We start from the raw sequence: 115343 nt of genomic DNA on the forward strand, positions 1-115343 counted from the left end.
ATGCGGCGGAGCGTCCCCGCATTGGGGCTCTGGCGAACGAAGTCAAGGAAGCGCTGCAAGCAGCCCTTGAGCAGAGACGGACAGCCCTGCAAGCAGCTCAAATTGAAGCCCAACTGGAAACTGAAACCCTGGATGTAACGATGCCAGGGGTGTATATACCGCAGGGACATATCCATCCCTTGACTAGTACGATTGAGCGATCGCTAGATGTGCTGGTGGGTTTGGGCTATACCGTAGCCCAAGGCCCGGAAATGGAAACCGACTACTATAACTTTGAAGCGCTGAACACTCCTGCTGACCATCCTGCCCGTGACATGCAGGATACCTTTTACCTACCCGATGGCAATCTGCTACGAACCCATACCTCATCGGTGCAAATTCGCTATATGGAAGCCAATGATCCGCCCATTCGGGTGGCGGCTCCGGGGCGTGTTTATCGGCGAGATACGGTTGATGCCACTCATTCTGCCGTGTTTCATCAGCTCGAGATTTTGGCTGTTGACGAAGGGCTAACTTTCACTGACCTGAAGGGCACGATCAAAATCTTCCTGGAGTCGATGTTTGGTGATGTAGAGATTCGCTTTCGCCCTAGCTTTTTCCCATTCACAGAGCCATCTGCTGAGGTGGACGTGCGGTGGCGGGGTCGCTGGCTAGAGGTGTTGGGCTGCGGCATGGTCGACCCAAACGTGCTGAAGGCTGTGGGCTACGACCCCGAAGTTTATACAGGGTTTGCGGCAGGCTTTGGCGTTGAGCGGTTTGCAATGGTGCTGCACCAGTTAGATGACATTCGCCGTCTGTACACCAGCGACCTGAGATTTTTGCGACAGTTCTAGGGCGACAGTTCTAGGGCGCAGTTTGCAGGTGCGTTTGGAGGAATTGGGTGGCAGCTTGAGCATCTAGGGGTGGACTGAGCCAATAGCCTTGCATCTCCTGACAGTGGAGCGATCGCAAGCAGTTCATCTGGCTCTCAGTCTCCACCCCTTCTGCCACGACTGACAGCTTGAGTCCTTGCCCTAACGCAATGATCGCCGTGATGATGGCGACATCCTCAGAATTGTCTGTCAGATCTTGAATGAAAGAGCGATCGATCTTGAGCGTATCGAGCGGAAATTTCTTCAGGTAGCTAAGCGACGAATAGCCCGTGCCGAAATCATCCATTGAGATGCGAACTCCCATTGCCCTCAGCTCATGCAGCATACCGATACTGAAGTCGATATTTCCCATAGCTGCAGTTTCAGTAATTTCTAGCTCAAGCAGTGCAGGACTGAGTTCGCTAGTCTGGAGAACCTGCATGATTTTCTCTGTCAGTTGAGGCTGTTGAAACTGGCGCACCGAAAGGTTAACAGCCATCCGAACTGGGGGTAAATTCATTGTCTGCCAAATTTTGCACTGAGCACAGGCAACTTGCAGCACCCATTCTCCAATCGGAATAATCAAGCCATTTTCTTCTGCCAAGCCAATAAATTTTTGAGGAGGAATAATGCCTAAATCCGGATGCTGCCACCGCAGCAGTGCTTCCATTTGGGTGATTTGGCCTGTGCAGACATTGATCTGAGGCTGGTAGTAGATGACAAACTCTTGCCGCTCAAGCGCACGATGCAGGCTGTTGTCTAGAATCAGCAGCTCAGACACCTCAGAGCTAATTGCCGCCGTATAAAACTGGTAATTGTTGCGTCCCTGATCTTTGGCGCGATAAAGCGCAGCATCCGCATTTTTGAGCAGCGATTGGGCATCTGTACCATCTTGGGGAGAAATCGCAATGCCAATACTGCTAGTCACATAAAGTTCGTGTCCTTCCAGGTTAAAAGCTGGCTGCATCACCTCAAGAATGCGCTGAGCAATCTGAGCAGCATCTTCAGCACAGGTCACTTGGGGCAACAGCAGAGTGAACTCATCACCTCCCCACCGGGCAACAATATCGCTTTCCCTGATACAACTAATCAAACGCTGGGAAGAGTTTTGGAGAAGCTGGTCACCGATCGCGTGTCCCAGGGTGTCATTGATGGTTTTGAACCGATCTAGATCGAGAAACATCACCGCAATCATGCTTTGATGCAGTTGTGCTTGAGCAATCGCTTGCTCCAGGCGATCGCCAAATAAAATGCGGTTGGGCAAGCCCGTCAGCAAGTCATGAAACGCTTGATAGCGAATCATATCTTCTGTCCAACGGCGCTGTAAAACGGCTCCGATGCTGGCAGCGATCGCCATCAAAATCGACTCTTCATTCTTTGACCACTCCCGCTCTGAGTGGCAATCATCTAGCCCGATGTAGCCCCAAAACTTTTCCTCTACAAAGATCGGCACTATCAGCATAGACAGAATCTTCTCCCGGCTCAGCAGCTTTTGCTCTGCTGGGGGGAGAAAGCGGACGATTCCGGCGATCGACTGACCCGCTGCCAGGGTTCGATACCAGCGACCTAGCCCAGAGCTGATGTAGGGCAAATTTTGCCAGCGCGACTGATGCAAAATTGGAGGAATCTCTGGGCGAGTCCACTCAAACCGAGTACTTATTGCAGTTTCACCCGTTTGAGGATGAGCATGATTCTCAAAAATATAAACCCGGTCAACCTGAGCCGCAGTGCCCAAAGCAGTGAGAGATTGGGCGATCGCCTGTTCGCAATCTGAGTTGGTCAGCAGATAGTGCGTTGCATCTGCAACACCTTGAAGCAAACTATCGCGCCGATGCAGCGCAACCTCAGCCCGTTTGCGATCGGTAATATCCTCTACAGTGCCTTCACAGCCCAACAGTTGTCCTTCCGCATCTCGAATCGCCCGAGCATTTTCTAAGATCCAGATTTTGTTGCCGTCTCGCCGATATATTTCAGATTCAAACCCGCGCACGACATCTTGCTCTTGCAACAAACGGATAAATTCAGTGCGGCGATCGGAATTGACATAGAGTTGGTGCTGAATATCTGTGAGGCTATTGGTTAACTGCTCCACCGAGTCATAACCGTAGAGCCGAGCCAGCATGGGGTTAACCGTCAGATACTTACCATCAATCGAAGATTGAAAAATTCCTTCAACGGCATTTTCAAAAATACTGCGATATTTTTGCTCAGCCTGTTTCAATGCCTCCTCAACTCTGCAACGCTCAGTGATGTCTTCGATCGTTCCCAGTAGCCCGATCACCTCACCTGCCGCATTGCGAATTGGAATTTTGTTAATCTCCTGCCAAATTTGCTGCCCGTCCAGACCAATTTCAGATTCAACCAGACGCAATATTGGAATGCCTGTTTCTATCACCTGACGGTCTTGCTCAATGTAGCTTACTGCTGCTTCCGCCAGGTGGGGCAAATCATAATCTGTTAAACCCACAATATCTTTAGGGTCGCTGAAGCCTCGAGACTCAGCCCACTTACGGTTACAACCTTGATAAACAGAGCTTCGGTCTTTCCAGAAAATTTTTGGAAAAATATTGTCTAACAGCAAACGCAAAAATTCTTCTTTCTCTTGAAGATTCTTTTCGGTTTGCTTGAGCTGCATCAGCATTCCTAGAGGAGCCGCGATCGCCCGCACCAGCTTCACTAACTGCCAGTCTTCCTGCCGAGAATCTTGCATAAAAAACACCAGCACAGCAAGAACTCGTCCATCTGCAACGACTGGAATTCCTAAACCTGACCTTAAGCCAGCGGCGATCGCCAACTCTACCCGTGGAAAAGCAGTTTCAGACTGCCAGGAAACATCAGAATCCCACTCTGGCTGCTGGCTACTCCAAACCCGACCTGGTAACCCTACTCCTGATGGGAAAGTCAGCGTTTCGCTAAACTCCCGAAACTGGAGGATTGCCTGAGACGTGCTGCTGCTGTGCCAAATTGGGCTACAGGCTAGCACCTCTGCTTTAACATCAGGAATCCAGGCTTCTGCAAAGGCCCAATCTGTGAGCCGACAAACCTGCTGCAAAACAACCTCGAGTGCTGTTTCAAAATCGGGAGAAGCCCCAATCGAAAGCGTTAATGTTTGCAGCAAATGGGCAGTCGTAGCACCCAGATCAATCGTTCGCCTCCTTTCTTTCGCGGTCATTATCTCAACAATGAATTAGTGGCAAGGTAAGCACGAAATAGCCAAATCGATCTAACGAGAACCGTTTGGCATGGGGAAACAATATGAATCTCAGTAGGTGAATATCAGGAAATGAAGGAAGTGAATAAGTAAGGAGGATAGAGTGCAACAGATGTAACTTAAAGCGCTCAACCTACCCAATTTAGAGTTATAAAAGACTTCCCAGCCTCCTAAAGGTAGGTCTAGATAGAAAAGGACTGTAAGCTCAATGTGTTGCTCTGATAGATTGCCCAGATACACGTCTAGACAAAACTGGCACAGCACAGAGCCCTTCTCCGAATCCGGACTATTCAGAAAATAATATTTCTAAAAAGTACTCTTAAAAGTACTCCACGGACACAAACAACTCCTAACGCTGTAGGGCCCATTTGAATACAGCATTTTCTGCCTCTCTTCCAGAAAATCTCTGAACGAGGACTGTTTTGAACTGTTTAGAGGGAGTTAGAGCCACTGCCGCTTCGAATATTGCCCAAATATTTCGCTAGATAGGGCGAAAAAACTTCATAAATTAGCGTTAGTGGCTGCCCATGATGCCAAAACAGGTAATAACGACCCCAAAAAGGACCTTTCTGCTCAAAAGCGAGTTCTAGAGCAGTTGAGTGACCATAATGAATTCCCTGCACATCGCGGTGTAGCTCTGTTCGCAGGCGAGTTAGACTTGCCCAAATGGGTAGCGATCGATTTTGCAAATATTCATCTACGTGGCTTGCTTCCCACCAGGAAGTGGCATAAGCTAACCGCTGCCCAGATGCCGTTCGTAGCCAAACCTGACGGCGTAAGCGTGGACCCGGAACTCTTTGAATTAAGTCAGGGGCCTGATCTAAGTCGTTGCCAATCAGAGACATGTCAATCACGTCTACCTCGGTTGGCTCACCCGTCAATAACTGTAGGTGCCGAGTTGGTGAACCGTCACCCAAAAGCAACATTTGCCAGGCGGGTGCCAGTTGTTCATGGGGAAGTCCTCGCTGCACGACCACTTCATCTCCTTGCCATGAAGAGTCGAGCTTGTGCCACGCGGTAGAAACCGCTGTACCTCTGGTCGGTTGAAAGGCTTGAGTCAATTTTGTTTACAAAACTTTATCTTCCTATTCATCATAAATCCTCTCGCGGAGAACTTACAGATCGAAATCACAATCCGATGATCTAGCTTCCCAGTTTGCTGGACCTGATCTTCGGAGACGTATTGAAAGTTTTGGTAATGCGGATGGCGAGACTCGAACTCGCAAGGCAAAGCCACACGCCCCTCAAACGTGCGCGTATACCAATTCCGCCACATCCGCAGGTCTGAATACCACCAGCTAACTTTTCGAATTGCTCTGACAAGCTAGCTACCGGTTCCAGCTTCTAAGCATAAACCATAAAGCTACCTCTTGTATATCGTGTCTCGTATCTATTGCTCATATTGCTCGAAAAAGTCTTTTCCACTTTGCGACAGCTTTGGCAATAGCTGCTGAAAGGCCAGCCCTCTGTGGCTAATCGCGTGTTTGGTTTGAGGCGACATTTCGGCAAAGGTCATTTGTTGTTCTGGTACGTAAAAGATGGGGTCGTAGCCAAAGCCGCCCGTGCCACGAGGGGCATGAAGAATTTCCCCGGGACAAATGCCTTCGGTTTGCAAGGCAATGGAGCCATCGGGACGGGCGATCGCCACCACACAAACAAACTGAGCCCGGCGATTTTGCGTATCACCGAGTTCAGATAACAATCGCTCTATCCGATCAGAGTCAGAGTTGCCATAGCGAGCCGAATATAGTCCCGGTGCCCCGTTCAAAGCATCGACCGCTAAACCAGAATCGTCGGCGATCGCCCATTCCCCCACCGCCTTTGCAACTTGTGATGCTTTCAGACAGGCATTCTCAGCAAATGTCTCCCCCGTTTCTTCGATGTCTAATTCTGCTGGCTTTAGGACTAGCTCCAAATCGAGCCCAGTCAGGTATGCCTGCATTTCCTTGAGCTTGCCAGGATTACCCGTCGCTACAACTAGTCGTGCCATAAACCTACAAAATTTTTGAATGAAGGTTGGGTGTGGGTCACTGGTCATCAGTCCTGGGTGCTCGGTTATATCCAGCCCTACACACAACCAGCGACGAATGACAGCTTATAAAATGTATCTCACCCCACCCTAAAAGCCCATATTCTCACCATGCTTTTCCATCTCGGTGAAGTGTGATTAAAATGACAGCATATTCTTGGCTCTACCTATGGCAAACGTTACAACTCCTCTGGTCCTTAGAATCACCCGTCCAACTGTGTTAAAACGCCGCATTGCTCCGTTGGATCAGCTTACGGTTAGTGAGACAGTTGACAAGGGACCCTGCCGAATTCCGCTGGAATCCTACGCGGAGTCTGTACCAGGGGAAAACCTGCAAAATCACTTCAAAATCTTTCTCGCAGGTCCATACAAAGGTTCTAGCGTTTGGTACGTGCCGAAGGAGCATTCCTTGATCGAAGGAACTGAGAATAGTCCTGCTCCGATGCCTGAAAAGCCACCCCTGGTGCTTAGAATTACTAAACCGACCTTGTTAAAGCGGCGTCCAGTGCCCGCAGAAGCGCTAGCTGCCAACGAAAAAGTTGCCAAACCACCCTGTCGAATTTTCTTACACTCTTACGTCTACGAGGTGCCGGGGGAGAACCTTCAGGGACATCTCAAGGTTTGCTTTGAAGGTCCAATTTTAAACAATGCTAGCGTCTGGTATATCTACAAAGGGCATTGTTTGATTGAAGGGGTTGAGCCACCCCAACCTCCCCCACCAACTTCTGGCACTTCTGGCAAAATCAATCGGGCTGGGTTGGATATGATTAAGCATTTTGAGGGGTTCAGACCCCAAGCTTATATTTGTCCGGCGGGAGTACCGACGATTGGCTATGGGTCTACGCTGGGAGTGAGAATGGGCGATCGCATCACCCAACAAGGAGGCGAAGACCTATTGCAGCGCGATCTGGTGCGGTTTGAGAGGGCAGTCAGTGACGCGGTCAAAGTGCCTCTTACGTCAAATCAATTCAGTGCTTTGGTTTGCTTTGCCTTCAACGTGGGCATTGGTGCATTTCAGCGATCAACTTTGCTGAAGCTGCTTAACCAACGCAACTATCAGGGCGCAGCGGATCAACTGCTGCTTTGGAATAAAGGCGGTGGTAGGGTACTGCAAGGATTGGTGCGGCGCAGAGAGGCGGAGCGTGCCCTATTTTTGAAGAGAAATTGAAGGCATAGAAAGAGTACGTCAGCCGCCAAACTAACGGGGGAGAATATCGTCTAGCCGTAGCTGAAGATTGGGTAAAAGGGGAGAGTGAATGAGTTGACCGAGGCGATATTGCGTCTGCTGGTACTCTTCACCGATGAGCTGACAAACCGTGAAGGTGGGTTGCTTGGGCTTGCCAATGAACGCAACACCACCTAAGGCGCGATAGTCTACAATCCAATATTCAGGAATTCCTAGAAGCGCGTACTCTTCAACTTTTCGGGCATAATCCGTTTCCCAGTTTGTGCTGACGATTTCGACGACGAGCTTGATCGAGCGCCCTAGCGTAATCACAGGTTCTTGTTCCCAGAGAGGTTCACTAGTCAGAACAGCTTCGTCAAGCACCACAATGTCGGGGCGACGAGCAGTGGCGATATCGGAAAAAGGGCGAATCAGGCAAGTACGAGGAACGAACCAGGGAAATTGTGCAGCTGTGATAGCGATGCCAATTTGGGTTGCTAGTTTACCGCCAACGGTTTCGTGAGGACCAGTTGGTTCCATGTCGATTAATTCTCCGTCAGCGAGTTCGTAGCGAGGGTTGTCGTCATATTGAGCGAGGAAGTCCTCAAACGTAATCGTTTTGGAGGAGGTGTAAGCCATGTGAAACCCCTGGAATCAGTAAAATTCTGTAGAGTGCGTTTTAGCGCCAGCGTAACCCACTAGATCTACATTTTGTTACATTGAATATGTAGCAGCACCAGGATTTGCTGTCGTCATAAATGAACAAGCTGTTGTCACGACAAAAGTTTTTGCCGTCACGACAGAAACTTCTGTCGTCAGGAACGGAGAATTTGTTGTCATGACAGAAACTTTTGTAACCATGACAGAAACTTCTGTCATCAAGACAAAAACTTCTGCAACCATGTCAGGAAATTTTTGTATGACTGCCAGAGCAGGTTATGCTTCAGTCTCCCCGTCCTTCTCCCAGACCCACTTGCGGTAAACCTCACAGGCTGCTCTTGCCTCCTCAGGGGTAGAGTTGGTGAAGTAAGGATGATAGCGAATGCAGTTACAGCAAAGTTCTAGCCAGTCTCACCAAGTGCTTCCATGCCATAGTTGCATTGTGCCGTCGTTACTGTCACTGGCGATCGCTCTTTTTTGCTATTTTATTTCTTTCCAGTCCCCAGGCTTTAGATTTACTACACGATTAAACTCAGTCGTGTGAGTCAGAGATCCAAAAACTTCCAGGAAACATTGCTGTTTTGCTAGAGCTTGTTCAGGATTGTTGCTTCGCATTGCTCCACAAAACCGCATTTTAGCTGATACACATCTGTCCCAACGACAGAAAAATTTGTTTAACCTCCAAAGCAGGTTATGCTTCGCTCTCTCTCGTCTTTGCGTATACTTTCTCTATTTGGGAATACGTATTCTAAGCAGCATACTATATAGAAAGATTCGGGCTAAGCATTAAAATCGGGGCTTCAGTCGGGTAGCAGGGATATATTGCTATAGCCCCGCCCCCTCAAAACCGGACTTATACCTTTCAATACATCCGGCTTAAGCAAATCACTTACTCCACCGCTTTAGAGGTTGTCGCATGGTGCTGTTGGTGACAGTAGAAGTGTAAGAGCCGCAAGTTGCTGTAAACGTCTTTTCCCCCCTTTGCCTTAGGCTTAACATGATGAACGTGGAGATCTTCCTCGTTAAATAAGGATTCTCCACATTTTAGGCAAACATATCCTTGGCGCTTGGCAAGCGTATGGTAGCTGGGCGCTAGAGCCTTTGCCTTCGCTCGTTCTCTAGCTTTCCAATAGTCCCGCAGCATTGGGTCATCTGGGGAAGCTTTGCCTTTGACCAAAACATGTCTGTCGATGCTAAACCAACTGAACTTGAGCAAATGCATACCGGTAGTCTTTTCACCAAAAACCCATCGGTCATTGCGTTGCAGATTCAGCTTGCCCCAGTAGTGGAATTGCTTCCAGGCTTTGGGCTTGTTGGGATGAGTATGCTCAACATATCGAACTTCCCGACAAAACATCCAATTGTCAAGCGATTCAAAACATTTACGAGCGACCCCGATACGAAAGTAGTTTGCCCATCCGCGAATGATCGGGTTGAGGCGCTGGATGACGGTTGGGATAGAATGCCCTTTAAGAGCAACCCATTCGTCGCGCAGTTTCTTCCGTATTTTGTTGAGCGAATCCTGGCTGGGTTTGATGAGCAGTTTCCAACCGGTTTTAGAGGTTTTTTCGGCTCTATAGTGCCTGATGTTGAAGCCTAAGAAGTCAAATCCCTCGCTCAGGTAAACAATTTTGGTTTTGTCTGGAGATAGCTCCAAACCCCGCTCTTGTAGCCAAGCGATGAGGATTTCGATTGCCTTTTGAGCATCTTCTTGAGACTCACAAAAGACGACAAAGTCGTCTGCATATCGAATCACTGCTCGTGAGCCAATCGAGTAGCCCCGGCGGTTGTATTGAACGCCAAGGGCTTGCTCCATTCCGTGCAGAGCAATGTTCGCCAGTAAGGGAGAAATTACTCCCCCTTGAGGTGTTCCACTTTCACTCTTGTGAAAAGCTCCTTTATCCACATATCCTGCCTTCAGCCATTGTTGAATCAGTTCCCGGGCGGAAACTGACCCAAGGCATTCAGCAAGAAGGTGTGGCTGATGTTGTCAAAAGCGCCTCTGATATCCGCGTCAATGACCCATCGTTTCCGTTTGTTCGGTTGGGCAAAGCCGTAGATTTTTTCAATGGCATCGTGACAACTCCTGCCAGGGCGGAATCCGTAGCTCGTTGCCTCGAACTGGGCTTCCCATTCAGGTTCCAGTGCATGCTTGACCATTGCTTGGATGCAACGGTCTCGGACAACGGGGATGCCAAGGGGGCGTTGCTTTCCATTCGCTTTTGGGATGTACACCCGACGCACAGGACGGGCTTTCCAGGGAGTATATCCTGCCAGTTCGTCTAGCAGTTTCCCTCTAGCGGTTGGCGTTTTAACCACCACTTTATCCAGTCCTGGCGTTTTTCTACCTGCGTTTTGCTGAGTCACTCTGCGAACACTCACAAGAATGTTGGAGTAACTTCTCAGCAACAACTTTTGAAGCGAACGCACCTGTTTATAGTTGCGTTGTGTGGTAGCCCGAAAGATTCGCTGTCTCAGGTTCCTCACAATCCGATTCGCTTTGCGCCAGTTGATGGCATGCCAATCCGTTTGTGCTTGGGGTCGGTTTGCTAAAGCTTGGCTTTGCATCTAACGTGTCCCTCAGTTGGGTTCCTTTACTTCGACCTTTGGGTGATTCACCTGACCCACGTCTGCCCCCTTTCAGGGTAAGCAATTGTCCTATCCAGCAGGTTATGATTTCCCTTGACCTTTCGGTCTACTGGCTTTCGCTTTTTGGGTCATCCTACTCCCACTGAGGAGTTGAGTCTTCCTTGCGGTTGACCGACTGAAGCCATCGCTTCAGACCTCATTGGGGTTATCACGTTCTACACGCTTGAGATTCATCTGGAGAGGGTGTTTCCTTTACTGCGGGGATTGGGTGTCCTCAAATCTAGTTCCGCAGGCTAGATTTCCGTATCCCATCATCACCGTATCAGCCATGTTTCAGTGACCAGAATTCACGCAGCCTCGACGGAAATTCACTCACGTTCACCTATCCAAATTTCCCCTTGCCCGAAACCCCTTGATGGCTGAGGCATTCCTTAGACGTTATCTCCTTGCAAAAGACCTCTCTACCAGAAACGCCCTTGGAGATGGGGGATAGGATTTGGACACTATCCTAGAGAAGTCGGCTTCTCACTCAAGTCGTGCAACTTCGTGTCGCACTACAGAATCATTCTGCCTAATAAGTTGTTGGACGGCAGACATCCTGCGGGGCTAGGTTCGTTACACGGTCTTTTCGATAATATGGACACTAAAATTACCAAAGTCATTGCATATGGTGACGTACACACAAATACTCCATCGTGATCTCGAAAAGATTGTTGAACTAACCGACAAACTGATAGAGATTTCAGATATCAACTACGACCCTTATAAAGTTGAGCGACTGTCACGCGAAATAGGTGTTGCTATTATGACAATCGTGCCAGACTCGTCTTGGATAGCACTCAACGATGAAGGGCGACGTTGCCAGCGTAAAGTTTTAGATCAGTGGAATCGCTGGCTGGAGAAAGTCCGCCTCCTTTTCAGTGAAGATGCTGGAAGATCTCGCCAAGATTTAGAAAAAGCGGCTGAGAAAGTCACTAAATGGCTTGATAGGTCTGAACCAGACTTTTCAATTCCTAAAAGCCTGGTAGACGCCCCATCAGTATTTCGCAAACATGTTCAACCACTTTTCGACCTACTCGATCCATTCATGGCTGATGGATCTTTGGTGGTCGTTCCCGACACGAACGTAATCCTTCGTAATCAGGAACTATCTTCTTGGGCTGAAGTAGTAGGTAGAGATGAGTTTGTTGTATTGCTTGTTCCGGGAGTCCTAAGTGAGTTAGATGAACACAAGATAAATCACCGTGTCCCTGAAGTTCGCGAGAAGGCACGGACATTTTCTAACCGGATAAAGGGTTGGCGCAATCAAGGATCACTATCAGATGGAGTTCGGGTGCAAGGCAAGGTCTACGTTCGAGTATCAGCTCGAGAGCCAAACTTTCAACGTACTCTGTCCTGGCTTGATCCGCAGGTAACAGATGACCGTATTCTCGCCTCAGTATTAGAATGGCAGCGTTCCAACCCCACCAACGCTATTCAGCTACTTTCTGGTGATTCGGTAATGCTTGCCAAAGCAGATGAAGCGGGTATACCAACTGGAGACGTACCAGGCCGACAGTAAAGAGTAGCATTGTCACTTAATGCTGTCCAACAACTCTGGTGCAGCGGATTAACCGAAGCCACTTAGGTACGATGCAAAGGTGTTGGTAACCGCTGACCAGAATCGTTAGCCTGCTTCGTTCTTATAGCAATTCTCAATCAAGTAGAGTACACCGCTGTCAAGGAGTTAAGGAGCCAAGGAAATCAAGGTGTACCGCGTTTGAGTGAGAACCGCTATAGGTTGAGGCAATACCTCAAAAGAGTCAGCCAAGTTCTGGACTTGAACTATTTTGATGTTGACGAGGGCAATTGACGAGTACATTATGCTCAGTATCATTAGCATTACGCAATGAAGAAGAGACATCGATCGAAAAACAATCGGGATAAGTTTGATGTCCTTTCAGCTTCATGGGTTCTAACTTGCAACGACCCCATTTCCATCATGAGTTACAACGGAATTAAATATAGATTAAAGTTGCCCGCTGACTATGACATAGAGAGCCTTGTAGAAGAGCGAGGTGATTTGTTTCGACCAGGAGTACCTTCACGCCGCTTAGAAGAATGGAAAACTGCAATGCAATCACAAGTGAGCAAGCGTCCTGCCTGGATTCGTGATTTGGAAGATGAAGTGTCCCAGCTAGAGGCAATCAAGGAGCTTTTAATTGATGATGTTTTTCGCAGTCAATTTCGTACAGAAAAAGATGCTCCTCCTTCTACTCTTGAAGTTCTTGACTGGGGTTTACAACATATTGAGAGGCTGAGGAAAGCCAATCTTGAAGCCCGTGAAGAGGTAATTAAAAGATGGCAACTTTGGTCTGTCATAATTCTAAGTGTTATAAACATTGTGGTAACACTGCTTGAAAAATGAAGACAAAAAGGTAAGCATTGATACATTTACGCTATCTTGGAAACCATCGGCAACAAGAGCCTTTGCATGGAATTCGAGTGGAACCCAGAAAAAGCTGCTGTTAACCTTAGAAAACACAACATTTCTTTCCAAGAAGCTGCAACCGTATTTGATGACTCCTTATCTGTAACATTTCCTGACCCCGATCATTCCGTTGGAGAAAATCGCTACGTTACCATTGGAATGTCCAAGTTAGGGCAATTATTGGTTGTTTCCCACACTGATAGAGAAAATCGCACACGTATTATTAGTGCTCGAAAAGCCACTCGCCAAGAAAGGAAATTTTATGAAGAAGGAAGTTGATGAGCTAGAAGATGAACTACGTCCTGAGTACGACTTTTCCAAAATGGTGGGAGGAGTCAAAGGCAAGTATGTTGAAAGATATCGGGCAGGAACAAATCTGGTTCTCCTAGATCCTGATATTGCCAAAGCTTTTCCGACCGATGCATCTGTAAATGAGGCATTGCGCCTATTGCTTCAAATCGCTCAGCGACAGCAGTCCAACAACCCGATTGGAGCAGATTGACAAGGCTGGTTGGTGTTGGAGCAAAGGATGTCGGTAGCTGCTCAACCGGAACGTTATACTGCCAAGTCCTCAATGAAGGCGCAGCTTGGAGGTTGCCTATCGGTATCCAGCGCGATCGCTCATCTTGTAGGGTGCGTCGTGACGCACCTCTTTGCATTCAATCGTGTAATTTCTGATGATATTTACCCGCTTTTGAGTGGGTGTTGAAGTGAGTTTGGTTAGAGGATAGAGATATTGAGAGTTTAGATTCTCAAAGGTGCGTGGTTACTTGGCGTGCTGTGATAAGAAGTTGAGCGATCGCTCCCATGCCAGCTTTGTAGCCTCCGGATCGTAACTGTCGTTGTTCTCGTTACCAAAGGCGTGCCGCGCCTGATAGCGATAAAGCTCGTGGTTGACATTGCCTTCCTTCAATCGTGCCTCCAGGGCATCAACCTGTTCGGGTGGGAAAAAGCTATCCTGCTGAGCAAAATGTCCTTGGAAAGGGATGCTAATCGTGCGGGTATCAGCCGCTTCAGCAGGTGGAACACCATACCAGGAGATGACAACATCAGCTTCTGGAACGTGAACCGCCGCTAACACGGCTAAGGCACCCCCCATACAAAACCCCAGAACTGCTACTTTGGAACTGTTTTGCTGGAGATACTGTACGGCACCGCGAACATCCTGAGTTGCCGCATCGCCAAAATCAAGTTCGTTCATGAGATGGGCTGCTTCTGCCTCTTCGAGAGTGACCTTTCCCCGATAGAGATCAGGCACCAAAACTCGATATCCTTGCTCGACAAGCTGATTGGCTACGCCTTTGATTTGGTCGTTCAATCCCCACCATTCTTGAATGACGACAACTCCAGGAGCATTACTTTGATCGGCAGGCTCAGCATAGTAGCCAGAGCAGGTTTGTCGATCTGGACGCTGAAAGGTGATAATTTCTCCCATGAAGTTTCTCCTAAAAAGTTAAATCTTTTGCAGACCAAGGCTTTGGGTTATTTAGCGAAACAGCTTAGACTGCCGAACGATTAGCCCAAGTCCTCCTAGCAACAGGGTTACTACCAGAATGATGATAGGCAACCGTGATGAGTTTTGGTTGGCAGGAATAGTCTGACCATCACCAAAGACAGTATTTTCAGTAGATTGATTATCTGCCGTTTGAGTTGCTTCCGTTGAAGTGATTGTTTGAGTCGAAGGGCTAGTTGCTGGTGTAGTTCCCCTACCCACGATCGCCACATAGCTTAATTCAAAAGGCTGAAAGTCTGCTCCGGCTTGAGGCGCACCATTGAGCCGTAGCTCATACTCACCAGCTTCTGGAAAGACTACTTCAGCGCCAGGAATACCCTGATATTGTTCAGCAGAGATTGCTTCAAGAGTTGGCTCTAACACCGGAGTTTCCCCTTCAGTGTAAGGAGCAGAATAGACCGTTAGCTTACAGTCACATTGCTCTAGGGGCACGATCGCCCCTCCTTCCTGAGTGAGCGCAACCCAAACCTGGGCAGGTTCCCCCGATTTAGGATTGTGGTTTGGTTCGACGTGCCAGAGTCCAGCGACGTTATCAGAGACTTCAACTTTGTGGGCAAGGGTGGGCATTTCTGCCCACAACAAAAGTGGAGCTGTGAGTAAAACAGGAGTTAATCTACTGATTTTTGCTGGGGAAAACATAAAGTTTTTCTAATGCAAGGAATGACCAGAAATGGCGCGATCGCACCAACACCACTAAGAGGGCGATCGCTCCTAACACCACTGCTGCAATCTGATTCACCAGGGATTGCTCAAATCCACCCAGATAGTGAGAGCCCAGTAGAATCGTATGAATAGCAGCCAGAATAAACGCTGGAACGCTGAGCAGATGGAGCGATCGCCAGTGTTTTCCTAATCGTTTCACCATGCGATCGAAACTGGTGAGGGCTAGTGGCGCAAGCAATGCTAACGATACAATGCCTGCCCAACTGCCGATTTGATGAGTGGGTAGCAAAAAGGGAATGGCTTGAACGTTCCAGCCCATCGTGAGTGTGTGACCGATGTGAGCCAGCGCCAAAATGAATGCTCCTACACCCAGGGCACGGCGATAGCGGAGAGGTTGCCCCCAAAGCCGACTAATAGGACGGGCAATCAACGCTAGCATCAGGCAAAACAGAGAAGCGTGCCCGGTGTAATCGATCATGTCCCCTGTTCGCAGCAAGGTGAGAATGCCAATGGTGAGCGTGAGCCAACCGCCCATGCGAAAAAGCTGACTGCGGCGATCGCCACTCACCAGCGACCCAACCATGCCTACACCCAGCATCAGCGGCAGCGTTCCTAGCCCAAACGCCAGCATGGTGACACTGCCAATCCAGGGATCGCCCGTTTCTGCTGCCTTAATTTGTGCCGCGTAGAGGAAACCGCAGGGAATCAGCCCCCAAACGATACCCAACAGTGCCGGAGTCCACCAGTGAGACGAAAGTGATAGTTTCACCATGCCGCTGCTGAGGCGGTTGTGCCAATTCTTTTGAGTAAGCGGATGTAAAAGTGGCAGGCGTGGGATAGATTCCGGGTTGATTTGCGATAGTCCAAACCAGATCAGCAAGATGCCTGTCAGGATAGCCATACCCTGACGCAAAGCACTATCAACTCCAGCAAACTGCCCACTCGCAATAAGTACGGAACTCAACGCACCAATACCTGCCCCTACGAGAGCATAGCTGAGCAGTCGTCCAAGATTGAGCAATCCGTGAAAGCAAATTTGCTGTTGCCAGGATGGTTTTTCCTGCTGTTGTGACAGAGAAAAGGCGACAGTGATTGGGCCACACATACCTGCACAGTGTCCAAAGCTTCCCAAAAATCCTAGAGTGGCAATTAGCAGCAAATCCAGCATGGTCAATCTAAAGCAACCGTCGATAACTGAAGTCTCTGGATCAAGCTTAGAGTTTGTTGAGCCGCGATCGCCCCTCTCTGAGTAGAGAAGTACCAGGTTGTCTGCCGAAGATGGCGATCGTCAACAGGATCGCAGATGACTGTTTCCACACGAACTCCTTCAACTGGATCAGACGTTTATCATCCCCACCAACTCTTCGGTGTTCGTCAAAAAACAGGCTGTAAAACTTTCACGAAACTTTCAGGGCTGAGCGCTCGCTCAACCAGTTTGCATCTATTCCACCTGATCGGGATCAAGCCCCATTTCTCTCAGACGTTCTGCTAAACGGTTCGCTCGCTGCCGTTCTTGCTCTGCAACTTCCTGAGCGGTTGGCAAGAGAGTCCCCTCTGGGGTTGCCCAGCGTAACCAACGGGTGGTGATGCTCTGATAGGTTCCCTCCCACAGGGTGAGGGTGAGTTTAAGCTGTTCGCTAGTTAATCGCCCCCAATCATCTGGCTCCATCGATTCGTAGAAGCCGTTGTGAGCTGTGAAGCCAGCCAATTCGGTGGTGAAAGGATCAAACCAGATATATTCTGGGACGCGCAGTTGATCCTGATAAATTTGCTTCTTCTCAACTTTGTCGCGGATGGCAGTGCTTTCTGAGATCAGTTCTATAACTAAATTGGGTGATTTTTCTTCTTCCCAGACGACCCAGCTTTTGCGCTCTTTTCTGGGAACGCCCAAAACGACAAAGAAATCTGGCCCACGGAAATCTTGATTTCGTGCTTGTTGAAGGCTGAAGTAGACAAACATATTGCCGCCGACGAAGAAATCTTGGCGGTCAGCCCAATGTAGCTCCAGGGATTCGATCAGCAGGCGCATTTGAGCGGCATGGCGAGGTGTTTCCATTGGGATGCCATCGTCGTAAGGAAGTTCATCTTGAGTCGGAGGGATGGTAACTCCGTAATATTCCAGCTCGCGCCGTCGGGATGATTCGATGTCGATGGACATGGTAGCAACTCCGTGTCTGTAGTCTGCGATCTACCTGTGAACCAGGGGCTGAACGGCTAATGATGTAGATCCTAACTACATTGTCCCTCGTTCTGCCTGGTGTTTGATCAAGCGTTGCACACTGGCGAGAGTTGGGTTGAGTTCGTAGCTGCGGCGTTCGGGGTGATTGAGGTAGGCAGCTTGTTCTTGCTCGATCATCAGCACATCCTGACGCACTAGTCCGTCTAGCAGTTTTTGAGCCGAGCCAAACATCTTGTTTTTGACAAAGCGGCGAAAGCGTTCGGGGAGTTTGTGCAGACGATGGAAGGCGTTGAGCGAGGTGAAGTGAATCAGGTAAGCCTTGGTGCGGGTTTCGTGGATGGGGCAAAACAGGCAGTAGATTTTGAAATCGTTGCCTAGCGCCGATGCCCAATGGGGGTAAACGTAGCTGACGTCGAGCGGTTCGGGGTGGAGCCGCCGCAGTGCCGGAAAAATGAGTTGCGAGACTGACCAGATTTTGTCGATTTTGTAGTAACTCTGTGCCTGATAGTGAGCATCAACGCGATCGCCCCCTTCCTCTAACCCCTCCAGCTTTGCCTCAGCCCAAGCCTGATAGTCGTCGTGCAGATGCCCGTGATACATATCCATCAGGTTTTCGATCAGAAAAGAGAAGTGAGCGTTGCACTCAATGATCGAAACGGTGGCAATGTAGTTGAGGTGATCCCATTCGGGCAAGCCCATTGGCTGCACAGTAGGCTGCATTTCTCCACTGATAGATTCCTGCAATCCTTGGGTGCTGGGATAGAGCCAGATGAAACCATCTTGATCCCGCACAGGATAGCGGCGAATTTGGCAGGTAGGTAGCTTCTGGTTGTCTGCCAGGTAAGGGACAGCGGCGCACTGTCCTGCTGAGTTGAACTGCCAGCCGTGATAGGCGCACTCCAGCCAATCACCAATCACCTTGCCTTCGCTCAGCTTGACGTGACGATGGGGGCAGCGGTCTTCTAAGGCATGAATCTGACCTGTGCGATCGCGATACAGCACGATATCTTGATGCCAGAGTGTGGTCCCCACGGGCTGCGTCTGCACTTCACTGCTGCGGGCGACGACATACCAATGGTGAGGGTTGATGCCCACCCGCCGCACATCTCGATGGGTAGAAGAAACGTCCGTGATCATATCTGCAACATTCCTTGAGGATTGACCGAGAGCAGCGATCGCCGCTGAAGCCCTTCCCGGTGGAGGATCTCGTTTGCTGCCAGCAAGCCGCTGCTGATTGCCCGTTCCATTAAGCCGCAGGGGAAGGGCATCTTTACCCAGTCTCCCGCAAATAGTAGGTTGGCGGCAGAGGTGCTGGTCTCCGGGCGATCGGCGTAGCTGTTGGGCGGGAATCCGGCGAAGTTCTTCTGATTCACCAGTTCCCGGTGCAAAACCGTTGCCTGTTGCAGTTCTGGCACAATTTCGTACAGTTCCCGCTCAAAGGTGGTCAGCAAAGCCTGCTGTGTTGGGAACTTGGCTTCTTTGTAGCAATAAGCGTGAAGCTCGACAACGCTACCCCCCGTGCGTTCTGCCCAATCGATGTAATCTTCCTGGATGCGGTGATAGAGGGTGATGCTGTCAGTGAGGCTGTAGCCCGACAGGGAGGCAAAGTTGCTGTGCTGCCAGGGAAAGTCACGGTCAAGCCAGAACCGAGCCACTGCAAATGGGTCAGCCACCGCTAACTGTTTGACCTGCTGTGCCACCTGAGGATGGGCTTCACCTTCAGATAGAGAAAACAAATGTTGAACGCCCGGTACGTCTGCTGCAAAAACATAAAAATCTGCTTCTACAGTTTCGCTCGGCATTGCTTCAGCGGCGATCGCCACCAACTGCACCTGTTCCTCTTGCCGCTGGATCACCTGAAAGCGAGGCAAATCTCGCTGGGCGGGACCACGCTGGACTCGTCCCTGAGCGTCATACATTGCACCATGACAGGGACAGTGAAACGCGCCGTCTTCCTCTTCATGCACGGTGCAGCCCTGGTGAGTGCAGCTGAGGGAAACGGCTTCGTTGCTGTTGGCAGCGATCGCATAGACCGCATCGCCCGCGCCAAAGTATTCCAACTGGTCTGTGCTAAGCAGGGGATTGCGCTTTACCCAGAACGGTACTCGACTGCTGCTATTTCCTCGCTGATAGCTGAGGGCTTTCACCTCTCCCTGATCCCAGCGCACGCCGCTGACGGTGACATCTGTGAGAATGGTGCCGCCACTTTGCTGAATCGACTGGGCGATCGGATCTACCAGGCTTCTGCCCATATCCTGACGAGTGCCGTTAAATGCCAGCCCTTCTGGATTGCCAAAGAAGTAAAAGTGAAAGAACTGCATTAGCTCTCCCGCACTCATGACATCGGGTGCATTCAGGCTGGACTTGGCGAAGGGCAGAAAGTAAAGGTCGTACAGCCCTTGAGGAAAGCCTTCTTTCGTCCATTCCGCCACGGACAGATGGTCGAGCCGCTGGAAACTCTTTTGAGCATTGAATCCAGTAATTTCACGAAACACCTGCCAGTGTTCATACTTGGTTAGGTTCAACCCCCAACGCAGGCGATTGGAAGAAGACACCGCCAGATCAACAATATTCCAGGGAAAGGCAGAGTGGCTGGGGCGGAAAACTTCGGGGCGATACTGGCGATCGCGATAAACCACCGAGTAATATTCCAGCGACTTGAAGTTATCCGTTGCACCGATCTCCTGGACTAACCCCTTCAAGTTGTAATACTGCGGGAAAAAGCCGTGGAACCCGTGCTCCATCATGAGCGTTTGGTCGCCCACCTGGATTTCCCAACTGGCAACTTTGCCGCCCAGTTGAGCTGATCGTTCTAAGAGTGTGACGGCAAATCCACGCTGGCTAAGTTCATAGGCACAAGCCAAACCCGCCAAACCACCCCCCACTACAGCAACACTTTTGGGCTGGTTGAGGTAGCGGGGTAAGTCAAGCGTGTCTTGCTGAAAGACAGAAGGCTGGGGTTTGGCGAGGCGAGAGTAGCCGACCAGTCCTCCTACGGTACCGATTCCGAAAAGCTTGAGTAATGTTCGTCGAGAGACGGATTTCAACAGGGCAGAACCTAACGCTTCACTCATTATTTACGAAAACTAGGGCAGGAATGGATGTTTGATGCATTGAGCGCTTCAGACCATGAATCATACCAAGCTTAGGCGATCGCCCTCTGCTCTATCCATAGCCCAGTCAGAGCCTTATGAGATGAAGGATTCAGCCCTTTCTAGTGAAATCGTTAGCCGATAAAGCTCTTTATCATGTCTCTACATTCGAGAGAATACCCGATTTGTTGATCCCCGCTGTTCAAGCCTGTTTCATAGCGAGAACGGACGATCAAGCCCCACCTAAAGCTCGTAGGATGCGTTAGCGTCAGCGTAACGCATCAAAGCTTTGACAGACGTGCGTTACAGCTCTGCCCAACGAACCCTATAGCGTTGCGTAATGCTCCTGTATCTTTCCGCGATGCTCCTGCGTCTTCCCGCATTCCTGCAATGCTACTGAAACGTGCAGCGCCTTAAATGTAGGTTGTCTCGGAGGCACGTCAAACACAAGTTGAGGGCACGAGACCCAACACAGTCCTTGCTGCTCTGGATTTCGTGCCCTCAACCTAACCTACAAGTCAACTAACTTGCGTAGTTCCTCTGCTGTAGGGGCTTGGCAGTGCCAAGCCCCTAACCGGAATACCGCACTTCATTAAATTCATGCTCCTTACTGTTTCGGTTTTGCTGCCTGCGTATCAAACACCGCGCCAGCGCCATAGGAATCAATATCCATTGCTTCAGAACCACCTCTGACCAGCAAACTCAGCATTGAGCCAAGCTGAAACCAGATGAGTAGTGCAGTTGGCACCACAACGATCGTTGCCAATCCAGCGGCAAACCACCAAACCAGGCTAAATACTGAAAAGCTAGCCGCCATGAAAACCACCAGGCAGACCGTCAAGCCGAAATAAGCGGCGATCGCATGGGGCGTTGCATAGTTGATTTTGGATTGAGACTGACGGTTTGTATCCCACTGAGCGACCTGATATTCCAGGATGTCTTTGAAAATGAACCCAAAGGCGATCGCAAAGAAATTGCTCACCATAATCAGCGTAAACACAGGAGGATTAGTAAAAGGTTCAGGGTTCATGATTAAATGCTCCGCAGGAGTGCCCGTCAGTTAACAAATGTAAAGATCAGTATATAACAAGTCGCTATCATGCTGGAGGTTTACTGCCTTGTCCTTAGATGATTGAAGCGACTCTTCCAAACATTCGAGCACTTTTGGAGCGGCGGTCGTAGCGATCGCAAAAGTGTGGGAAGCCAAATTTGTTCAGCTATACTTGCTCAAAAATTGTCCCATCCTCCATAACTACTCTTTCTCCAAGTTCTAGCCTCCTTCCATCTGGCAAAACAATTTGTCCTCCGCCTTGCTCAGTCGGAATAACCCTTGCTCCGTTCGAAAAAATCAGTGTCCCGTCGGGCAGAATTCGCGTTCCATCATCGGTAACATACTCTCCCTCATCAAAAGTAATTTCTGTTGAAGTAAGTTCAATTTCTGCGGAGTTGTTATCTGTTGGATTAGGCATTTCTTCTTTCCTTCAGCAAAGTTCTGTCAGGTCAATTGCTGTTCTTAGTATTTTTAATCGCTTTACTTATAGCGAGGCTCTCCTAGGTTGATAGATCAGGAGGCAGAGCCTCTAAACTAGCATTAGAAGGCGGAGCCTCGTAACGAGAAATACTTGTTCAGTCCTTGTTCCCAGGTTCTATTTGGGAGTGCCTACAACGAGGCCCTGCTTCGTGAAAATCAGTATTACTTGTCAATATTTTAGGAATTAAAAATCTGTGACCCATCCTTCTGAAAGCGTGCAGCCCATCGCCTCTCTGTTTCGCACTCCGCTTTACGAGCTGTATCGCGAAGCTCAAGCCCGCATTGTCCCTTTCTCTGGATGGGAAATGCCTGTGCAGTACAGCGGCATCTTGCCCGAACATCGGGCTGTGCGTGAGGCAGCGGGGATGTTTGACATCTCCCACATGGGAAAGTTTGCATTGAGCGGCGCAGATGTGATCGACGCGCTTCAGCTACTCGTTCCTTCTGATTTGAGCCGTTTGCAGCCTGGTGAAGCCCAGTACACGGTTTTGCTGAATGCTCAGGCAGGGATTATTGACGATCTGATCGTTTACTACCAGGGAGTAGACGCGAAGGGCAATCAGCGGGTGATGCTGATCGCCAACGCAGCCACAACAGTGAAAGACCGTGATTGGCTGCTGGCAAATCTGAGTTCAGACCTGAACTTTCAAGACTTGTCGCCCACAAAAGTCTTGTTAGCAGTGCAGGGACCAAAGGCAGTCAGCTTACTTCAGGCTTTTGTGCAGGAAGATTTGTCCCAGGTCAAGCGGTTTGGACATTTGGAAGGTACTGTTTTGGGACAGCCCGGATTTTTGGCACGGACGGGCTATACGGGCGAGGATGGCTTTGAGGTGATGGTTGATTCGCAAACGGGGATTGATTTGTGGCGATCGCTCCTCAAATCTGGCATTACCCCCTGCGGCTTGGGCGCACGCGACACCCTGCGGCTCGAAGCGGCAATGGCACTCTACGGGCAGGACATTGACGAAACCACCACACCGCTCGAAGCGGGTTTGGGATGGCTGGTTCACCTTGACCGCAAAGGGGACTTCATCGGTCGCAAGGTGCTTGAGGAGCAGAAGCAATTTGGCGTAGCGCGAAAGCTAGTCGGGCTACAGATGGAAGGGCGAAACATCGCCCGTCACGATTATCCAGTGCTGTTTAACCAGGAAAAGGTTGGGGTTGTTACCAGCGGTACCGTGTCTCCAACTTTGGGGAAGGCGATCGCCCTTGCCTACGTTCCCACTCACTTAGCTAAGACGGGGCAAGAGTTAGACATTGAGATTCGCCAGAAAGCATATCGGGCGATCGTTGTGAAACGTCCGTTTTATAAGTCGGCAGCAATTCCTACGCTTTGAGGGGCGATCGCATCCATTGCTCTCACCTCCGCTGAAGTTTTTGCTTAGGTCACTTGCTTGAGTCACTACAGTTTCAACAAATCTAAAATCCGTGAGCATTTTTGTCAGGCTACTGTAGCTTTTTCGGCTTTTACGGAATAATTTTGTTTGAGGTATTCCCCTCAAATCTTTATTGGCAACCTGCTATGGCGCTCGAATATCCCGAAGACCTAAAGTATCTCGACTCCCATGAGTACGCTCGGCTAGATGGCGACATTGCCACCATTGGCATTACTGCTTTTGCGGTTGATCAGCTTGGCGACATCGTTTTCCTGGAGTTGCCCGACGTTGGCTCAGCCCTGACCAAAGGAGAAACCTTTGGCACTGTCGAATCTGTGAAAGCGGTAGAAGATTTGAACGCTCCGATCTCAGGCACTGTAATCGAACGAAATGACCCAATGGTCGAAGCGCCTGAGCAAGTGGCAAAAGATCCTTACGGTGAGGGCTGGCTGCTCAAGGTGAAATTTGAAGATGCCAGTGAGCTAGACAGCGCTTTGTCTGCCAGCGAATATCAGGCGCAGGTCGAAGGGGAATAGTCTGTTTAGCCTGACCAGACCCAGGCAGCTAAGGCAATTATTCTGCTATTTATTGCAAAGTATTGCAGAATAGTCAGAAATCTGATCAATTCAGATCCGTTCTGAGCTGTCTTTGTTGTCGTTCCCCCTGCACTGCCTCCATGTCTTCAGATTCTCTTGATCTGCATCCCTCGTCCGATTTGAGCCAGTCCGATTCTGATGCGTCATACGCTCAGGTTGACTCGTCTGCCCTCGTCCAAAATGGGAATGGCTCCGCTGCTAATGGGTCAACCAAACAGGTATTTGGTGAGGCGCAAGGGGAGTTTGAGCGCAGGCATATTGGACCCAGTCCAGCGGACGTAGAGAAAATGCTGGAAGCTTTGGGCTTTTCGACACTGGAGGCACTGATCGATCAAACGATTCCGCCTGCAATTCGTCTGCAAAAGCCGCTGGAGCTATCAGGTGGGTCGAGTGAATATGAGGTGTTGCAAGAGTTGAGGGCGATCGCCACTCAAAACCAGATCTTCCACTCTTTCATCGGCATGGGCTACTCAAACTGCATTACGCCCCCGGTAATTCAGCGCAACATTCTCGAAAATCCGGGTTGGTACACCCAATACACGCCCTACCAGCCAGAAATTGCTCAGGGGCGACTGGAGGCAATGCTCAACTTTCAGACAATGGTGATCGACCTGACCGGACTGGAGATCGCCAACGCTTCTTTGCTTGATGAAGCAACCGCTGCTGCCGAAGCGATGACAATGAGCTACGGCTTACACAAAGGCAGTGCCAAAGCCTTCTGGGTTTCCGCAGCCTGTCATCCTCAAACCATTGACGTGATCCAAACTCGCGCCAAGCCGCAGGGGATTGAGGTGATTGTGGGCGATCACCAGACCTTTGAGTTTGATCAGCCTATTTTTGGCGCACTGCTGCAATATCCGGCAACAGACGGCACGATTTACGATTACCAGGAATTTATCCAACGGACGCATGAGGCAGGTGCCCTGGTGATAATGGCAGCAGATTTGCTCAGCCTCACCTTGCTGAAGCCACCAGGGGAACTCGGTGCAGACATTGCCGTGGGCAATACCCAGCGGTTTGGCGTTCCCCTGGGCTATGGTGGTCCCCATGCGGCCTACTTTGCCACGAAGGAAGCGTACAAGCGGCAAATTCCGGGGCGATTGGTGGGCGTTTCCAAAGATGTATCGGGACGACCCGCGCTGCGACTGGCGCTGCAAACCCGCGAACAGCACATTCGTCGGGACAAGGCGACCAGCAATATTTGTACAGCACAGGTGCTACTGGCGGTGATGGCGAGCATGTATGCGGTCTATCACGGGCCGGAAGGGCTGCACCAGATTGCCCGTCGCATTCATCAGCGCACTGCAACTCTGGCAGAGGGTTTGCAGCAATTGGGCTATGAGGTGGGTACGCCATTTTTTGACACGCTGCGAGTAGAGGTAGGCGAGCGGGCTGAGGAAATTTTGGAACGGGCGATCGCCCACCGCATCAACCTGCGTCGGCTGGGCGATCGCGCCATTGGTATTTCCCTAGACGAAACCACCTCTGAGCCAGACCTGCTGCACCTCTTCAAGGCTTTCCTAAAAGGAGAAACGCCCCACTTTACCCCATCGACTCTTTCTCCTCGGAGCAATTTTCAAATTCCAGCCGCTCATCAGCGAACGAGTGCTTACCTAACCCATCCCGTTTTCCACCGCTACCGCTCTGAAACAGAACTGCTGCGCTACATTCATCGGCTTCAGGCAAAGGATTTGTCGTTGACAACGGCAATGATTCCGCTTGGCTCTTGCACGATGAAGCTAAACGCGACTGCCGAAATGATTCCAATTAGCTGGCCCGAGTTTGCCCAGATTCATCCCTTTGCGCCGCTGGCACAAACTCAGGGCTATCAAACTCTGTTTCAGCAGCTAGAGCAAATGCTATCAGAAATTACCGGATTTGCCGGAATCTCACTTCAGCCCAACGCCGGATCGCAGGGCGAATACGCTGGACTATTGGTCATTCGGCAATATCACGAGCAGCGTGGCGAAGGGCACCGTAACATTTGCCTGATCCCAGAATCGGCGCATGGTACTAACCCCGCCAGTGCAGTCATGGCTGGGATGAAGGTTGTCCCGGTTGTTTGTGATGCAGACGGCAACATCGATGTAGCTGACCTAAAAGCAAAAGCCGAGAAGCATCACGAGCATCTGGCAGCGCTGATGGTGACCTATCCTTCGACGCACGGTGTGTTTGAGGAGGCGATTCAAGAGATTTGTGCGATCGTCCACCAGCACGGCGGTCAAGTCTATATGGATGGCGCAAACATGAACGCCCAGGTTGGGCTTTGTCGTCCGGCAGATTTTGGCGCAGATGTCTGTCACCTCAATTTGCACAAAACTTTCTGCATTCCTCATGGCGGCGGCGGACCGGGTATCGGACCAATTGGCGTAAAGCCTCACCTGAAACCCCTCCTGCCAGGTCACTCTGTCGTTGACATTGAAGAAGTCTACTCAGAAGGTGACTTTCAAAGTTCAAGATCCAAAGCTCAACCTGCTCGAATCGGTGCAGTTGCTTCGGCTCCCTGGGGCAGCAGCAGCATTCTGCCAATTTCCTGGATGTACATCGCTCTAATGGGGTCGACTGGACTGACTAGAGCCACACAAGTCGCGATTCTGAATGCCAACTACATCGCCAAGCGACTGGAGAATGACTACCCAATTCTCTACAAAGGTAAAAATGGACTGGTTGCCCACGAGTGCATTTTGGATTTGCGCCAGTTTAAGAAAACCGCTGGGATCGAAGTTGATGATATCGCCAAACGGTTGATTGACTACGGTTTCCATCCACCAACGGTGTCCTGGCCGGTTGCCGGAACGGTGATGGTAGAGCCCACCGAGAGTGAGTCCAAGCAAGAGCTAGACCGCTTCTGTGATGCCATGATCGCAATTCGTGAGGAGATTCGCGAAATTGAGCAGGGGAAAGCCGATCGCCAAAACAACCTGCTTAAAAATGCACCCCACACCGCCGAAATTCTCATCAGCGATGAATGGGAACGTCCTTACTCCCGTAAGCGCGCTGCTTACCCAACTTCCTGGACGCAAGAAAACAAATTCTGGGCTTCAACCGGACGAATCGATAATGCCTATGGCGATCGCAACCTAATTTGTGCCTGCCTACCTATGGAAGCTTACGCAGAATAGGATAGAGAAACGCAGGTTGGGCTGAAGCATGAAACCCAACAGGTCTAAAACTCTAAGATTGTCGGGTTTCGCTAGCTCAACCCAACCTCTAGGTCAGGAGCGTATCCTATGGTTCAAAGCCTACCAATTAGCAATTTAAGTTTGTACGATATCAAAGCCAAGTTTGATTTGAGGGAAGCGCAGGACGAATCCTTCTTCCCGGAATGGTATCAGGAACTACCAGAGCTAACCGAATCGGAACAGCAAGCTTTGGATCAGATTAAGCGCAACTTCCTATATCTAAATGAATCTCCCCTAGCGGAAGTTGCTGTGAAAATGGTTGTTTTGTCGCCCTTACTGTCAATGGCAGGCTTTTATCAGTCACCGTTTCGCTTTTCTACGGAAGCATCGGTTCAAATCACCGCTGAGGATGACGGGCAATTGTTTCGTGGAAGAATTGATGTGCTGGTGCTGCAAGAGCGCTTCTGGATTCTCACTGTTGAATCAAAAGAAGCTGGTTTTTCACTCAAGCAGGCGATCGCCCAAGCACTCGCCTACATGACGGGTAATCCTTACCCTGAACGCCCCGTTTTTGGTCTCGTAACTAACGGTAGCCACTTCATTTTTCTGAAGTTGACTCAACGCGAAATACCCCAATATGCTTTGTCAGATGAATTCTCTTTAATGAAGCGCAGTAACGATCTATATCATGTCCTTAAGATCTTGAAGCACCTGGGAAAATCGCTAGTCTTTTAGGAAAATCTTGACGGAGAAGGACGCATGACAGACTGGTGGCAAATCTTCCCACAGGGGCGGCAAACGCTGACGATTGAAGATGCTGAAGGTGAAAAGGTGGCGGTCGCCTACGGGGAAGCCGGAACCGGACAACCCCTGTTTTTACTACATGGCATTGGCAGTTGGAGCTATAGCTGGCGGCACAACGTCAAACCTCTGTCGCAGCACTTTCGAGTCATTTGTCCAGATGCAAAAGGTCATGGCTTCTCGCCTGCCTCCACTGCACCAGAAACAGTTGGGCATCAAATTGTCGAACTAACCCGGATCATCCAGGCATTGACCGATCAGCCTGCCATTTTGGTGGGAGAATCTCTGGGCGCGTTAACGGCTCTGGCAGTAGCACAGGCTCATCCAGAGTTGATCGAACGGCTGGTGCTGATCAACGTGCCGATTTTTCCGCGACAGTTGCCGAGTTTGGGAATGCGATCGCTTGCTGACATTCCTCTAGATCTGGTGCGCTGGTTTGATCAGTCACGCCTGATTCGTTCCTTTGCGCCTGTTGTCCGTTCCATCACCTGGCTGATGCGGCAGGAAGTTGTCGCTGACCCAAACTCCATTACAGATGAGGAAATTTACTGGCTCACCTATCCCTATGTTGAGTTCCCCGGCACAATTACTCAGTTTGCGACGGATTTACAGCAATCGGCGCGAGAAATTCGCAATTTGCAAACCGGACAACCGAGTATCATTCGCACCATCCAGCAAGATCTAGCCAAGGTGGTTTGTCCGACGTTAATTCTGTGGGGAGAGTGCGATCGCTGGTTTCCCGTTGCGGATGGCGAAAAACTTCACGCTCACCTGCCCAATTCGCAGTTTCAGGTTATTCCCAACTGCGGACACAATTCCTCTAGCAGTGCGGCTCCAGTGAATGAAGCGATTCTGTCCTTTATGCAAACAGAGGCGGCTACTCGGTAAGGAGCGATCGCAAGACACAGCCTGTCTGAGGAGGAAATATCCCTACGCTCAAGTTTGTAGCGGATTTGAGAAAAATTTGCTGCTGGCTGACTCGATTCAGACCATAGCCCCAGATTGATCCCAATCTCCAATTTCTATCGCTTTAAGCAAACGCTGAACCCAAATCGGGAGGAACATCCTGCCAGCGACCGGGACCGATCGCCCGCAATGCTTCCTTCAACACAACATCTCCGGTGTACAGCGCCCGGCCCACAATCACTCCCGTTACACCCGTTGGCTCTAGCGCCAGCAGACTGAGCAAATCGGTTGTGGAGCTAATGCCGCCGGACGCAATGACGGGAACCGAAACGGCTTCTGCTAGCTCTCTCAATGCCTGCTGATTGGGTCCTTGCAGGGTGCCGTCTCGGTGAATGTCAGTGTAGATAATCGCGGCAACGCCTGATTGAGCCATTTGCTGAGCCAAGGCGATCGCCTCTACCTCAGAAGTCTCTAGCCAGCCGCGAGTCGCGACTTTGCCATTTCGCGCATCGATGCCAACGATGATTTGTTGGGGAAATTCCTGGCAAAGTTGATTCACCAAAGCGGGCTGCTCGACTGCGACCGTTCCTAAAATGGCGTAGCGGACTCCCATCTTGAATAGGTTAGCGACACTTTGGCGATCGCGCAGTCCACCACCTACCTGAACGGGCACATTCACGGATTGGGCGATTGCCTCAATAGCCTGCCAGTTAACCGGATGCCCTGCCTTTGCTCCATCCAGGTCAACCAGGTGCAGCCGAGTTGCGCCCTGCTCAACCCACTGCTGCGCTACAGCTACCGGATTTTCGTCAAACACCTGAGACTGCTCATAATCTCCCTGATAAAGCCGGACACAGCGTCCTTTGAGCAAATCGATCGCTGGAATCACATCCACAGCTGCTAATCCTCTCTATATCTATCAACCACAACGCGTTAGACCCACTCTTATCTAAGGCAGGATGTTTTAAGGCGTACCCCGCTCCAAAATACCCAGCTTGATGTAGAAACGGTTTTAGGACTCTGCTTACATTAAAGAAAGCCAGAATCATAAAATTGTGCACCGTTCCGCGCCCATAGTGTATGGTATCCCCTAAACGTATTGAGAGGCTCAGATGTACAGTCAAGAAGGTTATACCCAACTGACGTTTCACTACATTGACGGTCGTAGTGAGTCTTTTGCGGTTTACGAACCGATTGAAGACGCTGCCAACCCTCCAGGACTGAATTTGGAGGTGCGCCACCTGTTAGAAAAAGACTGGTGGATCGTCAACCTAGAGGAACAAACGGTGTTTATCAACATTGATAATGTCATCAAAGTTGAAGTGAAGCCTGCTATTCCTGACCTCAGAGGGGAAGGCGTTTTTTCTAATGCGGACCAGGTGACTACCATTAATCGGATGCGATAAGGATAACCATGCAGCCAAGCGTAAGTCTAATTCGGGCTGAAAGTTACGAAATTCAGCAGCTACGGGCTCATTTAGAGCGGTTGCTAGAGCCTCTGGGCGGAATGGCGGCGTTTGTGAAAGCAGGCAATCGCGTCTTACTCAAGCCGAATCTGCTGACGGGGGCACGTCCCACAAAGGAATGCACGACTCGTCCAGAGGTGATCTACTGTGTTGCCCAAATGGTGCAGGAAGTAGGTGGAAAGCCGTTTTTGGGAGATAGTCCCGCCTTTGGCAGTGCCGCAGGAGTAGCTAAGGCAAATGGCTATCTGCCCTGGTTAGACAAATTGGGTGTCCCTATTGTGGAACTGCAAGGCAAGCGCTATGAAACGGTTAGCGCAGACTTTAACCATCTGCTGCTTTGTAAGGAAGCAATGGAAGCCGATGTGGTGATCAACTTGCCTAAGGTGAAATCTCACGTGCAGTTGACACTAACTCTAGGTGTAAAAAATCTGTTTGGCTGTGTTCCTGGCAAGATGAAAGCCTGGTGGCACATGGAAGCTGGAAAGGACAGCGATCGCTTTGGCGACATGCTGGTCGAAACGGCTCGGGCGATCGCCCCTAACCTAACCATTATGGATGGCATCATCGGTCATGAAGGCCAAGGTCCCAGCGGTGGTGAACCTCGTCTCTTGGGTGTTTTGGGCGCTTCGGCTGATGTGTTCGCGCTTGATCGAGCGATGGTAGAAATCCTCAATGCTGACCCCGCTGCGATCCCCACAGTGGCTGCTTCTCAACGCTTAGGAGTTTGCCCTGAGTTGGAATCTATCCATTTCCCTCATCTCACGCCCCAAGAGCTAAAAATTCTCGACTGGAAGCTACCCGAACAGCTGATGCCGATTGACTTTGGTGCACCTCGCGTGATCAAATCGACCTTCAAGCATCTCTACATTCGGTTCATTAAAGAACCCATTGCAGCTTATGCTTCCCAGGCGCATTTGTAGTTTGAGAGAAGTTATACCAAATCGTCTATAAAGTAGCAGTATCGGTAGGGGCGAAGCATTCGGTTACAATCCTTGCAACTAAAGCACAATTCCTTGACCGAATGCTTCGCCCGTACACCCAATAGTGCTTCTTCCCAAAGCGGATTCCGTATTAGATGATGTTCTGGGAAAAAATTTAACCCTCGGGTAGGGGCGGATTTTGACAGAGCCTTTGCCCATAACCGATAGCTTAGTTGCTAGACCTGCCCTTAGGCGGTGTTAGCTACAAACTAGACTCTTCAAGAATTTCCTCAGATTGACCCGGTAGTTCTATCGAAGAGATGATTCTGGGAACAGGCAAGAGATACCGGGTTTTTCCTAGTTCTTCCTGCAATTCTTCTGTTTGGGCTGCGATCGCATTATATTGATTGACCAACTTAGAATACTCAGCGTAAAGCGAATCATACTTGGCGACGGCAGCATTATGGTCACTTGCCATTTGGTTATGCTGCTCAACTGCTTTGGTATAGTCTGCCTGCAAAGAAGCCGGGATTCCGTCTGGATAATCCTGATTAAATGTGGTGATTTTTGACTGCAAGGTCTGAATTTCAAAGCTAGATGAACTTAGCTCCAGCGTCATCTCTTTTAGCCAAGATTCCATCTCTTGCATTGCAGAATGCTTTGCACCAAGTTCTACCTCAAGATTGCTGAGTTTAATCCGGTCGTCCCGCTTATCAAAGTTTTGGACGCTGACAAAAACCAGATTCACGCCGAAAAGAAATGCGATCGCTGTAACCAGTCCAAGTAGCCGAATTCTAAACATCGTTTGCACTCTCTGATGTCTAACCAATCTTTTAAGCTAGCTGCTAGCAAGCCGCCCACTGGCGATCGCTAACAATAGGGATAAGCCAAATGCCAGCCGATACCAAACAAAAACCCAGGTACTTTGGCGCTGCAAGAAACGAATCAACCAGGCGATCGACAGATAGGAAAAGATGAAAGTTGAGATAATTCCCACAATCAGGGCAGGCAAAACATCCAGGTGATTTCTGATCTCGGTCGACTGGTAAAGGGTGGCGATCGCCAAAGTTGGCAAACCTAGCAGGAAAGAAAACTTGGCTGCTGCCTGTCGCTCTAGTCCCAAGAACAAAGCCATAGTCATTGTTGAACCGGAGCGAGAAGTTCCTGGAATAATTGCCAGCATCTGCCCCAACCCCACCAAAATTCCGTCCTTGATTTCAAGCAGGTTGAACCCTCGCTTGCGACTGCCAATTTTCTCAGCCAGACCCATCAAAAGCGACATTATAATGGACATGCAAGCAATGACCAACGCCCCCTCTAGTACGGATTGAGTTGCCTCTGGCAAAAGCTTTTTGTAAAGCAACCCTCCTGCCAATGCGGGCACCGTACCAATCGCAATGCCAACAAAAATTTTCCACTCCTCTTGTTCCCAGTTCTTTTTGCGAAAAGCCGTCCAGCTTCCCGTCAAAGTCTGGTAGATGTCTGACCAGAAGTAGATTAGTACTGCAATGACGCTGCCAAACTGAATTGCGTCTACAAAATACTTCTCTCCCAAAACATCCCAGCCAAACACTCGGGTAAACACGAGCAAATGCGCTGTGCTGCTAATGGGCAGGAACTCAGTTATTCCCTGGACAAGCCCTAAAATAACGGCTTGCAGCAGATTTACTTCCCCAGCAGCGACAGCCTCGGTTTGAGCAATCAATGAGGGCAGGAAGGATGCGGGCATTAGATCATGAGGTAAGGCAAGTGTGCATTCCACAGACTGAGTCCAACTTGTTAAGTTGGTCATTAGAGTTAAACCTGCATTGATTTCGGCCAAACCCATGCTCACTCCTCAATAAAGTCCAAGTTTCAACAAAATTGCTGCCCTAATTTAAGCTTGAATTGCTGAATGTGTCTGCCTTAAAGCCTCAGCTATACAAAATCTTTTCACCCCGGCACTATTCAAGCGACAGGCTAAAAGATGCCAAATCCCTACGCAAATCTTACGCAGCAATCTGCCTCTATCCCGGAATTTTTAGAGAATCAGGAGCTTGGAAAGTTTTGAGAAGGCGCGTTTTCGGACTCAAAAAACTGCGCTATTGTTGTTAAATATGCCCCCCAGGGGGATAATTTTGTGATATGTTAAAAAAAGTAAATTAATACTCATAATACTTTGTCTTCTTTTACTCCGTCATCGACAGCCCTCTACCAGGCTCGTCTAAAAGAACCCTCTTTAACTGAAGCGCCTTCCGAGAGTTGGGTGGGCGATCGCATCTCACCAAGTCGCATCTCGCAGTCCTGGCGGTTTTTTGCAGCTTCTGTATTTTTAGTATCGGTACCTGTTTTTTTTCAAGCCCCGTTAGTTAGATGGTCGCCTTGGCTTAGCTTAACTCTAACTTTGGCTTGGCTGGGGTTGGGCCAGTGGCTTCAATCTCGCCCTTCAAGTAATCCCTCTAGTAAGCTCTGGGGCGATTTGCTATTGGGGTTCGCTTGGACGTGGCTAGCAGGTTCGATTTACTGGGGTTGGTTTAGATGGGAGCCACTCCTGCATTTGCCGATTGAAGCGGTCGGACTGCCGTTCACCCTTTTGTGTCTAGCCAAACAGCGCGGAAAGGTAGGTAACTGGTTCTATCTGGGTTCCTTATTCGGCACAGTCATGACGGATCTGTATTTCTACATAGCGAACCTGATTCCTCACTGGAGACAGCTAATGCAGGTGGAGCCGAGCCAAGCGCAGGCTATTTTGCAGGATGCGGTTGCTCAAATTCAAACTCCCTGGGGAGTTTGTTGGGCTGTCTTTTTGATCATCATTCTTCTGGTGGTGGGTTGTTTACCCATCCGCTCTCGACAGCTACACTGGAGAACGTTTAGTGGAGCCGTGTTGAGCACTTTGCTAGTCGATGGTTTGTTTTGGCTAGCTGCTTCCTCAGTCTGACTCAGGATATGATTGGAGGTATCCTGAGTCGATACGGAAACATAGTTCGCTGAACACACAGGTCTTTGGCACTGTTGCGCTAGTATAGAATCTCCTGCTAAGGAGCGTTGCGCTATGGCACCGTGCTGAAGTTGGGTCTACAGAGAATTATTGAGGTTAAGGTTTCCAATATTTGTATTTTGGGAACCTTCGTGAGTTATGGATAGATGCTTCAGGATGCATCATAGGGAAAGATCAGCGGTTCTTAGCCTGTGGTGACTTCACAACCCGTTCCCCATCTGATACTTCGTAACGAGTCAGGTAATCGTTATCTCTCCTTAGCAGGCAGCAATTGCTGGACTGTCGGGCGAGGTGATGATAACAACTTTGTGCTGCCTGATCGCTGGATTTCCCGTAACCATGCCATGCTTCAACGGATGGAGACGGGAGAGTTTTACTTGATCGATTTAGGTAGCCGCAATGGTTCGTTTGTCAACGGACGGCGAGTCAGTGTGCCGGTAACGCTACAGAATGGCGATCGCCTTACCTTTGGGCAGACCGAGCTAGAGTTTTACTGCCCGCCCATCGAGCACATGACTGACGCTTCGATGGGGGGAGTGCCAGATTCAGAAGAATTTACCGCTACAGCAACTCTGCATGTGCGACGGTTGATCTCGGTGCTGGTGGTTGATATTCGTGACTTTACGGTGATGACCCGACAGCTTGACGAGAAAGTGCTGTCTGAGGTGATTGGCACCTGGTTCCGCTGTGCAGGAGACATCATCCGCGAATACGGAAGCTGGGTTGATAAGTACATTGGCGACGCGATCATGGCGGTCTGGATTCATGGTGCTCAGGGCGTTAGCCATGATGAAATGATCCGCATTGCTCATGCCCTCAGCGCTCTACACAAGATGACTAGTCAGCTGCATGAGCGCTATCCTTTGCCATTTCCGCTACGGGTTGGGGCAGGCCTAAATACGGGCTACGCGATGGTTGGCAATACGGGAACAGGCGATCGCCCTGACTACACGGCTTTGGGTGATACAGTCAATGCGGCCTTCCGACTAGAATCGTCAACTAAGCAAATCGGTATGGATGTTGCCTTGGGCGAAACAACCTACAAATATTTAGCAGCCTCTGGTGCTAACCCCAAACTATTTAATCAATACACCGTCAGTATGAAGGGTTACGACTCGCCGACCTTGACCTATGCGGGCTCTTTTGCTGATCTGAATACTTTTCTGCAGATAACCGGGAAGGTGTAGGGATCAAAGGCTACCGTTTGGGGATCGATTGAAAAATTGGACGGGAAGATTCTCAAGGGTGGCGATCGATTGACCAGCGGAAGTGGTAGTCTCTAAGTAAGCGCTGTGTATAGCTTGCATTGCATAGGTTTGAGTTCAATTGATTTAGATTAATTTGGAGCGGGAGGGATCTTACTAATGAGACGACTGGTTGGCGTAGTGCTGGTTTTAGGTTTACTGGTCGGTTGTTTAGGATGGCTAGGGTTGCCTCAACCAGCCATTGCAGCTAATTTGAGTAGCCTGACCTTCAATTCATCCCCAGTCTTGGCAGCAGATATCCGAAACAGTGTGGATGACAAGATGCTTGAACTGGGTAGAAAGTTGGACTTAAACAACACAAATGTCCGTGCTTTCACCCAATATCCCGGACTGTACCCCACCTTGGCTCGGATGATTGTTAAGAATGCACCTTTTGATGAAGTTGAAGATGTCCTGAACATGCCCAACTTGACCGATCGCCAGAAGGAAATTTTGCAGGCAAATCTGGATAAGTTTACCGTGACCCAGCCAGATGATGCTTTTGTTGAGGGAGGCGATCGCTTTAACAACGGCATTTATCGATAGGACTGGTCAAAACCGAGTTAAATTTAATTCTTTCATCTCTGTCGAATTCGACTCGCTCTCTGTACAGTAGGTTTAATCCAAAAGTTATTTCAGGTCATCCTGCATTGCTTTTGCTACTGTTCTCAGGGAGCGATTTTTAATTGCCACATTCGTTAGATTCTGATGTGCTCGATTTAGCCCTATCTCAGCCATTTGATGTTTTAGTGGTAGGCGGTGGGGCAGCGGGGCTATATGCAGCACTTTGTTTGCCGGAGCATTTTCGCGTCGGACTGATTACCAAAGATACGCTCTCGCTTTCTGCCAGTGATTGGGCTCAGGGCGGCATTGCAGCGGCAATCGCTCCCGAAGACTCTCCTATCCTCCACATCGAAGATACGCTCAAAGCTGGAGCCGGACTGTGTGACCCTGCTGCCGTAAAGCTACTAGTTGAGCAAGCCCCCCGCTGTATTCAATCTTTAGTCGAGATGGGCGTTGGGTTCGATCGCCATGGCGGAGAACTGGCGCTCACCCTGGAAGCTGCCCATTCGCGGCGGCGTGTGCTTCATGCCGCAGACACAACGGGCCGGGCAGTCATCACTACGCTGACGGCACAAGTGCTGAGCCGCAAAAATATTCAGGTGTTCTCGCAAGCGTTTGCCGTAGATCTCTGGTTGACTGCCGATCACTGCAAAGGCGTTAGCCTTGGCTACCAGGGAAAAGTAATCTGGCTACAAGCTGGAGCCGTTGTGTTAGCCACTGGCGGCGGTGGACAAGTTTTCGCTCAAACGACTAATCCTGCTTTAAGTACCGGGGATGGTGTGGCAATGGCGTGGCGAGCAGGCGCACAGCTGCGCGACCTGGAGTTTGTCCAATTCCATCCCACCGCATTGACCAAAGCGGGCGCACCCCGATTTTTGATTAGTGAAGCCGTTCGGGGAGAGGGCGCACATCTGGTTGATGAGCAGGGGCAGCGATTTGCCTTTGACTATCATCCTGACGGAGAGCTTGCTCCCAGAGATGTGGTTAGTCGGGCAATATTCAGCCACCTGCAAAAAACGGCGACTGATTTGGCGACAGCCCATGTTTGGCTTGATCTGCGTCCCATTCCAACCGAAACGATCTGGCATCGCTTTCCCAATATCATTCAGGTGTGTCAGCAGTGGGGTGTAGACGTGTTCCATGAACCGATCCCAGTTGCCCCTGCTGCCCATTACTGGATGGGCGGTATCACAACTGACTTGATGAGCCGCACTTTGATTCCAGGACTATATGCAGTGGGAGAAACAGCTAGCACGGGCGTACACGGAGCCAATCGACTGGCTAGCAACTCACTGTTAGAGTGTTTGGTTCTTGGAGCGCAGCTTGCCCATCTGGAGCTTCAACCCACTTCAGAATTAGAGAGCGGAAGAGCGGGAGAGCAGGAAAGTGGGGAAGTCTCGCTGGCTTACACTCCAGATACGGCGGAGGTAGCTCAGGTTGAAATGCTGAGGCAGGAAATTCCTAAGCTGGTTTGGCAAAGTGCTGGAATCTGCCGAGAACAGCGATCGCTTGAAGAGGCGATCGCCCAAGTCGAAACCTGGCAACAAAAATTTGCTGCGCTCTCGTTCACTCAAACTCTGGTAGACCTGCAAGTAGATCACTTCTTGCAGCTAGACGTTCCTAACCCTGACTTGCTGCTGCGAACCTGGGGCGAAACGCGCAATCTTTTAGATACTGCCTATCTGATCCTGAAGAGTGCTGCCTTTCGCACTGAGAGTAGAGGCGGACACTACCGGATAGATTATCCTCACACAGAACCTGACTGGCAAGTCCACACATTGGTTTGCCATCAAACCTGGCAAACCTCGACGGCTTCTCCCCAACCCTACAAACTTTAACTCCTAATCCCTTCACCTTCCAGGAAGGGCTTTGCCAACAGCAGGCTACAGATCGTCTTTGCGTCTACCGCTTCACCTGATTGGATGGCTTGCTCTAGCTCTTGAGGAGTCATGAGAATAGTTTCCATATCCTCATCTTCGTCTTGGCTGGGTGGAAGCTCAAGCTTCTCCAAGTCCTGGGCTAGAAACGCGTAAATAATTTCATCAGAGTAGCCGGGAGCCAAGAAAAACTCTCCCAACTTTTGCCAGCGATGAGCCCGATATCCGGTTTCTTCCTCAATTTCTCGCTGCACGGTTGCTGCCGGATCTTCGTTCGGTTCGACAGTTCCCGCCGGAAACTCTAGCAGACGACCCTGTGCTGCAAAGCGATATTGCCTCACCAGCACCAGCTTTCCATCGGGAGTGACTGGAACTGCCAGCGCCCCTCCCGGATGGCGAACACATTCCCAATCGCCTTCGACCTGATTGGGCAAGCGCAAACGAGTGACTTCAAAGTTAAACTTTCGTCCCTGGTAGAACAGCCGTTTGCTGAGAAGTTGGGAAGGCTCTTGACCGGGTGGCATGAAGGGGGATGGGGATTAGGGATCGGGGGCTAGGGATTGGATACTGCTCCAAAAGCTTCGTCGCTATTGAACGAAGTTAGCGGCAGCCTGACTGGTGGAGGTGAGGTAGAAGGTACTGGCGGGTTTCATGGCTAGACCAACGTCCCGAAGTCCTTTGATTGCTAACATCGCTTCACTGTCGGGCTTGACGGGAGCTTGAGCATTCCGGAAGCCGTTGGTTAGCTGAGCTAGAGCTTCCTGCAAAAGCTGACCTGCATCCATTGCCAGCCAGCCCTGATCAGTTTTTTGACGAAACTCAAAGTGCAGGTGAGGTCCAGTCGAATTGCCCGTACTGCCGACGCGGCCAATCACTTCGCCTTGCTCAACCCATTCTCCTGGCTCGACAAACAGTTCAGACATGTGGGCGTAGAGCGTTTCGATGGTTTCGTCGCCGTGGGACATGACAACCGTTAAGCCATAACCACCCATGAAATTAGCGATCGCCACTTTTCCGGTGTAAGCCGCGACGACAGGGGTGCCCATAGGTGCGCCAATGTCGGTACCCTGGTGCAAGCGATAACCACCAGAAATGGGGTGCAGCCGCCAACCAAAGGCAGACGTGATTACAGATGGAATCGAGAGCGGAAACATCAGGCTGACGTTGCCATTTCCAGGGAGAGCGGAAGGGCGAATGGTGCGGCTAAAGTATTCTCTGCCTGAAGGGGTGGTGCCGCCTATGGTCACGCCGCTAGGTCCAATGCTGACTGGACCTAACCGCAAGGTGCGATCGCCACTTTGCGATGCTGCCACGGTTTGAGAATTGCAGATGCTGGCGGGTACATTTTGACCGCTCGCTACCGTTGTCTGACAGCCTGTTGAGCGCTCAGAGAAGACTACCGCAGGTTGTTCATAGCCTTGAGTTGCGCCGATACTGTACTCGGTCGAGTCAATGTAGCTGTTTTGCTCGACTGCCGGAGCAGAGTTGGATGGACTTAAATTGGATGGACTTAAACTGTCTGCTGTAATGGGTGTGTCGCTAGACAGCCCAGGCACCACAATCGTCGAAGCATCGGGTGCAGGTTGGCTGGAGGCTTGACTGGGAGAAGAACTAGGGGCAGGGCTTGCTGCTGGGGGTTGCGTCACAACAGGAGCCGGAGCAGGTTCAGGTTCAACCACGACTGGAGCGGGAGGCGCAGGCTGCGGGCTGCTTTCAGCAGGCATCAGCAGGTCTTGAGCGCTAGGAACAATTACTTCCGAAGCATCAGGTGTTTGGGCAAAGGTGACCATACTGCTGCTGAGGATGCCTAAGCCACCTAGCCAGCCGATTCCTCGAACTAGTAGCGATCGCTGAACGGAAGATTGGGTTGAAATTCGAGTATTACGTCGTTGAGTCATCACTGCGTCCGCTACGTTAAAAACTTGCCCTGAGCGATTTAGGCTAACTGTTTAAGTCTTATTTATATTGCACTCAACCTATGATGATGCAACAAACCGGGTGAGACTTCCTCCAGGTGGTCATCATTCTAGTCGTCTACTTGGGGCATTCGGTTCCATCAGCATGGAATTACGATGATTTGCCAGCAGACTAGACTGATGCACTATTGCCCAGATTGCCATACCCCAGACTGATTGTACCGGGCTTGAGGCTAATTTCGGTTGAAGTAGCGGGATTTTCCTGGTTCAAGCAAACTTGCAGGTCGCCTGTTGCAGAAACACCCGTGACCTGTGCGGTCTGCTCTGCCCCAGACTGATCGATTGTAACAAGGTGCCCAATGCTAGTCAGGAGTGCCTGATAGCGCGGCAAGATTGCTTCAATGCCATGCTGCTGCCAGAGCTGATAGCCAGCCATCATGCCTTGCAGGGCGATCGCCGCCAGCATTTCTAATGAAGAAATCGCCGGATCGGGCTGCTTCAGAATTTCCTGCAAGTTAATTCCCGTGGGTGGGACTGGATTCTGCCAATTGATCCCCACACCTACGATCGCTTGTGTGATTTGCCCCTGCTGCATTCGAGTCTCAGTGAGAATGCCGCCCAGCTTGCGTTTCTGCACAACCAGATCGTTCAGCCATTTTAATCCCACTGGAATGCCGTAGTTTCGCAATGCTGCTGCAATGCCCCAGGCGCTACAGAGTGTCAGTTGAGCGCTATTTTCTACAGGAAGATGGGGGGTAAGCGCCAGAGATAAGTACAAGCCGCCTGGAGAAGACTGCCACTGTCGCCCCCATTGCCCTCGCCCAGACTGTTGCTGAAGAGCGATCGCCACGGTACCTTCGGTTGCGCCCTGGTCTAGCAAATTCCAGAGCACACGATTGGTTGAATCAACGGTTTCAAATAGGTGAACTGTAAACGACGGCTCATTGGCTTGGGACAATTCTTGCCCTGATCGAATCTGATCGCGGCAATGCGATAAGGCGGTTTTGAGCTGATCTGGATCGAATCTCAAGGGTGAAGTCAGCCTGAATCAATGCGGGTTAGACTAGCATAAATTTTGCCCCCTTCACCCATGACAACTTCTGTAGCAACCTGGCAGTGGCAAACTTGGCAAGGGCTGCCATACCTGACCTGTAGCCTCCTGGAACCCTGGTCGCACGGTTTTTTTACCCAGCAGTTTTCACCACGATCGCCCGCTGAATTGGTGAAAGTGCTTGATCCGGCAGTTCCGGCTTATCGCATCCACCAAGTTCACGGCAACAGGGTGCTGAGTCCCTCGGAAGTCGAGCAGTTTCAGCAGGAGCAAATGTCCTCTGAATCAGGCGATGGAATTGAAGTGATCTTTCCCCCTGCGGATGGCTTGCTGACGGAGCAAGCAGGACAGGCAATATGGGTCTGTAGTGCAGACTGTGTGCCTGTGCTGATTGCAGACGTTGAAACTGGGCAAACAGCAGCAGTTCATGCAGGCTGGCGCGGTACAGCAGGTGCAATTGTGCCAGAAGCGATCGCCCGCCTGCGGACACAGGGCAGCAAACTGCACAATTTAAGAGTCGCAATGGGGCCTGCGATCGCTGGAGAAGTTTACCAGGTGTCAACCACGGTTGCGGCTGAGGTTGGTGCAACCGTGGTGCAGGATGTGGTTAAAACAGAACCTACTCCAGAGCCAGAGGTGATTTTGGCAGCGCTGAGAGAACTGCCAGAGTCTCCTTTGTTAAGTGACTCCCAACCAGGACGGGCACGGCTAGATGTGCGACGAGTCAATGGGCTTCAGCTTGAGCAGGCGGGCATTCTCACAGAACACATTGCGATCGCTCCCTACTGTACTTATCAGCACGCTGAACATTTCTTTTCCTATCGTCGCGATCGGCTCAAAAAAGTGCAGTGGTCAGGAATTGTGAGTCGAGATTGCTCTAGCCCCCAGCCCTTATCTCCCAGCCCCTAACCCCTCTAGTCACGCCAGAGAGCAATTCCACCCAGTATTCCCATGATGTTTTCCACGATGGTAACGTTAGCGGGTAAGTTAAGCGTGACTTGTCTGGCTTCGCCACCGCCGATGTAGAGGCGCTCGTAATTAAATAGATGCTCTAGAGTGGCGATCGCTTTTTCTAGACGACGATTCCAGCGCTTTTTGCCAATCGATTCTAAGGCTGTCCGTCCAAGCTGCTCTTCGTAGGTTTGATCTTTGCGAAACGGGTGATGTCCCATTTCTAAGTTGGGTACCAGTTTCCCATCGACAAATAGAGCAGAGCCAAAACCCGTACCCAGCGTGATCACTAGTTCCACACCTTTTCCGGAGACGGCTCCTAAACCCTGAATATCAGCATCGTTCGCGACACGGGTAGGTTTGCCCAGTTTTTCAGTCAGGGTTTTCTCCAGGTCAAAGCCGACCCAGGAAGTATCAAGATTTACGGCAGTGTCAATGATGCCCTGCCGCACCACGCCTGGGAAACCGACAGAAACCCGATCGAAAGCTTGAGCAGATGCAAGCTCGGCGATCGCCTCGACAATTTTTTCTGGCGTAGCAGGCTGAGGTGTATCTACCCGCGATCGCTTGTTCTGAGGCTCGCCTGCCTCGTCTAAAACCAGCGCTTTGACTCCGCTCCCACCAATATCAACCGCTAAAGTTTTCATTCCAAAGTTTATAAACTGTGAGGATACCCTATAGCCGTTCAAAATGGGTAGGATTTGCCCTAAAGGAGGTACTTCTCACAACTACCCATCTTTTAACTGAATTTAAGCATTTAGTTTTAGAACAGCCATATCAATCCTAGATCATTTTCCTAGATCATTTATTAAGATGAACGAGGTGTGAAAGACCAATCCCTAGGAGGATTTGCCTCTCGCAACTCGTTTCTCAATTGATCTGAGATTGCTACAGCTTAGCGATAATAAAAGTCGTAGTCTCTGAGAGAAATGATTCTAGAACGGACTGCGTGATAGTAGAATCTGGCTTTTTCAGTGACAACTCGAAGAGCTTTAAGTACCGCTTTTTCTAATAGCGATTTCTGTGGATGTTCAATCTTGTATTGGGTGTCAAAATATTCCTGCTTGGCTTTTGGTTCGGCTTCTCCGTTAGAGATTTTTGCCTTCTCAATTTTGTCATCAAAGAATTCAACCCCTTCCATTAAATCGTGCCTGACTGGCAGACCGACTTTGGCTGCAGCTAACCCCATTGCTGTGCCGCATCCACGATAAATGCCGTGTAGCTCAAAGTAACGGGCGATCACTTCAAACTGCTCTAGAAATTCAATTTCTTTTCCTGCATCTTTCTTCAACACAAACAGGAATTCGTAGACCCATTTAACGTTTTTGTCCTCTAGATTGACGTCTAACTTTTGAGACAAATATCTCAATCGTTCCAGCCATTGAAGCCTAATTTTTCTGAGGCGATCGCTTTTCACGTCTACACGCAGCTTTTCCTGTTTAATAATGCTGGAGCAACTTCTAGCTGTAATTCCTGGAAGCCACTCATGGTCCTGAGGAAAAGGTGCCAAGATGCGAACGTCCGAGTCAATATTGACACAGTAATCAAACATGGATAACGCCTTCTCTAACAAGCATTTTCTGTCATTGCTGTGGTAGAAAAAGTGTCTTCGATGCTGAACGGGAATAACATTACAGCAGTCCGCAAAAGCTTTTGGCTTATCTGTAAAAATGAGAAAAGGAGTACCAGAGGAATACTTCTCTAAATCCTTTGCTAGCTCCCTTGCCAAAGCTCGATAAGTTGAGCCATAGGCCAGAGTGCAAAAGCAAAAAGTTTCTTGCTTCTGAGTCATTTCTCTTATTTACAACCTATTAAAATTACTGATGGAGAGTGGTAAAACGATCTAAATTTAATTTTAGTTGCTTCAATAGACCGCACCCTAATTGACCATATCAAATTAGGTTATTTGAACCTGCTCAAGATGGAAGTCTACCAAAAGATAGAATTTGTCTTCTAATCAAGTCTATGGGTTGAATTTTATAGAGATAATCAATGCGCTGTGGCTTACTACATCTCATCCTGTTTTGATTGGAATCGATAAAAGACGTATCCATCCCGAAACGGATAGTCATCTGAGACGTGCTGAATAATTCCCTGGTCGAGCAGGATTTGCCCTAGATGGATAGCTTCTTCACGAGTACAGTTTTGGGTTTGCACTAACCATGCCACGGCTTCTGAACCAATAAAGCAAGCCGGATAAAGGTTTTGGCGATACCAGCGATCGCTCACCTCCACACCAGCCGATCCTTGTATAGCTGTAGCGATCGCCTGAATCTTTTCATCGGTCAACAGTTCCGCAGGGGCAATGGTGGCCGATCGCTCACTCGCTTCAGCGGTGTTTGTTGCACTGCCGATGAGGGACAAAGTGGGTTTGTCAGTGTCGCCATTGGAGAGTTGGGGAGAATTTTTGGCATTCGCGGCAGGAAGCTGTCGCCACAATGCAACGAATTCTTCGAGGTGGGGCGATCGCAAGTGCAAATCCCGTTGGGGAAAAGGAACCGTGATGCCGTATCGCCTTAAGCTTGTCTCAATCCGATAGTACAAATCGCTTTTGACGCGAAACTGCTTTTTGGGTTCGCCCGTCCAGACCATTAGCTCAAAGTTCAGCGCACTATCTCCAAGCCCCTGAAACCAAACCTCAGGAGCGGGTCTAACTAAAACATCGGGGTGACTGCGGGCAGCTTCTAGCAATGCAGCCTGGACTCGATTTGTATCAGAATCGTAGGCGATGCCCACGGGAATCCGAATTCGCGAAACCGGATCGCCATGACTCCAATTGACCACTTCGGTTTCCAAAAATCGGGAATTGGGCACGATGATTGTCACCTGATCGAGCGTGCGAATCTCGGTACTGCGCGCCCCAATACGTTCGACGGTGCCCATCAGCTCTGCGACTTTGACAAAATCTCCGACCTGAATTGGGCGTTCCAGGGTAATAATCAAGCCGCTAATAAAGTTGTTGGTAATATTCTGAATACCAAAGCCAATTCCCACACCCAGGACGCTGGCAATGATGGCTAGAGAACTAACATCTAAGCCCCAGATCTGCAGCAGGACGATGAGCCCTAAAAAAGCTAGCGTGTACTGGGTCAAGATAGCAATGACATCCTGAATCCGGAGTTCTGCACCCGTTCTGCTGAGGATGTAAAACCGGAATAGCCGAGTAACGGCACTGACTGCAAACCAGAGCCCGACGGTGAGTGCTAACAGCAGCAGCAGTTGCAGCGCTGAGTAATTGCCTTCTCCTAAACCCACGATGGGAGTGTTGAGGAAGTTAAGCAGGGAATAGCGCAACCCCCTCATCTCCGGGAATAAATCGGTGACATAGAAAGCGACAGCCGACCAGAGCCCAATTTGAATGCCTAATAGAGCAAGCTGCAAAAATAGTCGAGCAGACCGTTCTCTCGGATGAAATAGAGCATCTGGATCGCCTAACCAGTCGCTCAGACGGTGAGACAGCCATTTCCCTAGAAACCGCAGCCCCAGGTGAAAGGCGATCGCCACTACTAACACGACCGCACTAAATATTGCTGCCTGTCGAAAGTAAGCGGGCGATCGCTCTAACTGTCCCCGACGCAAAGCTGCCTCAATGTCACTTCGCCAGAGAGTCGCCTGACTCAAAGGATTGATGCCTGTGGTGACATCACCGTCAGTGACCGTGATCAGGTTGCGGTTGCTGGCTTCACTCCGAATGATCGTCAGCTTGTCATCACGCTCTACCCGAATGTCAGTAGGCTCAGCCGATCGCACTTCCTGCCGCAGCGCTTCGTTAATAATTTCAGCCCGCTCAACGGCCGTCAGATTTCCCGATCTGCCGATTTGAAATAGCTCAACTCCATCCACTACCACGGGTGCTTTAACCGTCTGGGTTGCTAACGGAACTTGAGCTATTCCTGGAAAAGTCAAACTCAACAGCAGCGTTAGCGCTCCCAGCAACAGCCACAACCAACGACGGTTCCGATGCAGGAATTTGGGAAAGGGTGATGGCAGCATAGAGAGAAATTAGTTGAAGGCGGGGAGAGCATTATGGGTCATTGGTTGTCTGTCAAGAGACGGCTTTGCTCCACCGCTGCATTTGGAACGCGGGGGCGCAGTTGTTCTAGTAAAGTGGTTGCCACAAACCAAACGCCTAACCCCATCAGCAGCAAAACACCCAACCCCACCAGCCACATTAGCAGCGTATTCTTCTGCAATGGGTTTCCCTGGGCATAGTGAGTGTGTTCTCGGACATTCAGTTCCGTTGAGTTGCTGTCATCAAATTGGGTCAGGGCTGCAATGATTTTATAAGGACCGATTCGCAAGGTGTCCTTGCTAGACAAAGGCTGGCTGCCCTTTTCAATCAGGCGACCGTTAAGGTAGGTACCATTGGCGCTGCGGTCGGTGATGTAAAGCTGGCGCTCGGCAAGGGTGATTAGGGCATGAAAGCGAGAAACCTGTTTGTGAGGTAGCTCTAGCCGCGAAACGGCTTTTTCGCCCAGATTTTCCGGCATCTGATCCATTTCTCGCCCCAGTGCGATCGGCGGAACTAAAACTGGCTGCTGTAGCTCACCCGTCACTGGGTCTTCCCACGTCAGTTGCACGTAAAGAGATGCGTCGTCAGACATAGCAAGGTTTCCAGCGATTATTTGCAAGTTGGACTCACTTCTGAAAGTAACCTATATAATGCCAATCATCTAATGATTAGGACGAAAAGAGGTGGGGTCTTGCGCCGTCTCTTTTCGCCCTAATTTGATAACTTTTTGATGACTTACGGCTATAACTGAGACTGAAACTCAGCTCAATATTCTGCGTCTTAAGTCAGGGAGGATGCTTTTAGGAAGTGCCTGTCTCCAAACTGCACTAGAAAATTCTCCGGATTTGACCAGAATTATCGGCTAAATTTGAGCGAAGGCTGCGATCGCCCTGCTATTTCCAACCCAGCAAGTGAACATTTTACGGCTGTTTCAACCTATCGATCCCGACCGACCTCTGGGGGGACGCTACAAAGTCATTAGCCAGCTCGCAGCAGGTGGCTTTGGTCAAACCTTTTTGGCAGAAGACCTGCATTTGCCTGGAAATCCTCGCTGCGTGGTCAAGCAGCTTCAACCTCAAGTCAAAGATCCAACCAGCCTGCAAATTGCGAGACGGCTATTTGACACCGAAGCCCAGGCTCTTTATAAACTAGGCAACCATGATCAGGTTCCGCGACTGCTGGCTCACTTTGAGCAAGACCAGGAATTTTATCTAGCTCAAGAACTGATCGAGGGAGAGCCGTTAAGCGAGGAAATGAATGGGCAACCCTGGCGTGAAAGTCAGGTGATTGCTTTGCTGCAAGATACTCTGACAGCACTTGCCTTTGTGCATCAGCAAAACGTTATTCATCGCGATATTAAGCCGTCTAACCTGATCCGACGCAAGTCAGATGGCAAGATCGTGCTGATCGATTTTGGAGCCGTGAAGCAAGCTAGCACAGTGCTAGTGAACCCGGAGACTGGACCCACCCAAACCATTTCGATTGGCACACATGGCTACATGCCCAACGAGCAGTTGGGTGGAAATCCTCGTTTTTGCAGTGATGTTTATGCTTTGGGGAAACTAGCAGTTCAGGCGCTGACTGGGGTGCCACCGAGGATGCTGCATGAAGATCCGCAGACTGGCGAAATTTTGTGGCGCGATCGCGCCCCTCACGTCACCCCACAACTGGCAGACATTATCGACAAAATGGTGCGCTATGACTTTCGCGCCCGCTACCCGACGGCAGCGCAAGCTCTAGCAGATGTGCAACAGTTGCCCATTCCTGCTGATGAGTCGGTTGTGCTGCCAGTCAAGCAAGTGGTTGTCGAAACTCCTATCGGAACGCAGTCAGCTCAGGAAGCAGATATTCCCACAGCAACAGCTCCTACGCTAGCCGCTAGTGAGCTACTGGGTAAACCTTCCGCTCAGCCAACTGAATCGCTGCTGCCCCCTCCTCCGTCCCGTCCTGCTCCATCACCTGCTCCATTGCCTGCCGTTGCCTTGGCAACTCCTACACCTCAGCGGGCAGGCACTTCTTCAACCGGGCTTCAGTCAATCCTGACGCAAATTCAGACCTTAAGACCCATTCCCGTGCTGGCAGGAGCGGGTGCCGTAATCTTAATTTTTTTGCTTGGCAGAACAGTTACAGCCCCTCGTGCTGAGCAAACGGCTTCTAACAACTCCGTTCCTAGCGCTGTGGCTGAAAGTCCACAGAACTCGGAGTCTGACGCGGAAGCACAAGTTACGGCTCTGCTGACGGAGGGCGATCGCCTGCGACAGGCAAACCAATACCAGCCCGCCCTAGATCAATATGATCAGGCGATCGCTCTTAACCCCGACAATTCTGAAGCTCACTGGGGACGCTGCTATAGCCTGGTTTACATGCAGCAAATTGACTCCGGCATTACAGCCTGCAATCGGGCCCTAGAAATTCAGCCTGAGTATCCAGAAGCACTGTGGCTCAAAGGATATGCTTTAGATCAAAAGCAACAACACGCAGAGTCCTTGAAGCTATATGACCAGGCGATCGCGCTCAAACCTGACTTTGCTCAAGCCTGGAGCAACAAAGGAACGGCACTGCTGCTGTTAGAACGTCCCCAGGAAGCGATCGCTGCTTTCGACCGCGCCATCGAACTCGACCCCAACCTGGCAGAGACCTGGAATAATCGAGGAGCTGCCCTCTGGAGCCTACGCCGATTTGACGAAGCGATTAGCTCCATTGATCGAGCAATTCAAATCAGACCCGATTATCAGGACGCGATTAATCTACGAGAGCAGATGCGGCGGCAGTTAGGGAGATAAGAGGCTAGGAACTTCCAGCCTCAACTGCAAACCTTAACCTAAACGCAATCTTCAAATTACCTTGTCTTTAGTTGAGCAGCCTAATGTAGTGTACAGAACATAGGCTAGCAACTCACATGCTCCATTCTTTTGCTCTAGAGGCTTCTCCTCAGCCCGATCTGCGCCAGCTTCTAGAAGACCTTTACCGAGGAAGAAGTTTGCACCCCTACTGTAGCGGTCAGGCAATACCCATGCTGCCTCATGAGATTTGGGTAGTTTGCCGGGGTGTGGTACAGCTTGGAACGCTCTATGACACAGGCGACGAAGCTTTGATTGGTTTAGCCTGTCCCTCAATGCCATTTGGATTGTCACTCGCTCTAATTCGTCCCTATCATGCAGTTGCGCTGTGTGATGTTGACCTGATGCGCCTGACGCTGAATGAGGTTGAGCAATCGCCCATGCTAGCTCAGGGAATCTTTCGTCACGTCACTCGACGGCTTCGCCAAACAGAAGCGATTTTGGCAATGGTAGGCTATCGTCGCGTTGAAGATCGGTTACGTCATCTATTGCTACTGTTGAAGCAAGAGGTGGGTCAGCCTATAGCAGGAGGAACTCGACTGACAGTCAGGCTAACGCATCAGCAGCTTGCAAATACGATTGGGACTACTCGCGTCACAGTCACTCGTCTATTAAGTCAGTTAAGGGAAGAAGGCTGGTTGATCATTGACAAGCATCGACACATTGTCCTTTTGCCTCATGCAAAGGTATAGCAATGGGTCATAGGTCAGTGATTTAGGGATTAGGTAACGGATGAGAAAATCAAATAACAGTCGAACAACAGTCAAATAAGAACAACAGAAGCAGGGAACACTAGACTGACAGCACACTTCTAGCAACTCTATCTTACGAACGAGCAAGCTCACTGGATGCTGAAGTGGTTGAGGCTTCAGCAGGGGGTTCAGATGGAATCGGCTTTAAGATGACTGCCTCGTAGGGAACCACACCTGATGATTCGCTTTGGATGCAGCGAGCAGCCTGCATCGATAAGTCAAGCGATCGCCCCTCGATATAAGGGCCACGGTCATTAATTCGCACGACGACCGACTTGCCGTTTCTCAAGTTTGTCACTTTAACAAAGGTGTCAAAGGGTAGAGTGCGATGGGCAGCCGTCAAATCATGTTGATTAAACACTTCGCCCGTTGCAGTAATTCGACCATGAAAATAAGGTCCATACCAGGATGCAAGTCCCCCGAAGGTTTGCTCCGTCTCGACTAGCCCCATCAGGTAATCGCGGGTTTCTGTCACTGAGAGCGTTTCTCCTCCTAATGCCGTGCGGAGGTTGTTGACCCAGGAGATTGCTAGTTGTTTGCTGTCGTGGTTGATGTCGTCTGCCAGTTGATCATTCACCACAAACAATACTTCCCCTTCTGCCTTGGCGCCGGGTTGACTATCTATGACCGCAGGACGTACCGCAGATGGGGACAAGTCACGGTCTTGCAAAGCTTGTCTGATCTGATTTGCAATTTGACTGGCGTGGGTCTGACTGGGAACTTCTGCAACCAGATGCCCTTTTACCCGAATCTGAAATACAGTCTCGCTGTTGGGTTGATTGGATGCTGCACTAGATTGAGACGCATCGCACTGACTCCCCGATTGAGCCGCTGCACTAGCAGTATTAGCAGAACTGTAGCGGCCAGCCCGCATCACTGTAACTGAAGGAATACCCGCCCACAGATTTTGGCGCACGACTTGGGGCAAGTTGGGCAAGTTGTTTAACACTTGCAGAATTTTGCGAGAAGAATCACTCTCTGCGCGATCTGACTTGGTGCGATCCTGCATGGCAATGCGGGAAGCCCCTCGCGAGCCTTGAGCGATCACCCAATTTGAGGTATGGCTTGGGGCAGCCATTGCGATCGCCGATTGACTATCTCCGCCAGGACGAACCAGAGAGTAGCCTGCTACATTCCACCACGAAGAATGCGAGCCTGGACGAGGCGAATTTAAGCGTAAAGATTCTATCCCCCCATTCAAATTTGTCTTCAAATTTAGCAAGGCTGACCAGGGACGGGCAGCATCAGGAGATGAAACGGTTCGATTAGGGGTTTGATTAATTGAAGGATATGAGATGGAGTTACTTACCACAGCAAAGGCTTTGTCAGAAAGCACCCTGAATAACTCGTCCGGAGCTTTAAAAAAGCTATGGGGCGAGAAAAAACTGCCGATGTAAGAAGCAATCCAAAGAAATCCAAGAAAGTTCATGAATCAAGAATGTTACGGTAGATTGCGTTAAATTGGCACAGTATTCGATTATACGGTTTTAGAGACAAGACAAATCCTCCCCAGGAAGAATTGACGATCCCCGTCGATTTTTCCCAAAGGCAACTAATTACTCTCAGTTTGAAGATAATTTTGGCTAAATCTGCTGATTTGCTCACTCAGGAAAGCTGGGACTCAAGTTTGAAGCAGTGCTTGCAAACGCACCTGCATCAACTGGTTCGCGATCGCCACCCCTACCTAGCAAGTGCGGGGCATTTTTTTGTGAAGCAATACATTCGTCAGCAGTTGGCTCAGTGGGGAGAGGTAGAAATTTACGAGTTTGAGTTTCAGCAAAAATGTCACCAAAACTTAATTTTGAATCTGCCGGGTCAATCGGTTAGACAAAGGGCTCCGATTCTGATTGGCGCACATTTTGACGCGGTTCCTGGCTCTCCTGGTGCAGATGATAATGCAACTGGGGTAGCGGTTTTGCTAGAGTTAGCGCGATTGTTTGCGGCTAAGCCAACCCCCTGCCCGATTCGCTTAGTTGCGTTTGACCTGGAAGAAATGGGGCTTGCTGGCAGCGATCGCTATGCTGCACATCTGCACCAGCAAAACCAACCCTTACGTCTGATGCTGTCGTTGGAAATGTTGGGCTATTGCGATCGCACCCCCAACTCCCAACGCTACCCTGCCGGACTTGCACGATTTTATCCAAATCAGGGCGATTTTATTGGGCTAATTGGCAATCTCAAAACGATCCCTGATTTGATTCGGCTGAGCCGTAGCATTCGTCAGGTCGGCGTACCGTGTGAATGGCTCCCTGCCGGAAATCGAGGCATGATGGTGCCCGATACGCGCCGCAGCGACCATGCCCCCTTTTGGGATCGGGGCTACCGAGCACTAATGGTCACTGACACCGCAAACTTGCGAAATCCGCACTATCACAAAGAGAGCGATCGCCTCGAAACCCTTGACCTCGATTTTCTTACAGGGGTTTGCCAAGGACTCAACTATGGCCTTCGCCAACTGTGAGGTCGCAAGCAAAAATTTCAACAAAGAAAGACAATCTGATCAAAACAGATATCCCTGGATAGGCAACCTATATTGATTAATTTGAGGGCTAAGTCATACCCTCTCGATTCACCTGCCAAAAACAGTCAGGTTCAATCCATTGCAATTCTATGGAGTTGGTATGTCCTACGTTAATGGCACGATGATGCAGTTCTTCCATTGGTACATTCCCCCGGATGGAAGCTTGTGGAATGAACTCAAGCACAATGCAGCAGATCTAGCCAAAGCAGGTTTCACCGCTCTCTGGTTGCCTCCTTCTTATAAAGGAAGTGGGGGTGGCTATGACGTTGGCTACAGCGTTTACGATATGTTTGACCTGGGCGAATTTGACCAAAAAGGTTCAGTTGGCACCAAGTATGGCACCCGTGACGAATACCTTGCCGCAATCAAAGCGTCCCAAGCCGCAGGTATTGCAATTTATGCCGACGGTGTATTCAACCACAAGAATGGTGGTGATGAAATCGAAGAAGTTACAGCTATTCCGGTTGCCTTTGACAATCGCAACTGTGAATTGAGTGGCTCTCAGCAAATTAAAGTTTGGACACATTTCAAATTCTCGGGACGGGGCGACAAATATTCCAGCCTCAAGTGGCACTGGTGGCACTTTGACTCGGTAAACCACAACGCAGATCGCCCCGGTGACAGCACAATTTACCGATTTAAAGACAAACAGTTTGAAACTGGGGTAGACCCTCGACTGGGCAACTACGACTTTCTAATGGCCTGTGATTTGGACATGGGAGTCGATGAAGTACGAGGTGAACTTAAGTATTGGGGTGAGTGGTTCCTTGACACGACCGGAGTGGATGGGTTTCGCCTTGATGCCGTAAAGCACGTTCGCGCCTGGTTCTTTAATGAATGGCTCGACCACGTCCGGCAGCACACGGGACGCAATCTCTTTGCAGTGGGTGAATATTGGGCAGACGATGCAGAAGCGCTACATTGGTTTCTCAAAGAAACGGGTGGGCGGATGTCGCTGTTTGACGTGCCGCTACACTACAACTTTAGTCAAGCCAGTAAGTGTGGTGGCAGCTATGATATGCGGCAAATTTTGGATGGCACGCTAGTACAGCAACAGCCTGCCCTGGCAGTCACTTTTGTAGAAAACCACGATTCTCAACCACTCCAGGCACTCGAATCGGTGGTCGAAAGTTGGTTTAAGCCGCTTGCCTACGCAATCATTCTTTTGCGGCGTGAAGGATACCCGTGTGTGTTTTACGCCGATTACTATGGTGCACATTACACCGATAGGGGTTACGAAATTTGGCTAGACAAGCACGGCTGGCTGATCGACAAATTTCTCTATGCGCGCAAGCACTTTGCCTATGGTGACCAGTACACCTATTTTGACCACCCTGATGTAATCGGCTGGACTCGTCTAGGCGACGAGGAGCATCCCAAAGCAATGGCTGTGTTGATGAGTGATGCTGCAGGCGGTAGCAAATGGATGGAAGTCGGCAAGCCCAATACCACCTTTTATGACTTGACCGAACACGTTGACAAACTGATTCAAACCAATGAGCATGGCTGGGCAGAATTTTGCTGCAACGGCGGGTCTGTTTCGGTTTGGGTAGAGAAGTGAGGGTGTTTGGGGTTTAGAGCTTCTAAACCCCAAACTTCAAGTTTCTAAAAATGTAACCAATTTAACTCCTGCCCTGCTGAGATGTCACATTAGGAGAGTGAGCGTTTAAGCGCTGAACCAATTCCGATTTAGCGCCATCTTAGTGAGGAGAATGATTATGAAGTCTGCATTTATGCCGCTGTTATCGCTACGCAAAGTTCGCTACGTTTTGCCTGTGGCGATCGCCACCACCCTACTCAGCTTACCGATGGTTTCGCCTGCCTTGGCTCAGGAACAGCTAACCAGAACAGTCACGGTAACGGGACGTGGCATTGAAAACATTCCAACTACGATTAGCCAGGTACGCTTGGGCGTTGAGGTGCAGGGCAGAACGGCTGAGGAGGTGCAGCAGGAGGCGGCACAACGCACGAATGCAGTTGTGGAATTGCTGCGATCGCGCAATGTCGATAAACTCACCACCACCGGGATTTACCTCAGCCCTCAATACAACTTTGAGAATGGTTCACAGGAGTTAGTTGGCTATACAGCTTCTAATACCGTCAGCTTTGAAATCTCGACCGAGCAAGCCGGAGATATTTTAGATGCCTCAGTCAATGCGGGCGCGACTCGCATTGATGGTATTAGCTTTACGGCTGAGGAGGAAGCGATCGCCACTGCCCAAAATCAAGCTTTGCGAGAGGCAACCCAAGAAGCTCAAGAGCAGGCAGATGTAGTGCTTGGTGCACTGGGACTAACCCGTGATGAAGTAGTGAATATTCAAGTGAATGGTGCAGTGCCTCCCATGCCTCCGATTCCATATGGTAGAGCGGCAAGTGAAGCAGTCGCTTTATCTGATGCGCCGACCCCTGTTGTCGGTGGCGAACAGCAGGTGGAAGCGTCTGTAACGCTTCAGATTAGCTACTAGGAGAATCAGGGGCTAGGGCTAGGGGTTGAGGACTAACTCTCTAGTCCCCAACTCCAATTAGAAGGCAATAAACTTCTCAGAGCGTACCTGGTTTGGGTTTGCTCCCATAGAGAGAATAAATTCGTAGATTTCGGAAACGCGATCGCCCACTCCGCAGATGTCAATTTCAAACTGAGAGAGGTTTAGGTCTTGAGCAACTAGTGCTGATTCTGGGCTGCAGTGAATTGCTTCTACGTAGTGGAACGGTCGCCATGCTTGTTGAAGCGATCGCCAGTAGTCGTGATACGGCAAACAGTCTACTGTCTCCGGGTTTGCCAACACTAACCATATAGGTTGGCTATAGCCACAATCGCGCAGCCAGTCAATTTGGCTCTTTAGAGGTGCAATTCCTGACCCTTCAGCAACATAGAGACGAGGACGTTTTGGCAGCTGATTGAGCGTCATTAACCCGTAAGGTCCCCGCACTGGAATTATTGCCCCAATTTCTAGATCTTGTATGTAGGCAGAACTCCAGCCCACCCGAGATACGCAGAGCTCAACTGTTGGGCAGCGCTCCGGAGAGGAGGCGATCGAGTAGATTTTGCTAAACTTGCGTCCGTCTCGTTCAAACTTGGGCCAAACAGATTGCCCAGGCAAGAACCTAAACTCTGGATTGCTCAGATGTACCCAAATAGATTTGATCGTTGGGGTAATATAGCTAGAATCCAATACCGTAGCGAGACAGTCCATCGGTGCCGATGGACGTAAACATTCCAAACTTTGCATTCACTTAACCCGTGCATCGCGGGTTTGACACAGAACAAATGCTTCAGATAGGCATCCTGACTTAAAAGGAGTGATTAGACCGACTTGAGCTAATCCCTTTTTCACAGTTGCGGCACAGTGCCGGATTTTCACCGAACTTTCCCCAAGTCGAACGTGAAGTTCAACTCTGGTTGGGCTGATCCCCCAACCAATCTAGAAGCCACTGGGGCATTCTAGCCCAAGTCGTTACCCCAATGAAGTAGAGCGATGAATCTTTACCTGTAGCTGTCTATACCGGTTCTTGCTTGAGTGGATACAAAGCACGGGATACAGCAGGGGCGTGGTGCACCACTGCTGTATCCCGTGTAATTGAGAATTGCTATAGATGAAGGAGATTGGAACGAAGCTCAATCTCCTTCGATATCTAGACAGCTAGGTTGCTTAAGAAATTCCGATTTCAAGATGGACTTAAGGCACCTGGATTAGAATCAGTCCAGTTACAGCAAACGAAACGTGTCTTAGATTTTCAACATGAGCAGCTCAGAAGCGTGGTACATCGTTAAGCAAAGCAGTGGACAGTGCGAAATTTTGCCGCACCCACCAACAGAAAAAGATTTAATAGGAGCCGAAAAGTGGGGGCCATTTGCCTCAGAAACAGAGGCGATCGCCCGTCGAGTCGGCTTAATTCGCGCGGGTAAGTGCCAGCCCGCTTAGATAGTGCTGCTGGTTAAAGCTTAAAAGGTTAGGACCGAAAGATTACTGCGGCTGCGGAACCGTCTCTGCCCTCTGGTTTTGCCTTTCGGCAGTGATGCGGTCGTTCAACACTTGCAGCGCTCTAGCGTATTGAGGATCGGCTGTAGTGCCAATTTGGGTGCGATCGTCTAGAAGCTGCTCCTGCTGCTCTTCGGTTAGCTCAATCTCCACATCGGGCGCGATTCCGGCGTGGTTGATGTCTCGACCGCTAGGAGTTAAATATTTTGCAACCGTGACGGCAATTCCTGAACCATCGCCCAGTCCTCGCACAGACTGCACTAACCCTTTACCAAAGGTTTGGGTTCCGACTAGTACGGCGCGATCGTTATCTTGCAGCGCACCTGACAAAATTTCGCTGGCGCTAGCTGATCCGCCATCTACTAGCACCACTAGAGGCTTATCGGTCAATGCCTGACCATTTGCACTCTCTTGATCAGATATGCCTTGGCGATCGACTGTCGAGACAATTACCCCGCCATCTAACCACATCCGGGCAATATCAATGCTGGAATAGAGCAATCCACCTGGGTTGGAACGCAAGTCTAGAATGTACCCCGTCACATTTTGTGACTCCAGGTCTTGAATCGCTGCCTGCATTTCCTCAGCCGCATTAGCGCTAAACTGCGTCAGACGAATATAGCCAACTCCGCCGGTTGAGCCTTCTTGATAGCTGTAGCGAACTGGATGTAGCTCAATCTGCGCCCGCTGCAGCGGAAACTCAAGCTGCTCTTCACCTCGACGAATAGTTAGTGTAACCTCCGAGCCAGCCGGTCCGCGAATGAGATTAACAGCCTGGTTGACATCCATTCCTTCAGTGCTTTGACCATCGATCTGGACGATGACGTCTTGCGCCAAGATACCCGCTTCAAAGGCAGGCGTATCTTCGATGGGGGAAACGACGATTAGCTCGTCCGTTTCTTCGTCTTGAGCAAGCTGAATTCCAACTCCTGTCAGCTCTCCAGACGTATCGATCTGCATGTTCCGGAACTCTTCCGGGTCCATGAAGCGAGTGTAGGGGTCTTCAAGCTGCTCCAGCATGTCTCGAACGGCATCGTATGCTTCTTCGCGGGTGCCATAAGAACGCCCCAGATAGTCCTGGCGAACAGCCCTCCAATCGACTTGATTGAAGGTAGCATCGACGTAGTTGCGATCAATTAATTGCCAGACTTCATCAATCAGCTCTTTGGGACTCTCCTGCAGGAAGGCTTGCCCACCCGACATGTGTACACCTGCGCCAGTAACGACCACAGCAGTAACTGCTACTGCTGTTGCACCGAGGACAAGCCCACGCTTTGTGATCACCATAGTCTGAAATTGAGGAGAGACTGCAATTGGAGTACGCTCAATCTAACACAGGCAAGGCTGGACGGCAGGTGCGATGTGCCAACAATCAACAAATCTGGGGATGATCTGAACTAATTTAAAGACTCAGTTAAGGTTCGACCCAACGTCCATCTGCCTTGATTAAGCCAATCAACTCCTCGACCCCTCGATCCTCCGGAACCTTCTTGATCTCTTCGCGCCCACGATAGAGCGAGATGTAGCCTGGTTGCTTGCCGACATAACCATAGTCAGCGTCCGCCATCTCGCCAGGACCATTGACGATACAGCCCATTACTGCGATGTCTAGACCTGTCAAGTGTTTGGTCGCTTCACGAACTTGATGTAGCACTTCTTCCAGGTTAAACAAGGTGCGGCCACAAGAAGGGCAGGCGACATATTCCACCATTGTTTTCCGTAGTCCCAAAGCTTGCAAGATGCTGTAGCAAACTGGGATTTCTTTTTCTGGAGCTTCGGTTAGAGAAACGCGAATCGTGTCGCCAATGCCGTCTGCCAGCAAAGTTGCAATTCCTGCCGTGGATTTAATTCGCCCATATTCGCCGTCTCCAGCCTCAGTCACGCCCAGGTGTAGAGGGTAGTCCATATTCGCCTCATTCATTCGCTTGACCATGAGACGATAGGCTGCGACCATCACGGGCACTCGTGACGCTTTGAGGGAAATGACCAGATTACGGAAGTCTAATGATTCACAGATGCGAATGAATTCCAGAGCAGACTGCACCATGCCTTCGGGTGTGTCACCATAGGTAAACAGCATTCGTTCTGCTAGGGAACCGTGGTTGACTCCGATTCGCATTGCCTTTCCCTGATCTCGTAGGGAAATGACTAGGGGTTCCAGGGTTTCGCGAATTTTTTCGCCAATTTCGTCAAATTCGGTTTGGCTGTATTCAGTGCGATCGCCCGATGGCTTTTCAAATACATAAAGCCCTGGATTGATTCGCACTTTATCAACATGTTTAGCCACTTCCAGCGCGATTTTCATGCCGTTATGGTGAACATCGGCAACCAATGGCACAAGCTGGTAGGTTTGAATAAGCTTCTGTCTAATTTCTCCGACTGCTTTAGCATGAGCCAGACTGGGCACCGTTACCCGCACAATTTCACACCCTAGCTCATGCAGACGGCGAATCGCTGCAACAGATCCATCTACATCCAGTGTGTCTTCGTTAATCATGGACTGGACTACGACAGGATGATTCCCTCCAATGGTGACGCTACCCACTGCGACAGGACAAGTTTTGCGGCGATGAATCGTGGTATCGAAAGCGGCTGAAGTGCTGGAAGCACCGGGAACAACTGAATTTTGCAGAGTCTGCATATACGATTGAGCTAATTGTGGTGGTTAAGATTATCGAAATAACAAGCCTCTGCTTTCCAGATTGCCACAGATGGTGTGCGTTTGGCTCTTACTCTTTTCTGGGTAAAAGATTGGTCTACAAAGGGATTGATTAAGGTAATTTTACTGCTGTAGCAATTCAAAAGTGGGGTGTGAAAGGTGCATCTCGACGGTGGACGCCTTTCACAATCTACTTTTGCTCTATCTTAAATTGCGATAAGTCGATTGAGATGAGCTAACATAATCGCAAGCAAAATTAAAAACAATTCTTGAGGTAATGGTATGGGTGTGAGGTTCAAGAGTTTACTTGGTACGTTAGCACTAGTTGCCTCCTTTACGGCGATCGCTGACGTGGCTAGTGCCCAAGAAGTCAGAGGTGATGTACAGACACTTCCAGAGGCTTTCGAGCGGGCTTTCTTCCGCAACGATCGCAGCTACTACGAAAATCGATCGCTGTTTCGGCAAGCCAACTATATTTTGGGGCAGGGTTCCATTATTCAAAATGGTTTCCCCGAAAACGAAATTACTAGAGACGCTAATTTGGTTAACCGGGTTTATGACGAGGCACTAGCCATTCAGAGCACGAGCGATCCACTAATTCGCACGGCTGACCTGCCTACCCCTTACACCACATCGCTGCAACTCCTTCCAGTTCAGGCTCCCCAAACAACACCGTCCACGTCATTCTCACCGCCTCCTGTGCAGAGTGCTCCCTTTAGCACACCCGTTGCTGTACCCGCTGCTCCTGGACCTGTTCCAGCACTCTGGTAGTTAAGGCATTCCTAAATTTGAGTTTGAAATAGAGCGTTGGACGAAGCTTCCACGCTCTATTTTTTTATGGCAACACCGTCGTGCATCCAGTCAAGATCAAGACAACTGGGAAAAGGGTACGCCAGAATTGAGAAGCGAATTTAACTAGAATATGCTGCTCGAAATCGCTGCGACTTTACTGTTGGGAACCTGGCTCTTCTGGTTAGGGATGCGACTGGGAAAAGTGCTGCTTCGTCAGGGCGTTACTGCTAACGACCTGTTCAAAGGAAAAGCTCTCTTCTCTTTTATATTCCTCGGTGTCTATGTTGGACTGTTGGTGCTGGCGCTGAATCTCCCTCAGTGGCAGCTTTTGCCCCTGGAATGGCGGGTACATGGAATGCGAATTAGCTGGACTGCGATGCGGATACTGCTGCTGGGGTTTTGCGGTACAGCTTTTGTTGTCAGTTGGCAAACTGCAAAAACGCAAGTCTTGGCAGTGATTTTGATTGGTTTGTTGGGTGTCGGTGGGTTTAGCGGAGTAGAAGCTTATGTATTGGCTCCGATTCACGCCTCTTTAAGCAACAACCTGCAAGCTAACGGTGTGTATAAGCAAACGTCTGCTAGCAGTTGCGCTCCGGCTGCCCTAGCAACGGTGCTGCGTCTATGGGGAATTGATGCCACTGAATCAAGCGTTGCCCGTCTAGCGGGAACTAGTCGTCTGGGAACCTCGATGCCACAGTTGATCATGGCAGCTCGTGCTCTGAACATGGATGGACTGGAGCTAAGTCCAACCTGGGAGCAAATGCAGCAGATTAACCGACCCGGAATTTTGGGGGTTTGGCTATTTGATGGAATGCGTAAAGCCCCTCATGCGGTAGCGCTTCTGGCTCTGGATACTGATACAGCCACGATCGCTGACCCTGCTAGAGGCAGAATTTATCACTTGAACCGAACTCAGTTCAATCAGGTTTGGCGGCAGCAATATGTGCCAATTTTTTCGCCAACTGAAACCCTTTTAACTCCTGAACAAGCGGCTGAGCAGCTTGCTCGATTGGGCTATTTCAGTCAGGTGTCAGGTGAGCTGAGTCAGGCTATTCGCAGTTTTCAGACCGCAGTGGGAGTGAAAGTGACGGGGGAGCTAGATCCTGAAACTGTCTTGTTAATCAGCGGTTCTAGTCTAAGTAGCGTACCAACTCTCACTAAACCCTCTTTAAAAATCGTCCAAGTCGTCTCTTGAGTATCGGCTTGATGGGACGGGAGAACGCCAGAGAGGAAGGACGATCGCCGCTCCAACCATGCCCAGCGCTACGCAAGAGGCGAGCACCAACCCCAAGGGAATCTCGACCGATTGCAGAAACAAAAATTGAATGGTGACAGGTCTGGCATTTTGAACTGAGATCAGGGCGATCGCACACACCCAACCTGCAACAATCACTGAGGTCAAAAAATTCGCCATGAACTGAAGGGGGAGAGAAGTACGTGTTTACAAGGCTCCATCTCAAAGTTTTGAGCAAGCTCTCAGTGGTTTTAGGGATGAAATCAGCCTCAAAGTGATCGCGATCGCCTACCCTAAGGGTAATTTAAGTCTAAATACCTCATCAGGGCGATCGAACTTCACTTACATCCCATCGTAGAGTAAAGCCTATGAACCCGACCTACTCCATCCATCGCAGTATCCGCGTTTTGAGTATTACTGCCATCCTAGTCAGTATTTCTGCCCTAGCACCATTCTCTAGAGCGCTAGCGCAGCCAGATGCAGGAGAGTTGTTTGAGAATGGCGTGGAGGATGTCAACGACGGCGACTATGAAGAGGCAATTGAAGAACTTAATCAGGCGATTCAGCTTGACTCTGGATATGCCGCAGCCTATGTCTATCGCGGTTTTGCCCGTGAAGCTTTAGGTGACCAGGAAGGCGCATTTGCAGACTATAACCAGGCGGTTCAGCTTGACCCAGCCTATGCAAATGCCTATTTCAACCGGGGCAGAATTTTTTATAGCCAGGGAGAAGAACAGCAGGCACTCGCTGACTTTGATCAGGCGATTCAAAATGATCGGCGCTATGCTGCGGCTTACCTTTATCGAGGCATTATTCAAGCCGATGCAGAAGACTATCAAGGCGCACTGCAAGACTACGAACGAGCGATCGAGCTACGTCCCGACTATGCTGAGGCTTATGTGAGACGCGGCTCAGTTCATCTGGCTCAGGACCAGGTACGGGCAGCGATCGACGACTTTGACCGAGCGATCGCAATTAACCCCAGCTATGCAGAAGCCTATCTTAATCGCGGCAGTGCTTACTACCGCATTGGCAATCAACAGACGGCGATCGCTGATTTTGACCAGGCGATTGCCCTTGATGATACTTCCGCCACGGCTTACTACAATCGCGGCATTGCCCTTTCTAATGCGAACGATCCGGAAGGCGCACTGGCAGACTTTGACCGAGCCGCTCAGCTTGACCCAGAATATACGCAGGCTTACTTCAGTCGAGGTGTAATGCGGGCGGCGTTGGGAGAATCTCAGGCAGCGCTAGAAGATTTCAACAGAGTTTTATTGGTTGACGCTGACTATGCTCCTGCTTACAAGGAGCGCGGCGACTTGCGGTTAGAACTGGGTGACGCTGAAGGGGCGATCGCAGACTATACAGAGGCGTTGGCGATTCAGCCCGATTATGCCGAAGCTTACAGCGGTCGGGCTAATGCTCGGGTAGCATTGGGCGATGATGGGGGCGCAACCCAGGATTACAGTCGAGTGATTTCACTCAACCCTACCAGTGCCCAAGCTTTTGAGAACCGAGCAGAAATCCGCTCAAATCAGGGAGATATGCAGGGTGCAGTGGAAGACTATACCCAGGCGATTCGCTCAAATCCCCAAGATGCTGATTCTTATTACAGTCGAGGACAGATTAAGCTGAGACAGGGCGATCGCCAGGGAGCGCTCTATGACTTCCAGCAAGCCGCTGACCTCTATCTAGAACAGGGTCGTGCAGAAGGCTATCGTAGCGTTCTTAGTGAACTTAACCGACTGCAATAGAGGCGATCGGTTGCCTAAAATGCGACAAAGCGCACTCTGTAGTACAGGGTGCGCTTTTGGTAGAGTCAATTCTTCTGGGGAACCAGACAAAAGCTTTTTACTGTCGATCCTGTAGCGATGACTCTATATCCTCTGCTTCTGCAATGCTTTGTTGAGCAGTAAACGGTTTCCCACTTGCGCCTTCTAGAGCGGAAGCAGGAGTTTCAGCCTCAATTCCAGTTTCCGATTCATCCGAATCCTGAAACACGATTCGCAGGAAGGCTGGAGCCAGGAAGGTTGTCAGAATCACCATCACGATGATGGCAGCTTCTAAAGACTTGGAAAGCGTGCCTGTTGCCGAACCAACTCCGACAAACACCAAGCCTACCTCTCCTCTGGGAATCATGCCCACGCCGATCGCCAGTCGATTAATGTTGGGTTTTCCAAATACCGCTAGTCCTGTGACCAGCTTGCCGAGGATGGCAACCACGACCAGAAAGGCAGCAATGACCAAACCCTCACGATTTTCAGGAATTGTCGGATTCAGAACGCTCAGATCTGTGCGCGCTCCAACCACCACAAAGAAAATCGGAGTGAGAAAGTCAGCCAGGGGAATTATCTGTTCTTCTAACTCCTGCTGCTTGTCAGTTTCTGCCAGAATTAGCCCTGCAGCAAAAGCGCCCAAGATTGCCTCTAGCTGAATTGCCGCGCCGATGTAAGACAGGATGAAGGCAAAAATTAGAGCTGATAGCAGCAGTTGCCCTCGTGTTTTGAGTTTGTTAACCAATGCCACAAAATAGGGGCTGAGCAAACGACCCACCAGAATTGAGCCAACTAGAAAAACGCCTGCCCCAACAATCAGGTAAATTACATTGCTAATTTCGATTTCACCGGTCTTTGCCAGACTTGCAACAACTGCCAGTACGACAATTCCCAGTACGTCATCCAGTACGGCTGCGCCAATGATGATTTGCCCCTCCTCAGAACTGAGGCGCTGGAGCTCAGCTAGCACTTTGGCTGTTATGCCGATGCTGGTTGCGGTGAGGGCAGCCCCAGCAAACACTGCCGGAATCGTAGGTAAACCAAAAAACACAATCAGCCCAGCCGTGCCTGCCGCAAAGGGAACTACGACACCCACGACCGCTACCACAGCTGCCTGTGGTCCAACTCGAATCAGTTCTTTTAGGTCTGACTCTAAGCCAATTTCAAATAGCAGGATGATTACCCCTAGCTCTGATAAGACTGAAATCACCTCACTCTCAGTCTCAAAAACGCCCAGGGCTGCATCAGGAGACAAACCCGCTGTCGCTTCTAGCAGAGCAACAATCAGTGAATTTGTTCCCTCGATCGCACCGTTTGGAAAAACTATCAGGTGCAGCGCAGAGATGCCTACCACTACCCCGCCCACCAACTCTCCTAAAACAGCGGGCAGGTTAATTCGGGCGCAAAGCTCTCCACCAATCTTGGCTGCCAAATAAATGACAACCAGACTCATTAACACTCCAGCTAGCACCAGAGGCGCATTTTCGGCTTCTGGTGTGGCTGCTAGTAGAGGAGCGACGCCACCGTGAAATTGAAGTAAAGGATTTTGTAGGGATGCAACTGCCCAAGAAGTCAGATCTACCATGCGTTCGACAGAACTCATCCTGTCTACTGTACAAGTTTCTTCACAGGATCAGAAACATCTAAATAACGTTTCTCTAAAAAGAGGATACATATGGGAGGGCAACCCCACGTCGCGGAGTGCCCTCCCATCTGTACTCCCCTACCCCGGTGTTCTAAAACAGAACCTAAGCCTAAACAAACACGCGATGCTGAAGTGAGGGCATTTGACGGCGAACTTGCTCTAAACGAGAAGGTTCGATTGCGGCGATCGCTGCACCCGGTTTGTCGCCTGCATCTGACAAAATCACGCCCCAGGGGTCAATGATTACTGCATGTCCGTGAGACTGCCGCCTAGAATTGTGTTTTCCGGTTTGGGCTGGCGCAATTACATAGCAGGTGTTTTCGATCGCTCGGGCTTGCAAAAGTACTTGCCAATGGTCTTTGCCCGTGTAGGCTGTGAAAGCAGCCGGAACGAACAGCACTTCTGCCCCCATTTGAGCTAGGTGGCGATAAAGCTCAGGAAAGCGCACGTCGTAGCAAACTGACAGCCCCAGATTGCCCAGCTCTTTAGAGGGATAAACGGGTGGTAGCTTCAGCCCAGCTAGTACGGTATGCGACTCCTGGTAAGTGTTGCCATCGGGAAGGTTCACGTCAAACAGATGCACCTTTTCGTAGCGCGACAGTTCTTCCCCATTCGCACCGATTAACAATGCCGTGTTGTGAACCTTGCCGTTTCCACTTGGTACTGGAAAGCCGCCGCCTAGCAGCATCACCTGATAGCGCTGCGCCATTGTTTTGAGAAACTTTTCGCTACCTTGAGCGATCGCCTCTGCTTGAGAAATTTTGGCTTCCTCATCTCCTAAAAAAGAAAAATTTTCGGGCAGACAAACAAGCTCTGCCCCTTGACGCACGGACAAATCAATCAGGTCTTCTGCCTGCGCCAGATTTTTTTCCAGATCGGGCAGGCTATTCATTTGGATTGCAGCAGCAAGATAAGACTTCATACGCTTCATCAACACAGCGGAAAAACTACGGCAGTCGGTGCCTAACCTTAAATTCTCCGTTAAAAGGACACCATTTACTTAAAGTTTATCTAAATCGGCTGGCTAAGTTTTCTAGAGATGAGATGAAGTAACTTCTTGCCTTTGGAGCAACCGCTATTAAATAACAGACCTAGCCAGTTGACAGTTACATTTAATGCTTTAGCAAAGACGATAGTCTTTCTCAACACGGAGAGAAAGACTATCGTCTTATGGAGCCATTAACTTATGGAGCCATTAAAAAGAATAGATTTTCGAGAGAGAAGCCGAAACGGAAAACAATCCGACTGTTCTTGCAGAAGTAGAGGAAGCGAGGCAAGCTCACGAGTCAGAAACTTATTATCCTAATTCAAAGGTATGTGACCCTTGTATAGGATAATCTCATGAAATATAAAGACATGAGTTTAGGTAGAAAACTTTTAGGCGATCGCCTGTTTAGATCCAGAGCTAAACTCCAAAATAGGTAGAAAAATAGGTAGCCGCGATCGTACAAAAATCCCCTGCTAATGCAGGGGATTTCTTTGACATCCGATTCACACTTTGAAGCTAGCTTTTTGGCAGGTCAACCCTGATCTCTTTTGCCTTCTTTCGCCTTAGTAAACCCGACGAGCGGTGAACTGGTAGTACAAGAAGATTGCTAGCATTGCGCCCAGAACGGCAATCAGCAGACCAGGAAGTGTGAAGCCAACCGAAGCAAGGGCAAATTGACCCGTGGTCAACAGGGTGTAGAGCGTTCCACCCAAGAATGCACCGATGATACCGAGCAGCATTGTGCCGAGGATGCCGCCGCTTTGGCGACCGGGGTAAAGCGCTTTAGCGATCGCACCTGCAATCAAACCCAACACGATCCATGCAAGAATTCCCATTTTTTCTCTCCTTCACTTAATTGTTAGCTTTTGTTCAGTTGCTTTTACAGGGGTTTTGAATCAAACCGTCTTGCAAGTTTGCAAATACTCTATTCTCAAACTACGAACTTACCGAATCAAATTGACCCTAGATGCCTACCGCTTTCAATTTGTTGAAAAGTTGCAATCTTTCAACTTTTAAAGCAAGGTAGAGAGAGCAATAAGCGCTTCATTTACATCTGTGTCAGTGAACTATATGCACCGATTTGCAACACTCATGTTTATCACATTTAAGTCACAGTTGAAGAATCACTAGTGTGAGATTTCATTCGGTGCCGTTTCTATGTTTTAAAGATATCAATTCACAAATTTAAGAGACACTATCGGACGGATGAAGTTTAAGTCATAGAACTAGTAGCCTCTCCCTACCCTGATGTATAGCAACTTGAAAAAACTAGGGCTTAAACCCTCTGTCAAAGGAGCGATAAAGCCTGAAGGATGGTTCCTCCAAAAGCGAGAGCTAACCCAGAACGACCGGACTTCAGAAATCTATTGACACCCCCGCTACACTTGAGGTTACGGGTCACTTCCTCTTTGTGTGTATCAATGATTTCTGAACTCTTAAGGGCGATTGAGTCGCTGGACGTTCCTGCGGATTGGGTTGGGTTACGAGCCGTTAAAGAATCGGTTGGGGTACGAGCGGTACGAGATGGTTTGCCTCGCAGCAACGGCAAGTCAGTTAACCAGGGCGTGATGGTAGAAGCCCTGGTGAATGGACAGATTGGCTATGGTGCGACAAACTCACTAGATCTAGATAGCCTGCGGGCAGCGGCAAAACTCGCCTATGAGCAGGCGATCGCCGCTAGCCCGTGGACAATTCATCCGCTGACTTTAGCGGCACGACCCAAGGTAGTGGGTGAGTATATTTCTCCATTTGTGAAACCGCTGGATGCACTTACACCAGGGGAAATCAATGATTTGCTGGTACGACTGTGCCAAACATTGAAAGTTTCTGACCAGATTGTGCAGGCGGTGGCAACGGCGATCGCCAACGAAACCGAAACCTGGTTTGTCAGCAGCAACGGCTCTGAGGTGTACCAAAAGCTGGTGATGTTAGAAACCCACTTTGGCGCAACTGCTCAAGAGGGGGCGATCGTGCAGCAGCGCAGCAACAATGGCTATCTGGCGCACTGCTACCAGGGCGGTTGGGAGTTATTTCCAGAGCCGAACCTGTGGGAACGAGCCACTCAAGTTGGCGAACAGGCAGTAGAACTGTTGACGGCAGAAGATTGCCCCAGCGAAACCACGACGCTAGTGCTGGCTCCTGACCAGATGATGCTGCAAATTCATGAGAGCGTTGGGCATCCCTTGGAGCTAGACCGCATTTTAGGCGACGAACGCAACTATGCAGGCGGCAGTTTTATTAAACCGCAGGACTTTGGACAGCTTTCCTACGGCTCCGAGCTGATGAACATTACTTTTAACCCCACCGTGCCGGGGGAGTTTGCCAGCTATAGCTTTGACGACACGGGCGCACCCGCCACGCGAGAATATCTGATTCAAGAAGGCGTGCTGCAGCGGGGCTTGGGTAGCCTTGAAAGTCAGGCAAGGACGGGCATTCCGGGTGTTGCCTGCGCCCGTGCTTCCTCCTGGAATCGACCACCGATCGATCGCATGGCAAACCTCAACCTGGAGCCCGGAAGCGATTCCTTTGAAGCCCTGACTGGTGACATCGAGCGGGGCGTTTATATGGAGTCCAACCGTTCCTGGTCAATTGACGATCAGCGCTACAAGTTTCAGTTTGGCTGCGAATACGCCAAATTAATCGAAAATGGCAAGCTGACCAAAACACTGCGAAATCCGAACTATCGGGCAACTACGCCAGAGTTTTGGCATAGCCTAAAGCGGATTGGCAACGACACCACCTGGCAAATGTACGGCACTCCATTTTGCGGCAAAGGTGAACCCAATCAGGTGATTCGCGTAGGTCACGGTTCCCCAGTTTGCGTGTTTGAAAATGTGGAAGTGTTTGGAGGGGGAGAGTAATGCTGGAAACGCTGACAGAAAGTACAACCAACAGCCCAATGGAAACGACCTTTGACCAGATTGTCGCAGCCGTCTTGTCAGAATTAGGGACAGACGAACAGTTGACCCTGCAACTCACTGGAGAGCAAAGTCAATTTGTCCGATTCAACGGCGCAAAAGTGCGGCAGACGGGCAGCGTTGCCGATGGTGAGCTGCATTTGAATTTAATGAAGGGCGATCGCAACAGCTACCGCGAATTTCCCTTCACCGGAAAGCTCGAAACCGATTTGCTCCAGGCACAGGCAGCCCTAGAAGAACTGCGCGAAGAAGTACCGCAACTCCCGGATGATCCGTATCTGGTATGGCCAAAAGGAAATGCCACTAGCCACGAAGTGAACAAGGGAAAGCTGTTAGCGGCGGGGGCGATCGCCTCCTCCATCCTGCCCGAAGTCACGGGTTTGGACTTTACCGGCATCTACGCAGGCGGTTCGTTAATCCGGGCCTACGCCGACTCCGCCGGACAAAAACACTGGTTTGCCACCGAAACCTTCTCACTTGACTATTCCCTCTTCACCGAAGATGGGCAAGCCGTCAAAGGCACCTTTGCTGGCAGCGAATGGAGCCAGAAAGCCTATGCCGCCAAACTTGCCGAATCCAAACTCCAGCTCGAAAGACTAGCCCAAACGCCAAAACCCGTTCCCAAAGGACAATATCGCACCTACCTTGCCCCCGCTGCTGTCGCTGAGCTCATGGGAATGCTCTCCTGGGGTGCAGTCAGCGAATCCTCCATGCAGCGAGGCGGTAGCGCCCTGGGACTGCTGCAACGCGGCGAAAAGCAACTTTCCCCCCAATTCACCCTCAAGGAAAACTTTAGTCGGGGCTTAGTTCCCCGATTCAACAACTGGGGTGAAATCGCGCCCGTCGAGCTACCGCTTGTTGAAAACGGCAAGCTGGCTAACACTCTAATCAACTCTCGCACCGCTAAAGAATATGGCAAAACCGCCAACGGTGCCGACGAAGGAGAATCGTTGCGATCGCCCGAAGTTTCCCCCGGTAACCTTGCCACCGCCGACATTCTCGGCAAGTTGGATACCGGACTGTACCTGTCCAACTTGCATTACTTGAACTGGAGCGATCGCCCCACCGGACGGATCACCGGCATGACCCGCTACGCCTGCTTCTGGGTAGAAAACGGCGAAATCGTCGCCCCAATCGAAAACCTACGCTTTGACGAAAGCCTCTACCGCTGCTTCGGCGAAAACCTGATCGCCCTCACCGACTTCCAGGAATTCATCCCCGAAGTCGGCACCTACGGCAACCGCAGCCTAGGAGGAATTTGGGTGCCAGGAGTCTTGAGTGAGGAGTTTACTTATACGTTGTAGGGACTAGGGGCTAGGAGCTAGGAACCAGGGAGTGAATGCAGGCAAAGCCTGCAACTAAACAAACCCTTGAGACACCACCGATGCGAAGCGCGTCACGCCACCTACCCCAGACTGATCGGAGGGGGTTTGGGGGACGCGTTCGTCCCCCAACGGGGGTTTGGGGGAGCCCCCCAAGGCTCGGATTCTTTAACCAAAAAACAGCCTACAAAGAGGACCGCTTATCGTGAACCTGCCGCCTGAAAATCCCCCAAATTAAACAAAAACGGTACCCCTCCCGACTCACCATTCGTCACCAACACATTCGGCATCTGAGCGCCACCCTCTCGCCAAGCCTCGATCGCCTCCTTCAACAGCACCAATTCACCCCCCTCAGCCTTCAGCGTCTCCGCCAACAGCCGCTGAGCTTCCGCTCGTCCCTGAGCCCGGTTAATGTCCGCCTGAGCCGCTTGAGACGCTTCCTGAGCCACATAAACCGCCCGTTGAGCCCGCTGTTCCGCGATCTGCTTTTCCTCTACCGCATTAGAAAACTCGCGAGAAAAGCTGAGGTCGATCACACTGGTGTCTAATACGATTACTGCGTATTTTTCCAGGCGATCGCTCAACGCATTATCAAAATCCTGCTTCAGTTCATCCCGCTTAGTGATTGCCTCCTCCACCGTTCTGCGGGCAGCCGCGATCTTAAAAGACTCCTGGGTTTGCGGCGCAATGATCTTAGAAACCAAATTTTGCAACGTTCCCTGACTCCGTCTGACTTGCACCACTTGAGTGGGGTCAAGCCGAAAGTTAATGGCAAAGCTAGCCGTCAAGTCCTGAAGATCCTTCGTCGAGCTTTGAGCCGGAACCTCAAACTTTTGCACCGTCACGTCATACACGTCGACTGCCGAAACCAGCGGTGGCTTAAAGTGCAGCCCTTCTAGTAAAGCACCATCCCTCGCTTTGCCCAGAATGCTAATCACACCCGCCTGACCTGGGTTAATGATGACGAAAGAATTGAGTCCGATGAACAGAATTGCCGCAACCACAATCCCTAAGATTAAGCCAGACAAATTCTGTGTGTACTGGTTCTTCAAGTCTGCTATCTCCTTGTTGAGCACTGATTAAGCACTGAGCCAATCTGCTTAAAGGCTAGCAGGGGAGCGAGAGGAATTGGAGGTTAGGGTCAGGAACCGCCTTGAATCCAAGACGATTAGTCGAGTTTGAGGGCGTTGACGGGTACATCTTCCCAGGATGTAACAGTTCTGAGGCGAGCAACCCAACCTGCGGCTTTTTGCTCGTCTGTGAGATTTTCCTCATACGAGTCGTGACACGCTTCTGCGTGTTCCTGGTTGCAGCAAGCAATGCAGGAGGAAATGATGCCCGACGGATCGACTTGTTCATTCACCCAGATAGTCATGATGTTTTGCTCCAAGAGTAGGTAGTTGGGGCGATTGGTTGTGCCACTAATTTGGTTTTATCGAAGAAAGTTGGGCAAAGCAAGGAGTTTCAACAGTTTTCAATGTTATTTAGCAGTTTTTGGGAAGTGGATGAGGGATGCTGGAGGTGACCGAGGTTTCGTGAAGGAATCCGAGCCTTGGGGGTCTCCCCCAAACCCTCGTTGGGGGACGAACGCGTCCCCCAAACCCCCTCCGATCAGTCTGGGTAGGTGGCATAACGCGCTTCGCATCTGTGGTGTCTCAGCAGTCTGTGGTGCAGGCTTCGCCTACTGGTTCCCCTAACCTCCTCATCCCTAACTCTTAGCTCCGCTCCCAGCAAGACTAGCGATCGCCTCTCCCACCACGCGACAAATTCTCCAGTCTGGCAGGATGGTTGCACCCATGTATTGATAGAAGGCGATCGCCCGTTCGTTCCAGGTTGCGACTAGCCATTCCAACCGTCCACAGTGGCGATCGAGAGCAATCTGGGCCAATTTTGCCAGCAGAGTTTTACCAATTCCCTGAGCCCGATATTCGGGTAGGACGAATAGATCCTCTAGATAAATTCCGGGTTGCGTCAGGAAAGTGGAATAGTTAGGCGAGAAAGTAGCAAACCCAACCAGTTGGCCCGCTTGCTCTACGACCAATGCTTCTAGGTAGCGGGGAGAACCAAACAGGTGCCGACTCAAGGCATCTGGATCGCTGTTGAACTGGTGAAGCTGCCGGTCAAACTCGGCTTTAGCTTGAATCAGTTGAAACAGTCCAGGCAGGTCATCTGGCGAAACTGGACGAATTTGTGCCGCGATGTCGGAATTGCCTAAAGCAGCAGTGTGTGACAGACGGTCGCGGGTAACGCGACAAATGCGGGTGTCTTCGCCAATGGTGGCTCCAATTCGGCGATAGAAGGCGATCGCAGGCTCATTCCAGTCCAGCACCGACCATTCTAACCGTCCGCCATCGCGCTCTAGTACCCGTTGCGCCAGGTGTGATAGCAGCATCTTACCGATTCCCTGTCCCCGGCATTCCGGCAGCACAAACAGGTCTTCCAGATAAATTCCGGGTTTCGCCAAAAACGTGGAGTAGCTGCCAAAAAATAGAGCAAACCCTACAGGCTTGCCGTCCTGCTCTGCCAGGATTGCTTCAACGCAGGGGCGACCAAACAAATGTTCTCTCAGTGCCTCAGTGCTTCCCACCACAGCATCCGAAAGCTTTTCGTACTCCGCTAACCCCTGAATTAGGGCAAAGAGAGTCGGGACATCATCAGCCGTAGCTGAACGAATCGATACAGTCGAAATAGCAGAAGGATTGAGCATAGGGGATTACGGCAAAATTTTCCCTATCACCCTAGCGCGATCGCCTACCACCGACGCAATCGACCCGCAGCATTGCTGCTATCGAAATCTTTCATAGTCCGGCGCACGAATCAGCGCAGCCAGCCCTTTAACCGTGCTGCGACCTGAGGACGGCGCAGCTTTCGCATTGCCTTCGTTTGAATTTGGCGTACCCGTTCCCGCGATAGGTTAAACAAGCCACCTACTTCTTCGAGCGTATGCGCTTCCCCCGTGGTCAGCCCGTAACGTAGAGAGATGATGTCCTTCTCACGTTCTGTCAGCACGTCGCCCAAAACGCTGTAAATTTCCTGGCGCATCATTGTCTCGCTCATCTGCGCCTCTGGCGATTGGGTATTACTGTCTTCGAGCAATTCCATCAGTTCGGTATCTTCGCCCTTACCGACGCGATGGTTGAGCGAGAGCGATCGCCGCCGCACCTGTTGCAGGTTCCGCAGTTGCTCAGGGGTTAGCTCCAGAGCTTCTGCTAATTCATTCTCAGTCGGGTTGCGGTTTAGCTCTTTCCGCAGATCCCGGTGCGCCTTTTTCAGCTTGTTCAGCTTCTCGACAATATGAATCGGCAGACGAATTGTACGAGCATCATTGGCGATCGTGCGCGTGATCCCCTGCCGAATCCACCAGTACGCATAGGTGGAAAATTTATAGCCCTTATCGGGATCAAACTTTTCGGTGGCGCGATTCAGACCTAACGCCCCCTCTTGAATCAAATCCAGGAAAGGTACGCCCCGATTGAGGTAGCGCTTGGCGATCGACACGACCAAACGCAGATTCGAGCGAATCATCTTACGCTTGGCGGTGCGGCTGCGATAAAGCTGATGCTCAAGCTGCCGTTCGGTTAGGCCCAAGTGGTTAGCGATGTCTACCTTAGTCGGATTGCGACCCAGTTCGCTGCGGAGGCGAGCGCGCAACTCCTCAATTTCTGCAAAAAACTGAACACGCCGCGCCAACTCTACCTCTTCATTCGGTTTGAGCAAGGGGTAGCGTGCCATCTCCTTAAAGAAAGCACCCACGGCATCATCCGAAACCGTTTTACGATATCCGGGCGAATAGACCGCTGCCAAAGCATCCGGCTCATCGTCAGGGGTATCGAACGGTTCCAATTCCTCGCCTAATCCCTGACCCTGCAACCCTTCAAACAGCTCTGTGTGAGCAGAGGTGTCTAATGCTCCGCTGTCCTCAACAAAAGCACCTTTCATTTTTGTATCTTCTGTTGCTAAAGTGCTGCTTTTATCGGAGAGAGAACTAGTCATTGTCTGTCTCGAATTGCGATTAAATATTGCTGTCATATTAAGACGGTCATCCTACTTATCATTTTGTTTGCAGATGTCGATGAAATACTAAATGTGACTGAGCTAACTATCTTGAAAATTTCTGCCTAATCTATCGATCAAGAAAAACTTTTTGTATTTTGTAGAGGATTAGCTGCTGTACTGGACCAAAGCAACAATTATGACTTAAAGGATTAGTTTGAAAACTGATTGAATAGATCATACTCAAACACTAAATCAGGATCAGGTGTCACAATGTCTTCTGCTAAACCTACCTGAAACTACAGTCTTAGCTGTTTTCCTGGCTACAAAACTGCGTCACAATCTGCATCAATGTTTTAAGCTCACTCTGTTAAAACTTATCAGCAACAGCAGCACTATCCAGTGTAAACAGATCCTATAAGCCGTTATGTAATGTAAATACCCGATATGGGTGATACAGATATCGGCTGATAATCCTAATCTATCAAGCTGGAATTAGACAGTCGTTCATAGCAGGTATCCTTCAGGTATCCTTAAACTCAGCAAAGCACTGTTCCGATAGATTGAATGTACTTAAATGGGAACAACTATAGCAACCTCTATAGATGCCCCTGAACCACTAGATTCTCATGGGCTTGATGTGAACCTATCTATCAATGGAGATAAAACGGTCGCGACTGATCTACCTGATTGGGGTGAACCTATTACTCATCCCCAAAAGTGTAATTTTTTGATTCTGTGAATAGATTATTCTCGATGGTTTTTGGCAGAAACGCTTAGGTTTCTTAGAACCGTTAGAGAATTCCTATACTTTTGTTTACTTTTCTCATACAGTTTTTAATCTCATCTCCTATAAGAATCCTGCTTGATCTGTGAAAGGGCTGCTATTAATGCTTTTAGCTTGTGTTTTAACAGAGGCTTGTGAAAGCGATCGCTCTCCCACAAAAGCTTTCACAACCTCTCAAGATTGCTACAGAAATGAGTGTTAATTCAGACAGGAGTTTGTAAAAAGGTTTGCAAACCAACGGTGTGTATGAATTTGAAGTAACAAAACTGGTGAACCGAGAGGAGCTTTAGCAACAATTTTCACAAACCTTTGGGTCTGCTCTAAACTAAATGAGAGCGATTCAGGCTGCCGCAGTTTAGTTGAGAATGCCTGGGTCCTATTTTTTCTTTCTCACTTGTGTTCATGCCTCAAAATTTGCTTGCGTCGGTGATGCCCGATAACGATGCGCCGTCCAACTTTGCCCGCAGCACCACCGCAGAAGCTAGAGGCACCTATGCAGATCCAGAGTGGGTTGAAGTTTTAGTTGATTGCCCCGGTGTACAGGGGCTATTTACCTATCGAACGGGCTCTGTGCAGGTGCAGCCGGGCGATATTTTGAGTGTGCCGTTTGGCGCACAGCAGGTGGGGGCGATCGCGATTCGTCTTATCCCCCAACCGCCCCCTGATTTAGACCTATCCAGCATTCGTCAGGTCGAAGAAGTTGTCAGCCCAGGCTTTTTTCCACCAACCTACTGGACCCTGCTGCATCAAGTTGCAGACTACTACTGTGCCACCCTGATGCAGGTGGTGCGGGTGGCGTTGCCGCCGGGGTTGCTGGGGCGATCGCAGCGACGCATTCGATTAACAGATTTAGCTAAATCTTTGTTTAGTTCAACTGCGGACCCTACTGCGGTACTTGATCCCGCAGCAATGCAAGTTTTGGGCAAGCTGCAGGCGCAAAAAGACGGAGACTATACCTGGCAATACCTGCAGCGACAAATCCGCGGGGCAAGTCGGGGACTACAACAACTGTTACAGCTAGGCTGGGTAGAAAGCTATTTAGAACCTCCGACTGGCGTGCGCCCAAAACGGCAGCAGGCAGTTGTGCTGACCGCTAACCCACCAGACGTCTCGCTCAGTCCCAGGCAACAGGAGATTGTAGACGTATTGAAGCGGCGCGGCGGCGACCTGTGGCTTCAGGAACTGTTGCAGCTTTGCCACACCAGCTCATCGGTGCTAAAAGCGCTGGCGCAAAAGGGGGTTGTAGTGATTCAACCCCGAGAAGTACTGCGTAGCGAAACGGGGCAGTCGCTACAGTCCGATTTACCCAAGCGATTAACAACCGCTCAGGCAGAGGCACTTGCGGCAATCGCTTCCCTCCAGGGCTATGTCCAGGTCTTACTGCATGGCGTTACCGGGTCGGGCAAAACTGAGGTGTATTTGCAGGCGATCGCCCCCATTTTGCAGCAAGGAAAGTCAGCCCTGGTGCTGGTTCCAGAAATTGGCTTAACGCCACAGCTCACCGATCGCTTTCGAGCCCGCTTTGGGGCAAAGGTAAGGGTCTACCACAGCGCTCTATCTGATGGCGAACGCTACGACACCTGGCGACAAATGCTCAGCGGCGCTCCCCAAGTCGTTATTGGTACGCGCTCTGCCGTTTTTGCACCGCTGCCCAATTTAGGTCTAATTCTGCTTGACGAAGAACACGACGGTAGCTTCAAGCAAGACCAGCCTGCCCCCTGCTACCACGCCCGCACCGTTGCCCAGTGGCGAGCCAAACTGGAAGATTGCCCGTTAATCTTAGGGTCAGCTACGCCCTCACTGGAAACCTGGGTATCTAGTCGAGTGAACCCTGAAAAGCCCATTTCCTCCTCCCTTGCCCCCCTTCCCCTCTACCTTTCCCTACCCAACCGCATCCAGGCACGACCTATGCCACCCATTGAAGTGGTGGATATGCGACGAGAGCTGAAACAGGGAAATCGCTCAATTTTTAGCCAGTCGCTCCAGGATGCGCTGAAACAGTTACAGGCTCAGGGGCGACAGGGTTTGCTGTTTATCCATCGACGTGGCCACAGCACTTTTGTCTCTTGCCGAAGCTGTGGTTATGTCTTGGAATGTCCGCATTGCGATGTTTCGCTGGCATATCACCAAACCCAGGCTGACGCTACGTCCTGGCTGCGCTGTCACTACTGTGGCTATGGGCGATCGCAACCTTCTCACTGCCCAGAATGTGACTCTCCTTACCTGAAGCATTTTGGCAGCGGCACCCAACGGGTGATGCAAGAACTGTCTCGGCAGTTTCCTCAACTCCGCTGTATTCGGTTTGATAGCGACACCACCCGCACCAAAGGCGCGCACCGAACCCTGCTGACCCAGTTTGCTCAGGGGGAAGCCGATCTGCTAGTGGGGACGCAGATGTTAACCAAGGGGATTGACTTACCCCAGGTAACGCTGGTGGGCGTAATCGCGGCGGATGGGCTGTTGCATTTAGCGGACTACCGGGCTGGTGAACGGGCTTTTCAAACGCTTATTCAGGTAGCAGGGCGGGCCGGACGGGGAAGCGAACCGGGAAAGGTCATTCTGCAAACCTATTCACCTCAGCACCCAGTAATCGAAGCGGTGCGGCGACACGACTATGAGCCGTTTGTTGCCACTGAGCTGCAACAGCGGCGATCGCTCAACTATCCGCCCTACGGACAACTGCTGCTGTTGAGGTTAAGCAGCCCCGATGCAACAGCGGTGCGTCAGACCGCAGAAAAACTGGCGAGTCAGCTTCGTCCCCTTTGCGATCGCACTCACTGCGAACTGCTAGGCCCTGCATCTGCCGCTATTCCTCGCATTGCCCGCCGCTATCGCTGGCAGATTCTGATAAAGTGTCCGCCTGGCTCTAGCCTGGATCGACCAGCGCTGCTCGAGTTGCGATCGCACTGCCCCGCCCAAGTCAGCCTTACGCTTGATGTAGATCCGCTAAGTCTGCTCTAGTGTCGAGGGTTAAATTTTTGTGCGTACCACACACAAAAACTTAACCCTTTCAATCAGCTTTGAAACATGCTCTATTCCTGCTGCCGCTTGGCTTGCTGCTTTTGGCGACGACGGTGAGAGGCGATGATCGCCTTGTCGACCGGAAAACCTGCGACTGGAATCACCTGAAATTTACGCTCTGCTTCAAGCTGCTTTAGCTCGGCATAATTGATCCAATGAATGCAATCAACCGGACAGGTATCGATCGCCTCTTGAATCAACTCTTCTGAGTCGCCATCTTGCCGAATGACGCGCGATCGCCCGTAGTCAGCTTCGATGTAAAACGTATTGCGAGCAACATGGGCACAGTGTTTGCAGCCAATACAGGTAATTTCATCTACATAGACACCCTTTTGGCGCACCGTACCGCCGAGTTCAGGCTCTAACCCAGTACGCTCAGCCTGGTTCCGCAATTGACCACCAAGTTCAGGCTCAAATCCCGTTTGGGCAGAATTGTCAGGCTGATCAGCTGAGGTAAAGGAAAAATCGCTCATGAGACTAGCATCCTTACAATTCAAACAATCTGCCGATATACGGCTGATACAAGACAAGGGGCTTAAGCCCCTTGTTCTACACAAAATTCAGTTTGGATTAGGGCAGTCATTAAGCGCTCCAGCGCTGAAGTACCAGGCGGATAGAGCCGTCCTTGTTTTGCTCTTGCTCGGCTACCTGAAATCCTTGACGTGAAGTTTCTTCGACTACGGTGTGGTAGGCATAACGCTGAGTCACACGGCTCAAAAAGCCTTCGACTGTAAGCGGCTGTTGCCAATACTGAAGGTCGGCAATCAGCTCATATTCCTGACCGTTCCAGGTAAAGCCGATATCGTAGCCGTTGTCCTGCTCAATGGCGATCGCCGCATTGCGAGTTTGTCCCCGATATCCTCTGACCTCTTTGGGTCCTGCCTGCCAGTCAACTCCAACATCAGTCAGCGCAGCTTGCAGAGAAGAAAGGTCACGAATTTGAGTCTTGATTTGGCTAAAGTGTGACATGGGAATTTTGAATAAATTTGAAATGGTGAAATGGACAACTTGAAAAAACAAAACTAGGGAGAAAACTTACCACTCGCTAAAGCTGGCTCTCGTTTCGACAGAGGCAGACTGTTGCACGGGTTGGGCAAAATATTCGGAAGTTTGCTCTTGAGTTAGCACAATACCTAGACGGGCCTCGATTGCAGCAGTAACTTCAGCGCAGGATGAACCTACAATCCCAGTCACCTTTTCCTGGACTCGACCGTCAGGATAAATTACAAACTCAAGTGTTTCCATTCGCCCGTACTACCCTTAACAATTTTTGAACTTTGACTAACAGCGTAGCCACTAAATATTGACTAACAATGTAGCTTCAGGTAGAAATCTGACTACTGCACTACGAGATAATTCTATTAAATTAGGCAGAAGAATTTGAATCAGTCTGAGTCAAAACGTAAGAAAGCTTAATGTAGCCAAGAGTCTGTGCTATCGCTAGTAGTCAGTTTCGCTTAACTTGCCAGTGCAGTCAAGAAACACGGGATAATGAGAGCTTGTTCAAGTTGAGTGAGACGCTATGAGTGGACAAGTCGCAAGGCAGGCACGTTCAGCAACGCAGCCACCGATGCAGGTAGGAGTACTGGGCTTTGGCGGGTTAGGGCAAGCCGCCGCCCGAATGCTTGTGCCAAAGCAAGAAATGATGTGGATTGCTGCTGCCGATCAAAAAGGCTATGCCTACACCGGGTCAGGGTTGAACTGGGATGAGTGCGTTGCTGCTTATCAAAAAGGGTCGCTGGGCTATCTAGAGCCCAGCGGAACGTTGAGCAATTCCAGCATTCAAGACCTGATCCAGCAGGCGGGTCAGGTGGAAGGCTATTTTCTGGCGCTGCCAAATTTACCGAATACCTTTATGGCAGAGGTGGCGCGTCAGTTCATTCAGTCAGGTTGGCGCGGCGTGCTGGTCGATGCGATTAAACGCACCAGTGCGGTTGAACAACTGCTGCACTTGAGTGACGACCTGCAAGCAGCCGGAATTACTTACCTGACCGGATGTGGTGCAACGCCAGGGCTGTTGACGGCAGCAGCAGCGATCGCCGCCCAAAGCTACGCCGAAATTCACCAGGTAAAAATCACTTTTGGGGTCGGTATTGCCAACTGGGAAGCTTATCGCGCCACCATTCGCGAAGATATTGCTCACCTGCCGGGTTATGACACCGAATCCGCCCACCAGATGACCGATGCCGAAGTTGAAGCGCTGCTCGACCAGACCCACGGGCTGCTCACCCTGGAAAATATGGAACACGCTGACGACATCATGCTAGAGCTAGCTGGCATTTGCAGTCGCGATCGCGTCACCGTCGGCGGAGTTGTCGATACGCGCAACCCCAAAAAGCCACTCAGCACCAACGTCAAAATTACCGGTCGCACCTTCGAAGGCAAAATCTCTACCCACACGTTCACGCTGGGTGACGAAACCAGTATGGCAGCGAACGTCTGCGGCCCTGCCTTTGGCTACCTCAAAGCCGGAATCAGCTTGCATCGGCGGGGCATCCACGGGCTATTTACTGCCGCTGAGGTCATGCCCCAGTTTGTCCGCTAAATAGCATGAATCCGATTGCGCCATTCTAAACGCACGTCGTGCGGCTAAATGGTGCAGAGCCGTATCACCTGCAATGTGGGTGATACGGTTCTGCGTATCTATAGAACTGCACTAAATCTAGTGCATTTGGCTGTTGACATCCTTTTGGTGTTGTGGGGTTTAACACCTTAAGGGTCGACCACCATTTGAACTTGGGCCAAGACGGGTAAGAATGATGAAGTTTACATTCCCTAACGTTCGGGTTGAGCTGCTGTAAGCGTACTTTCTTCTAAGCCAAAAATGTTCGATTTATCCAAAAGCAACCTCTCACCGCTGTTGATTGAAGACCAGAACACCCCTGAAACTCAGGACTCGTGGAAACATTCATTCCCTAGCAAAAATATTAGGAAGCTACCAGATCGGCTAGCCCGTCCCTGGGTCAAGGTTGGACTTGGCTGTGGGGCGATCGCCCTTCTAGGAGCAGCAGGACTATTCTGGCGCTTTGCCCAATCTCAAAAGCCTCCCAGCGTTTGGATTTCTGGCATAGAAGTGTCTCAGTCAGAGGCATCAAAAATCATTTCGTCGCCGCGCCCAATCCTCAACTCATTGTCCAGCCCGATTCCCCTCGCGGTTGATCAGACCAAATCCAAGCCAGACTCAGCCATCTCTAAGGTTTTTCCGCGAGAGATCGACTTGAAGATTGGGGAAACTGTCTCCATTCAAGGAGATCTAGAAGCCAGCACCCAGCCCTATATGCTGCAAGCCAAGCAGGGGCAAATTTTGACTGTGAGGCTACAAGGGGAAAATGTAGAAATGCAGGTACTGCAAGCCAACCAGCAACCCGTTGCTACTAACACTAGCCAAACTGCCACTTGGAGCGGTCAATTACCCACCGATGATCACTACTTCATCCAGGTTTCTGGTGCTGGCTCCTATGCTCTCAGCGTCACTTTGTTACCGTCGCCTTAATTCTTTGAGCGGCATTTGAGTGGCGTTTATTGCTTCAAAATCTATTGCTTGCCTCCGAGCATCATCCGGGTGACTAAAGAACGCCATAGCCAATCAGGCAGAATAGCGTGCATCAATAGGAAGGCTTCGCCATGTGGAGAATAGCGCAACCTTTGTGAGCGATCGCTTGCAGCCCGATAAATCGCTCTAGCAACCCCTTCCGGACCAGGCAACGAGTCATTTACCCCTTCGCTGAACTGCTTCATGCGCTCAACTAAATCAACATAGTCGGGATGTTTTACCCAAATTGAACCCTGATTGATGAAATTTGTTTTAATTCCGCCTGGTTCAATGATCTTGACCTGAATGTTGAAACGCCGCAGTTCATATCGTAAAGCTTCAGAAAGCCCTTCCACAGCCCATTTCGTCGCGTGGTAAGAGGAAGTCAGTGGAAAAGCAAGGCGACCTCCGATGGAAGCAACATTGACAATAGTGCCGCCTCCTTGCCGTTTCAGAATTGGCAGGACGATTTGCATCGTAGACACCAACCCAAACACGTTGGTTTGAAACTGTCGCTCTAATTGCTCAGGTGTAACCCCTTCGAGTGGACCCATGAGCGCATATCCAGCATTATTCACCAGTACATCAATTTGCCCAAAAGACTCTACTGTCTCACGCACTGCACTCTCAATCGTTTCAGGAGATGTGAGATCAAGACGGGGACAGATGATTTTTTCTGATTTTGTCCAGCTTTTTGGGGTGGGTGATCGCATTGTTGCTGCCACATTCCAGCCCTTTTGAAGAAAATACTTGGCAGTTGCGTCACCAATTCCACTCGAAGCACCTGTAATCAAAACTGTTTTACTCATGCTTGATATCGCTTCCAAAGTACTAGCTGATATCAGGCAGCGTAAACTATGGAGTATACTCCACAGTCAAGTCAATCTTGTAACGTTTAAGTTGCTGCAATGCTAATTGGTGAACTGTCTAAGAAAACAGGATTATCGAAAGATACAATTCGGTTTTACGAAAAGATAGGACTAATTGTGGCAAGCGATCGCTGTGCAGGAACAAGACTCTACAAGGAATACAGCTCAGAAACGATAGAGCGCCTGCTAATGATTAATCAAGGCAAAAGACTGGGATTTACGCTGAACGAAATGAAACAATTGCTCGATGAGTGGAGCGGCGGCACGATGCCCAAGCAAGAGCAAATCAAAATCATTGAACGCAAAATTGAAGAAATCACTGAAAAAACACAACAGCTAAACGCAATTAAAACTTATCTCGTCAACAAACTGAACAAGCTAAACGAAGAAGTAATACCGTAGGTTGGGTGATAGGTTTGACTTGGCGAGAACAGCGACGACCGCGCTAGCCACACTACCAAATCTTTGCCATCTGCAAAACGAATCCAGGTAGTTCTGAGTCAGCGCTAACCGATGCAGGGTCGTTTAAGATTTCGGGTCTTTGGTTGGGTCGATAGAGATGAACGGTGCGGTTCTTGCGGTCAATCAGGAAACCTAGCAACGTGCCATTGTCAATGTACTCCTGCATTTTGGCTTGGAGTCCGCTGAGCGTGTCACTAGAAGACCGTAGCTCTATGACAAAATCTGGACAGATGGGCGCAAATGAAGCTTTTTGTTCTTCCGTTAGTGCATTCCAGCGATCGCACTTAATCCATGAAGCATCGGGCGATCGCGTTGCTCCATTCGGGAGAGTAAAGCCAGTGCTGGAATCAAAGCCAACTCCTGTACCATCCTGCTCTGCCCAACTTCCAAGCTGAACAGCAAGGTTGAAATTGCGGTTGCCCGTGTCAGAAAAGGCAGGTGGCATGATAATCACTTCCCCGGTCGCAGTTCGCTCAATCCGAAGATCTTGATTAGCCTGACAAAATTCGTAGAACTGTTCATGGTTCATGGTGGCGATCGAGGGGAGATTCACCGTCAGGGGAATGCTTTCGGTTTGGATGAGTAATGTTGTCATAGCCGATCTTCCTGATTGACGGATGTCATAGATTTACCCCAGATCACGTTCGAGAGCTTCGCTGCTGATAGACACAGCAGCGAAACAAAATGACTGTAAACCACTGCCTCATTGTAGGTTGGGTGAAGCAGGGCGGAACCCAGCAACCGTAGAGTCTAAGTTCGTTGGGTTTCATGCTTCAACCCAACCTACGCTGTTAAACATACAAAATTTTTCTCACTACTGAGCTCCAGCTTCCTCCCAGTTAAAAAAGTTGAGGCTTGGAAACTAGACAAAAAAGAAGAGGGAACGCAACAGTGTTGCGTTCCCTCCTAAACTAACTTGATAGTTTTTCTAACCCTCGATCGCCTCCTTAGTCTCCGATTCCAAATCAGCATAACCGGGAGTTGCGGGATTGGGTGCTGGCTGAATCGTGGTGATGGTTGGCTGAAGCATGGGAGTCAACAACACCGCATTATTCGCTAGGGTAAACAGCGGATTCGAGAGAATGCCTGCGAGTGAAGTGGTCACCAAGGCAAATACCACGCCAACTTGAAGAGGACGCATCCCTGGCAAATTCCAATTTACAGCAGGGTAGTTCTTCACTGCTTCGGACATTTCTTCTGGCTCTTTCACCACCATCATCTTGACGACGCGGATGTAGTAGTAAATCGAGATCACGCTGGTGATTAGTCCTAGCAGCACTAGCCAGTAAGCTCCAGCTTGCCAACCTGCCCAGAACAGATAGAGCTTGCCAAAGAAGCCTGCCAGTGGCGGAATTCCCCCCAAGGAGAGCAAGCAAACGCTGAGGCAGAGAGTGAGCAGTGGGTCTTTTTGGTACAGTCCACTGTACTCGCTGATTTCGTCGGTGCCCGTTCGCAGGGTGAACAGGATGATGCAGGCAAAGCCGCCCAGGTTCATGAACAGGTAGATCAGCAGGTAAAAGATCATGCTGGCGTAACCTGCCTCGGTGCCCAGGACTAACCCGATCATGACGAAGCCTGCTTGACCAATGGAGGAATAAGCCAGCAGTCGCTTCATACTGGTTTGAGCCAGAGCAACCACATTTCCCAAGAGCATACTGAGAATTGCCAAAGCCGCCAGAACAAAGTGCCACTGCTCGGAGACGGCAGGGAAAGCGCTGACTAGCAGGCGAATTGCCAGGGCAAATCCGGCAGATTTGGAGCCAACGGAAAGGAATGCGACAACGGGAGTTGGGGAGCCTTCGTACACGTCGGGGGTCCACTGGTGGAAGGGGACGGCGGCGATTTTGAAGGCGATTCCAGCGATCACAAAGACCAGGGCAATCAGCAGTCCGATGGATTGGTCAACGTTGTTGGCAAGAATGTTAGCGGTGATGGCGGTGAGGCGAGTTTCACCACCAGACAGACCATAGAGTAAAGAAATTCCGTAAAGGAAAATTGCCGAACTGGAAGCGCCGATCAGCAGGTATTTCAATGCTGCTTCGTTGGAGCGGGGATCGCGCTTCATGTAGCCCGTTAGCAGGTAGGAGGAGATGCCCAGCGTTTCAAAGGACACGTAGGTCATGACTAGCTCGTCTGCCCCCGCCATGAACATGCCGCCCAAGGTCGCAGTCAGCAGAATCACGAGAAATTCTGCCAGGGAGGTGCCTGACTGCTCGACGTAGCGAACGGACATGAGAATGGTCAGCGCCGCCGAGAGGGCAATGATCACTCGGAAGATAACGCTAAGAGAATCGCTGTTAAACCCTCCTAAAAAGGAAATAGAGTTGGGGTTATTCCACTGGAAGTAGAGGGCGACGACTGCGGCTAGCAATCCGGCGATCGCCACATAGGGTGTCCAGCGTGAAGACGTTCGTCCCACAATCAGATCACCGACCAAAACCAGAAGCAGAGTGGCAATGATGATCCCCTCTGGCAAGATGGTTCCGGCGTTGAGTTGGGCTACGAGGTTGGCAAAATCCATAAATTTTGACTGGGTTAAACGAGATCGGCAGGTTAAAGGATGAACGAGATTAAATAATTTGGAACAGGGCAAAGCAGCAATTGGTCAAGATTTACCCGTGATTCCAACCGTTAGTGACCTTTGGCGCAGTCTGATCGTGGTCCTTCCATAGTGGATCATACCTTGCAAATCTGGTTAATCTGGGGCGATCGCCACAATCTCACCCTTGATTTCTACTGATATCCGCTATAAGTAGAGATCAGAGTATCGACTCACACTGTTGCATCAAACCCTTAACCCTGGTTAGGTTGAAAGTTAATCTTTTGCATTTGCATCTCGTTACGCCAGTACAGTGAAGGCTAGAGTGAAGTTCAGAATCTGAATAATCTCGTGACCATCACCTGCTGCTCGTCATCGTTGCAGTCTACAGGTCAACTCTTGGTTTCCTTTTGAAGCGCGATTGAGCCTTATGTCAACTCTCGTCATCGTCGAATCTCCCACCAAAGCTCGGACTATTCGCAACTACCTGCCTTCGGGCTATCAGGTAGAAGCGTCGATGGGGCATGTCCGCGACCTGCCGCAATCCGCCAGCGAAATCCCGCCCCAGGTGAAGGGAGAAGAGTGGGCAAAAATTGGAGTCAACGTTGACGCTAATTTTGAGCCGCTGTATGTCATTCCGAAAGACAAAAAGAAGGTTGTCAAAGCGCTCAAGGACGCACTCAAAAACGCTCAAGAGCTAGTGCTGGCAACCGACGAAGACCGTGAGGGCGAGAGCATTAGCTGGCACCTGCTGCAAGTGTTGAAGCCGAAAATTCCGGTCAAGCGGATGGTGTTTCACGAAATCACCGAAGACGCAATTCAAGAAGCTTTAACAAATTGCCGCGATGTCGATGAGCAGTTAGTTCATGCCCAGGAGACCCGACGAATTTTGGATCGACTGGTAGGCTACACGCTGTCGCCGCTGCTATGGAAGAAAATCGCCTTTGGATTGTCGGCCGGTCGGGTTCAGTCGGTATCCGTGAGACTGTTAGTCAGCCGTGAACGCCAGCGACGCGCCTTCCGCAAAGGTTCCTACTGGGATCTGAAGGCGATGCTGACGAAGGACGAAACGCCGTTTGAAGCTCGTCTGGTAACGCTGGGTGGCACTCGGTTGGCAACGGGCAGCGACTTTGACGAATCGACTGGACAAATCGTCTCGGGTCGAGAGGTACTGCTGCTGAATGAGGCAGAGGCAAGAGCACTTCAGGAACGGCTCCAGGAAAGCGAATGGACGGTTTCTAACCTGGAAGAGCGGTCTTCTACCCGCAAACCCTCTGCCCCCTTTACCACCTCGACACTTCAGCAGGAAGCAAACCGCAAACTGCGGCTGAGCGCACGGGAAACCATGCGAACGGCACAAAACCTGTATGAGCAGGGCTACATCACCTACATGCGGACGGACTCCGTGAATCTGTCACAGCAGGCGATCGCCGCTGCCCGCAGTTGCGTCGAGCAGATGTACGGCACCAACTATCTCAGCCCCGAACCTCGCCGCTATTCCACCAAAAGCAAAGGCGCACAGGAAGCCCACGAAGCCATTCGTCCGGCAGGTAGCACCTTTCGCACGCCTCAAGAAACGGGGTTAGATGGTCGGGAACTGCGGCTCTATGACCTGATCTGGAAGCGCACTGTCGCAACTCAAATGGCAGAGGTGCGTCAGACCCACATCACTGCTCAAATTCAAGTCGCAGATGCTAGCTTCCGCGCCACGGGCAAGCGAATTGATTTTCCGGGCTTCTTTCGGGCATATGTGGAAGGTTCCGACGATCCCAATGCGGCGATCGAAGACCAGGAAGTAATTTTGCCGACGCTGCAAGTTGGGGATCATCCGGGTTGCACGGAATTAGAGGCGATCAGTCACGAAACCCAACCGCCTGCCCGTTACACGGAAGCTTCTCTAGTGAAAATGCTGGAAAGTGAAGGCATCGGTCGCCCCAGCACCTATGCCAGCATTATTGGCACGATTATTGATCGGGGCTATGCCCAAATGGTCAATAACAGCCTGGTTCCTACCTTTACAGCCTTTGCAGTCACAGCGCTCTTAGAAAAACACTTCCCTGACCTGGTCGATACCAGCTTCACGGCTCGCATGGAGCAAACTCTGGACGAAATTTCTACAGGCGAGGCGGACTGGTTGCCCTACCTGAAAGAGTTTTACCTGGGCGAGGCTGGGCTTGAAACGCAGGTCAAAGAGAGAGAAAGCCAGATTGACCCGAATGAAGCACGGGCAGTCGAGCTAGAAGGGCTAGCGGCAAAAGTGCGAATTGGGCGCTATGGTCCATACATCGAGGTCGAAAACGGCGGTGGACCCGTTAAAGCCTCAATTCCACAAGACCTGACCCCAGCTGACCTTGACCCAGATCAGGTAGAAGTACTGCTGCGCCAAAAAACTGAAGGGCCAGACAAGGTCGGATTCCACCCTGAAATAGGCGAACCGATTTACATGCTGATTGGTGCCTATGGTCCTTACGTGCAGTTAGGCGATGTCACGGAGGAGAGCCCCAAACCCAAACGTGCCTCTTTGCCCAAAGGCGTGAAGATGGAAGATGTCACGCTGGAAATGGCGATAGGGCTGCTGGCTTTGCCTCGTCTACTAGGCGCTCACCCCGAAACGGGCGCTAAAGTTCAGGCAAACCTGGGACGGTTTGGCCCGTATGTGGTTCACGATCAGGGTAAGGAAGGCAAAGACTATCGATCTTTAAAGAAAGACGATGATGTGCTGACGGTCACGCTAGAGCGGGCATTAGCGCTACTTGCAGAACCAAAGAGCGGACGCGGTAAGCGCAAAGCAGCAGCTAAGCCGCTGCGTGAACTGGGTGCCCATCCCGCCGATAATGAGCCAGTCAACATTTACGACGGGCCTTATGGTCCTTACATTAAGCATGGCAAGGTGAATGCTTCACTGCCAGAAGGCGCAACTGTTGAGTCTGTAACGCTAGAAGTAGCAGTAAAGCTCTTGGCTGAAAAGGCTGGCACCAAGACCAAGGCGAAGTCTACTCGCGGACGTAAGGCAGCTAAAGCGGCTGAGGTTGAGGTAGACGATATCGACACAGATGATGAGACAGACGAGGTCAATGAGGTAGAAGAGTCAGCCAACGGTAAAAGCAAAACGACTAAGTCTGCTGCTAGCCGCAAAACGACAAAAACCAGTTCAACCTCATCGAAGTCAACGCGATCGCGCACAACCAAAACGGGTTCTACCCGCAAGACCAGCAAATCGAGTAAATCTAGCTAGTCCTTGCTAGGACAGCGTTGAGGTAACGTCGCACGAGGTACTGCTGTTGCTCAGCGGTAAATTTTTCAGGGTTAATTACTAACTCTGTTCCGATACCGTCAACAAGCGCAATCAGGGCATTTGCTTCTTGAAGATTCTGTTGGGTATTTGAATGCAGCGTCTAGATCTTCGACTTCTTTAAAGAGGTCGAAGATCTCAATCCCTGGGGGTGCTGTTTTTACAGATCGGGAAAAACTTCCTTCACCGCCGGATGCACCAGTTGATGATTGTGGACGTTTAGCCCTTTGCCCAGTGCCGGATCGACATCCAATGCTTTGATGCCATAGTTAGCTAGCTTCAGCACGTAGGGGAAAGTGCTGTTGTTAAGTGCCTGAGTTGCAGTCCAGGGAACGGCTCCTGGCATATTAGGCACACCATAATGCACGACTCCTGACTCAACATAGGTAGGATGGCTATGAGAAGTGGGGTGCAGCGTTTCAATGCAGCCACCCTGGTCAACCGCAACGTCTACAATGACTGAACCGGGACGCATCTTTTCAACGATGGCGCGAGTTACTAACACAGGTGCTTTGCGACCTGGCACCAACACCGCCCCCACCAACAGATCGGCATCAGGAACGACGGCTTCAACTTGAGGAGCAGTGCTGTAAAGTAGCTCAACCCTGGAGCCAAAGAGCGTTTCTAGATAAGCCAGGCGTTCTACGCTGATGTCGAGAATCTGCACCTGAGCGCCTAGTCCGATCGCCATCTTGGCGGCTTCAGTTCCAACGACGCCACCGCCCAATATCACAACTTTTCCAGGACGCACACCCGGTACGCCACCTAAAAGGACGCCTCGTCCGCCCTGCTGCTTTTCGAGAAAGCGTGCCCCAAACTGGACTGAGAGTCGTCCGGCAATAATGCTCATTGGGGTTAGCAGAGGCAGCGTCCGATTAACCTCGACCGTTTCATAGGCGATCGCCGTCACCCCCGACTCAATCAGTCGCTCGGTCAAAGATCGACCTGCTGCCAAATGCAGATAGGTAAACAAAAGTTGCCCCTGCTGAATCAGCGGATACTCAGGAGCCAGCGGTTCTTTCACCTTAACTACCAGCTCATGGTTCCAGACATCTTCAGGCTGCAACACAATCTTTGCCCCTGCCTGAACATAATCCTCATCGGTAAAGCCTGCCCCAATTCCTGCCTCGGTTTCGACAAAAACCGTATGACCGCTATCACACAAAACTCTCACACTGTTTGGACTCAACCCCACCCGAAACTCTAGATCCTTCGTTTCCTTGGGCACACCAATTTCCATTGCTACCTCGTTGATAACCCATCTTTCTAGCTTAGGTGGGATTTGAGGGGGTTGGGGTTTATTAGATCTTCTGCGTGAATGGTAGCGGGACTGAGCAGCACTACCATTCACGCTTCAAGTGATTTATGCAGGAGGTTTTTGATCGGGACAGTCTCGATTTTCTAAAGAACCATCGGGGAAGGTGGTGCCGCACAGAAAAGCAGCTTTGAGGTTGTTGGGGTCAACGACAGTTTTCCAGAGGTTTGCCTGACTTAGATTAGTTCGGCTAAAGTTGGCATCAATTAGGACGGCACCAATCAGATTTACCTCATTTAGATCTGCACCATTTAGCTCCACCCCATACAAATCAGCTCCATCCAACGTTGCGCCGTCCAAGATTGCCCCTGTTAGAACAGCTTGGTTAAGCTTGGCGCGGTGTAGCCTGGTTCGACGGAGATTTGCCCCGATCAAGCGTGTGGCTCTCAGGCTTGTTTCAGAAAGATTGCCCTGACTAAAATCAACGCGATTGAGAATTGCACCATCTAGAGTTGAGCCACTTAAGTTAACTTGATTGAGGTTTGCCCCCTCAAACACCGCATTAATTAACAGGCTATTTGTTAGGATTGCTTGACTCAAATCAACTCGGCTAAGATTGGCTTGGCTCAAATTGGTTCGGTTTAAGTTTGCCTGATTCAAGTTCGCGGCGCTGAGATTGGCATAGCTGAGATTGGCAGTGTCCAGGTTGGCATTGCTCAAGTTTGTGCAATTCAAGTTTGCTTGGCTGAGGTTCGCATGGTTGAGGTTTGCACCACTCAAGTTTGCGCCGCTCAAGTCTGCACTATTCAAATCACAATGACTCAGGTTTGCTTGGGTTAGGTTAGCGCCTCTCAGACATAGCCCACTTAAAGTCAGTCCATTCAGATCTTTGGTACGACTCAACTGCCGTAAGGCGATCGCTGCCTCTAATCGCGTCAATTCGTCCTGGCTTACCAGTCGCAGCAAAATAGACTGCACATCAGGATCTTGAGAAATATCTACATCTTCAGAAACCTCTACATCTGCATCTATCTCTGCATCTGTAGCAACATCATCTATGGTAACGCCACTTGTGGTGACGCTGTCCCTAGTGACATCATCTGCGGCGATACTGCTAACCACCTGTTCTACTCCAGTCCCATCAGGTATTGACTCAGGGGTACTGAATTCGGCGGGGGTGGTTTCTATAGCATCCGTTTCTCCGGTATCAGCAAAATCTACCCGATGACCCGACTCTACGGATGGTTCGTGGCGAATCAGCTTGTAACCCATCGAGATTGCCGCAAAGGTACCGACCCCGGCGCAGAAGAGTGAAATTTGTCTAACCGTTTTTGCTTCTCGCAGTTTTTCTTCTAGTAGCTGCTCAGGCAAAAACGCCATGCCTAAGGAAAGGACTGTTAATCCAACAGGCAAACCTAACCAAAACAAGTTTGCAGGCGATCGCTCAAGATTACTCAATTCACTCATACCGTCCCATCTTGCTTGACCAAGCTCTGTTTCCTCAGAAGAAGTTTGAGAAGTCTAATTTGTTGCGTTTGTTGCGTCATTCAGTGTAGACGTTTAAGCAAAAGTTCACGGTTTATTTTGAAATCTGTGTGCCAAATGCTACGTCCTTACAAGAGACATTTGCTACTTCTTAAACATTCTCTTAGGCTTTCCTATTTTTCTTTAGAAAAAGATTGATTTTGCTAGTTTACACAAGCTATTTTCTAGGAATTTTTGCTAATTCAGGGTGAATAAAAATATCTTTTGCGAGAAATTATTTTTATTTGGCGATTATTCCTGATTCGCCAGGAAAAGCCTGAAAGTCCTATACAGATAGACTACCTATTTCTATCTCTTCAAGCATTTAGCGCATTGAGGAGATAGCAAAAGCCCTTTTTAAAAGAGTTAGTTTTCGGGAAAAAGTAAAGAAATAAACTTTCAAAAAAGCGAGATATGAAGGGCGATTGCCCTTCATATTTTTGCCGCAGAAATAAAACCTAATTACATCAAAAATCCTCTTAAGATCTAACCATTTTCAACCGAAGAAACAACGTATTTAAAGATTTCAAAAAGTTAGAAGAAAATACTAACCATTTCTAACCAAACTGCATAAGATGTGGCTGTAGCGTTTTCTTCAGTACCCATGACTCAGGCAAGCTCAAGCAGTTCCACCATTTACTTAGCAGGTGACATTGGCACGTCTGGTTCCAAGTTTTTTTACCGGGTTCGCGATGATCAAAAAGAAGCCCTCTGGATGGGGGCAGGCGTAGCTGATGGCTTGACCACTCTGGCGCTCTCAATTTTGAATGCGGGCGGACGTCCTCAAGACCATGCGTGGTTACAAGTCGGCAATGAGGTCATCCTGGTTGGCGATGCCGCAAAAACCTTCGTTGAAGGCAACAGCTTGGTTGAAAATAAGGCAAACCAGGCCGTTTACAAAATTATTGCGGCGCTCGGCGTAATTGCTGAAAAGGAGCGGATGCCCAGCCAATACGAAGCCATCATCTGGCTGCCGCTGCCCCTAACCGAGATGAATACCAAAGACGAAATTGCTGCCAAGCTCACCCAGACCGCCCAAAACTTCCGCTTCCGGGGTATGGCTCAGCAGGTTCGCGTTAGCCTAAAGTTCTGCCCAGAAGGGTTTGGGCTTTACCTCAACCGCAAAGCACAACTTGACGCGACAGGCATTCCAATTGATCAGCGACGCACCTTCATCTTGATGATGGGCCACAGAAATCTGTCGGTTCTCTGCTTTGAGCAAGGCAGTCTCAAGAGCGCCAAATCTAATTCTGATGGTCCTGGATTCTGGCCTGTGTTTGAGCGGGTTGCCCGTAGCTGTGGTGTGACTCCCGCTGACTATCCCGCCCTGATGGCTGCCCTCTCAACCGGAAAAACCACCCAGGTTTCTCAGGCAAAAGGTGAACTCTATGATTTCGCTGCTGCTGTTGAGGCCGTCAGACAAGCCTACTGGAAGGCTGCTCGGATTTATTTGCAAGACAACCTATTAGGACAGCTTTCTGATGGCACGGCCGACATCATCATCAGTGGTGGTGCCGCCTTCGTCATGCGTCAAACCATTAAAACCTACTTTGATGGGCTACGGATGGCAGACCAGGTGATCTTTGCAGACGGCAAACAAGAAAAGCTAGACGAACTGGTGAATGAACTGCCCGAAGCAACTGATATGCCCTCAATGGTGACGCGGATGTCTGATTGCTATGGCTTGTTCCAGGGGTTGGTGAGCAAGTATAGTGAGGTTCTAGCTTAGCTTGGGCGGGTGCAATGGCTACCAAAACAAAGACCGTTCGCCAGCGAGTTCAGTTTGCCTTCAATGCTGATACAGACTCGGTGGTGGGAGCCGTCTTCCAATATCTGATCAAAAACCATCGCTTCAGCAGTCGGGAGGGGAAACGCAAAGGAGTAGACGCAATCGTCGCCTTTTACAAACCCTTTGCCTACCAGGGCACCGCAATGAGTGAAGGGGAACTTCAGGCGATTGCCCGAGATGCAGTAGAACTCCTCTCCCGACAGATTGAGCTACTTTGCAGCAGCTTTAACATCGAACGTCCCGGCACATTGACCCAACCTTTTTCCTGGAACGACCTCAAAGTTGAGCTAAGGCAAATGCTGAGCGAATCACTCACAGCCGAATTGCTCAGAGTGCATCCAGAACTAGAATCAGCGATCGCCATTCCTGACTCTCTGTTTGCAAACCCGATCACAGATGAAGGGTTTGACTTTGACGAAGAAAACCTGCTGGGCGATTTATGTAGCAACGCTGAAGCAGCAGCCTAGCCGTGTGCCACGATCATGCTTCAACCCAAGGAGCCAGCTAAAGAGTTGGGACAACAGGCACGACAACAGTACCTATTGCAATCCAGACAAATCATCGGACAACCCGACTTAAACTATTCCACGCTTTATCAGCGCTTTGCTGAGAACGACTGGGCAGCCATCAAGCTCGATGAAGCAGTTGTAATGGCTGCTCTCAAAGCTGGCATCACTCCCAAAACAACAGTCAACATGCTGCACCAAGGTCCTTATGTGCAGTATCAAGTCCACGTTAGACAAGTACCCGTTCTGGCCATGAGCCAGTATGCCAGAGGTACGGTGATTCAGGTGATGCATCAACTGCTGAAAGACCGACGGCGCGGCTCAGGGTGCAACTCCTCCGTAGATCAGTATGACCACCAGTCCAGCATGAAACTTTCGTAAACCTTTCACAATCAAGCCAAGGTTAGCGCGAGTTAATGCCTGAATGGAGAAGTGCATCCTCAGCAAGACCAAAAGTAAATCTCTTGCATTAGACTCCTATACGGTTTAAGTCACGCTTCGCTGTCATCCCTCCAATCCGACACAGCAGTTTGCAAGAAGTTCAGTTTCTATGAAAAAGAATAACGCTGACAGGCTAAAGCAATGATCAACGAGGAATATCTAGCGCTGCTCAAAGAAGGCGTAGAAGCTTGGAATGAGTGGAGGCGAAAGAATCCGATAATTCCTGACCTAACGCGGGCCGGACTGCATCAGGCAACTCTTAGTGAGGCAAACTTTCGTTGGGCAGACTTAACTCAGGCCAATCTCAACCAGGCTGACCTAACTCAAGCCACTTTTCGCTGGGCAGACCTAACCCAAGCCAATCTGAGCGAAGCTAATCTCACCGAAGCAAATCTTAGTGCAGCAAACCTCAGCCAAACTAATCTCAGTGCAGCGAACCTGGCAGGTGCCAATCTGCGAGATGCAAACCTAACCTCGGCAAATCTAAGTCGGGCAGATTTAAGCAAAGCAGATCTGAGCGGACAGGATCGCAGCGGCGTAATTTTGGTAGGGGCAGACTTAAAGGATGCCAACCTAAGTGGAGCCAATCTGAGCGGTGCCGATTTGACCAGAGCCGACTTGAGTCGGGTAAATTTGAGCGAGGCAGACCTGAGTAATACTGACCTCAGCCGAGCCAATTTAAGTCGCGTAGACTTGAGCAAAACTGACCTGCGTGGAACAAATCTCAGCGGTACAGATTTGAGACGCGCTAATTTAACCGGAGCAGACCTGAGCGGCACAGACCTGCATGGGACTGATCTACGTGAGGCAACCCTGATTAGAGCTAACTTGAATGGGGCAAACCTAACGGGTGCAAACCTGACTGGCGCAAATCTATTTAAGGCTCAGGCTTTGGGAACCAATTTTACACAAGCGATTCTTGAAGAAACTTGTGTAGAGGATTGGAGTATTGATCGCGAAACGAATTTTAGTGGCGCAATTTTTGCTGCAGTGGGGTTGGATAGCAGTCAATCGATATCCCTGCCTCCCCAATCTTCACGGGCAGTTAGTTTGCAGTCTACCCCTCAGTCAAACCAGGACATTGACTCTGCCTCAGTAGACACAACTCACTCAGCTGATATCGCACCAGAGACGGTTGAGTTGGTGTTTGATGACGGGATTGACTGGCAGGCTTTTCTCCTGGCATTTCAAGATCTGCAGGTGAAGTATGGTGAGCAAAACTTGACGATTCAGGCGATCGCTAATCCTAACGAACTCACCTGCACCATTCAACTCAGCCTCCCTCTAGGAGCAAGCAAAGCAGAACTTGAGAGCCAAGCTAGAAACCTATACAAAGTGCAGTTAAAGGCGCTAGAACTAAGCTATCAGACTGAGTTGCAGGCAACAGATGAGCAAATTGCGACCTATCGACGACAGAGTGCCGATTTGCTAGAAGTAGTGAAATTACAAGCCATCAGAGTCACTCAAACGGAAACACAATTTGAGGAAGAACACAGTTCATCGGATGGAACTCATCAAGGTCTGTCTAGACGTATCAAAATCACACCTGAAGTTAAAAAGGCGATCGTTAAAGGGCTAGACGCTTATGCCCCTCCAGCGCTTAAGCAACCTGTGTTTGAACTAGATGCCTTTGAATCTCCTCGGTTTGACAACAACTCGGAACCTTGAGGTATGTGCCTGGTTGTATGTACCTGGTTGTGATGGTGATTATGGCAACGGGTAAGACAAACTGACCGTTGCCTACATCAACAACAGTTAGACTCAACAGTTAACCTCAAACAAGTTTGAGAGATTTAGTAGCTAAAACTGCAACTACAAGTAAAACCGCGACTACAAGAACAGAGCCCGTGCGAACGGACTTCAGCTCATTTAGACTTTGTCACCTGCGTAGGCAGGTTTTGTTCATATAGTCGCGACTTCTTATCAAAGCGACCTTGAGATCTGCCTCTAAGAGGAAATGCTAGCTGCCGCTGCTGCTTTAGAAGCACTGTAACAACCCTTCTTGCCGCGATACCACTTATTATCTTTCAAGCCAACCGAGAGTACGTTAGAAACGCGATCGCGAGCCTGATTGCGAAGTTCTGCAGGCATTTTATCTGTAAAGATGGCACTCACAATGGCCGGAGTTTCCAGCGCTTCATTCGAGTAGGTTTGTAAGACCGTAGAGACCGCATCGGGTAAAGACGCTTGCCCAAACTCTTTCTTCATGTATTGCTGCCAGTTCTCCGTTTTTCGAGAACCTTTAGTGCGAGTTGGGGTTGTTTTCTTTTGGGTGTTATTAGAAGGAGAGGCTTTCCTACCTCTTTTAGGCTTTGTCTCTGGCGCTTTGGTTGCTTCAGCAGGCTTAGCTGCTGCAGAACCATTCAGACTATTAATTCTAGGAAGAGCTTCATTGGAACCTCCTTCACGGACTGGAGCAAAGATTCCAATCACGGTCTGAAGACCTTTACGCTTTTGTTGAAGTGCTTCCAGTTGAGCAGCTAATTCTGTTTCTTGAGTTGCCAGATCAGAGTCAACTTCTAGCAACTTAGTTAAGGTGGGGTCGGAAGCTGGAGCAATTTGAGTACTTGGCACAGTTAGGAGTTCCTCTCTTTTTTAGAAAACTTTGGAGCTTTTGCAAAAAATAGCAATACTCCGGTGTAAGTGAATGTATTTTGAATAATAATTCACAATCTGCTGATTAGAAACAGTTTTTCTACAAGACCCAGCGCAGTTTTAGACAGGGTTGGGGTAGCCCCAAATGAGAGATGTTTTGGGATAAAGACGACACTGCTCAAAATTACTGCCTCAACACAGCTAACCTGGCTCGCAGGAGAACAGTTGTGAGAAACGCATTCCTAGGAGAACTGCCTTTTATAATTTATTTGGGATCGCTACAAGGCTATTACAAGGGATTAGGAAGAATAGCTGTTTTGTTGACTGATGTAGCCAAAAGAGATTTAGAAATCGACTTGAAGCATGTTACGAACTGCGAAGGTGCTCCAAATTAGCCACGTTTGGCAAATTGATTTTGCGAATGAACTGTAAGATTATTTTCATTGCATCCCGTTCAATTTCCAGCCTTGAAGTAAATTTCAGGTTCAAGGCTGAAAACTTGGAGACAGAATGGTCTTTCCGTTAACCCTTTTGGTGAACTGGAACGGGCTTTAGTGGGCAATTTGAATTCGCTTTAATGGGGTGTTTGAAACAGAGTGACTCATCTTAACAACTGATTTAGGACTGCTATGTAAAGGAATGTAATTGATTGGTGCACTGGAGATAAACCTAGACTTTTTGCTTGAATGAGACATTTCTACAAGTCTGCTATAGGAATGACTCATTGCTGGGGATATTGTCTTAATCTGTAAGGCAGGAGTGAGCGATCGCCCTCCTGGTTTTTGCAGGTAATACAGCATGTAAAGTCATGACTGAACTCAATCACACTGACCCATCTTCCGTTCAACCCCAACAAGGGATTGAACCCACTGGTAAGGTGAAGGTTACAGACAAGCTAGTAGAAGATTTGAAGGTGGCACTCAGCAGTCAACCTTTATCTCGTACTTTGACTACGTGGAATAGTGCTACTGCAAACCTCGTGAAACTGTTGCCTGTAGACCAGATTGCTCAAACTGTGGTGAAGTGGTTTAGCGTCAGCGAAGACCAGGTTGCAGAAATTTTAGAAACTGTCCGGGCAGAACTCCCCACCACTGAAGCACTGTTGATTGGTAAACCCCAGGCTGGCAAAAGCTCTATTGTGCGTGGTCTAACGGGCGTTTCGGCAGAAATCGTCGGGCAAGGTTTTCGTCCCCACACTCAACACACAGAACGCTACGCTTATCCTTCTAATGACCTGCCGTTATTGATTTTTACAGACACCGTAGGGCTGGGTGATGTCAATCAAAGTACTGACGCAATTATTCAAGAACTGGTAGGCGACTTACAAGAGAGCGATCGCCGTGCCAGGGTTCTGATCCTTACCATCAAAATTAATGACTTTGCCACTGACACTTTGCGACAGATCGCTCAACAGTTGCGCCAAAAGTATCCAGAGATTCCCTGTTTGCTAGCTGTGACCTGTCTGCATGAGGTGTATCCTCCTAACACCGCTGACCATCCCCCTTATCCACCCGATTTTGCGGAAGTCAATCGTGCCTTCACGACTATTCAACAAATCTTTGAGGATGTGTGCGATCGCTCTGTCGTGATCGACTTCACTTTAGAAGAAGATGGCTATACTCCAGTTTTCTATGGTTTGGAATCATTTCGTGACACGCTAGCCGACCTGTTACCTGAAGCCGAAGCGCGGGCGATTTATCAACTGCTCGACAAAGGCGCGGGTGACCAAATTGGCAACCTTTATCGAGATACGGCCCGTCGCTATATGCTGGCGTTTGCAACCATGGCAGCGGCGATCGCCGCGATTCCGCTTCCCTTTGCCACTATGCCGGTGCTGACTGCGCTCCAGGTGTCTATGGTGGGCTTGTTAGGGAAACACTATGGACAGACGCTTACGCCCTCGCAAGCGGGCGGCGTGGTGAGTGCGATCGCGGGTGGATTTTTGGCGCAGGCGATCGGACGAGAATTGATCAAATTCATCCCCGGCTTTGGCAGCGTCATCGCCGCATCCTGGGCAGCTGCCTACACCTGGTCGTTGGGCGAAGGAGCCTGCGTTTACTTTGGAGACCTGATGGGCGGCAAGAAACCCGACCCACAAAAAATTCAGGCAGTGATGCAAGAGGCTTTCCAAGTCGCAAAGGAACGCTTTAAGGGCATCAAAACCTGATGGAACTCAGGTACTTGAAGGAGCGTCTTACATTGTTTTAGCCCGATCGCAGGAGTTGTCATTTAAGGGCTATCACGGTAAATGTAAGAAAACTTCAAGAAAGCAGACATTTAAGGCATGGAAGCACGGTTCGTTAGAACGCTGGTTTTGTTTTTGGTTCTTACCCTGGTCTTTGGGGTTCTGGAGCGCCTTTTCCCAAGCATTCCTGACCAGCCCAAGTGGCGGAGAGGAGTTTGGCTAGATACTTTCTACTGGTTTTTCACCCCGATGGTGATCCAGATCATCAGCATGGCGACAATCGCCCTTGTCCTGATTCCGCTCTACCTGCTGCTGGGGCGCATTACGATTCAGAATGGGGGATTGTCGTTTGATATCAATCAGGTTTTAGCGGGCTACGGGCCGATTTCTCACCTGCCGCTATGGGTGCAAGGGCTAATTGCAATCTTCATTGGTGACTTTGTCGGCTACTGGACGCATCGTTGGCACCATACCCGCCAGCTTTGGGATTTTCATGCCGTCCACCACAGCGCTGAGGTAATGGACTGGCTTACGGCAGTGCGACTGCATCCGGTGAATGATATTATCTCGCGGGTGTGTCAGGCGACTCCGGTGCTGCTGTTGGGCTTTTCCCCGATCGCTGTTGAAGCTTATGTGCCGCTGCTGTCGAGCTATGTTGCTTTCATTCATGCGAATGTGTCTTGGACCTATGGACCGTTTCGCTACGTGATTTCTAGCCCTGCTTTCCACCGTTGGCACCACACGACAGAAGAAGAGGGAGCAGGCAAGAATTTTGCTGGACTTTTCCCAATTTTCGATCTGATTTTCGGTACGTTTTATATGCCTCAGGGCGAACAGCCAAGGAACTTTGGGCTGATTGGTGAAACAATCAAGGAAACATTTTTTGACCAGTTACTTTTCCCTTATCGAAACTGGAAGATTGTCAAAGCCTGGTTTAATTCAAATCAACCTGTAGTTGAGTTTGCAGAAAAGGAACCTGTCAAAGTTTCGAGTAGCTGACACCACAAATCCTTGTATAGGGGCAAGGCATTCGGTCGCAAACCTTCTGATGTAAGTTGGGTGAAACAACGTAAAACCCAACATCCACCTAAATTCTGTTGGGTTACGCATTCGCTTCACCCAACCTACGATACACCCGTAGTTTTGGGAGTTTTGTCAGTCAACCAGCACAATTCCTCTAGCGAATGCTTCGCCCTTACACAAAAATAGTGTTTCGTTACGAAAAAGGTAGGAGAAAGGTAAAGCTTTTCTCCTACCTTTTTTTAATGGCTCATCATCACTTTTGACTGGGGTTTTGCAGGTTGTAGAGTAGCCTCAGTGTGGGGTGATAGTTGCTGCAAGATTGGAGCGATCGCTGCCAACATTGCACCGCTCCTACTGGATCTTTGGCGACCAAATGACCAATTCCTTCGTTCATCAACAAGCCTGGATGTTCTAAATAGTTCTGGGAAAGCTGGCTGTAGATAGGTGCAGCTTTGTCGTATTGCCCTTTCTTAGCCAATGCATTAGCCCGTGCCAATTCTTTTAGAGCAGGATCGCGACCCGACATCGACTTGATTTTGATGTAAATCGAGGTGGGTATTCCCAGGATAAAGATTAGGTTTGTTAGAAACGTTTTCCAGAACAAACCGTTTGCACAGTGGTCACACACATAGCGGCGTTTGTAGGAGAAAGCGTAAGCGATGACGAAAAAGAAAAAGTAGAATTCTGTATAGCTCCTGATCCGATCGAATAAACCACATTCATCACACACTCGGTAGGTTGAACCTTGGGCGAGCGGCGGCTGGTTCTCCTTAAAGATACTTTCGCAAAAACGGCAGTAGATATGAGAACTTCGCTCATAGTCAGTTAGATCAAGGGTCGCTTCACAATCCGAGCAGGAAACGACTCGCAGCAAATGTCCTTGACCAATTTCTAATAGGTGCTGTTTGCGTTTATCAATTGCTTTTTGGGAAGCAATTCGGTCAACTTGTTTTTCTAAATCTTGGGCTTTGACTCCACTCACCTCAAGTACGATTGCGGAGCCTCCAGCTAAGGACTTTTGTAGGCTTGAACTCAAGTTGTTAGTTGAGGATAGGGCAAGGACGATGCGTTGATCGCGAGTGATTGTATCCACGATGTCGTCATAGCTCAAAACATCTTTTCCTAAAACAATGCTGTCTTGAGTTGCAGTTCCTTTTTTGGGGAATAAGCTCTGAGTCCGTCCGTTTTTAACAAACTTAAACTTGAAAGGAAGATCAGCGGTTGCTGTCATGAAGAACTCCTAAAACGGTGTAACGTGATGATCTGAAAAGCGATCGCCATCCTGCATAGTTCCCATCACTAATGGCAGGATGTGTATGGCTGCACCCGTCACGCTCCGTTACTACAGTTTCTGAGTTTTCTTTACCGGACGGAACTGAATTGAAAAAGTTAAGGGAGTGCCCCGTCGGGGTACTCCTTTAACTTTAATTACTGGTTTAATTACTGACCCAGGTAGTGTTCAAACCGCTGTTGGGCTTGTTCAATCGATAGGCTTTGTGTCCAGTATTCGATCAATGTATGACCAAATGCCCATGCGTTGCGGTCGGGGGAAGGCGGATTTTCTAGCAGCAGTGGCCAGAGCGATCGCAAGTCAAACTCTAACGCCTTTGCGCCACCCGGATTTAACAGAGAGAACAGATCATACGCCATCTGAAGTTTGCCAATGACAATAGGCAGTTGCTCAACCGGAATTTGTTCTGCCAGGGCAAAAGCCAGGGCGGGCGACCCAGTCGATAGGGTAGAGAGGAATTGCAGAATTGGACTTTTGAGGAATGCGGCTAGCCCTTGCGTGGTCGTCATTTGAAAGGTGTAGCGATCGATGATTTTGGCAGCGGCAATGGTGCGAGCATCCAGGTTTTGCAGAAAGCGGGCTAGCCGAAGCTGTTTGGCAGGGGCGATCGCTTCCACCAGTGAAACGGATAGCGCATCAGCATTCCAGGCGGCTCGACCCGTTTTAGAATCTGCGGTGACGATGGGCAATACCTGATTGCAAAACTCACCTAAAAGCTGAGCGCGATATTCGGTTGCTTCTCGAATTGATTTTTCTTTAGGGCGATCGCCCCATTGCCAGTCGTAGGGTGGTTCCCACTCGCGCAAAGGCCGCAGCCGATCGACTTGAGTGACGATGGCGATCGCGGGTAAATCACTCACTTCTGCCTGCATATCTTTGAGAAAGTCCACATCCATTTGCAGTGCCGGGTCAAGGGCAGGCGTGACCAGCAGCAGAAGATCGGCATCGTTGGCATAATCCAGCACCAACTCGCGAAACTCCGCTCGATCAGCCTGTTCATAGCCTGGGGTATCCCAGAGAGAAAGCATTTCCCCGAATTCGGTTTTCCACTGGTAGTTCTGAATCTGGTCGGTGCTGGGCAACATATCTACCACAGCCAGGTCAGCCTGAAACAGTGTGTTGATCAAACTGCTCTTTCCCGCTCCGGTGCGCCCAACTAGCAGAATGCTGACGGGCTTTTGCTCGACCGTTTCAATCGATTCTGCCTGGGTCAGGATTTCTCGTAGCGTTTGAGTTTTTGCTTTAGGAAGCGCAGGTTCTGGTGCCGGTGCCACTCCTGGTAAGGTGCCTGTAGAACCGCTGTAAAGGGCGATCGCCTGCTGACACAGATTCCGCAATGCCGCCTCGCGTAAAAGCTGGCTCAAATTCACCAATAGCTGCTGGGTGGCGCGATTGTTGTAAGGCTCCGTCGCCTGCCTTGCTGCCGCCGCGACCGGATTGAGCAACCACTGCGCCCAGTTCCAGACTCGCAACAGTTTGCGGGCGGATGGCTCCAGCTTGCGATACACCTCAAATGCCTGGTATGCCTGCCCAACGGTAAGTTGATTGAGCGCTGGAGAGAGCTTTTGCATCCACCCGTCCAGGTCGTCCACCGTGCCGCGAATTAGCCCGTATGCCTGGGGAACGTAGATGTTGAGCAAAGGATACCGCACTTCGGGATGGTAGATGTGGGCGATCGCCACCACCACATCCTGACAGCGCCGCCAAAACGTTGCCCAATCTTCCCACACAGGCAAGTCAGTCTGCGTTTCCTGAAGAATCTTTTGAAGTGCTGCTTCTGCCTTGCGGGTTGCCTCATTCGCTGACAGGGCGGGAGACGGCTCAGGAGCAGATTCCAGCTCTTCGCTTACTTCTGCCAGTACTGCTTCGACCTGTTTTAGAGCAGGCTGCGTCCAGCGCACTAGCAGCCATCGCCAACCGACAAACAGCAAGATAAACACGCCCCAAATCCAGTTAATGCCCCAGGCGTGAATCTGCCATCCCGCTGCTGTCAGTAAAAAAGTTGCAATTATGGCGATCGGAAGTGCCAACACCGCCCACTGCCACCGCTTTAGTCGCACCATTGCCCTATGCCAAGAAACTTGTCTCCAGTGTATGGAAGTTTTGAGCGATTGATACCAAATCCGTCTATGGAGAGGGTAGCAGCAGCGGCAGGGGCGAAGCATTCGGTCACCCACTCTGCAACTTCATTACAATCTCTCTACCGAATGCTTCGCCCGTACACAAAGATAGGGTTCCTTTACAAGATGAATTCTGCATAACGTGCAAGATTTAGCCATTACAGCAAGGCATCAAGCCATATCAGCTAAGTATTGAGCGATCGCAGTCAAGCACGAGCACAAAACCCCTACGAAATGATTCTCATTCCAGACATATGAATAACTGTTCATACATTCTAGAATTGTGTTAGAGTTCGTAAAATTTTTCCTCCAGCACTTCATGCAACGGCTATGACTCAAACTCCAGCGCTTAAAACTCAGCAGATGCAGATAGGTGGCATGGACTGTGCAAGCTGCGCCGCAAAGATTGAGACAGCCTTGCAAAAAGTAGCGGGTGTGGTTGAGGTGTCGGTCAGTTCTGCAACTGAGCGCTTGATCGTTTCCTATGACCCGCAGCAGGTGAATGAATCAACGCTTCGCGATCGCATCACCGCTCTGGGCTACACCATTGTCACTCCTACAGCACACTCTCACGCCAAAACTCATCACTCCCAAGATCACGAGCATAAACACGACCATCATCACGGGCATGACGATGAACATCATCACGACCACGATCACCACCACGGTCATGGAACCGGCGAGTTTGCGCTCAAGACAGAACTCCTTCCAGTGCTCATAGTCGTGGCTCTTTTAGTCGGAGGCATGATTTTTGAGGAGGTTCTGCACAACACCCCCTACAGCTTTGGAGAATACGCAGTCTTCATTCCTGCTTATCTAATTGCGGGTTGGACGGTGTTAAAGATTGCTGGACGCAACATTCTCAGAGGGCAGGTGTTTGATGAGAACTTTTTAATGACCATTGCAACGGTGGGAGCGATCGCCATTCACCAACTGCCTGAAGCTGTTGCCGTGATGCTGTTCTATCGGGTTGGAGAGCTATTTCAGGAATACTCGGTGGGGCGATCGCGCCGTTCGATTAAAGCCTTGCTAGAAGTTCGCCCTGACACTGCCAATGTGAAAGTAAATGGTTTGATCAAAGCTGCCTCACCAGAAACGGTGAATGTCGGTGAACTCATTTTAGTTAAGCCAGGTGAGAAAATTCCGCTGGATGGTGAGATTTTGGAGGGCAGTTCTCAGGTTGACACTTCAGCACTAACGGGAGAATCTGTTCCACGCACGGTCAGAGTTGGAGAATCTGTTTTGGCAGGCATGATTAATCAGACTGGAGTGTTAACGCTTCGAGTCACAAAGCCATTTGAAGAATCTTCGATCGCCAAAATTCTAGATCTGGTCGAAAACGCTACGGCTAAAAAAGCACAAACTGAGAAATTTATCACTCGATTTGCCCGATATTACACGCCTGTGGTTGTGATTTTGTCGTTGGCGATCGCCCTCTTTCCTCCCTTGCTAATCCCTGGTGCAACTCACGCAGAGTGGATTTATCGTGCTCTAGTATTGCTCGTCATTTCTTGTCCTTGTGGGCTGGTGATCAGCATTCCGTTGGGCTACTTTGGAGGCGTAGGAGGAGCCGCCAAACGGGGAATTCTTGTCAAAGGTTCGGTATTTCTTGATGCCCTCACCGCTGTCAAAACTGTTGTTTTTGATAAGACTGGAACGTTAACTCAAGGAGTTTTTAAAGTCACTCAGGTTGTGACAAAAAATGGGTTTTCAGAGTCAGAATTGCTCACCCTAGCAGCAAAAGCTGAATCTCACTCTAGTCATCCCATTGCTCAATCGATTCGAGCGGCATATGGTCAACCAATTGACGATGCGGATATAACCGATTACGAGGAAATAGCAGGCTATGGTATTCGGGCTAAGGTAAACAATCAAATCGTGTTAGCAGGAAGCGATCGCCTCCTCCACCAAGAAAACATTGATCACGATACCTGCCAGGTAGAAGGAACGGTGGTTCATCTAGCAGTAGACAATCACTACGCGGGTTACATTCTCATTGCAGATGAAATTAAAGAAGATGCAGCACAAGCCATCCGAGATCTCAAGCGAGTTGGCATCAAGCAAACCGTGATGCTGACAGGTGATAACAAACAGGTTGCTCAAACTGTAGCCAGACAATTGGGTTTAGATTCCTATATTGCTGAGTTATTACCCGAAGGCAAAGTTGAGGCAATTGAAAGGTTATTGAGTCAATCTGGTAAAGACAAAGTTGTCTTTGTCGGAGATGGCATCAACGATGCACCCGTGATTGCAAGAGCTGATGTTGGAATGGCAATGGGTGGGCTAGGTTCCGATGCTGCAATTGAAACGGCAGACGTGGTGATTATGACCGATGCGCCATCCAAAATCGTAGAAGCGATTCAAGTTGCCAGACAGACCCGCAAAATTGTGGTGCAAAACATTGTGTTAGCAATGGCAATTAAGGGGCTATTTATCATTTTGGGAATATTTGGCGTGGCAACACTCTGGGAAGCTGTTTTTGCTGATGTAGGTGTTGCACTGCTGGCAATTCTCAATGCCAGTCGAGCGTTAAAGCTGAACGAGAACGCTTAATCTTGCACAGCCGACATTTATCTGACCTTTACTCTGACTCTTTGTCAATATTCGAGTGGCGCAAGATCTGGTTCGGGATAGTGAGGTTGATGGAAAAAAATTGCCGTTAGGGGAACTTATTCCCCTAACGGCAACATCGACAAAATATCGGGACTCGACGCTATAGGGAGTTACACCGTCGAACTGGGTGCCCTGAATACAAAACTCGCTGGTCTGCTCCATCACAGTCAGATTGGTGAAGTCCAAACACTAGTTCTGGGGGACTGGTGTTTGGTCGTGCGCTTAGAAGAGCGCCTTCCTGCTCAGTTAGATGAACCGATGCAAAAACGACTGTTACAAGAGCGATTTGAAGAATGGCTGCGATCGCAAGTTCAAGCACTCAACGAATTTGACCAGCGCTGGTTTGGCATAACTCCAGAGCAGCAGACTTCTTTGTAGAGAAGGACTGACTTACATCAGGTTCCGATTAAGTGTAGAGGTCAAACATCACCTTCCGGTTTAGGAAGAAACGCTATCCAAATCCAACTTCCATTCATGCTTCAAAAGATTCTGATACATCGTCTTCTGAGACATCATAAGTCTGTGTTGTTCAACCAAAAATTCTTGCGCCTGCTCATGAGACATCTGTTTTACCTGATCTGCAAAGATCCGGAGGCTAAATTCTTGATCTAAAGTGAGTTCAATTGATTGGTTCATAACTGCCTTCTAATAAAAAACAAAAGCTTTGAATCTAGTAACGCACTAACGGTTTTAAAACTTGAGCCGAAACTGACTGATCACACTCAGCATTTGAGAGAGGTGAATTAATCTATGTGAGCGTGAGCATTAAGTTTTCGCCAATCAGGAACAAATTTTTGACTTATTTATTGCGCTATGTAAACTAGTATAACAAATTATTTACATAGTTTCACAATCTAAATCAAAAGATGCAACCTCATAAAAACGGGATTAGGGTGATTGAGCTGATAAAAAAATCCACCTGCTTATGTTGAATAAGCGGTGGAAGTTAAAGCAATCAAGCGATCGCACTCTGCAGAATAAGAGCAAAATCAAAAGGCATTAGTGAAAGTCTATTTTGAAGAGCCAAATAGCCCTGATGTTCTTCCATCATGCTTTTTGAGGTCTTTCTTCTGTTTTCGGGTTTCATCAGAAACGGCTTTTGGTTTTTTAGGTTCTTTATTGCTTTTTCTTTGCTTTGACATAAGATCTCCTCAATCAAAATTTTCAACATACCTTAGACAAGGATTAGCAGTACTACTTAGCTAACTGCGCCTCTAACCAGCGGCAGATTGTTGATCAATCACCTAGACAATTGGCAGATTCTAAATAATCCTTCAAAACTTCATTGGCATCCATTTTGGCTGCCTCGCAACGTGTAGCGTTGTCGCTGTTTATATCTCTATTCTAGTTTGCAATGACTTGCTTAAACGCCCATCTGAGTGATTAGTTATGTGTAGTTCCATTCGGCATTTTAGTTTTGCTCAACCTTGCTCTATCCATATTTACTCCTTGAATATTTGCCCCCGTTAAATCTGCTTCACCCAGATATGCCCCATCTAAATTTGTGTGGCTAAGATTTGTCTGCCGTAAATCCGCACCCGTCAAATCTGCACACCGCAAATCTCCCCCGCTCAAATCTGCTCTACCCAGGTTGGCTTGCCGCAAATCTGCCCCCCCTAGATTGGCTCCGCTGAGGTCTGCCCCACTCAGATCAGCGTGAGTCAAATCTGCTCCACTGAGGTCTGCCCCACTCAAATCAGCGTGAGTTAAGCAAACTTGAATCATTTCTGCATTAGCTAGGTTGGCTTGATTCAGCTTTGCTTGGTTGAGATGAGCCTCAGTCAGATCTGCTCCACGTAAATCAGCCCCAATCAACTCGGCTCCAATCAGCGTTGCCCCAATTAACTTTGCATTGGTTAGGCAGACTTGAACCAGGTTTACATGACTAAAATCTCGTTGTCCTGTGGAGTAGAGTCTCAAAATCTCTTGAGCATCCATAATTTTGTCCTTCGATCGAGTTGGTTTTATTAAGGTGAATATCGAGTTGAAATAGCATCTTCGAGCTATCTAAGCGCTTCACGAAATGTAGAGATAAAAATATTGAGTTGGAAGCGATCGCACACAAATCCTATGAAACGCATGGATCGTGAGAACCGAACTTCAGCAGAGCGCTTGCACTTCTCACAACCCAGCCACAATCAATTGGCCCAAAACTAGGAAATTAGCGACGTACTAAGGTCAACAGTTCCCTGGGTGAAGCCAGCAGATCAATCGCGACAAAGAAGATTTTGCCTTCCGGATCAAGCAAAAACCGCCATGCAATATTCATGCCCACGCTACTACCAAACCAGGGAGTTTGAACCTTGCCAGTCACTTTGATTGGGGTATACCCCTCTTCCACACTTTCCACAACGCCCTGCTCGGGCATCAGCTTCAGCCCCTGGCATTCCTCTCGCATATACGCAAGAATCAAGTCGCGACCCAAGATTGGTTTTTGAAAGGGAGGCTGTAGGGCACCATTGGGCGCAAATAGGTCAACAGCGACCTCAAAGTCATTAGCGTTCATATTGTCGATGTAGCTCAAAACTGTTGGATGAGTTACACCTTCAATTTGGATTTGGGTTCGGTTTGCCATCTCCGTGGGTATCACAACCGGATCAGCAACCTTTTTAGGACTGTCTAAATCCTGCGAGTCAAACCCCATATTGACTACGGTGCTGCGGAGAATAGTGATTTGCTGTCCCGGCTCAGCATTCTTAATCGACTTCAACACCGCATTTGCCTGAGAAGAAAGCTGATAGCCCTGAGGAATCGGAGCGACAAGTCCTTTTTCCATCCATTCTCCCAACTGATTCCAGAAGCCGAGTTTGATATTCATGGTGAAAGAACCATAGGTCCGGCAAATGGGTGTATCCGCATGGTTGGTTAAATCACACATCACCTGCGTTTGCTCAGCAGGTGACATTTGCTTAATCTGGTCAAGAGTGCTCTGAGCAAACATCATGTTGGCGGCACCCGGAGCTGCAATAGTGATCGTTTTACCCATCTCAGTGAAGGCAAACCAAATTAATGCCAGTTGGTCTTCTGCTTTGAGTTTGTCAAATTGCTCAATTGTTTTTGGAACAACAGCAGAAACCTTGGTATCAGGAAAAATAGAGCGAGCAGATTCGGTTGTAAAAGTCATAGAAAACTCCAAAATTTGGACTACATTGAATCTGTCAAAAGTGATAGATGGATGTAACTGTTCCATGCAAGGTAGAACAGTTTCAGGAAAAGGAATACAGCTATATCCGTAAAAGCTTAAAGGTTGACAGTTAGATTGTATTGAGTGAATGATGACAGCAAGCTGTTTAAGTTCAGTAGAACAACTTGCTGCAATCTACCCAGGCTATAAATTCCTAGCTAGCAGCCAATGCAACGAACCTTATTGAAGCGACAGAGAGTACAGTTCCCGTTCTTAGAGAAGCATAGTGTCGCTGTTGTTGTCGTAAAGAATATGCTGAAACAGAAATGATGGGCTCAGTTGCGTAGTTATTGATGAGACCTTCATCGTCTGAGATGTAACCAACCGTAAAACGAGTAGCAATCAGTCGAGCGCCATCAGAGCGAATATTAGCTTGGACTTCAGCCGAAATTTGTTCACTACCATCGCTACGATGCTTTTCAGGAAGGTTGAAGGTTTTCCCTCGGCTTTTGGTGTAGCTCGTGGGTGTCCTTTTGCAAGCCTTACAACATCATCATAGTCTATTCAATGGTGATTGAATTACGCTAACAGAGTGCCGACCACGGCATCAACTGTGCAAAATCATACACTCTATAGGTTGTGGTTATTAAAAACAAAATTAATCCATTAGTTGAAGCTGCTGAAATCGCAAAGCATCTGCAAGGCTTTTCCTAGGCTGATCGAGGTGCTATCAACTCAGTGGCTTTCGATTCGATGGGTGAATCATCAATTAGTTGAGCTTCAATTTCATCTCGCACAATTTGACGGTAGTCGATGAAGTGTTCTAGATGCGCGCAATTAGTCAGGTAGTGTTTGAATACGCCTGGATTATGCTGAATGATTGAAAACAACTGCTGCCAAAACTGCCAGCGGGTGTTGCGTTTTAACCCTTGTCGCCAGCAAATAATGAACAGGGCTCGCAGGTCTATGAGTGCTGGCAGCTTGAATTTTTTCTTATGAGGTTTGGGTTTCATGTCAATGAAATGGCGATAGACCCGTGCCAGGTAGCGATCGGGTTCATATAAATCCCAAAAGCAGCGGACATATTCGTGAGCAATCTCTACTAGGGGACGGGTAGGAACAAAATTAATTAACGTGGTTTGATGAATATTAGCCTCCCCCGTTTCGAGTAATCTTCCTTCTTTTTGCAAGCGCTGCGATAGAGCAGTATTGGGTAAGGCTTGCAGCATACTGAAATGAGCCTGGGGAATAGCCGTAGCTTCCACAAAGTCAATGATGCGATCGCCTGCCCCTGATTTCTCGCCATCAAACCCAATAATGAATCCTGCCATCACTCGCAGTCCCGCTCGATTGATAGTTTGAACAGATTCTATTAGCGAGTTGCGCGTATTTTGAAACTTTTGAGTCAGAGACAGGCTATCAGTATCTGGAGTCTCAATTCCCAAAAAGACAGCACCGAAATTTGCAGCAATCATTAAATCTAGCAATTCCTGATCTTGTGCCAAATCGACAGAGGCTTCGGTTGAAAAACTGAAGGGATAGCCCCATTCTGTCATCCAGGGAGCTAGTTCTCGCAGCATTAGCTTGGCATTTCGTTTGTTGCCAATGAAGTTATCATCTACAACGAAGATCGATCGCCGCCATCCCAAGTCGTAGAGCTTTTGCAACTCTGCTAAGAGTTGCGCGGGTGTCTTCGTGCGAGGTTTTCGTCCATACAGCACAATAATGTCGCAGAATTCACACTGATAGGGACAACCCCGCGAAAACTGGACTGACATATCGCTGTAAGCGTTTAGGTTGAGCAGATCAAATCGCGGAAGAGGGGTAGTTGTGACATCTGGTTTTTCACCATTGGAGCGAAAAACTCCTGTAGTCTCTCCTCGTTCCAGAGCTTCGACTAATAGGGGTAAGGTAATTTCACCCTCATCTAACACCAAAAAGTCGGCTCCAGCCGCTCGTGCAGCATCAGGAACAGAAGTAACGTAAGGGCCTCCAACTGCAACTCGTTTGCCCCGTCGCTTTGCTGCTTCAATCAGATGCAGCATGTCTTCTTTTTGCACAATCATGCCGGAGACGATCACCAGATCTGCCCAGTACCAATCTGCTTCACTCTCATAACCAACATTTCGGTCTACCAGGCGAAACTCCCAAGTTTGAGGCAGGATAGCTGCAACAGTGGTCAAACTCAACGGCGGCAGAGAAACTTTGCGCCCAATCAGTTCAAGAGCCTTGTCGAAAGACCAGAATGATTTTGGAAAAAGAGGATAAAGTAACAAAACTCGCATGGTACTGCTTTTATTAATTGCCATAGTGTTTCTAATCCATAAGAATTTAGCCTAAGAAATCCAGCCTAAAAACTTTAATTAAAAAGTTTTTTGAAGACCGAATCCGTCATCAAATTGCAAAGATTTGCAGTCAATTTTTCTTGATTTTGTCTTATTAATTAGGAATGAATAGATTTCTAAGTAAGATTCTAACGATGCTTCAAACAAAACACGCTCTTCGGGGAAAACGACCCGCTCAAAATGACACTTCACCCCACCATCACCCGAATGACTTGAATATTGTTTGTGTCATTCATGTGATAGCAAAGGATCTGAGCAGCTTCTTGAGAAGATTCAGTCGTTAAAAGAGAAAGCAAGTAAGTCATGATTTCGAGTTGAAGCTAAATTTAGATGAAGCATCATTTTTATACTGTTAAGCAACATCGCATAGGAACGATTGAAATAATGTTGATGCAGGTGTTTGAATTGTATGAGTTGCATCAGAACGTATTGAAATTTTGCAATCAGAATTGGTACTGCTAAAAGTCTGTCAACAACGGCCGGGCTAATAGCAGTAACATTCCCGTGAGATAAAAGAAGGGTCTATTTGCGTCCGTTGATCCAGGTGACTACAGCGATCGAAGCAAGTAGAAAACCAACTGGAGACAAAGACTTCATGCATCGATACAACTGACTTCAACACTCGAACACAATGTGCTCCAATCTTGAAGGTTAAGCGGATAGGCAACACTGGATAGGAGTGTCAGTTTCCAGATCTCCTGGACAAAGCGGTTAAGGTCAATAGGCTTGAGCAAATATGCTTCAACCTCCAATCTCCGCTGTTGAGCAAAGCTTGTGAGAGAACTAGCCGAAGTAACCATGATTGGGAGCATTCTGCCCGTGCTGAGCGTAAAATGCCTGACGTGTTGAATGAGTGGATGAATGCTTTCGCCCAGAAATCTTATGTCGCAAATCAGAATGGTAGGAATGTACCAGTCTAAAAAGTCTAATGCAGATTTGATTGAGCTAATTGTGGTCACTTTTGCCCCATAGCTTTCTAGTAGACAAGCATACAGATCCCTGCTGTCGCGGTCGTTGTCTACTACAAGGATTTCCACATTTTTAAGTAAACCAGGATTAAGCAAGAGTTCATTCGTTATCGACATATTGATTCCTCGCTTGTAATGATGAAGATTGGAGCAAATGAACTGATACGACAAGCTTGTTTAAGTGGCAAATGTAATTCTGTCTTTTATGACTGGTATTACCTGGTGACAATGCCTACAACGCCAGTAAAACCTACCAAAACAAACATGACGGAGCAAAACATTTGAGCAACACGGGCATAGTCGTCTACTACTCATAAACTGATCAAGATTAATAGGATCAGCTTGCCAATCCCCCCTTAGAAAGGTTTGTTTGGACAACTGTTTCAGTAGCCTTGTGTGAGGGGTCATTGAATCATCCGTATTCTGAAACTTTGCATTCTAAACCTTGGGTAAAGCGGGTTTAGCTGGCTTTTCTAGTACTTTGAAGCGGTGCTGTTTGATTTACTGTAAGACTTGATTGACTACAGCTCGATTCGGGATGGAATAACGCAATAAGAGAAGTTTGTCAGCGCTTCAAGTCTTGCACTGAACCCCTGAGGAAATGAAATTAGATACAGCTATTGAAGTGCGTTAATCAAGTAGTCAAAGTAAGAACCAACTTCAGTGGACTCTTCTGGCGACAATATTGTGGTTGTGGCACCTTTCATTGCCCGCACGCCTTCAGCTACAGCATCAATGGGAGTGCCGAGAGAATGATACATTTGGCGGACTCCAATTACCCCAATTTCCTCAAGAGGAGTTGTTTCTCCAGCCGCCACGCTGTAGGTCATTAAGCGCAGGTAGTAGTCTAAATCTCGCAGGCAAGTCGCAGTCATAGCCTCACCATAAGCGTTACCACCGGGTGAGACGAGGCTGGGACGACGCTGGAATAATTGGTTGGCGGCTTGCTTAATAATGCGATCGCGACTTTCCGTTAAAACTCTGACCAGTTTCAGGCGGCGATCGCCACTCACCACAAAACGCTTGATTTGCTCCGTCTCTCCCGGTGTGAGATAGCGACATTCGGCATCAGCATCCACGATTAATTTTTTGATAACACTCATGAGTCAGCTCCTTAAAGATTGAAATGAAAGCCGAATCTAGTTCGCCAACCCCCAATTAGTCTCACGGATTGGCTCGTTTACTGCTCTCGGTCAATCACCAAGGTGACAGATCAGCGTTTGATTTCGTGAATGAGTTGATTAACTCCAACATAATAGGTTAGAAATTTTTTGAATTCATGCATCAAAGACTAGGCTGGCGATCGCTAATTTTCTTCCTATAGCTGGGATCAGCAGTGCGGAGTAAGATGTCCCAAAAGGTAAAATACAGCCCGTAATGGGTAGTGTACTTGAGATGATGAATGGAATGATGGGCAGGCCCAATAAACCACCGACCAAACCAATGGTGAGGAAACGAAGCGGGTAAGCGATCGATCCCAAGATGGTTTAGTGCCGCCCATACTGTCATCGTTGTGAGAACAGCAAGCAGCGTGACGAAATGCAATGGCATCACAAAGATGATGCCGACCAGGAAAAGCGACTGAACAACTGCCTCTAAGGGGTCAAAGGCAAATGAAGTCCACGGGGTAGGATGGTGCGATCGATGATGTCCCTGGTGCAGCCAGGGAAAGAGATCTGGGTGGTGAAATAAGCGATGGGTAAAGTAAAAGTAGGTATCTTGGAGAACTAACACCGCGACATAACTCATCCCCAAATACCACAGCCCATACTGTTGAGGGTGGCTATACAGTCGAGTAATGCCCCAACTGTAAGCGGATAGAGTAAATGCTGCCGCCAGCGCAAACACCCCTGCTGAAAGAACAGAGAGTTGAATATCGCGTTGAATCGATCGCCAAGAAGGAGTCCGGTGTTGCAAGTTACGATCAACAAAGGATTGACTGAATCGCGAGTAGAACAATAAGTAAGTTCCTCCTGCCACCAGAAAATATCGCAACAAAATAATTCCAAAAGAAGCAATACCGTAAAATCCAAACGAGTGACTGATCAATTTAATCTCCTTGCCATTCCCGATCCTCTAATTCCTTTTGAGGCAGCAGCAATGTAGTTTCAATCTCTTGCCGGATTGCTGCTGTGACTTCACAGTTACTATTCAAGCAATCGACTAGAAGCTGATTGGCATCGTAGTAGCTTTGCAGCACTTGCTTTTGCTCAGGGCTAAACTGCCAGGAATGGTGAATATTTCGGTAATCGGCAGTTGTGTCCCGCAATTGTTTTATCCAGGCAGAATAGTGAGTTTGCCACCAAACCTGAAACCGTTCTTGATTTTGATTAGGAGAGGGTAACTGGTCTCTCAACTGTTGGAGCGACTTGTAAAATCCCGCATCTAAAACCATTACCATAATGTTGTTAAGTGCTTCGCCACACGCATTCGCATGGGCAAAATCCTGACTGTGATTAATGGCACACTCTAGCAGTAAATTGTCTAATGCCGCATCTAAAAACATCCCTTGATCAAGGGTACTAGCTAAAGCAAAGTGAGTCGCTGTATGGGGATTTTGGGCAAGAGCAAGGTAAAACGCTCGTGAAGTTGCAACTTTGGGTTGAGATGAAAGGGTTTGGGATTTTTGACTAGCCCACATCAAAAATTCCTGCAAATAGGGGTCTTGAGCAACCAATCCATCAATCTGTTGCTTCATCAACTGCACCAGGGAATCGGCACTCCGCAACATGGCAGCTGTCAACAAGAAAACTTCGCGCCAATGCTGATCGGTAATGTGGCTGACCAGTCCTCCCAGGGTTTGCTCTAGTGCCCGCAAGTTGTGGCTGGCAACAATTTTGCGTGCCGTGAAGTATTCTTGAAATGCCAGATAGGAAAACGAAAAAATTCCTCTTGCCCGCTCGGTCAGTAACCCGTGCTGTGCTTCGATCGCATTTAACATGGCCTCGCTTTCGAGTTGCAATTCCTCTGGCTCTAAGGGCGCACCCGGCAAGTTCCGCAAATAGTCACCGATATATTGCTCGATCGTGCGCTGTTCAAAGAAGTATTGCCCCTGTTCAAAGGTCACTGCTGCCAACTGACTCAGCAGCCTCAGTTTTTGGGGCAACAAAAACCCTCGATATACATCATCGCGTTCAACTCCTTTCGATTCATCCCATTGTCCCAGCAGCAAATCTAACCCTTGTTTATAAAACTCACTCCGCTTAGTTGGAAACTTTTCTTGACCATGAAACACCCAGCAGGCGAGATGCAAAAACAAAGGTGTGACCACCAGTTGACGAAACTGCCAATTTTCTGGCAAGTCTAGCTTCTGGATAAACTGAGCAGCCTGCTCCTGCCCTGATCGAGCCGTCGTTTGGGTGAGTGCCAAAAACCACTTTTGCGCGAAAATGATAATTTGAGCTTGAGTAAAGGGAGCAATTTCTACATCCGTGAACCCTTACAGCTGCAGCCGTTGGGCAGCAGTGCGGCAGGAGACAACAAATCGGTTGCGGTGATATTGGTTAGAGAATTTGCGAATTTCTCTTAGAACTGCTGTAATGTCTTGGTTCAGCACTTCATCCATGCCGTCCAACAATAGCAAAACTCGCCCCGCTTGCAGCAACGTTTCCAGCACCGACGGGTTTGAAATTCCAGTGGTGAGAAAGGTCTGACGGATGTAGCTTAAGAGGCTGAACTTACCTGTATCTCTGGATTCTTCAGCAAAATCTCTCAGGGCAATGAAGATTGGCACTTGATGGGCAGCAAACTCACCTTGGTTGCACTGAATCGCTAGATGCTGCAAAAAAGTGGTTTTGCCTACGCCTGGTTTGCCCAACACTCTAAGCTTTGAGTAGGTTTCAACCGCCTGCATTCCCGGTATTTGCTTTTGCTCAACCGCTCCCAAGCCTACACGATCGAATTCG

At 49.5% G+C, this 115343-nt stretch carries 101 protein-coding genes, 1 tRNA gene, 2 pseudogenes and 1 riboswitch (2 of these 105 cut by a window edge); of the genes and pseudogenes, 42 read left to right on the forward strand and 62 right to left on the reverse strand.

Features of this window, described 5'->3' with window-relative positions; translation table 11 throughout:
* Window positions 1-833 carry the 3' portion of a phenylalanine--tRNA ligase subunit alpha gene (pheS, locus tag H6G00_RS23565; protein ID WP_190646146.1) on the forward strand. Its footprint begins 169 nt before the window's first position, so 833 of the gene's 1002 nt are visible here — the last part of the coding sequence; the start codon falls outside the window, past its left edge; it ends in the stop codon at window positions 831-833.
* A 10-nt stretch (window positions 834-843) separates the two neighbouring features.
* Here pheS and H6G00_RS23570 read toward each other — a convergent pair whose 3' ends face one another.
* The 4 genes from H6G00_RS23570 to rdgB form a co-directional block, all read right to left on the reverse strand.
* Window positions 844-4023: an EAL domain-containing protein gene (locus H6G00_RS23570; protein ID WP_190798610.1), complete on the reverse strand. Its 3180-nt coding sequence runs from the start codon at window positions 4021-4023 to the stop codon at window positions 844-846.
* Between the two features lie 470 nt (window positions 4024-4493).
* Window positions 4494-5123, reverse strand: coding sequence for a chorismate lyase (locus H6G00_RS23575; protein ID WP_190798611.1), 630 nt, complete (start codon window positions 5121-5123; stop codon window positions 4494-4496).
* 138 nt (window positions 5124-5261) lie between these two features.
* A tRNA-Leu gene (locus tag H6G00_RS23580) sits at window positions 5262-5342 on the reverse strand.
* Between the two features lie 110 nt (window positions 5343-5452).
* On the reverse strand, window positions 5453-6052 hold the full coding sequence (gene rdgB / locus H6G00_RS23585; RefSeq protein WP_190798612.1) for an RdgB/HAM1 family non-canonical purine NTP pyrophosphatase: 600 nt from the start codon (window positions 6050-6052) through the stop codon (window positions 5453-5455).
* 208 nt (window positions 6053-6260) lie between these two features.
* Between rdgB and H6G00_RS34855 the strand changes: the two genes are divergently transcribed.
* The gene (locus tag H6G00_RS34855) at window positions 6261-7259 is read left to right on the forward strand and encodes a lysozyme (RefSeq protein WP_199318665.1); all 999 of its coding nucleotides are present in this window, start codon (window positions 6261-6263) and stop codon (window positions 7257-7259) included.
* Window positions 7260-7289: 30 nt separating this feature from the next.
* Here H6G00_RS34855 and H6G00_RS23595 read toward each other — a convergent pair whose 3' ends face one another.
* The 4 genes from H6G00_RS23595 to H6G00_RS36250 all read right to left on the reverse strand — a co-directional run bounded on the left by H6G00_RS23595 (window position 7290) and on the right by H6G00_RS36250 (window position 10484).
* Window positions 7290-7895 carry a Uma2 family endonuclease gene (locus H6G00_RS23595; protein ID WP_190798613.1) on the reverse strand — a complete coding sequence of 202 codons (606 nt, stop codon included), beginning with the start codon at window positions 7893-7895 and terminating at the stop codon, window positions 7290-7292.
* Between the two features lie 75 nt (window positions 7896-7970).
* Window positions 7971-8159, reverse strand: a complete 189-nt coding sequence (locus H6G00_RS23600) for a hypothetical protein (RefSeq protein ID WP_190798614.1) — start codon at window positions 8157-8159, stop codon at window positions 7971-7973.
* A 646-nt stretch (window positions 8160-8805) separates the two neighbouring features.
* Complete coding sequence (locus H6G00_RS36245) at window positions 8806-9822, reverse strand: reverse transcriptase domain-containing protein (protein ID WP_347278217.1); 1017 nt, start codon at window positions 9820-9822, stop codon at window positions 8806-8808.
* A 26-nt stretch (window positions 9823-9848) separates the two neighbouring features.
* Complete coding sequence (locus H6G00_RS36250; RefSeq protein WP_277881945.1) at window positions 9849-10484, reverse strand: reverse transcriptase N-terminal domain-containing protein; 636 nt, start codon at window positions 10482-10484, stop codon at window positions 9849-9851.
* A 688-nt stretch (window positions 10485-11172) separates the two neighbouring features.
* On the opposite strand from H6G00_RS36250, the gene H6G00_RS23610 reads away from it, so the two are divergent.
* From H6G00_RS23610 to H6G00_RS23625, 4 genes are all read left to right on the forward strand, one after another.
* Window positions 11173-12066, forward strand: a complete 894-nt coding sequence (locus tag H6G00_RS23610; RefSeq protein WP_190798615.1) for a PIN domain-containing protein — start codon at window positions 11173-11175, stop codon at window positions 12064-12066.
* Between the two features lie 420 nt (window positions 12067-12486).
* Window positions 12487-12912, forward strand: a complete 426-nt coding sequence (locus H6G00_RS23615; RefSeq protein WP_190798616.1) for a hypothetical protein — start codon at window positions 12487-12489, stop codon at window positions 12910-12912.
* A 66-nt stretch (window positions 12913-12978) separates the two neighbouring features.
* The gene (locus H6G00_RS23620) at window positions 12979-13254 is read left to right on the forward strand and encodes a BrnT family toxin (RefSeq protein WP_190798617.1); all 276 of its coding nucleotides are present in this window, start codon (window positions 12979-12981) and stop codon (window positions 13252-13254) included.
* On the forward strand, window positions 13238-13477 hold the full coding sequence (locus tag H6G00_RS23625) for a hypothetical protein (protein WP_190798618.1): 240 nt from the start codon (window positions 13238-13240) through the stop codon (window positions 13475-13477). Before H6G00_RS23620 ends, H6G00_RS23625 begins: the two co-directional genes overlap by 17 nt.
* Window positions 13478-13741: 264 nt before the next feature.
* On the opposite strand, the gene H6G00_RS23630 is transcribed toward H6G00_RS23625, so the two are convergent.
* The 9 genes from H6G00_RS23630 to H6G00_RS23670 all read right to left on the reverse strand — a co-directional run bounded on the left by H6G00_RS23630 (window position 13742) and on the right by H6G00_RS23670 (window position 21891).
* A complete protein-coding gene (locus H6G00_RS23630; protein WP_190798619.1) occupies window positions 13742-14410 on the reverse strand; it encodes a dienelactone hydrolase family protein in 669 nt (222 codons plus the stop codon).
* Between the two features lie 51 nt (window positions 14411-14461).
* Window positions 14462-15127: a hypothetical protein gene (locus H6G00_RS23635; RefSeq protein ID WP_190798620.1), complete on the reverse strand. Its 666-nt coding sequence runs from the start codon at window positions 15125-15127 to the stop codon at window positions 14462-14464.
* Window positions 15102-16319, reverse strand: coding sequence for a sulfite exporter TauE/SafE family protein (locus H6G00_RS23640; RefSeq protein ID WP_190798621.1), 1218 nt, complete (start codon window positions 16317-16319; stop codon window positions 15102-15104). The genes H6G00_RS23635 and H6G00_RS23640 overlap by 26 nt, the downstream gene beginning before the upstream one ends.
* A gap of 2 nt (window positions 16320-16321) precedes the next feature.
* Window positions 16322-16468, reverse strand: a complete 147-nt coding sequence (locus tag H6G00_RS23645; protein WP_190679286.1) for a hypothetical protein — start codon at window positions 16466-16468, stop codon at window positions 16322-16324.
* A gap of 124 nt (window positions 16469-16592) precedes the next feature.
* Entirely contained in the window at window positions 16593-17309 is a 717-nt protein-coding gene (locus H6G00_RS23650; protein ID WP_190679288.1) for a Uma2 family endonuclease, read from the reverse strand.
* Between the two features lie 75 nt (window positions 17310-17384).
* Window positions 17385-18467, reverse strand: a complete 1083-nt coding sequence (locus tag H6G00_RS23655; protein WP_190643179.1) for an aromatic ring-hydroxylating dioxygenase subunit alpha — start codon at window positions 18465-18467, stop codon at window positions 17385-17387.
* Window positions 18464-20404 (reverse strand): FAD-dependent oxidoreductase, encoded by a 1941-nt coding sequence (locus tag H6G00_RS23660; RefSeq protein ID WP_190798622.1) that lies wholly within the window; start codon window positions 20402-20404, stop codon window positions 18464-18466. Before H6G00_RS23660 ends, H6G00_RS23655 begins: the two co-directional genes overlap by 4 nt.
* 625 nt (window positions 20405-21029) lie before the next feature.
* Window positions 21030-21452: a hypothetical protein gene (locus H6G00_RS23665; RefSeq protein WP_190643182.1), complete on the reverse strand. Its 423-nt coding sequence runs from the start codon at window positions 21450-21452 to the stop codon at window positions 21030-21032.
* 187 nt (window positions 21453-21639) lie between these two features.
* Window positions 21640-21891: a hypothetical protein gene (locus H6G00_RS23670; protein WP_190798623.1), complete on the reverse strand. Its 252-nt coding sequence runs from the start codon at window positions 21889-21891 to the stop codon at window positions 21640-21642.
* Between the two features lie 256 nt (window positions 21892-22147).
* Here H6G00_RS23670 and gcvT point away from each other — a divergent pair, with 256 nt between their 5' ends.
* The 5 genes from gcvT to H6G00_RS23695 all read left to right on the forward strand — a co-directional run bounded on the left by gcvT (window position 22148) and on the right by H6G00_RS23695 (window position 28736).
* Window positions 22148-23290: a glycine cleavage system aminomethyltransferase GcvT gene (gene gcvT / locus H6G00_RS23675; RefSeq protein WP_190798624.1), complete on the forward strand. Its 1143-nt coding sequence runs from the start codon at window positions 22148-22150 to the stop codon at window positions 23288-23290.
* Window positions 23291-23475: 185 nt separating this feature from the next.
* Window positions 23476-23865 carry a glycine cleavage system protein GcvH gene (gene gcvH / locus H6G00_RS23680; RefSeq protein WP_190643185.1) on the forward strand — a complete coding sequence of 130 codons (390 nt, stop codon included), beginning with the start codon at window positions 23476-23478 and terminating at the stop codon, window positions 23863-23865.
* 140 nt (window positions 23866-24005) lie between these two features.
* Complete coding sequence (gene gcvP, locus H6G00_RS23685; RefSeq protein WP_190798625.1) at window positions 24006-27047, forward strand: aminomethyl-transferring glycine dehydrogenase; 3042 nt, start codon at window positions 24006-24008, stop codon at window positions 27045-27047.
* A gap of 108 nt (window positions 27048-27155) precedes the next feature.
* On the forward strand, window positions 27156-27782 hold the full coding sequence (locus H6G00_RS23690; protein ID WP_190798626.1) for a type I restriction endonuclease: 627 nt from the start codon (window positions 27156-27158) through the stop codon (window positions 27780-27782).
* A gap of 24 nt (window positions 27783-27806) precedes the next feature.
* Entirely contained in the window at window positions 27807-28736 is a 930-nt protein-coding gene (locus H6G00_RS23695) for an alpha/beta hydrolase (RefSeq protein WP_190798627.1), read from the forward strand.
* Here the strand turns inward: H6G00_RS23695 and H6G00_RS36255 are convergent.
* On the reverse strand, window positions 28726-28860 hold the full coding sequence (locus tag H6G00_RS36255) for a hypothetical protein (protein ID WP_277881946.1): 135 nt from the start codon (window positions 28858-28860) through the stop codon (window positions 28726-28728). The two genes, H6G00_RS23695 and H6G00_RS36255, sit on opposite strands and share 11 nt — an antisense overlap.
* Window positions 28861-28878: 18 nt before the next feature.
* A complete protein-coding gene (gene hisA, locus H6G00_RS23700; protein WP_190798628.1) occupies window positions 28879-29649 on the reverse strand; it encodes a 1-(5-phosphoribosyl)-5-[(5-phosphoribosylamino)methylideneamino]imidazole-4-carboxamide isomerase in 771 nt (256 codons plus the stop codon).
* A gap of 217 nt (window positions 29650-29866) precedes the next feature.
* Here hisA and H6G00_RS23705 point away from each other — a divergent pair, with 217 nt between their 5' ends.
* On the forward strand, window positions 29867-30160 hold the full coding sequence (locus tag H6G00_RS23705; RefSeq protein WP_190798629.1) for a hypothetical protein: 294 nt from the start codon (window positions 29867-29869) through the stop codon (window positions 30158-30160).
* An 8-nt stretch (window positions 30161-30168) separates the two neighbouring features.
* The gene (locus tag H6G00_RS23710; RefSeq protein WP_190798630.1) at window positions 30169-31140 is read left to right on the forward strand and encodes a DUF362 domain-containing protein; all 972 of its coding nucleotides are present in this window, start codon (window positions 30169-30171) and stop codon (window positions 31138-31140) included.
* Window positions 31141-31402: 262 nt separating this feature from the next.
* On the opposite strand, the gene H6G00_RS23715 is transcribed toward H6G00_RS23710, so the two are convergent.
* Together H6G00_RS23715 and H6G00_RS23720 are read right to left on the reverse strand one after the other, a co-directional pair.
* Complete coding sequence (locus H6G00_RS23715; protein ID WP_190643191.1) at window positions 31403-31942, reverse strand: hypothetical protein; 540 nt, start codon at window positions 31940-31942, stop codon at window positions 31403-31405.
* Between the two features lie 36 nt (window positions 31943-31978).
* Window positions 31979-32869: an undecaprenyl-diphosphate phosphatase gene (locus H6G00_RS23720; protein ID WP_190798724.1), complete on the reverse strand. Its 891-nt coding sequence runs from the start codon at window positions 32867-32869 to the stop codon at window positions 31979-31981.
* A 429-nt stretch (window positions 32870-33298) separates the two neighbouring features.
* On the opposite strand from H6G00_RS23720, the gene H6G00_RS23725 reads away from it, so the two are divergent.
* From H6G00_RS23725 to nadB, 4 genes are all read left to right on the forward strand, one after another.
* Window positions 33299-34060 (forward strand): DUF3120 domain-containing protein, encoded by a 762-nt coding sequence (locus H6G00_RS23725; RefSeq protein ID WP_199318666.1) that lies wholly within the window; start codon window positions 33299-33301, stop codon window positions 34058-34060.
* 251 nt (window positions 34061-34311) lie between these two features.
* A complete protein-coding gene (locus H6G00_RS23730) occupies window positions 34312-35307 on the forward strand; it encodes an FHA domain-containing protein (protein ID WP_190643192.1) in 996 nt (331 codons plus the stop codon).
* A gap of 177 nt (window positions 35308-35484) precedes the next feature.
* Window positions 35485-35910 (forward strand): photosystem II complex extrinsic protein PsbU, encoded by a 426-nt coding sequence (gene psbU, locus H6G00_RS23735; RefSeq protein ID WP_190643193.1) that lies wholly within the window; start codon window positions 35485-35487, stop codon window positions 35908-35910.
* Between the two features lie 140 nt (window positions 35911-36050).
* Entirely contained in the window at window positions 36051-37766 is a 1716-nt protein-coding gene (nadB, locus tag H6G00_RS23740; RefSeq protein WP_199318667.1) for an L-aspartate oxidase, read from the forward strand.
* Here nadB and H6G00_RS23745 read toward each other — a convergent pair.
* The 3 genes from H6G00_RS23745 to H6G00_RS23755 form a co-directional block, all read right to left on the reverse strand.
* Window positions 37763-38329, reverse strand: coding sequence for an NUDIX hydrolase (locus H6G00_RS23745; RefSeq protein ID WP_190798631.1), 567 nt, complete (start codon window positions 38327-38329; stop codon window positions 37763-37765). The genes nadB and H6G00_RS23745 overlap by 4 nt on opposite strands.
* A gap of 63 nt (window positions 38330-38392) precedes the next feature.
* A complete protein-coding gene (locus H6G00_RS23750) occupies window positions 38393-39703 on the reverse strand; it encodes a M23 family metallopeptidase (protein WP_242042448.1) in 1311 nt (436 codons plus the stop codon).
* A gap of 190 nt (window positions 39704-39893) precedes the next feature.
* Window positions 39894-40751 carry a biotin--[acetyl-CoA-carboxylase] ligase gene (locus H6G00_RS23755; RefSeq protein ID WP_242042449.1) on the reverse strand — a complete coding sequence of 286 codons (858 nt, stop codon included), beginning with the start codon at window positions 40749-40751 and terminating at the stop codon, window positions 39894-39896.
* 60 nt (window positions 40752-40811) lie between these two features.
* Here H6G00_RS23755 and pgeF point away from each other — a divergent pair, with 60 nt between their 5' ends.
* Window positions 40812-41681 carry a peptidoglycan editing factor PgeF gene (gene pgeF / locus H6G00_RS23760; RefSeq protein ID WP_190798632.1) on the forward strand — a complete coding sequence of 290 codons (870 nt, stop codon included), beginning with the start codon at window positions 40812-40814 and terminating at the stop codon, window positions 41679-41681.
* Between the two features lie 5 nt (window positions 41682-41686).
* On the opposite strand, the gene H6G00_RS23765 is transcribed toward pgeF, so the two are convergent.
* From H6G00_RS23765 to H6G00_RS23780, 4 genes are all read right to left on the reverse strand, one after another.
* Window positions 41687-42370: an ROK family protein gene (locus H6G00_RS23765; RefSeq protein WP_190798633.1), complete on the reverse strand. Its 684-nt coding sequence runs from the start codon at window positions 42368-42370 to the stop codon at window positions 41687-41689.
* 248 nt (window positions 42371-42618) lie between these two features.
* Window positions 42619-43515 (reverse strand): hypothetical protein, encoded by an 897-nt coding sequence (locus tag H6G00_RS23770; RefSeq protein WP_190798634.1) that lies wholly within the window; start codon window positions 43513-43515, stop codon window positions 42619-42621.
* 215 nt (window positions 43516-43730) lie between these two features.
* Window positions 43731-45716 (reverse strand): mechanosensitive ion channel domain-containing protein, encoded by a 1986-nt coding sequence (locus H6G00_RS23775; protein WP_190798635.1) that lies wholly within the window; start codon window positions 45714-45716, stop codon window positions 43731-43733.
* Window positions 45717-45754: 38 nt separating this feature from the next.
* Window positions 45755-46327, reverse strand: a complete 573-nt coding sequence (locus H6G00_RS23780) for an FHA domain-containing protein (RefSeq protein WP_190798636.1) — start codon at window positions 46325-46327, stop codon at window positions 45755-45757.
* Between the two features lie 319 nt (window positions 46328-46646).
* Here H6G00_RS23780 and H6G00_RS23785 point away from each other — a divergent pair, with 319 nt between their 5' ends.
* Both H6G00_RS23785 and H6G00_RS23790 read left to right on the forward strand, forming a co-directional pair.
* Window positions 46647-48518, forward strand: a complete 1872-nt coding sequence (locus H6G00_RS23785; protein WP_199318668.1) for a serine/threonine-protein kinase — start codon at window positions 46647-46649, stop codon at window positions 48516-48518.
* A 116-nt stretch (window positions 48519-48634) separates the two neighbouring features.
* Window positions 48635-49267, forward strand: a complete 633-nt coding sequence (locus H6G00_RS23790) for a Crp/Fnr family transcriptional regulator (RefSeq protein ID WP_190643202.1) — start codon at window positions 48635-48637, stop codon at window positions 49265-49267.
* A gap of 133 nt (window positions 49268-49400) precedes the next feature.
* Here H6G00_RS23790 and H6G00_RS23795 read toward each other — a convergent pair whose 3' ends face one another.
* A complete protein-coding gene (locus H6G00_RS23795) occupies window positions 49401-50756 on the reverse strand; it encodes a septal ring lytic transglycosylase RlpA family protein (protein ID WP_242042450.1) in 1356 nt (451 codons plus the stop codon).
* Between the two features lie 150 nt (window positions 50757-50906).
* Between H6G00_RS23795 and H6G00_RS23800 the strand changes: the two genes are divergently transcribed.
* The 3 genes from H6G00_RS23800 (at window position 50907) to H6G00_RS23810 (ending at window position 54313) form a co-directional block, all read left to right on the forward strand.
* Window positions 50907-51788 carry a M28 family peptidase gene (locus tag H6G00_RS23800; protein WP_242042451.1) on the forward strand — a complete coding sequence of 294 codons (882 nt, stop codon included), beginning with the start codon at window positions 50907-50909 and terminating at the stop codon, window positions 51786-51788.
* A gap of 160 nt (window positions 51789-51948) precedes the next feature.
* Window positions 51949-53409, forward strand: a complete 1461-nt coding sequence (locus H6G00_RS23805) for an alpha-amylase (RefSeq protein ID WP_190798637.1) — start codon at window positions 51949-51951, stop codon at window positions 53407-53409.
* A gap of 247 nt (window positions 53410-53656) precedes the next feature.
* Window positions 53657-54313: an SIMPL domain-containing protein gene (locus H6G00_RS23810; RefSeq protein WP_347277240.1), complete on the forward strand. Its 657-nt coding sequence runs from the start codon at window positions 53657-53659 to the stop codon at window positions 54311-54313.
* Window positions 54314-54370: 57 nt separating this feature from the next.
* On the opposite strand, the gene H6G00_RS23815 is transcribed toward H6G00_RS23810, so the two are convergent.
* The gene (locus H6G00_RS23815) at window positions 54371-55078 is read right to left on the reverse strand and encodes an FAD-dependent oxidoreductase (RefSeq protein ID WP_190798638.1); all 708 of its coding nucleotides are present in this window, start codon (window positions 55076-55078) and stop codon (window positions 54371-54373) included.
* Between the two features lie 28 nt (window positions 55079-55106).
* Window positions 55107-55250: riboswitch (cobalamin riboswitch) on the reverse strand.
* 338 nt (window positions 55251-55588) lie between these two features.
* Here H6G00_RS23815 and H6G00_RS23820 point away from each other — a divergent pair.
* Window positions 55589-55771 carry a transposase gene (locus H6G00_RS23820; protein WP_190798639.1) on the forward strand — a complete coding sequence of 61 codons (183 nt, stop codon included), beginning with the start codon at window positions 55589-55591 and terminating at the stop codon, window positions 55769-55771.
* 42 nt (window positions 55772-55813) lie between these two features.
* On the opposite strand, the gene ctpC is transcribed toward H6G00_RS23820, so the two are convergent.
* Together ctpC and ispG are read right to left on the reverse strand one after the other, a co-directional pair.
* Window positions 55814-57115 carry a carboxyl-terminal processing protease CtpC gene (gene ctpC / locus H6G00_RS23825; protein ID WP_190798640.1) on the reverse strand — a complete coding sequence of 434 codons (1302 nt, stop codon included), beginning with the start codon at window positions 57113-57115 and terminating at the stop codon, window positions 55814-55816.
* A 127-nt stretch (window positions 57116-57242) separates the two neighbouring features.
* Window positions 57243-58469 (reverse strand): (E)-4-hydroxy-3-methylbut-2-enyl-diphosphate synthase, encoded by a 1227-nt coding sequence (ispG, locus tag H6G00_RS23830; RefSeq protein WP_190798641.1) that lies wholly within the window; start codon window positions 58467-58469, stop codon window positions 57243-57245.
* A 300-nt stretch (window positions 58470-58769) separates the two neighbouring features.
* Here ispG and H6G00_RS23835 point away from each other — a divergent pair, with 300 nt between their 5' ends.
* Window positions 58770-59258, forward strand: a complete 489-nt coding sequence (locus H6G00_RS23835) for a hypothetical protein (protein ID WP_190798642.1) — start codon at window positions 58770-58772, stop codon at window positions 59256-59258.
* A 151-nt stretch (window positions 59259-59409) separates the two neighbouring features.
* Entirely contained in the window at window positions 59410-60474 is a 1065-nt protein-coding gene (locus H6G00_RS23840) for a cysteine peptidase family C39 domain-containing protein (RefSeq protein WP_190798643.1), read from the forward strand.
* Here the strand turns inward: H6G00_RS23840 and H6G00_RS23845 are convergent.
* Entirely contained in the window at window positions 60448-60693 is a 246-nt protein-coding gene (locus H6G00_RS23845) for a LapA family protein (protein WP_190798644.1), read from the reverse strand. The genes H6G00_RS23840 and H6G00_RS23845 overlap by 27 nt on opposite strands.
* A 188-nt stretch (window positions 60694-60881) precedes the next feature.
* On the opposite strand from H6G00_RS23845, the gene H6G00_RS23850 reads away from it, so the two are divergent.
* Window positions 60882-62270 carry a tetratricopeptide repeat protein gene (locus tag H6G00_RS23850; RefSeq protein ID WP_190798645.1) on the forward strand — a complete coding sequence of 463 codons (1389 nt, stop codon included), beginning with the start codon at window positions 60882-60884 and terminating at the stop codon, window positions 62268-62270.
* Between the two features lie 97 nt (window positions 62271-62367).
* On the opposite strand, the gene H6G00_RS23855 is transcribed toward H6G00_RS23850, so the two are convergent.
* The 3 genes from H6G00_RS23855 to H6G00_RS23865 form a co-directional block, all read right to left on the reverse strand.
* The gene (locus H6G00_RS23855; RefSeq protein WP_242042476.1) at window positions 62368-63744 is read right to left on the reverse strand and encodes a cation:proton antiporter; all 1377 of its coding nucleotides are present in this window, start codon (window positions 63742-63744) and stop codon (window positions 62368-62370) included.
* 301 nt (window positions 63745-64045) lie between these two features.
* The gene (locus H6G00_RS23860; protein ID WP_190641546.1) at window positions 64046-64858 is read right to left on the reverse strand and encodes a carbon-nitrogen hydrolase family protein; all 813 of its coding nucleotides are present in this window, start codon (window positions 64856-64858) and stop codon (window positions 64046-64048) included.
* A 629-nt stretch (window positions 64859-65487) separates the two neighbouring features.
* Window positions 65488-65760 (reverse strand): GlsB/YeaQ/YmgE family stress response membrane protein, encoded by a 273-nt coding sequence (locus H6G00_RS23865; protein WP_190641545.1) that lies wholly within the window; start codon window positions 65758-65760, stop codon window positions 65488-65490.
* 585 nt (window positions 65761-66345) lie between these two features.
* Between H6G00_RS23865 and H6G00_RS23870 the strand changes: the two genes are divergently transcribed.
* A complete protein-coding gene (locus H6G00_RS23870; RefSeq protein ID WP_190798646.1) occupies window positions 66346-67785 on the forward strand; it encodes a TldD/PmbA family protein in 1440 nt (479 codons plus the stop codon).
* The gene (locus H6G00_RS23875; RefSeq protein WP_190798647.1) at window positions 67785-69146 is read left to right on the forward strand and encodes a TldD/PmbA family protein; all 1362 of its coding nucleotides are present in this window, start codon (window positions 67785-67787) and stop codon (window positions 69144-69146) included. Before H6G00_RS23870 ends, H6G00_RS23875 begins: the two co-directional genes overlap by 1 nt.
* Window positions 69147-69364: 218 nt before the next feature.
* Here the strand turns inward: H6G00_RS23875 and H6G00_RS23880 are convergent, their stop codons facing one another.
* The 5 genes and pseudogenes from H6G00_RS23880 to H6G00_RS23900 form a co-directional block, all read right to left on the reverse strand.
* Window positions 69365-70216 carry a prohibitin family protein gene (locus tag H6G00_RS23880; RefSeq protein ID WP_190641542.1) on the reverse strand — a complete coding sequence of 284 codons (852 nt, stop codon included), beginning with the start codon at window positions 70214-70216 and terminating at the stop codon, window positions 69365-69367.
* A gap of 116 nt (window positions 70217-70332) precedes the next feature.
* Window positions 70333-70539: a glycogen debranching protein gene (locus H6G00_RS23885; RefSeq protein WP_190641541.1), complete on the reverse strand. Its 207-nt coding sequence runs from the start codon at window positions 70537-70539 to the stop codon at window positions 70333-70335.
* Between the two features lie 333 nt (window positions 70540-70872).
* Entirely contained in the window at window positions 70873-71364 is a 492-nt protein-coding gene (locus H6G00_RS35675; RefSeq protein WP_190798734.1) for a GNAT family N-acetyltransferase, read from the reverse strand.
* Window positions 71365-71394: 30 nt separating this feature from the next.
* A pseudogene (locus H6G00_RS35680) lies at window positions 71395-71871 on the reverse strand (GNAT family N-acetyltransferase); the annotation flags it as partial.
* Window positions 71872-71981: 110 nt separating this feature from the next.
* Complete coding sequence (locus H6G00_RS23900) at window positions 71982-73103, reverse strand: RpoD/SigA family RNA polymerase sigma factor (RefSeq protein ID WP_190798648.1); 1122 nt, start codon at window positions 73101-73103, stop codon at window positions 71982-71984.
* Between the two features lie 1243 nt (window positions 73104-74346).
* Between H6G00_RS23900 and priA the strand changes: the two genes are divergently transcribed.
* On the forward strand, window positions 74347-76905 hold the full coding sequence (gene priA, locus H6G00_RS23905) for a primosomal protein N' (protein ID WP_242042453.1): 2559 nt from the start codon (window positions 74347-74349) through the stop codon (window positions 76903-76905).
* 71 nt (window positions 76906-76976) lie between these two features.
* Here the strand turns inward: priA and H6G00_RS23910 are convergent, their stop codons facing one another.
* The 3 genes from H6G00_RS23910 to H6G00_RS23920 form a co-directional block, all read right to left on the reverse strand.
* Window positions 76977-77438 carry a ferredoxin gene (locus tag H6G00_RS23910; RefSeq protein WP_190641539.1) on the reverse strand — a complete coding sequence of 154 codons (462 nt, stop codon included), beginning with the start codon at window positions 77436-77438 and terminating at the stop codon, window positions 76977-76979.
* A gap of 109 nt (window positions 77439-77547) precedes the next feature.
* On the reverse strand, window positions 77548-77934 hold the full coding sequence (locus tag H6G00_RS23915; protein ID WP_190641538.1) for a DUF1257 domain-containing protein: 387 nt from the start codon (window positions 77932-77934) through the stop codon (window positions 77548-77550).
* Window positions 77935-78000: 66 nt separating this feature from the next.
* Window positions 78001-78210, reverse strand: coding sequence for a DUF2997 domain-containing protein (locus H6G00_RS23920; protein WP_190679338.1), 210 nt, complete (start codon window positions 78208-78210; stop codon window positions 78001-78003).
* A gap of 277 nt (window positions 78211-78487) precedes the next feature.
* Between H6G00_RS23920 and H6G00_RS23925 the strand changes: the two genes are divergently transcribed.
* Window positions 78488-79510: a saccharopine dehydrogenase-like oxidoreductase gene (locus H6G00_RS23925; protein ID WP_190798649.1), complete on the forward strand. Its 1023-nt coding sequence runs from the start codon at window positions 78488-78490 to the stop codon at window positions 79508-79510.
* A gap of 279 nt (window positions 79511-79789) precedes the next feature.
* A complete protein-coding gene (locus H6G00_RS23930; RefSeq protein ID WP_190798650.1) occupies window positions 79790-80458 on the forward strand; it encodes a hypothetical protein in 669 nt (222 codons plus the stop codon).
* A 41-nt stretch (window positions 80459-80499) separates the two neighbouring features.
* Here the strand turns inward: H6G00_RS23930 and H6G00_RS23935 are convergent, their stop codons facing one another.
* Window positions 80500-81306, reverse strand: a complete 807-nt coding sequence (locus H6G00_RS23935) for an SDR family oxidoreductase (protein ID WP_190798651.1) — start codon at window positions 81304-81306, stop codon at window positions 80500-80502.
* A gap of 99 nt (window positions 81307-81405) precedes the next feature.
* Here H6G00_RS23935 and H6G00_RS23940 point away from each other — a divergent pair, with 99 nt between their 5' ends.
* Window positions 81406-81768, forward strand: a complete 363-nt coding sequence (locus H6G00_RS23940) for a MerR family DNA-binding protein (RefSeq protein WP_190798652.1) — start codon at window positions 81406-81408, stop codon at window positions 81766-81768.
* 52 nt (window positions 81769-81820) lie between these two features.
* Here the strand turns inward: H6G00_RS23940 and H6G00_RS23945 are convergent, their stop codons facing one another.
* Window positions 81821-82423 carry a Uma2 family endonuclease gene (locus H6G00_RS23945; protein ID WP_190798653.1) on the reverse strand — a complete coding sequence of 201 codons (603 nt, stop codon included), beginning with the start codon at window positions 82421-82423 and terminating at the stop codon, window positions 81821-81823.
* A 333-nt stretch (window positions 82424-82756) separates the two neighbouring features.
* Complete coding sequence (locus H6G00_RS23950) at window positions 82757-84349, reverse strand: NAD(P)H-quinone oxidoreductase subunit N (protein ID WP_190641531.1); 1593 nt, start codon at window positions 84347-84349, stop codon at window positions 82757-82759.
* Between the two features lie 448 nt (window positions 84350-84797).
* On the opposite strand from H6G00_RS23950, the gene topA reads away from it, so the two are divergent.
* A complete protein-coding gene (topA, locus tag H6G00_RS23955) occupies window positions 84798-87602 on the forward strand; it encodes a type I DNA topoisomerase (protein ID WP_190798654.1) in 2805 nt (934 codons plus the stop codon).
* Here the strand turns inward: topA and H6G00_RS36795 are convergent.
* The 3 genes from H6G00_RS36795 to H6G00_RS23970 all read right to left on the reverse strand — a co-directional run bounded on the left by H6G00_RS36795 (window position 87595) and on the right by H6G00_RS23970 (window position 90381).
* Complete coding sequence (locus H6G00_RS36795) at window positions 87595-87759, reverse strand: TetR family transcriptional regulator C-terminal domain-containing protein (RefSeq protein ID WP_190679388.1); 165 nt, start codon at window positions 87757-87759, stop codon at window positions 87595-87597. The two genes, topA and H6G00_RS36795, sit on opposite strands and share 8 nt — an antisense overlap.
* 60 nt (window positions 87760-87819) lie before the next feature.
* Complete coding sequence (gene ald, locus H6G00_RS23965; RefSeq protein WP_190798655.1) at window positions 87820-88899, reverse strand: alanine dehydrogenase; 1080 nt, start codon at window positions 88897-88899, stop codon at window positions 87820-87822.
* Window positions 88900-89022: 123 nt separating this feature from the next.
* On the reverse strand, window positions 89023-90381 hold the full coding sequence (locus H6G00_RS23970) for a pentapeptide repeat-containing protein (RefSeq protein ID WP_190798656.1): 1359 nt from the start codon (window positions 90379-90381) through the stop codon (window positions 89023-89025).
* Between the two features lie 661 nt (window positions 90382-91042).
* On the opposite strand from H6G00_RS23970, the gene H6G00_RS23975 reads away from it, so the two are divergent.
* The 4 genes from H6G00_RS23975 to H6G00_RS23990 all read left to right on the forward strand — a co-directional run bounded on the left by H6G00_RS23975 (window position 91043) and on the right by H6G00_RS23990 (window position 94842).
* Window positions 91043-92167 (forward strand): hypothetical protein, encoded by a 1125-nt coding sequence (locus H6G00_RS23975; RefSeq protein ID WP_190641527.1) that lies wholly within the window; start codon window positions 91043-91045, stop codon window positions 92165-92167.
* 14 nt (window positions 92168-92181) lie between these two features.
* On the forward strand, window positions 92182-92694 hold the full coding sequence (locus H6G00_RS23980; RefSeq protein ID WP_190641526.1) for a hypothetical protein: 513 nt from the start codon (window positions 92182-92184) through the stop codon (window positions 92692-92694).
* Between the two features lie 15 nt (window positions 92695-92709).
* The gene (locus tag H6G00_RS23985; protein ID WP_190798657.1) at window positions 92710-93114 is read left to right on the forward strand and encodes a hypothetical protein; all 405 of its coding nucleotides are present in this window, start codon (window positions 92710-92712) and stop codon (window positions 93112-93114) included.
* Between the two features lie 201 nt (window positions 93115-93315).
* Window positions 93316-94842, forward strand: a complete 1527-nt coding sequence (locus H6G00_RS23990) for a pentapeptide repeat-containing protein (RefSeq protein WP_190798658.1) — start codon at window positions 93316-93318, stop codon at window positions 94840-94842.
* Window positions 94843-95121: 279 nt separating this feature from the next.
* On the opposite strand, the gene H6G00_RS23995 is transcribed toward H6G00_RS23990, so the two are convergent.
* On the reverse strand, window positions 95122-95748 hold the full coding sequence (locus H6G00_RS23995; RefSeq protein ID WP_190798659.1) for a hypothetical protein: 627 nt from the start codon (window positions 95746-95748) through the stop codon (window positions 95122-95124).
* A gap of 829 nt (window positions 95749-96577) precedes the next feature.
* Here H6G00_RS23995 and H6G00_RS24000 point away from each other — a divergent pair.
* Complete coding sequence (locus tag H6G00_RS24000; RefSeq protein ID WP_190798660.1) at window positions 96578-97936, forward strand: 50S ribosome-binding GTPase; 1359 nt, start codon at window positions 96578-96580, stop codon at window positions 97934-97936.
* A 117-nt stretch (window positions 97937-98053) separates the two neighbouring features.
* Window positions 98054-98953: a sterol desaturase family protein gene (locus tag H6G00_RS24005; RefSeq protein ID WP_190679348.1), complete on the forward strand. Its 900-nt coding sequence runs from the start codon at window positions 98054-98056 to the stop codon at window positions 98951-98953.
* Between the two features lie 277 nt (window positions 98954-99230).
* On the opposite strand, the gene H6G00_RS24010 is transcribed toward H6G00_RS24005, so the two are convergent.
* Together H6G00_RS24010 and H6G00_RS24015 are read right to left on the reverse strand one after the other, a co-directional pair.
* Window positions 99231-100208 (reverse strand): hypothetical protein, encoded by a 978-nt coding sequence (locus tag H6G00_RS24010; protein ID WP_190798661.1) that lies wholly within the window; start codon window positions 100206-100208, stop codon window positions 99231-99233.
* A gap of 209 nt (window positions 100209-100417) precedes the next feature.
* Window positions 100418-102331: a GTPase family protein gene (locus tag H6G00_RS24015; protein WP_190798662.1), complete on the reverse strand. Its 1914-nt coding sequence runs from the start codon at window positions 102329-102331 to the stop codon at window positions 100418-100420.
* 387 nt (window positions 102332-102718) lie between these two features.
* On the opposite strand from H6G00_RS24015, the gene H6G00_RS24020 reads away from it, so the two are divergent.
* Window positions 102719-104941, forward strand: a complete 2223-nt coding sequence (locus tag H6G00_RS24020) for a heavy metal translocating P-type ATPase (RefSeq protein ID WP_190798663.1) — start codon at window positions 102719-102721, stop codon at window positions 104939-104941.
* A 276-nt stretch (window positions 104942-105217) separates the two neighbouring features.
* A complete protein-coding gene (locus tag H6G00_RS24025) occupies window positions 105218-105379 on the forward strand; it encodes a hypothetical protein (protein WP_190798664.1) in 162 nt (53 codons plus the stop codon).
* Between the two features lie 60 nt (window positions 105380-105439).
* Here H6G00_RS24025 and H6G00_RS24030 read toward each other — a convergent pair whose 3' ends face one another.
* From H6G00_RS24030 to H6G00_RS36800, 9 genes and pseudogenes are all read right to left on the reverse strand, one after another.
* Window positions 105440-105637, reverse strand: a complete 198-nt coding sequence (locus H6G00_RS24030) for an NblA/ycf18 family protein (protein WP_190641516.1) — start codon at window positions 105635-105637, stop codon at window positions 105440-105442.
* 374 nt (window positions 105638-106011) lie between these two features.
* The gene (locus H6G00_RS36260) at window positions 106012-106143 is read right to left on the reverse strand and encodes a hypothetical protein (RefSeq protein ID WP_277881948.1); all 132 of its coding nucleotides are present in this window, start codon (window positions 106141-106143) and stop codon (window positions 106012-106014) included.
* A gap of 241 nt (window positions 106144-106384) precedes the next feature.
* Window positions 106385-106939, reverse strand: a complete 555-nt coding sequence (locus H6G00_RS24035) for a pentapeptide repeat-containing protein (protein WP_190641515.1) — start codon at window positions 106937-106939, stop codon at window positions 106385-106387.
* Window positions 106940-107162: 223 nt separating this feature from the next.
* Entirely contained in the window at window positions 107163-108125 is a 963-nt protein-coding gene (locus tag H6G00_RS24040) for an orange carotenoid protein N-terminal domain-containing protein (protein WP_190798665.1), read from the reverse strand.
* A 710-nt stretch (window positions 108126-108835) separates the two neighbouring features.
* Complete coding sequence (locus H6G00_RS24050; RefSeq protein WP_190798737.1) at window positions 108836-110410, reverse strand: B12-binding domain-containing radical SAM protein; 1575 nt, start codon at window positions 110408-110410, stop codon at window positions 108836-108838.
* Window positions 110411-111063: 653 nt separating this feature from the next.
* On the reverse strand, window positions 111064-111555 hold the full coding sequence (locus H6G00_RS24060; RefSeq protein ID WP_190641512.1) for a response regulator: 492 nt from the start codon (window positions 111553-111555) through the stop codon (window positions 111064-111066).
* Between the two features lie 500 nt (window positions 111556-112055).
* Window positions 112056-112541 (reverse strand): allophycocyanin, encoded by a 486-nt coding sequence (locus H6G00_RS24065; RefSeq protein WP_190798666.1) that lies wholly within the window; start codon window positions 112539-112541, stop codon window positions 112056-112058.
* 181 nt (window positions 112542-112722) lie between these two features.
* Entirely contained in the window at window positions 112723-113487 is a 765-nt protein-coding gene (locus tag H6G00_RS24070; protein ID WP_190798667.1) for a sterol desaturase family protein, read from the reverse strand.
* A gap of 1 nt (window position 113488) precedes the next feature.
* A pseudogene (locus tag H6G00_RS36800) lies at window positions 113489-115343 on the reverse strand (NACHT domain-containing NTPase) (it continues 464 nt past the right edge of the window).

The organism is Leptolyngbya sp. FACHB-541, assembly GCF_014695875.1.
Taxonomy (GTDB): Bacteria; Cyanobacteriota; Cyanobacteriia; order Elainellales; family Elainellaceae; genus JAAUTN01.

Excerpts from the sequence above, each read along its gene's own strand:
- H6G00_RS23595 (WP_190798613.1), bottom strand. The coding sequence starts at position 7,895 with ATGGCTTACACCTCCTCCAAAACGATTACGTTTGAGGACTTCCTCGCT.
- H6G00_RS23915 (WP_190641538.1), bottom strand. The coding sequence starts at position 77,934 with ATGTCACACTTTAGCCAAATCAAGACTCAAATTCGTGACCTTTCTTCT.
- ispG (WP_190798641.1), bottom strand. The coding sequence starts at position 58,469 with ATGCAGACTCTGCAAAATTCAGTTGTTCCCGGTGCTTCCAGCACTTCA.
- rdgB (WP_190798612.1), bottom strand. The coding sequence starts at position 6,052 with ATGGCACGACTAGTTGTAGCGACGGGTAATCCTGGCAAGCTCAAGGAA.
- H6G00_RS23720 (WP_190798724.1), bottom strand. The coding sequence starts at position 32,869 with ATGCCCGCATCCTTCCTGCCCTCATTGATTGCTCAAACCGAGGCTGTC.
- H6G00_RS23625 (WP_190798618.1), top strand. The coding sequence starts at position 13,238 with ATGAAGAAGGAAGTTGATGAGCTAGAAGATGAACTACGTCCTGAGTAC.
- priA (WP_242042453.1), top strand. The coding sequence starts at position 74,347 with ATGCCTCAAAATTTGCTTGCGTCGGTGATGCCCGATAACGATGCGCCG.
- H6G00_RS23910 (WP_190641539.1), bottom strand. The coding sequence starts at position 77,438 with ATGAGCGATTTTTCCTTTACCTCAGCTGATCAGCCTGACAATTCTGCC.
- H6G00_RS23815 (WP_190798638.1), bottom strand. The coding sequence starts at position 55,078 with ATGCAAAGTTTGGAATGTTTACGTCCATCGGCACCGATGGACTGTCTC.
- H6G00_RS34855 (WP_199318665.1), top strand. The coding sequence starts at position 6,261 with ATGGCAAACGTTACAACTCCTCTGGTCCTTAGAATCACCCGTCCAACT.
- H6G00_RS23940 (WP_190798652.1), top strand. The coding sequence starts at position 81,406 with ATGCTAATTGGTGAACTGTCTAAGAAAACAGGATTATCGAAAGATACA.
- H6G00_RS23865 (WP_190641545.1), bottom strand. The coding sequence starts at position 65,760 with ATGGGAATTCTTGCATGGATCGTGTTGGGTTTGATTGCAGGTGCGATC.
- H6G00_RS23870 (WP_190798646.1), top strand. The coding sequence starts at position 66,346 with ATGATTTCTGAACTCTTAAGGGCGATTGAGTCGCTGGACGTTCCTGCG.
- H6G00_RS23615 (WP_190798616.1), top strand. The coding sequence starts at position 12,487 with ATGAGTTACAACGGAATTAAATATAGATTAAAGTTGCCCGCTGACTAT.
- H6G00_RS23620 (WP_190798617.1), top strand. The coding sequence starts at position 12,979 with ATGGAATTCGAGTGGAACCCAGAAAAAGCTGCTGTTAACCTTAGAAAA.
- H6G00_RS23980 (WP_190641526.1), top strand. The coding sequence starts at position 92,182 with ATGGCTACCAAAACAAAGACCGTTCGCCAGCGAGTTCAGTTTGCCTTC.
- H6G00_RS23930 (WP_190798650.1), top strand. The coding sequence starts at position 79,790 with ATGTTCGATTTATCCAAAAGCAACCTCTCACCGCTGTTGATTGAAGAC.
- H6G00_RS23710 (WP_190798630.1), top strand. The coding sequence starts at position 30,169 with ATGCAGCCAAGCGTAAGTCTAATTCGGGCTGAAAGTTACGAAATTCAG.
- H6G00_RS23990 (WP_190798658.1), top strand. The coding sequence starts at position 93,316 with ATGATCAACGAGGAATATCTAGCGCTGCTCAAAGAAGGCGTAGAAGCT.
- H6G00_RS23860 (WP_190641546.1), bottom strand. The coding sequence starts at position 64,858 with ATGAAGTCTTATCTTGCTGCTGCAATCCAAATGAATAGCCTGCCCGAT.
- H6G00_RS23660 (WP_190798622.1), bottom strand. The coding sequence starts at position 20,404 with ATGAGTGAAGCGTTAGGTTCTGCCCTGTTGAAATCCGTCTCTCGACGA.
- gcvP (WP_190798625.1), top strand. The coding sequence starts at position 24,006 with ATGTCTTCAGATTCTCTTGATCTGCATCCCTCGTCCGATTTGAGCCAG.
- topA (WP_190798654.1), top strand. The coding sequence starts at position 84,798 with ATGTCAACTCTCGTCATCGTCGAATCTCCCACCAAAGCTCGGACTATT.
- H6G00_RS23875 (WP_190798647.1), top strand. The coding sequence starts at position 67,785 with ATGCTGGAAACGCTGACAGAAAGTACAACCAACAGCCCAATGGAAACG.
- H6G00_RS23655 (WP_190643179.1), bottom strand. The coding sequence starts at position 18,467 with ATGATCACGGACGTTTCTTCTACCCATCGAGATGTGCGGCGGGTGGGC.
- H6G00_RS23850 (WP_190798645.1), top strand. The coding sequence starts at position 60,882 with ATGAACCCGACCTACTCCATCCATCGCAGTATCCGCGTTTTGAGTATT.
- H6G00_RS23780 (WP_190798636.1), bottom strand. The coding sequence starts at position 46,327 with ATGTCTGACGACGCATCTCTTTACGTGCAACTGACGTGGGAAGACCCA.
- H6G00_RS23840 (WP_190798643.1), top strand. The coding sequence starts at position 59,410 with ATGCTGCTCGAAATCGCTGCGACTTTACTGTTGGGAACCTGGCTCTTC.
- H6G00_RS23765 (WP_190798633.1), bottom strand. The coding sequence starts at position 42,370 with ATGAAAACTTTAGCGGTTGATATTGGTGGGAGCGGAGTCAAAGCGCTG.
- H6G00_RS23795 (WP_242042450.1), bottom strand. The coding sequence starts at position 50,756 with ATGAACTTTCTTGGATTTCTTTGGATTGCTTCTTACATCGGCAGTTTT.
- gcvH (WP_190643185.1), top strand. The coding sequence starts at position 23,476 with ATGGCGCTCGAATATCCCGAAGACCTAAAGTATCTCGACTCCCATGAG.
- H6G00_RS23570 (WP_190798610.1), bottom strand. The coding sequence starts at position 4,023 with ATGACCGCGAAAGAAAGGAGGCGAACGATTGATCTGGGTGCTACGACT.
- H6G00_RS23650 (WP_190679288.1), bottom strand. The coding sequence starts at position 17,309 with ATGTCCATCGACATCGAATCATCCCGACGGCGCGAGCTGGAATATTAC.
- H6G00_RS23640 (WP_190798621.1), bottom strand. The coding sequence starts at position 16,319 with ATGCTGGATTTGCTGCTAATTGCCACTCTAGGATTTTTGGGAAGCTTT.
- H6G00_RS23950 (WP_190641531.1), bottom strand. The coding sequence starts at position 84,349 with ATGGATTTTGCCAACCTCGTAGCCCAACTCAACGCCGGAACCATCTTG.
- pgeF (WP_190798632.1), top strand. The coding sequence starts at position 40,812 with ATGACAACTTCTGTAGCAACCTGGCAGTGGCAAACTTGGCAAGGGCTG.
- H6G00_RS23885 (WP_190641541.1), bottom strand. The coding sequence starts at position 70,539 with ATGACTATCTGGGTGAATGAACAAGTCGATCCGTCGGGCATCATTTCC.
- H6G00_RS36250 (WP_277881945.1), bottom strand. The coding sequence starts at position 10,484 with ATGCAAAGCCAAGCTTTAGCAAACCGACCCCAAGCACAAACGGATTGG.
- H6G00_RS23670 (WP_190798623.1), bottom strand. The coding sequence starts at position 21,891 with ATGCCTAATCCAACAGATAACAACTCCGCAGAAATTGAACTTACTTCA.
- H6G00_RS23900 (WP_190798648.1), bottom strand. The coding sequence starts at position 73,103 with ATGAAAGGTGCTTTTGTTGAGGACAGCGGAGCATTAGACACCTCTGCT.
- H6G00_RS24065 (WP_190798666.1), bottom strand. The coding sequence starts at position 112,541 with ATGAGTGTTATCAAAAAATTAATCGTGGATGCTGATGCCGAATGTCGC.
- H6G00_RS23665 (WP_190643182.1), bottom strand. The coding sequence starts at position 21,452 with ATGAACCCTGAACCTTTTACTAATCCTCCTGTGTTTACGCTGATTATG.
- H6G00_RS24020 (WP_190798663.1), top strand. The coding sequence starts at position 102,719 with ATGACTCAAACTCCAGCGCTTAAAACTCAGCAGATGCAGATAGGTGGC.
- H6G00_RS23600 (WP_190798614.1), bottom strand. The coding sequence starts at position 8,159 with ATGGTTGCAGAAGTTTTTGTCTTGATGACAGAAGTTTCTGTCATGGTT.
- psbU (WP_190643193.1), top strand. The coding sequence starts at position 35,485 with ATGAGACGACTGGTTGGCGTAGTGCTGGTTTTAGGTTTACTGGTCGGT.
- H6G00_RS24005 (WP_190679348.1), top strand. The coding sequence starts at position 98,054 with ATGGAAGCACGGTTCGTTAGAACGCTGGTTTTGTTTTTGGTTCTTACC.
- ctpC (WP_190798640.1), bottom strand. The coding sequence starts at position 57,115 with ATGGTGATCACAAAGCGTGGGCTTGTCCTCGGTGCAACAGCAGTAGCA.
- H6G00_RS23770 (WP_190798634.1), bottom strand. The coding sequence starts at position 43,515 with ATGACTCAGAAGCAAGAAACTTTTTGCTTTTGCACTCTGGCCTATGGC.
- H6G00_RS23745 (WP_190798631.1), bottom strand. The coding sequence starts at position 38,329 with ATGCCACCCGGTCAAGAGCCTTCCCAACTTCTCAGCAAACGGCTGTTC.
- H6G00_RS23810 (WP_347277240.1), top strand. The coding sequence starts at position 53,657 with ATGGTTTCGCCTGCCTTGGCTCAGGAACAGCTAACCAGAACAGTCACG.
- H6G00_RS23945 (WP_190798653.1), bottom strand. The coding sequence starts at position 82,423 with ATGACAACATTACTCATCCAAACCGAAAGCATTCCCCTGACGGTGAAT.
- H6G00_RS24010 (WP_190798661.1), bottom strand. The coding sequence starts at position 100,208 with ATGACAGCAACCGCTGATCTTCCTTTCAAGTTTAAGTTTGTTAAAAAC.
- H6G00_RS23935 (WP_190798651.1), bottom strand. The coding sequence starts at position 81,306 with ATGAGTAAAACAGTTTTGATTACAGGTGCTTCGAGTGGAATTGGTGAC.
- H6G00_RS23920 (WP_190679338.1), bottom strand. The coding sequence starts at position 78,210 with ATGGAAACACTTGAGTTTGTAATTTATCCTGACGGTCGAGTCCAGGAA.
- H6G00_RS23635 (WP_190798620.1), bottom strand. The coding sequence starts at position 15,127 with ATGTTTTCCCCAGCAAAAATCAGTAGATTAACTCCTGTTTTACTCACA.
- H6G00_RS23775 (WP_190798635.1), bottom strand. The coding sequence starts at position 45,716 with ATGCTGCCATCACCCTTTCCCAAATTCCTGCATCGGAACCGTCGTTGG.
- ald (WP_190798655.1), bottom strand. The coding sequence starts at position 88,899 with ATGGAAATTGGTGTGCCCAAGGAAACGAAGGATCTAGAGTTTCGGGTG.
- H6G00_RS24015 (WP_190798662.1), bottom strand. The coding sequence starts at position 102,331 with ATGGTGCGACTAAAGCGGTGGCAGTGGGCGGTGTTGGCACTTCCGATC.
- H6G00_RS23845 (WP_190798644.1), bottom strand. The coding sequence starts at position 60,693 with ATGGCGAATTTTTTGACCTCAGTGATTGTTGCAGGTTGGGTGTGTGCG.
- H6G00_RS23820 (WP_190798639.1), top strand. The coding sequence starts at position 55,589 with ATGAGCAGCTCAGAAGCGTGGTACATCGTTAAGCAAAGCAGTGGACAG.
- H6G00_RS24050 (WP_190798737.1), bottom strand. The coding sequence starts at position 110,410 with ATGCGAGTTTTGTTACTTTATCCTCTTTTTCCAAAATCATTCTGGTCT.
- H6G00_RS36260 (WP_277881948.1), bottom strand. The coding sequence starts at position 106,143 with ATGTCAAAGCAAAGAAAAAGCAATAAAGAACCTAAAAAACCAAAAGCC.
- H6G00_RS23975 (WP_190641527.1), top strand. The coding sequence starts at position 91,043 with ATGACTCAGGCAAGCTCAAGCAGTTCCACCATTTACTTAGCAGGTGAC.
- H6G00_RS24035 (WP_190641515.1), bottom strand. The coding sequence starts at position 106,939 with ATGGATGCTCAAGAGATTTTGAGACTCTACTCCACAGGACAACGAGAT.
- H6G00_RS23690 (WP_190798626.1), top strand. The coding sequence starts at position 27,156 with ATGGTTCAAAGCCTACCAATTAGCAATTTAAGTTTGTACGATATCAAA.
- H6G00_RS23610 (WP_190798615.1), top strand. The coding sequence starts at position 11,173 with ATGGTGACGTACACACAAATACTCCATCGTGATCTCGAAAAGATTGTT.
- H6G00_RS23970 (WP_190798656.1), bottom strand. The coding sequence starts at position 90,381 with ATGAGTGAATTGAGTAATCTTGAGCGATCGCCTGCAAACTTGTTTTGG.
- H6G00_RS23695 (WP_190798627.1), top strand. The coding sequence starts at position 27,807 with ATGACAGACTGGTGGCAAATCTTCCCACAGGGGCGGCAAACGCTGACG.
- H6G00_RS23750 (WP_242042448.1), bottom strand. The coding sequence starts at position 39,703 with ATGACTCAACGACGTAATACTCGAATTTCAACCCAATCTTCCGTTCAG.
- H6G00_RS23715 (WP_190643191.1), bottom strand. The coding sequence starts at position 31,942 with ATGTTTAGAATTCGGCTACTTGGACTGGTTACAGCGATCGCATTTCTT.
- H6G00_RS24030 (WP_190641516.1), bottom strand. The coding sequence starts at position 105,637 with ATGAACCAATCAATTGAACTCACTTTAGATCAAGAATTTAGCCTCCGG.
- H6G00_RS23925 (WP_190798649.1), top strand. The coding sequence starts at position 78,488 with ATGAGTGGACAAGTCGCAAGGCAGGCACGTTCAGCAACGCAGCCACCG.
- H6G00_RS23705 (WP_190798629.1), top strand. The coding sequence starts at position 29,867 with ATGTACAGTCAAGAAGGTTATACCCAACTGACGTTTCACTACATTGAC.
- H6G00_RS24060 (WP_190641512.1), bottom strand. The coding sequence starts at position 111,555 with ATGTCGATAACGAATGAACTCTTGCTTAATCCTGGTTTACTTAAAAAT.
- H6G00_RS24000 (WP_190798660.1), top strand. The coding sequence starts at position 96,578 with ATGACTGAACTCAATCACACTGACCCATCTTCCGTTCAACCCCAACAA.
- H6G00_RS23790 (WP_190643202.1), top strand. The coding sequence starts at position 48,635 with ATGCTCCATTCTTTTGCTCTAGAGGCTTCTCCTCAGCCCGATCTGCGC.
- H6G00_RS23855 (WP_242042476.1), bottom strand. The coding sequence starts at position 63,744 with ATGAGTCTGGTTGTCATTTATTTGGCAGCCAAGATTGGTGGAGAGCTT.
- H6G00_RS23835 (WP_190798642.1), top strand. The coding sequence starts at position 58,770 with ATGGGTGTGAGGTTCAAGAGTTTACTTGGTACGTTAGCACTAGTTGCC.
- H6G00_RS23985 (WP_190798657.1), top strand. The coding sequence starts at position 92,710 with ATGCTTCAACCCAAGGAGCCAGCTAAAGAGTTGGGACAACAGGCACGA.
- H6G00_RS24040 (WP_190798665.1), bottom strand. The coding sequence starts at position 108,125 with ATGACTTTTACAACCGAATCTGCTCGCTCTATTTTTCCTGATACCAAG.
- H6G00_RS23805 (WP_190798637.1), top strand. The coding sequence starts at position 51,949 with ATGTCCTACGTTAATGGCACGATGATGCAGTTCTTCCATTGGTACATT.
- H6G00_RS23630 (WP_190798619.1), bottom strand. The coding sequence starts at position 14,410 with ATGGGAGAAATTATCACCTTTCAGCGTCCAGATCGACAAACCTGCTCT.